The sequence below is a fragment of the Streptomyces sp. NPDC005263 genome, assembly GCF_042872365.1.
Taxonomy (GTDB): domain Bacteria; phylum Actinomycetota; class Actinomycetes; order Streptomycetales; family Streptomycetaceae; genus Streptomyces.
On sequence record NZ_JBIAKJ010000005.1, the window covers coordinates 287125 to 402467 of the forward strand.

Consider the following 115343-nt stretch of genomic DNA (forward strand, 5'->3'; position numbering starts at 1 on the left):
ACAGTTCAGGATCCGAGACACGCCGAATGGGCGCTGTGGCACCTCGCCATGAACGCGGAGGCCCTGGCCCCGCAGTGGTTGCGCGACGCCCTGCGCAACCACGCCGCCGCGATCGCCACCCGCTACGGAGTGTCGCCCTGAGAGGTCCGGCCGAGCTCGCCGGGCTCCCCGGTCATGGGACTTTCGGATGCACCACGCGGGTCAGGTTGTGGAAGCGGGACCGGGCGGCAGGTGGACTGTCATGATCAAGGTGCATGTCTCGGTGCCGGAGCCGCGGTAAGTGTGAGGGGTGTCGCCGTCGAAGGTGGCGGTCTGCCCGGCTTCCACGGTGTGTTCGGTGCCATCGACGATCAGGGCCATCCGGCCGGACGTGACGCTGACAGTTTCCACAACCCCTGCCTGGTGGGGGTGGCTGGGGTATTCCTCGTCCGGTTCCAGGTGCCAGCGCCAGACCTCGACCGGGGCCGAGCCTGAGGTCGTCAGCATGAGGCGGGCCTCGCTGCCTCGGTCGCCGGTCCACAGTGGTGCCACGGTGTCGGCGGCCACGACGCGGACTCGGCCTTCGGGCGGTCCTTGCATCAGGGCGGATACCGAGATTCCCAGAGTGTCGGCCAGCCGGACCAGGGTGGCCAGGTTGGGGTTGCCCTGCGCTTTCTCCAGCGCCACCAGGGCGCCCTTGCTGACCTGGGAGCGCTTGCTGAGTTCGTCCAGGGACAGGCCGGCCCGGGTGCGGGCCGCCCGGACGTTGTGCGCGACCGTCCGCAGGGCCGCGGCTGTCTCGACCATCTGATCTCCATCCTCGCCACAACCACCACAATGCACCGCACGGTCGTTTGGTTGACATCGACCGGTCGTTGCGTTGTACGGTGCAGTCGTTCCAATGATAGTAAAGGATGCGCTGTGATCGCTCTGCTGCTGGCCCTGTGCAGCTCACTCGCCTACGGATGCGCCGACTTCCTCGGCGGCCTCGGCGCCCGTAAGGCACATGTGCTGCGCACCGTGATGATCGCGGCCCCGGCCTCTCTCGTGGTCGAGCTGTTGTTGTGGCCGGTGCTCGGCGCCTCGTTCAGCGCCGGCGCCCTTGGCTGGGGTGCGGCGTCCGGGGTCGCGGGTGTGCTGGACTCCGTGGCGAACCTGCTTTTCCTCCTCGCCGCCCGCAGCGGTGACCTCGCGGTCGTCGCCGTGGTCGTCGCCCTCTACCCGGTCGGCACGGTCGTGCTCGCTCGCACCGTGCTCGCCGAACGCATCCACCGTGGCCGGCTCGTCGGCCTGGGCACTGCCGCCGTCGCTGTCAGCCTCCTCGCCCTGACCTGAGCAGCCCGGCAGCCCGACAGCCCGGTAGCCCGGTAGCCCCCAGCCGTCGACACAAGGAGATCAGCATGTTCATCCAGCCCTGGGACGCCCACCTAGACGAAGCCGAATGGCAGACCTGGGTCGCCGAAGGCCACGACTTCGGCCAGCTCAATGTCAACGGCCTGCCTGGCCATCCACCCGTCGCCGTGCCCACCCACTTCACCAGCGACGGAACCCATCTCCTGATCCACCTCGCCCGGCCCAACCCGGTCTGGAAGGCGATCGAGCACGACGCGAACGTCCTCTTCACCGTCTTCGGTGACTACGCCTTCATCCCGGGCCCCTGGCGCGCCACGACCGGCACTCCGCCCAACGACGGCGTCCCCACCAGCTATTACACAGCTGTCCAGTTCACCTGCCGCGCCCAGGTCGTCGACGATCCGGAGGCCAAGGCGGAACTGCTGCGCCGCCAGCTCGCCCACTTCCAGCCCGACGGCGATCACGCCGCTGTCGCCGTCGACCGGCCGCCCTACGGCCGGATGCTTCCCGGCATCCACGGCCTGCGACTGGAAGTCACCGACGTGCAGGCCAAGTTCAAGTACGACGACCACAAGCCCGTGGAACACCGCACCGCCGTAGCCGACCACCTGGCCGCACGCGGTCAGGGCCTCGACGTGCCCACCTCGCTCCAGCAGCGCCGCCGCCTGGACCGCATCGGCGACTGGAAGCCCTGACACCCCGCCCCACACCCCCGCCCAAGTCCGGATCAGGAAACGGAAACCCCGCACATGCCCGCCTTCCGCCTCACCCCCGCCGTCGCGGACGCCTTCCCCGACACCCTCATCGCCCTGGTCACGGCGACCGGTCTGCGTGGCCGCGAACCCTGGCCCGACACCACCGCGGCCCTGGCGGACCTGGAACAGCGACTCGCCGACGCCACCTGGCACCCCGCCGACGAGACCGACCCCCGCATCGAGGCCTGGCACACCGCCTACCGCTCCTTCGGCACCAACCCCCGCCGCATCCGCCCCAGCGTCGACGCGCTGGGCCGCCGCCTCGCCAAGAAGGGGAGCCTGCCCCGCATCAACCCGTCCGTCGACTCCTACAACGCGGTCTCCGTCCGGCACGGCCTGCCCGCCGGCGCCTTCGACCTCGACCACGTCATCGACGACGTCGACATCCGGTACGCGGACGGCAGCGAGGAGTTCACCCCGCTCGGCGAACCCGACACCGTCGAGCACCCCAAGCCGGGCGAGATCATCTACGCGGACACCGCCGGCGTCCTGACCCGTCACTGGAACCACCGAGACGCCCACCGCACCCGCGTCACCGAGGACTCCGCGCACGTCGCCTTCATCCTCGAAACCGTCCACGCCACCCGCGACGGCGACCTCCTGAAGGTCGCGGCGGAGGAACTGCGGGGACTGCTCGCCCCGCACACCGCACAGACCGCCGTGCACTACCTCAGCCCGGCCCGTCCCCAGGCCACCGCCTGAGAGCACGACCGGCCCGGGCCCGCGCCCGGTCCGCCACGACAACACCACGCCACGGCGCCACGGGGGCGTCAGTGCTGCGGCGGCTCCTCGCCTTCTGAACCGGTCACCGCGGTCAGATCCCGTACGGCTCGGGCGACCTCCGCGCCGAGGTCGTCGAGGCTGTGGTCCGCGCCGAGGACCATGCGACGCAGCTGGGGCATGGCGATGCTCCAGCTCGCCAGGGCCATGGTGAAGAACACCCGGGTACGCGCGTCGTGGCCCTGCCCGCCGGCCTCCGCGGCGTCGATCTTGTCCTGGTAGTGGCTGGTGCGGGCCTCCTCGGCCGGGACGGGCCGGTCGCCGATCTCCAGGGCCTCCCACATCACCAGGCGCAGGGCCTCGGGGTGGGCGCGGTGGTAGGCGAAGAGGCGCTCGGCATAGCCGGGCAGGTCGTCGCTGGGCGGTACGGCCTCCGCCAGCTCGGCCAGCACGCGTTCGAGAACGACGGCGAAGAGCTTGTTCTTGTCGCCGAAGTAGTCATAGATCGCACGCTTGTTGGCCTTGGCCTGGGCGGCGATACGATCCACCCGCGCACCGGCGACCCCATGCGCGGCGAACTCCGCGGTCGCCGCCGCGAGGATGCGTTCCTTGGTCGCCGCCGAGTCGTATGCCATGCACTCCAGCCTAACGAACCGGTTCGTTTGACCGCCGCGACGGGCCGACGCCGGATACGGCATCCGCGACCACAGCGGTGCCGATCCGTATCCGGCGGTCGGCGTCCCGGGTCAGGAACCCGTACGAGACCAGCTCGGCCACCAGCCGCGAGGCGGGTCGCTACGTTCAGCCCCGTACGCCGGGGCCACCGCGGCGGCCGGTCAGGTGGGCGCCGAGGGCGAGCAGCGCGGCCACCGCGACCAGGGCACAGACGGCACCCCAGCCCAGCTGGGTGTAGGCGCGCGTCCCGAGCCAGGAGCCGACGGCGGCGCCGATGAAGCCGCACGTCATGTAGCCCGTGTTGAGGCGGCTGCGGGCCTCGGGGCGCAAGGCGAAGATGCGGGCCTGGTTGGCCACCTGGCCGCACTGCACGGCCACGTCGATCAGCAGCAGCCCGGCGGCGAGGCCGGCGATTCCGGCCAGGCCGCCCGAGAGGCCGGTCAGGAGGAAGGCGCCGGAGACGAGGGCGAGCAGAATGCACCACAGGTTGACGCGGTCGGCGCCGTACCGGTCGACCCAGCGGCCGGCCCCGGGGGCCAGGAACATACTGGCCGCGCCGATCAGCGCGAGCAGGCCCACCGCCTGGGTCCCCATGTCGTAGCGAGGGCCCGTGACCAGCAGGGCGACCGCGGTCCAGGCCGCGCTGAACGCCCCGAAGAGAGTGACCTGGAAGTAGATCGAGCGGCGCAGCTGCGGCTCGTGGAGCAGAAGCCGCAGCGTGTCGGCGAGCAGGGTGGGATAGCGGTCGCGCACGGTGGGGACGCTGCGCGGCAGGGCGAAACCGAGGGCGAGGGCGAGGATTCCGGTGAGCACGGCCGCCACCAGGTACGGGGCACGCCAGCCGAGATGCTCACCCAGTACGCCGCCGAAGGTGCGGGCCAGCAGGATGCCACCGATCAGCCCGGCCTGCAGGGTGCCGGTGACAGCGCCTCGGCGCTCGGGTTCGACCAGGCCCGCGGCCATGGGCAGCAGGATCTGCGGAACGACGGTGGCCACACCGACCACAGCACCGGCGACGAGGAGTGGACCGATGGCCGGGGCGAGGCCGGCGGCGAGCAGAGCGAGCGCGGTCACGGTCAGCAGCACGGTGATCAGCGGTCGGCGGGACAGCCGATCGCCGAGCGGTACCAGCAGGAAGATACCGACGGCGTAGCCGAGCTGGGTGACTGTGGTCAGAACGGCCGCCGCGTCCTGGCCGACACCGAGACCGTGCGCGATCAACGGTGTGATCGCCTGCGGAAAGTAGACATTGGCCACGGCGACACCGCAGGCCAGCGCCATCACCAGGGGCAACCTGCCGCTCAGCTCCGCCGGGGCCGGTGGGACCGGTGGGGCGGACACAACGGTGCGGGGCACGACATGACTCCAATCAAACGAACTAGATGGTTCGCTTTCAGGCTGGCATGACCCACCGCCGCAGTCAAACGAATCGGTTCGTTCGCTCCGCGTTCCTGCGGCGGTGGAGGAGACGACAGCAGGGGTTCGGATCACCCGGCGTTGAAGCGGTACCGGCCCGCCCGGGCCCGGTAGACCTCGTAGGCCGCGCCGCCCGAGGTGTCGTCCCGGACGAAGGCGACACCCTTGGGCGCGGTGACGGGCTTGTCCTGGGTTGGCACCCAGATCTCGGCCTCGGTGTTGTACGGGATGGTCACCGCGAGGGCGATCCTGCCGTCCGAGCGGCGCCGCCACTGTGCGGACACCCTGCCGCGCACGGTGTCGATCGAGGCGCTGACGTGGTCGAGGGTCGCCGGTGCCAGGTCGAGGTCTTCGGTGTTCTTCGGGACCCGGCTGTTGACCGCGGCCGAGGGGATGTATGGGCGGATGCGCAGCGTCTCGTAGGCGGTCGAGGTCGGCCTGATGCCGGCCAGGCTCTGGTAGAACCAGGTGGCCACGTTGGAGCGGTAGTGGTGGTTGACCGAGAGCCGGTCGGTCCACTGCTCCCACAGTGACGTGGCGCCCTTGGCGATCTGGTGGACGTACCCGGGTTGTCCGGTCCGGGTGACGGCCTTGAGGGCGATGTCCGTGTAGCCGTACTCGCTGAGGATGTTGAACTCGTAGCGCGAGCCGTACATGTCGTTCTGGATGTGCTGGTCGGCGGCCACGATCCGGTCGGCGAGCAACGTGGCGAGGGCCTTCTCGTTGTCCGCCAGCGTCTTCGTGCCGGGCAGGTGGCGGGGGTCGTCGGGGCTGAGGTCGGAGCCGGGTACCAGGTCGAAGGCGATGGCCAGGGTGTTCTCGCTGGAGACGCTGCCCTGGGTGAAGTGGCCTTGGGAGGGATCCCAGTAGTTGGCGATGAACGCCTTGCGCAGGGTGCCCGCCAGCTTCGCGTAGTGAGCGGCGCGTTCGGTGCGGCCGAGCCGGCGTCCCACCTCGTCCATGTAGTCGCAGAAGTGGATGTAGAAGGCGAGGCTGATGACGGCGTTGCTGCCGGGGCTCTCCGCGCCGGAGTAGGCGCCGAGGGATGCTTCGAACATGTAGTGGTTCTCGGCGGTGAACAGCGTCTCGTAGTACGTCAGGAGCGTGTCCTGGTGATCGTAGAGCTCGGCGAACAGGCTGCTGTTGCCGTAGTACGTGTACAGCTCCCGCGGGATGACGAAGTACGCCGAGTCCCACGCGGGCACGGCCTTCCAGGCGGCGTTCCAGCCGGGGGTGTGGTCGTAGCCGTAGCCGCCCTTGGCGATGGGGACGAACATGGGGAGCTGGCCGGTGGAGATCTGCGTGTCGGGGAAGTGGCGCAGGTAGGTGGTGAGGACCGCGTTGACGTCCCAGGTCAAGGATTCGGACTCGGAGCTGGCCATGGCGTCGCCGGTCCAGCCGTTCTTCTCGCGGGACGGGGTGTCGGTGGGCTTCTGCACCAGGTTGTTCTGCTCGGCCCACTCCAGGTTGCGCTGGAGGCGGTTGAGCAGGGCGTTGTCGGTGGTGAAGGTGCCGGTGCGGGCGAAGCCTGAGCGGGCGACGCCGACGGTCAGCACGTCCGCGTCCCGGGTGAGGTCCGGGGCTCGTCCGAGGACCGCGTCCAGGTTCATGACTTCCAGGCAGCGGAAGCCGAAGTGGTTGAACTGCTGTTCCCAGGTCTGCGTCGACCGCCTGCCGAGGGTGTAGTAGTGCGTCTGGAGGTCGGCGTCGTGCTGGAAGTTCTCCTCCTCGACGGAGAGGGGGGAGGCGGCCGTGCCGTCACCGCCGACGATCCGGTTGCCGCCGCGGATGCGGAGGGTGGTGCCCTCGCTGCCGGGGCGTATGCCGGTGAGTTGGAGGCGGACGAGGCCGGTCAGGATCTGGCCGTAGTCCAGGACCCAGGTTCCCGAGCCGGGAGCCGTCTCGGTCATGGACACCGGGCGCAGTGTCTGGTTGACCAGTACCGGCTCGGCCTCGTGGGCGCGCGGGACGGCGGGTTTGAAGCCGTCGGGGATCGTCGTGGCGGGTAGCAGGCCGTGGTACTTGGGCGAGGGGCCGGAGCAACTGCCGGGCGGGATCAGGACGGTGGCCGGTCGCCAGTCGCGGCCGGTGCGGTAGCCGGCCGATCGCCACTGCCCCAGCTGGTCCGCCCGCCGGGCGTCGTACTTCTCGCCCGAGTAGACCGAGTCGAACGTCGTGGGCCCGTCCGCGCTGAGCCAGTCCTGGTCGGTGACGAGGGTGGTGGCGGAGCCGTCGGTGAAGGTGACGACGAGCTTCGCGCGCAGACGGGGCTGGCCGGTGTAGGGGGCGAGGTGCCAGTACCACTCCTGGGGTGTCGTCACCCCGTACCAGCCGCGTCCGAGTTCGGCGGCGAGTACGTTGCGCCCTCCAGCCTCCAGCAACGTGGTGACGTCGAAGGTGTCGTACAGAACCGTACGGTCGTAGGTGCTCTGGTCGGTGAGCAGCCGGGGCACGTTGGTCCGGCCGCGGTTCGCCCGCTTGCCGTCGACGGTGATCGGGTCGCCGTTGACGGTGAACGTGACGTTGCCGGCGGCGCTCAGGTGCAGCCGGGCCTTGGCGATACGGCGGCCTCGTGGCAGGGAGAACGCGCGGCGCAGCACCGGGGCCGGATTGGCGATCGGCAGCACGCTGTTCTTGGACGGGATGAAAGGGTTCTTCGGCGGAAAGGTCAGACCGGCGAGGGTGCCAATGCCGTTCTCGAACGGGTTGGCGCCGGTGGTGAGGTCGGCGGAGAAGTCGCGGGCGCCGGTGCCGGTCACCTCGACGTTGCGGATGGTGGCGTTGGTGCCGCCGCCGAAGCCGAAGCTTCCGTGGCGGCGGATCTGGTCGCCCGTGAGAGTGCGGCTGTCGACCTCGACACCGTTCACGGTGGTGGTCACGGTGAGCCCGATGACCGAGACCCGCACGGTGTGGTCGCGGGCGGCCCAGGTGTCCTTGGTCAGTCCGGTGGAGGCGGGGAGGGTGATGGTGCCGACGGGGACCTCACGGGTGCCCGCGGTGGTGGGGTTGGTCTCGCTCTGCGGGTCGTAGTGGTCGACGCCCCAGTTCGGCTCGGAGGTGCCGTCGTCCACCCAGGTGTTGCCGGCGTAGTGGCTGGTCCTCATGACCAGCCGCATGTCGTCGCCGCTGTGCCGGATGGTCCAGTTGAGCGCCTCGCCCCAGGTCTTGCCGATCGGCTCGGCCCGCAGCAGCAGGGACAGCCCGTCGGCGGCGTCGGACCCACCGCGGAAGACGACGGTCGCGGTCAGGTCCTTCCAGTCGTGGTCCTGCGCTTCACGCCCGCCGATCCACCGCGCGCCCGACCAGTCCTTCTCGCCCTTCAGCAGGCCCGTCTCCCACATCGCCGGCTCGCTCCAGGGGCCGGGCGCGTCCTTCTCGTCCCACGTGCGCACCCGCCAGAAGTACGCCCGTTCCGACCGCAGCGCGCCGCCCCCGTAGGCGACTTCGGTGCTGTTCGAACTCGCTGTCCTGCCGCTGCTCCAGACGTCGGCCGCGCCCGGCCTGGTGCCGACCTGGATCTCGTACGCGGTCTGCCGGGCCACCTGCGGCACCCAGCTGAACGCCGGCGCGGTCTGCGTACCCAGCGGTGCGGTCCGGGAGTTGACCTGCGGTTCCACGGGTGCGGGACCCTGCCTGCCCGATGCCGCGGCGCCGGCCGCGACGGCGTTCGGCGCGGCGGCGACCGGGAGCGTGGCCCCGGCTGCGGCGGCCGTCATGATGCCGAGCATGTGTCGGCGGCTCAACGCACTTCTGTTCTGCTCGGCCACGGCTCAGATCCCCTTGCATTGAAACGTTTCAATACCTTCCAAGTGGAAAGTTTATGAACAACCCCGGGTCGAACACAATGCTTCTGACTCGATGAGGACTCCGCCCGACCCGTGACGGGTGAGCACACCGCAGGCCAGGCCGTCCCGAGCGGGACGAGAAAGGGGCTCCACCGCCTGGCGGTGGAGCCCCCTTCGTCCTGCCGGCCCGTCCGGACCCGGTGGACCGGGTCTCAGAGTCGACCGCGCCAGGAACAGGCTGCCGTTCCCCTGGCCTGTACAGGGGCGCTGAGCACCGCGCCGGAGGCCGCGGTCGGGCTCGCCACGCCGTACCGGGCCGTGGTGACGAACAGGCGGTTGTCGCCGGGGTGCAGGCACACCGACGTGGGGTGCGGGGCCGGGACGGTCACGGTGTGCAGCAGGTGACCGTCCGGGTGGTACCGGCGGATGGTGCCGGTGCCCCACAGGGCGATCCACAGGCAGCCCTCGTCGTCGACGGTCATTCCGTCGGGGCTTCCTTCGTCGTCCCGTAGCCGGGCGAAGGTCTCGGGGCCTGCCGACAGGTCGCCCGAGACGGGATCGACCCGGCAGCGCAGGACGGTGCCGGCGGCCGTGTCGGCGACGTACATGGTCGTGCCGTCGGCGGTGAACGCCGGGCCGTTGGTGATGGTCAGGCCGTCGAGGACGCGTACCACCGTGCCGTCGGGGTCCGTACGGTAGAGCGAGCCCGCGCCGGGTGTGCCGTCGTAGGCCATGCTGCCGGCCCAGAACCGGCCGGCGGGGTCCGCGACGCCGTCGTTCATCCGGCTGGGGACGGGAGTACGGTCCTCCGGGCGGTCCAGCCACCGCAGTGCGCCGTCGGCGGTGAGCAGCGCGATGCCGGTGCCCGCGGCGGCGATCCACTCGTCCGGTCGGCCGCTCACCGGCGCGACGGCACCCAACGGCACGTCCAGCCGGGCCAGTTGGCGCGCGGTCGCGGGTCCGCTGTCGTCGCGCAGTTCGAAGAGCCGGCCGCTGAGGATGTCGACGTACACGTACCGGCCGTCGACCCAGCGGCCGCCCTCGGCGAGTTCGTACGCTCCTTCCACGAGGACCGCCGCGGGGTGTGCCGTGGATGTCATGAACGGTCTCCTGAGTCAGCGGATCGTCGTGCCGTCGGGCTCGTCGAACAGGCCTAGTTCGTCCCGCGTCGGAAGGCCCTCCCAGTCGCCCCGGGTGGCGACGGCGAAGGCCGCGGTGGTGACGGCCCGGTGCAGCCGGGCCGGGATATCCGCCCCGTCGAGGAGTCCGGACAGGTATCCGGCCACGAAGGCGTCACCCGCTCCGACCAGATCGACGGCGTCGACCTGTCGCGCCGCGCGGTCGCTCGCCCCGTCGGCGGTGAAGGCCGTCGCACCGCGGGCGCCGCGTTTGACGACCACCTCCGCGACACCCGCGGCCACGATGCCGCGCACGGCCTCGGCCTCATCCGCGCCGGACCGTTCCAGCACCAACGGCAGCTCGTCCTCGGAGGCGATGAGCAGGTCGGTGTGGTCCAGCAGCGGCCGGAGGGCGGTGCGGGCACAGTCGGTGGTCCACAGCCGGGAGCGGTAGTTGACGTCGAGGCACACGGTGACGCCGGCCTCGCGCGCCGTCGCGGCGGCGGCCAGGACGGACTCGGCCGCCGACGCGCTGAGCGCCGGGGTGATGCCGGTCAGATGCAGGACGCGGGTTCCCGAAGCCAGCGCGGGCAGGACATCGGCCGGTGAGAGCGCCGAACCGGCGGAACCGGCCCGGTAGTAGCTGACCCGGGTGAGCGTGCCCAGGCGGGGTTCGGTCAGCAGCAGCCCCGTGGGCCTGCCGGCGTCGTCGGTGACCGCGTGGTCGGTGTCGACGCCCTCGGCGCGCAGGGTGCGCAGTACCAGCGCGCCGAGTTCGTCCGCGCCGACCCGGCCGGCCCACCGCACCCGGTGTCCGAGCCGGGCGAGACCGATGGCGACGTTGGACTCGGCTCCCGCGACGGACAGGCCGAGGCTGCCGCCCAGCCGCAGCGCGCCGTGCGCCCGCATCGCCGCCATCGTCTCGCCGAAGGTCAGCACGTCGGCCGGGGCCCGGCCATCCGGTGTCGTCACGGCGTCTCCCCCGCGGCCACCTTGCGGAACACGGCCGCGCGGGCGCGGAGTCGGTCCAGGTCGCCGCCGTCGGCCGCGTCCCCGACGAGGGGTGACCCGACGCCGACGGCGAGGGCGCCCAGGTCCAGATAGTCCCGGGCGGCCCGCGCGTCCACGCCGCCGACGGGCACGAAGGGCACCTCGGGGAACGGGTCACGCAGGGCCTTGAGATAGCCGGGGCCGCCGAGGGAGCCGGGGAAGAGTTTGATGGCGTCGGCGCCCAGGGCGAGGGCCCGTTCGATCTCGCTCGGAGTCAGCGCGCCCATCGCCACGGGTACGCCGTACGGCTCCAGCCCCTCGACCAGGGCCGGGGTGACGAGGTACGACGCCCCGGCCTCCACGGCGCGGGCCGCGTCGGCGGCCGAGCGTACGGTTCCGGCGCCGACCAGTGCGTCGGGTCCCAGTTCCGCGCGGGCCCGCCTGATCACGGTCAGGGCGTCCGCGGTGGTCAGCGACACCTCGATGGCGGCGACGCCCTCTTCGGCGAGGGTGAGCACGGTACGCAGGGACGCGGCGTGGTCCTTGCCGCGGACGATCGCCAACAGGCGGTGGGCGCGGAGGTTTTCCACCAGGTTCATGGGGGTGGGCTCTTCCTTGGGGGTGGGGTGCGGGGCCCTGACGGTGCTCACCATTCGGTGAAGGAGCCGTCGGCGCCCCGCCACACGGGGTTGCGCCAGCGGTGTCCGGCTTCGGCGGCGTGGCGTACCGCCTTCTCGTCGATCTCGACGCCGAGGCCCGGGCGGGAGCCGGCCACGGCGTATCCGTCCTGGAACCGGAAGGGTTCGGGGTCCATCACGTACTCCAGCAGGTCGCACTGCTCGTTGTAGTGGATGCCCATGCTCTGTTCCTGGATGAGGAAGTTCGGTACGGCGAAGGCGATCTGCAGGCTCGCGGCCAGGGCGATCGGGCCGAGCGGGCAGTGCGGGGCCATGGCGACGTCGTACGTCTCGGCCATGGCCGCGATGCGGCGGACCTCGGAGATGCCTCCGGCGTGCGACAGGTCGGGCTGGGCGACGGCGATGCCACTGGCCATGACCTCGCGGAAGTCCCAGCGGGAGTAGAGGCGTTCGCCGGTCGCGAGCGGAATGCTGGTGGACTCCGCCAGGCTGCGCAGGTGGCCCGAGTGTTCCGGCCGGACGGGTTCCTCGACGAACAGCGGGTGCAGCGGTTCCAGCAGGGGCAGCAGGCGGCGTGACATGGCGGTGGAGGCCCTGCCGTGGAAGTCGACGGCGATGTCCCGCTCGTCGCCCAGCACCTCGCGGACGGCCGCGACGCGTTCGACGACCTCGGCGGTGCGTGCCGGGGTGTCGATCGGGGCGAGTTCGGCCGAGGCGTTCATCTTCACCGCGGTGAAGCCCGCCTTCATCTGTTCCCTGGCCAGCTCCGCCACGTCGCTGGGCCGGTCCCCGCCGATCCAGGCGTACATCCGCACCCGGTCGCGTACCGGGCCGCCGAGGAGGCGGTGCACGGGGACTCCGTAGGTCTTGCCGGCGATGTCCCACAGGGCCTGGTCGATGCCTGCGACGGCGCTGGAGAGGATCGGGCCGCCGCGGTAGAAGCCTCCCTTGGTGAGGACCTGCCAGTGGTCCTCGATGCGCAGTGGGTCCTGGCCCATGAGGTGGTCGGCCAGTTCGTGGACCGCGGCGCGCACGGTCTCGGCGCGGCCCTCGATGACGGGTTCGCCCCAGCCGGTGACGCCCTCGTCGGTGGCGACGCGCAGGAACAGCCAGCGCGGAGCCACCAGGAACGTCTCAAGTCCGGTTATCTTCAAGGAACTTCCTTCGGCTGCGTGTCGGTCGCGACGTCATCGTGGTCTTCCCGCGCCTGTACGGCCGCCAGGTCGTCGGACGCCTGCGCCAGGAGCGACTCGACGGCCGCGACGGCGGCGTCCGGATCACCCGCTTCGACCGCGTCCAGCAGTTCCTGGTGTACGGGGATGGAGTCGGAGAAGTGCCGGGCGCCGTGCACGATCCGGTCGCGAACACGCAGACCGGCCTCGATGACGACCTCCATCCGGCTGAGGAGTTCGTTGTGCGCGGCCTCCAACAGGGCGCGGTGGAAGGCCAGGTCGGCCTCGACCATCGCGTCCGCGTCCGCCCCCGCCGCCGCCATCGCGTCGAGCGCCTGCCGCATCGCGTCCAGGTCGGCCTCGGTGCGGCGGGCCGCCGCGAACCGGGCTCCGGCGGGCTCGACGATGGCGCGGACCTCGGCGAGGTCCTCCAGGAAGCCGTCGGTCGGGGCGCTGCTCCCCTGCCAGCGCAGCAGGTCGCTGTCGAGCAGGTTCCAGTGGGCGCGGGGCCGGATGGTCGTACCGCGTTTCTGCCGTGACTCCAGCAGTCCCTTGGACGCCAGCACGCGCAGCGCCTCGCGCACGACGGTCTTGCTGACGCCGAGTTCGGTCTCGAACTTGACCGGGTCCACCACGGAGCCCGGGGGATAGTCGCCGCGTATGATGCGCCGGCCCAGCTCCTCCACGGCCTGGCCGTGCAGCCCCTTGGGCGGATGGGTCACCACGTTCTCCGTTTCCGTCTCGGTCCTGTTCGCGGATGCCGCGCACAGCATGCCGCACGGTACGCGCCGCTCACGAGGACTCCTTCATGACGCTCCATCCTCCATCGACCACCAGGCTCGCTCCGGTCACATAGGACGCGTCCGCCGATGCCAGGAACGCGACGGCGGCCGCCACCTCCGCCGGCTGCCCGAACCGCTTCGCCGCCGTGGCCGCCACGCTGCGTGCCCGGTCGGGCTCCGGGATCCCCTCCCACGCGGCGGTGAGGATGGGGCCCGGCAGCACCGTGTTGACCCGGATGTCCGGCCCGTACTCGACGGCCAACTGCCGGCCCAGCGAGCACAGCGCACCCTTCGCGGCGGCGTAGGCGGCATGGCCGGGCAGGCCGATGACCGCGTGCACCGAGGAGGTGAGGACGACCGAGCCCCTGGCCTCGCGCAGCATGGTCGCGAAGGTCCTCATCGCCCGCCAGGCCGGCTTGAGCAGCACGGCCATCTGGCCGTCCCATTCGGCCTCGCTCAGTTCGTGGGCGGGCTTGTTGAGCTGGGCGAAGGCGTTGCTGTGCAGGATGTCCAGCCGCCCGTGACGCTCGTCGACGTGGCGGGCCAGGTTCTCCCAGTCGGCTGCCGAGGTCACGTCGCACCGTACGTACTCCGCGCGCCCTCCGCTGTCCTGGACGGCCGCGGCGAGTTCCTTCCCCGCGGTGTCGTCCACGTCCGTGACCACGACCGCCGCGCCCTCGTCCGCGAGCCTTCGAGCGGTGGCCGCGCCGATTCCGTGGGCGGCGCCGGTGATCACCGCCACGCGTCCCGCCATCCTGCGGCACTCCGTCATCGTGTGTCTCCCCATCTGATGCCTGCGCGTCCGGCGATGCGCGTCTGACGCCCACACCCACCATAGCTGTTTCAATTAATTATGAATATATCTTGACGAGGTGGCGATGCCGCTCCGAAACTGACCGGCATGCACCAGGCACCACCTCCCGTACGAAGCGAGGAAGGACCTCCTCCCATGAGCCGCACCACACACCTCCGCAGAAGCCGGGGCGCACTCGCAGTGGCCCTTGCCGCCGCCTCCCTGATGCTCTCCGCCTGCGGGGGTTCGACCGGTTCGTCGGACAAGGGGCTCCAGTCACCCGTCAAGCCCGGCCAGAAGGTCGACCTGCGCTTCTGGTCGTGGGTTCCCGGTGTCGACAAGGCCGTGGACAGGTGGAACGCCACTCACCCGGACTTCCACGTCAAACTGGAGAAGATCCCGGCAGGCAGCAGCGGCGGCTACGCGAAGATGCGTGCCGCGCTCAAGAGCGGCAACGCGCCCGACCTGGCACAAGTGGAGTACCAGGAGATCCCCTCGTTCCTGCTGGAGAACGGCCTGGTGAACCTGTCCCAGTACGGCGCGGACAAGGACCGGTCGAAGTTCGTGGACTGGCAGTGGCAGCAGGGAGTCTTCGGCTCCGCCGTCTACGCGATCCCCCAGGCGTCCGGTCCGATGGGCCTGTTCTACCGATCTGACCTGTTCAAGAAGTGGGGCATCACGCCGCCCGCCACCTGGGACGAGTTCGCCCAGGCCGCGCAGAAGATCCACAACGCCGACCCGAAGGCCTACATCAGCACCTTCCCGGCCGGCAACTCCGCCTGGTTCACCGCACTCGCGTGGCAGGCCGGCGCCAAGTGGTTCGGCGTGAACGACGACACCTGGTCGGTGAACATCGCCTCCCCGCAGACCCTCAAGGTCGCCGCCTTCTGGGACAAACTGCGCAGCCAGAAAGTGATCAAGACCGAACCCGACTTCGCCAACGGCTGGTACAAGGACCTGCAGACCGGTGCCATCACCTCGTGGGTCAGTGCCCAGTGGGGCGACGCCATCATCAGCGGAAACGCTCCTCAGACCAGCGGCAAGTGGGCGGTGGCACCCATGCCGCAGTGGACGAAGGGCGCGAACGCGTCCGCGAACTGGGGTGGTTCCTCCACGGCTGTCCTCAAGGGCGCCAAGCACATCCCCGAGGCCCTGAAGTTCGCCGAATGGCTCAACACCGACCCCAAGAGTGTCGACCTGCTGCTGCAGGGCGGATACGGCTGGCCCGCGGCGGCCGACGGGTACCAGGGCTCCTCGCTGGACAAGCCGTCGAAGTTCTTCGGAGGCCAGAAGTACAACGAGGTCTTCGCTAAGTCGGACAAGAGCATCGACAACTCGTGGAAGTGGATACCGACGATCGGCGCCACCTACCAGCACCTCAACGACGGCTTCCAGGCCGCCGTGGCCGGCAAGGGCACGTTCGTCTCCGCGGTGCGGCAGGCACAGAAGCAGACGGTCGAGGACCTGAAGCGGAAGGGTTTGAAGGTTTCCACCGGCCAGTGACCACCTCCGGTGGGCGCGACACGGCCGCCGCCGTTCTCCCCTCCGGACTCCAGAAAGAACCCCGATGCCCACCCGAGCGCCCCGCCGCCGCAGAAATCTGGCGCCCTACGCCTTCGTCGCGCCATTCCTCCTGCTGTTCCTCCTGACCTTCGCCGTCCCCATCGGCTACGCCGTCTACCAGAGCGTCATGGATGTCGAGCACACCGGCGCCCTCGGGCTCGGCGGCACCCGTACCGTCTTCGTGGCGCTGCGCAACTACTCCGACGCGTTGTCCGACGACGCCTTCCTGCGCAGCATCGGTCGCGTCCTGCTGTTCGCGGTCGTCCAGGTGCCGGTGATGGTCGTGTTGGCCGCCGGGCTCGCGCTGCTGCTGGACAGCGCCTCGGCCAGAGGCGTGCGGTTCTTCCGCGCCGCCTTCTTCCTGCCCTACGGCGTCCCGGGGGTCATCGCGTCCATCCTGTGGGGCTTTTTGTACGTTCCGGGAGTCAGCCCTCTCGTGGACGGCATGCGCCACCTGGGGGTGTCGGTCGACCTGCTGGGCGGAAACACGGTTCTGTGGTCCATCGCGAACATCGTCACGTGGGAGTTCGCCGGCTACAACGTTCTGGTTCTCGTCGCCCAGTTGCGTACCATCCCCGCGGAGCTGTACGAGGCCGCGCGCATCGACGGCGCCGGCGCGTGGGTGACGGTCCGGCACGTCAAACTCCCGCTGCTGCGCCCGGCGCTGGTCCTCACCACGGTCTTCACCATCATCGGCACGCTGCAACTGTTCGCGGAACCACTGGTGCTCAAGCCCGTCTCGTCGAGTATCGACAGCGCCTACACCCCCAACCTCAGCGCCTACAACGAGGCGTTCACCAACGACAACTACCACCTCGCCGCCGCCGAGGCAGTGCTGCTCGCCCTCGCCGCGTTCGCGCTCTCCTTCGGTTTCCTGCGGCTGATCAACAAGAGAGGTGGGGACGCGTGAGTCTCCAGACACCGGCCCGCACCGTCCCGCCACGGCGCGACACGCAGGCCTCCGACGACGGCACGAGGCCGCGCGGCGGCATCACCGGGGTCACCACACGCAGCCGCATCCTGGTCATCGGCCTGCTCGTGGCGGCCGCCGGGTACTTCCTGCTCCCGGTGTACTGGCTGGTCGTGGCGTCCACCAAGTCCACCGGCGGCCTGTTCGGCAGCTTCGGCCTGTGGTTCTCGCATCCCCAGTTCTGGAGCAACCTGCACCAGGTCGTCACCTACGACCATGCGATCTACCTGCGCTGGGCCGCCAACAGCCTGCTGTACGCGGGCGTCGGCGCGGCCGTGGCGACGCTTCTGGCCGCGATGTCCGGTTACGCCCTGGCCAAGTTCTCCTTCACCGGCCGCGACACGATCTTCAACATCGTGCTGGGTGGCGTCCTGATCCCCGCCACGGCGCTGGCGCTGCCCATGTACCTGCTGTTCAGCAAGGCAGGCCTGGCCAACACCTACTGGGCCGTACTGCTGCCGAGCTTCGTCAGTCCCTTCGGCGTGTACCTGTGCCGGATCTACGCCGCGGCATCCATACCGGACGAGCTGTTGGAGGCGGCCCGTATCGACGGCGCGGGTGAGATCCGCATCTTCACGGTGGTCGCTCTGCGCATCATGACCCCCGCCCTGGTGACGATCTTCCTTTTCCAGTTCGTCGGCATCTGGAACAACTACTTCCTGCCGCTGGTCATGCTGTCCGACGCCAAGCTGTACCCCATCACCCTCGGCCTGACGTCGTGGCAGTCGTTCGCCGACCGCCAACCGCAGCTCTATCAGCTGACCGTCGGGGGTGCCTTCGTCTCCGTCGTCCCGCTGATGATCGCCATGGTGGCCCTGCAGCGCTTCTGGCGCAGCGGTTTGACCGAGGGCAGCGTGAAGGGCTGACGCCGCCGGACCGGACGGTCCTGCCGGCTGAAGGGCTGGGAGTTCGACGGCGGGAGGGGGAGGGGCAGAGCGCCCCTCCCCCTCCCGCCGCGCCCTGGCAGGTCACCTGCCCCTGGGATTCACCGCCTCGCGGAACGCGTCGTGGACGAGCTTGGGGCGCTCCTCGGCGAAGGTGAGCAGGCCCATCACGGAGATGCCGTTGTAGGCCTGGTTGTACCCGGCCCGCTCCTTGTAGTCCTTGAGCACCCAGTAGGTGAACCCGGCGACGAACGCGCTGCGCGCGGTCACCTGCGCCCAGTGGGCTTTGAAGCTCGCCGCCTGCCACTCCTCCGTGCCCTGCGTGGTGTCCGGGCCGTGGGTGCCCGCCTCGGACCAGGTGCCGTTCTCGGTGATCAGGATCGGCTTGTCGGGATACTTCGCGTGCACCGCGTCCAGCGTGGGTCCGAGGTCGGCGTCCTTGCCGTAGAAGTAGCCGAAGTACTCGTTGAACCCGATCACGTCGGCAAGGTCGAAGGCGGGGTCGTTGCTCGTGTTGGAGGCCCAGGTCACGGGGCGGGCGGTGAGGTCGACGGCCTTCACGGCCGCCTTGAGGTCGGCGAGCCAGGCCCGGTAGACCGGGGCGCCGTCGGCGTCGATCTCCGACTCGTTCTGCAGTCCCCAGAGGATGACCGACGGGTGGTTGTGCTGGTTCCACGCCATCGTCAGGGCCAGCGCGCGGGCGAGGCCGTAGCGCTCGGTCTGGAGCTTTTCCTGGGCGGTGTTGAGCCACATGGTGTCGATGTCGTCCATCACCGTCACGCCGTGCTCGTCCGCCCAGTCGTAGACGTAGGGGTGGCGGTTGTAGACGCAGTTGCGGATGAGGTTGGCGCCGAGTGTGGTGATGTGGCCCAGTTCCCGGTCGTACTCGGCGAGTGTCATGGCTCTGCCGTGCGCGGCCGTCTCCTCGTGCCAGTTGAGTCCCTTGAGGAACAGCGGCTCGCCGTTCAGCCGCACCTGCGCGTCGGCGACGGTCAGGTCACGCACGCCGTACCGGGTCGACAGGGTGTCCACCCGCGGACCTGAGGACTTCCCGGAGGTCAGGGTGGCGCGGGCGGTGAGGGTGTGCGGTGCGGCCGGGCTCCATCTCGGGGCGTGCGGCACCGGGACCGAGACGGGCACGACGCCGGCCGATCGGGCCGCGATCCTCGCCTCGACCCGGACCGGCCGGGCGCCGCTGTCCCGGCCGGGATCCAGCGTGAGCCAGCCCTCGAAGTCCGAGGCTCCGTGGTTCTCGACGACCGCGCGCGCCTCCAGTCGTCCGTTCGCGCCGGACACCAGCAGTTTGGCGATGCCGACCTGCGGGACCGCCTCGATCCAGGCCGACCGGGTCAGCCCCGCGTAGGGCCAGTAGTCGACCGGCTTGTACGGCACCTCGTAGTCGTCGGTGACCGGCTGCCCCGTCGCGGCCGTGTAGTCGGTGTAGCTCGCCCGGCGGAAGACCCGCACGGCGATCGTCTGACGCGTTCCCGGCCTCAGCGCCCCCGCCACCGGGAGTGCGAACGGGGAGTTGGCGCCTTCGTGCTTGCCCAGACGGGTGCCGTCGAGCCAGACCTCGGCGCTGTATCCGGCGGCCAGGAAGGCGATGCGTACGTGCCGGGCCCGCCAGGATCCGGGCACGTCGACGGTGGTGCGGTACCAGGCGTACCCGTCGCTGAACGCGGTGCCGCGGCCGAAGGGGGTGGTCTCCGAGCCGAATCCGGGTGTGTTCAGCAGGTCCCAGGCCGCCGGCACGTCGATGAGGCCCCACGCCCCGTCGTCGTGGTGCGCGGACTGCCAGCCTTCGGCGAGCCCCTGGTCGGCCGGGTCGAAGCGGAAGCGCCACTTCTTGTCGAGGGTGAGGTACTCGCGGGTGGGCTCATGGGTGCGCCAGCCGTCGAAGGCGGGGAGCACCGTGCCGTACTGGAAGACGACGTTGGTGCCGCCGACCTCACGCACATGGGTGCCGGAGGGTTCGGTGGCCGGGTGGGTGTCGAGCACCGGGCCGCTCGCGGTGGCCACGGCCGGGCCGTCTGCCGCTCGCGCCGTCTGCGGCCAGGCGGGCAGGGCGACGAAGCCGGCCGCACCGAGCGCCGTGACGACGGTGCGCCGGGACGGATGGGTGGATTCGGTCATGGCAGGCGACTCCTCGGTGCGCGCGGGTTCGTTCGCCCCACAGCCTGGACAACCGCGTCACCCTCGTCAAGGATTATTCATAAATAATGAATTGAGCTAGCGTGGTGCCGCCGCTCCGCCGATCCGCGACGGCATCCCACCGCACACGAACGACGGGTGACCCCATGACCGCACAGCAACAACCCGCCCCGCTCGAGACCACGGGCCGGCTCGCCATCACCCTGTGGGACTTCAGCTGGTACACGCAGGCCGGACCGGGCGAGCCGTTCGCCGACCTCGACCGTGCCTTCGCCGAGACGGTGGAGCGGGGCTTCAACACCGTGCGCATCTGCGCCATGCCCTTCCTGCTGTTCTCCGGACGCGTCGACGAGCCGGAGTCCCTGCAGGTCCGCGGCCTGGGCGCGCAGTTCGGACAGCGCACCCGCTGGTACAACGTGCACGGCGGCTACCCGCTGGACGGCCGCCGACGGCTCATCGAGCTGTTCGAGGCCGCCGCCCGTCATGACTGCAAGGTCATCGTGTCCTCGTGGGAGTACCAGCAGTCCCCCAGCTTCGCCGACACCGACAGCTGGCACCGCGCCCTGGCCGACGTCCCCGGCCCGGACCGCGCCGAGGCGGTGGCCGAAGCGCTTGCCGAGCTGCTGGACTTCCTCACCGAACGCGGGCTGGCCGGCCCCGTCGCCTACGTCGAGGTGCACAACGAGGTCGACAACTGCTCCCTGGTACCGGCCGACGGCACCCCCGGCCACTACGCCCGGCTGCGCGGCCCCCTCGAACGCGCCGTGAAGCTGCTCCAGGCACGCCACCCCGCCATCCCGGTGACCTACTCGCTGGGTGAGCCGTGGCCCGACGAGCTCGACGACCTGCCGGAGCAGGCGCAGATCGCGCACTTCCACTTCTACGTGTACGGCGTGCTCGGCGCGCTGTACGAGGTGGTGGGACTCGGTCACGGCACCGAGGCGGCCCCGGAGACGGCCACCTGGCCCACCCCCGGACTGGCCGCCATGCTGCGCCCCGACGCGCCCGCCTTCGCCGACTACCAGCCGGACGAGCCCTGGCGGCTGGCCGCGACCGGCATCCCGCGCGAACTGTTCTACGCGCACGACTGGGTGGACCCCGACCGCTGGGACCTGTGGCTCTACGAGAACTATCCGGCGCACCGGCAGGCCATGCGGGAGACACTGGCCGGGTGGGTCGACTCCGTCGCCGAGTTCGCCCGCGACCGCGGCATCCCCGCCGTCCTCGGTGAGAGCGTCGTGGGGTACACCCCGCTGCTGACGCGCTTCGAGGAGGACGCCGTCGGCAAGGACATCGCGGAGTTCGTCGTCGACCGCTGCCTCGCCGCGGGTTTCCACGGCGTCGTCCTGACCTCCAACGCCGCCCCCCACCACCCCATGTGGCACACCGACCGGGACTGGATGCGGCGGGTCAACGCCCGGGTCACCGCCGGCTGAACGCGACCGGACGGCACCCGAAGACCCCACCGCCCCTCCGGCACAGGGCCGTTCGACGATCCCCCCGCCCCGAGGCGTCGACGACAGACGTTTCCGTCGTGCGGGTGGTTTACCGTGCGCTCCCCTCGGTCCGGCCGGGTTCTCTCGGAGACTGAGCCGGGGCGGCGGTACGGGCCGCCGGGGAGGGGATTCCATGGCGGACAGCAGGATTCTGGTCGCGGTGCGGGAGCATCCTCGCAACGAGGGGGCCGGCTCGGAGCAATGGGCGGGGATCGGTCAGGCGATCAAGGCGCGGGGTTTCGACGTCCGGTGGGCGGTGGGTGCGGCCGACGCCGAAGCGGTGTTACGGACCGAGGCGGGACTGACCGCGGCGCTGGTCGCCTGGGACCTCCCCAGCCGAGGGGGCGGGGACGGTGAGCCGGGGGGCGCCGCGGTGCTCCGCTCGATCGGCCGGCGGTTCAAGGATCTGCCGGTCTTCCTGGTCATGACGGACGACGGTGTACGGGACCTGCCGCTGTGGGTGTCGGAACTGATCGTGGGGTACGTGTGGCCGCTGGAGGACACCCCCGGCTTCATCGCGGGCCGGATCACCACCGCCGCCGGGGCCTACCGGGAATCCGTGCTGCCGCCCTTCTTCCGCGCACTGCGCCGTTTCGACGACGCGCACGAGTACTCCTGGCACACCCCGGCCCACTCCGGCGGTGTCGCCCTGCTGAAGTCACCCGCGGGCCGGGCGTTCCACGACTACTTCGGGGAACGGCTGTTGCGCAGCGACCTGTCGATCTCCGTCGGGGAACTGGGCTCGTTGTTCGAGCACACCGGCCCGATCGGCGAGGCGGAACGCAACGCCGCCCGGGTCTTCGGCGCCGACCTCACCTACTTCGTGCTGCACGGTGACTCCACCTGCAACCGCGTGGTCGGCCACTTCAGCGTCACCCGCGACGAGATCGCGCTGGTGGACCGCAACTGCCACAAGTCGGTGCTGCACGGGCTGGTCATGTCCGGCGCGCGCCCCGTCTACCTGATCCCCACCCGCAACGGCTACGGCCTCGCCGGACCCCTGCCTCTGGCGGAGCTCGACGCGGAGTCGGTCGCGGCGCGGGTGGCGGCCAACCCGCTGACCGGGCAGGCCGTGTCAGCGGACGCCCAGTACGCCGTCTTCACCAACTCGACCTATGACGGGCTGTGTTACGACGCCTCGACGGCGGCGCGGGCGTTCGCCGCGAGCACTCCCCGGCTGCATTTCGACGAGGCGTGGTTCGCCTACGCCCGCTTCCATCCGCTCTACGCGGGCCGGTACGGCATGTCGGTGGACGAGGACACCTTCCCGGGCCCGGACCGGCCGACGGTCTTCGCGACCCAGTCGACCCACAAGTTGCTGGCCGCGCTCTCGCAGAGCGCCATGGTCCACGTCAGGCCCGCGCCCAGGGCGCCCGTCGAACACGACCGGTTCAACGAGGCGTTGATGATGCACGGCACCACCTCCCCGCTCTACCCGATGATCGCCTCGCTGGATGTGGCGACCGCGATGATGGACGGGCCGCAGGGCCACTGGCTGCTGGACGAGGCCGTGACCGAGGCGGTCCGGTTCCGCCAGGAGATGGTGCGCATCCGGCGTCGCATCGAGGAGGCCGGCGACCGGCCGCCGTGGTTCTTCGGCGTGTGGCAACCCGAGTCGGTCACCGACCCAGGCACCGGCGCACGCCTGCCGTTCGACGAGGCACCGGCCGAGCTGCTGCGCACCGAGCCGTCCTGCTGGCACCTGGAACCGGGCGCCGCCTGGCACGGCTTCCCGGGGCTCACCGACGGCTACTGCATGCTCGACCCGATCAAGGTCACCCTGACCTGCCCTGGCATCGACGCGACCGGTGCGGCAGCCGGGTGGGGCATCCCGGCACGGGTGCTCACCGCGTACCTGGCCACCCGTCACATCGTCGTGGAGAAGACCGACAGCTACACCACGCTGGTGCTGTTCTCCATGGGCATCACCAAGGGCAAGTGGGGCACCCTCCTCGACGCCCTGATGGACTTCAAGGCCCTCTACGACGAGGACGCCCCCCTCGACCGTGTGCTGCCCGCACTGGTCGCCGAGCATCCCAGGCGCTACGCCTGCCTGACCCTGCGCGACCTGTGTCAGGACATGCACGACCATCTGCGCTCGGCCCGCCTCGTCGACCTGCTGGACACAGCGTTCCAGCAGTTGCCGCAACCTGTCGCCCCGCCGTACCTCTGTTACCAGCAGCTGATCCGCGGCGGCACGCAGCGCGTACGTCTGGCCGACGCGCCGGGCCAGGTGGCCGCCGCCATGGTCACCGTCACCCCGCCGGGCATTCCCGTCCTCATGCCCGGCGAGAGCGTGGGCGCGCCCGACGGCCCCCTGCTGCGCTACCTCACCGCCCTGGAGTCGTTCGACCGTCACTTCCCCGGATTCCGCAGCGAGACGCACGGCGTGACCCTCGACCCCGACACGGGCGACTACCTCATCGAATGCCTGCGCCCGACGGCGAACGACGACGCGAAGGCGACGTACCGGGCCGTGACGCCGACCGCCGTGACACCGGCCCCACGCAGTCACCCGATGGAAACCCGAGGGCGCCCCTGACGACGCCGGTTGGTGCGCGACGACCGTGACAGCCGCCGCCATCGTTGTCGGCGGCGGCTGTCAACGGCGAGCCTCTTCGGTCCATGACTCCCACGGCGCCGGACCGGTGCCGGCACTCCACGCCTCCAGGGCCTGCCCGTCCCAGCACAGGATCCCGCACTGCTCGGCGTACTCGACGGCCGGTTCGGTGAAGTCGCTGGTGGTGACGACGACGGCGACATCGGCCTCGTGGACGGTGAAACAGGTGCCGCCGAAGCGCTGCAGGTCCTGGGAGCCGACCCGGTGGCCGTCGCCGTAGCGCTTGCACTGGATGACGACGCGCCGTCCGTCCGGAGCGACGGCCAGGACGTCCGCCCCGAGGTCGCCCGCCCCGCCGACGACTTCGACGTCCGAGCATCCGTCCCGCTCGCACAGAGCGGCGGTCGCCTCCTCGAACTCATCGGGGTCCAGGGCCTCGGGGGCGGCCACGGGATCGCGTGGGAGGACGACCGTCTCCTCGAGGCCGGCGCCGACGGCGGAAGGTTCCGCGACCGCACCCACGGAGGCGGGGGTGTCCAGCACCTCGACCGCCCTGCCTGCTCCCTGGTCGAGCGCGGCGGCGGCCCGGCGCGCCACCCCGGCGAGGGATAACCGGCGTCGCCCGTGCCGAAGGGCCATCACGATCGCCACGCCCACGACACCCAGCGCCAGAGCCCACGCGGGGCGTCGCTCGACGGCACCGGCCACCGCCCGCAGCGAGAAGCCCACCAGGATCACCACCAGGGCCAGCAGGCCGAAGAACGCGGCGGTCCGACGGAGGTCGAACGGGCGGTGTCGGCGCCGCACGGGTCGGAAACGGCGTATGGGCGTGGCCACGGCGAAGTGTCCCCCTCATGGAAGCGGTACGAAGATCACTCCCGTCTTCCCAAGATCAGAGACTTCATCGTTCTTCTCGCCGACTTCGCGTTGCCCGAGCCCGCCGCGGAGTGGACGAGCCAGCCCACTGCCGCGCCGACCGCGTACCAGACCAGGTCGGGTGGATTGAAGGTGGAACCGAGCACGAGGCGGGCGACGGCGCTGCGCCGGGAGAGCTCCGCCGGGGCCTCGGTGAGCTGGGAGAACTCGACCGCCCAACTGACGGTCAGCGCGCTTCCGGCGGCCGTCAGAGGGGTCACGCGTGGCGCCGCCAGCACGACGAGCGCATACAGCAGGACGGTGTACAGCGCGTCTCCGCCGTACTTGGCCACGTCCCCGGTCGCCACTGCCCTCAGGCCCAGCCCCGCGCCGATGGTCACCACCGCGGCCCCGGCCGCGACCAACCGGGTGCGTACCGGATCTGTCCGTACCGGATCCGCGGGTGTGGCCAGGCCCATCCTGGTCCGCCTTTCCTTCATCTGGTCGGCAGCGGTGGGATGCTGCCGGTCACCGCCAGGTCCCGGTACCACATGGCGCTGTCCTTCGGGGTGCGGCGCTGGGTCTCGTAGTCGACATGGACGATGCCGAAACGCTTGGAGTACCCGTAGCCCCACTCGAAGTTGTCCATCAGTGACCACACGAAGTATCCGCGCAGATCGACACCGGAGGCGAGTGCCCGGTGGGCGGCGATGAGGTGGCCGCGGAGGTAGTCGATGCGCTGGGGGTCGTGGACGGCGTGGGTGCCCTCGGTTCGGGCGGAGAGGTGGTCCTCGAACGCCGCCCCGTTCTCGGTGACGACCAGGGGCTGGTTCGGGAACCGGGTGTGCAGGTCCAGGAGGAGATCCTCAAGGCCCTTGGGGTCGATGTTCCAGCCCATGGCGGTGTGCGGGCCCGCCTGTTCGAGGAACTCGACCTGGGGCGAGCCCGGCCAGGGGGAGCCTCCCACGTCCTTGTGTCCGTCATTGTTCTGACGCGGGCTCACACCGTCCCAGAGGCGGACGGCGGTGGTGGCGTAGTAGTTGACGCCGAGCAGGTCCAGGGGCTGGTGGATGTCGGTGAGGTCGCCGTCCCGCACGAACGCCCAGTCGGTGACCGCGGCGGTGTCCCTGAGGAGGTCCTGCGGGTAGTGACCGCGCAGCAGCGGTTCGGTGAAGGAGCGGTTGGCCAGCGCGTCGATGCGGCGCACAGCTTCGTCGGCGCCGTAGCCCCTGCCTCGCAGCACGTGGAAGTTGAGGCTGATGGCGCACTGCGGGCTGTTGGTGGTGACCGCCCTGAGCTGTTGGACGGCCAGTCCGTGGGCGAGGTTGAGGTGGTGGACCGCGGTCAGCGCCGCGGCGCCGTCGGTGCGGCCGGGGGCATGCGCTCCGGATCCGTAGCCGAGGTAGGCGGAGCACCATGGTTCGTTCAGCGTGGTCCATACCGGGACGCGATCGCCGAGAGCGGCGCCGACGGTGCCGGCGTAGTCGGCGAGGGCGAAGGCGGTGTCGCGGTTCGTCCAGCCACCCGTGTCTTCGAGGGCTTGGGGCAGGTCCCAGTGGTAGAGGGTCGCCACCGGGGTGATGCCCCGGTCGAGGAGGCCGTCGACCAGACGACGGTAGAAGTCCAGGCCTTTGGGGTTGACCGGACCGCGGCCGGTGGGCTGGACGCGCGGCCAGGAGATGGAGAACCGGTAGGCCCGCAGGCCGAGGGACTCCATGAGGTCGAGGTCGTCCTCCAGGCGGTGATAGTGGTCGGCGGCGATGTCTCCGGTGTCGCCGTTCCACGTCCGGCCCGGGGTGTGGGAGTAGGTGTCCCAGATGGAAGGACCGCGTCCGTCCTCGTCGGCGGCGCCCTCGATCTGGTAGGCGGCGGTCGCGGAGCCGATGAGGAAGTCCGGGGGGAAGGCCAGGTGCCCGGGGACCGGGTGTCGCGTCTGACGGTCCGACCGGGCGGAAGGCGGGAGTGATGCGGTCATTTCACGTTTCCTTCGACGTGTGATGCGTCCCGGCACTTGCCGGATTGCCGGTGTTCGTCGTCCGGATCCTGATGTTAACGTTAACAAGCTGTCAAGGCTTCAGCCGCGACCAGACCCGCCGCCGTCCCATGTCTGCCTCGGAGTGCGCCCTCGTGCCGACCTTCGCCAATCCCGTTCTCGCCGGGAGCCATCCGGACCCGTCGATCTGCCGGGTCGGGGAGGACTTCTACCTGGTCACGTCGACATTCGCGTACTACCCCGGGATCCCGGTCCTCCACAGCCGCGACCTGGTGAACTGGAGCCCTCTGGGGCACGTGGTGCGCGGGTCTTCGCGCCTGTCGCTGACCGGCCTGGACGTCTCGGACGGCATCTGGGCTCCCACCATCCGCCATCATGAGGGCACCTTCTATGTGGTCGCGACCCTGGCGAAGGGCCGCCACGGCAGCGTCACGTTCCTCTCCACCGCCGCTGAGCCGGTCGGCCCCTGGTCGGATCCGATCGTGCTGGACGCGGAGGGCATCGACCCGTCACTGTTCTTCGACGACGACGGCCGTTGCTGGTTCACCGCCTGCCGCGACGCCGCCCACCCGGACGTGACCGGTCCCGGTGAACTGTGGATGCGCGAGCTCGACCTCGACACCCTGGCCCTGACCGGCCCGACCCACGTCCTGTGGCACGGTGCGCTGCGCGGTGCCTGGGTGGAGGCACCGCACCTCTACAAACGCGATGGCCGGTACCACCTGATCGCCGCGGAGGGGGGCACGGAACACCATCACGCCGTGACCGCGGCTCGTGCCGACGCCGTCACCGGTCCCTACACCACGGACCCCAGGAGCCCGCTGCTCACCCACCGCCACCGCGGAGCGGCAGAACCCATCCACAACGTCGGCCACGTCGACCTGGTCGACACCCCCGCCGGGGAGACGTGGGCCGTGGCCCTGGGCGTGCGGCCGACCGACGGCACGCACACGCTCGGCCGGGAGGTGTTCCTCGTACCCGTCGAATGGACCGCCAGGGGACCCGTGTTCGCGCCGGACAGCGGACGCGTGCAGCTGTCGGAGCGGCTGCCGGCCCAGATCACGGTGGCGGCCGCGGAGGCGCTTCGGGACGGCCGTGTGCTGGACCGATTCGACGGCACCGCACTCGCCCCGGAGTGGTACAGCCTGCGCGGACCGGTCGACGGACTCGTCTCGCTCCGCTCCGGCGGGGACGGGCTGAGCATCCGCCTCTCCCCCGAGCCCCTCACCTCGACGGGTACCCCCGCGTTCATCGCCCGCCGCCAGCAGCATCTGCGCCTGCGCGCGAGTACCCGGATCCGCTTCACCGCCGTCGCGCAGACGCGGGAAGCGGGGCTGGCCGTCTTCCAGAACCACGACCGGCATGCCACGCTGGCGCTGACCGTCGACGCCTCCGGAATCCCGCACGCGGTGCTCACCGCCCGCAAAGCGGGTTCCGATACCCGTCTCGCGGCGGTCGCCGTGACGGACGGCGAGGTCGTCCTCGCGGTGGACAGCGACGAGTCCGGCTACACGTTCCACGTCGAGGACGGCACCTGGACGACCCTGGGCAGCATCGAGCGGCCCTTCTTCAGCACCGAACGAGCCGGCGGATTCGTGGGCGTGCACATCGGCCTGTACGGCACGGGCGACGCCGAAGCCGGTCAGGGCGAGGCACTCATACGCTGGTTCGACTACGCGCCCGCCCCCTCGTCCGGGGCAGGAGGGGCGGGGGTGTGACGTCGGGGCTATGAACCGGCGGGAGGCGGAGCGGTGCTGCGCCGCACGACGAGCTCCGGCGTGATCTTCTCGCGCGCCGCCTTCTCCCCGTGCAGCGTCCGCACCAGCAGCTCGATGGCGCTCCTGCCGAGGCGGAGGAAATCCTGCCGCACCGTGGTCAGGGCGGGCACCAGGTAGTCGACGCCCTTTATGTCGTCGAACCCCACGACCGACACGTCCTGCGGCACCTTCACTCCACGTTCCGCGAACGCCGCCAACACCCCCATGGCCATCTGGTCGTTGCCCGCGAACACCGCTGTCGGCAGACCGGCATCGTGCGTGCAGAGTTCGTGGGTGAGACGGAACCCGCTCGCCGCGGTGAAATCCCCTTCCAGCAGGACTCCCTCCGCTCCCGCGGCAGCGAGTTCGGCCTGCCAGCCTTCGACGCGCGCCTGAGCGTCGAAGGTGCCTGGGGGGCCGGAAAGGTGGGCGATGCGCCGGTGCCCGAGGTCGAGGAGGTGCCGAACTGCCAGACGGGCACCGAGCTCCTGATCGACCTCGATGAAGCTCAGATCGGGGTTGGGGACGCTCCCGGACATCACCACGGCCACCGGCACCTCGAACACGAGGCCCGCCAGCGCCTCCACCACGACACTCCGGTCTGCGACGACCGCGATCGCCTCCACCGACTGATCGGTGAGCCGCCGCAGCGTCTCCACCAGATCGCCTGTGGTGCTCTCACCCTGCCTGCTCGCCAGGCTCACCCAGTAACCGGCTTGCCTGGCGGCCGTCTCCACGCCGAGCAGGATGCGGGGCAGTTCGAACAGCTCCGACCCGACGATCACCACACCGATCGTCGCCGAACGGCGGCTCTTGAGGGCCCTGGCCACACTGTTGGGGCGATAGCCCAGCTTTCGAATCGCGGCCTCGACTCGGGTCCGGGTCTCCGGCCGCACCGACGGATGACCGTTGATCACACGGGAGACGGTGATGTGTGAGACGCCTGCCTCCCGTGCCACATCCATCATTCCTGGCGGCCGGTTCATCTCGGTCGTTCCCCTGCCCTCGGCCCGGCGCACGGCGTTGCGCCCACACCGCCGATACTGACACAGGCTTCGGGCCACATCCGCGTGACGGTCCGATCCACCGGGCGGTCGGCCCGTGTCCCCAAGGACCACGGGCGGGAAAGGCATCGCCGCGTCACCGCTGCCACTGCTCCGGACCGCCGCCCCGCCACTCGATCAGCCCGGACTGCCGCACCCAGTCCTCATCGACGTCCCCCAGGCCCGCGCCACGCAGGAACTCCACGACGTCCAGCAGCCCGTACGCCATGCCACGGAACTGATCACCCACCCGCACCCGCCGGCCGCCGTCCACGGCGGGCCGGTAGATCACGATGGGCTGGGCGTCGGCCATGGCACCAGCGTGCCGTGTGTCCCGGCTCCGCGCATGTGGGGCCGCCGGTGCCCGCCCACACCGTGCGGACGGGGGTGGCGAGGATGTCGTGGAGGCGGGGGGCTGAGCTGCCGGATCAGCAGGTGGTGGCCCCGACCTCGCGCGCGGCGGCGAGGTAGGCGACAACCAGTGGCCGTCTGTCGCCCTGAACCGCCGCCACCGCCAGCCGGGACGGGGAAATGCCCCGGACCGGCACGGCGATCACCCCGTCCCGGACGACCAGCGGGGCGTTACCGGTGGCCAGCAGCGCCACTCCCTGGCCGCCGGCGACCGCCTCGTGGGTCTCCTCGGCGCTGGAGACCACCCCGCCGATCCGCGGTCGGCGGCCGTCGCGGGCGTCCAGGGCCAGCCAGTAGTCCCGCAGCGGACCGGCCTCCTCGGGGAGCGCGAGGAAGGGCTCCTCCAGCAGGTCGGTGAAGTCCACCTGTCCCTCGGGGTCACGGGCGGCCCGCGCCGCCAGGGGGTGTCCGTCCGGCAGCGCGACCAGCCGGGGCTCGCGGGCCACCACCTCGTACTGGTAACGGTCACCGTCCGGCAGCGGCAGCCAGACGAAGGCGACGTCGCTGGATCCGTCCGCCAACCCGGCGGTGGGATCCGCCCAGTTGACCTGGCGCAGGACGGGCCGCGCGTCCGGATGCCGGGAGACGAGGCGGGTCCGCAGGGCGGGCAGCAGTCCGCGGCCCGGACTGGTGGACATACCGATGACCAAGGTGCTCCGCTCGGCGGTCTTCGCCTCCTCCACCGCCGCTTCGGCTGTCTCCCAGGCGGCCAGCACCTCACGGGCGCGGGGCAACAGGGCTTCCCCCGCAGTGGTCAACCGCACGGTCCGCCGGTCACGTTCGAACAGGACCACGCCGAGTTGCTTCTCCAGCATCCGTATCTGCTTGCTCAGCGCGGGCTGGGAGACGAACAGCCGCTCCGCCGCACGGGTGAAGCTCAACTCCTCGGCGACCGCGGTGAAGTAGCGCAGATCGCGCCCGTGGACGTCCATAACCTATGGCTATCACAGCGTGTCTTGGACGTCGCGCCCGCTCCGCCGGAAGGATGGGACCTGTCGACGGGGAAGGCCCGAACGGCAGTTGACGAGGGAGAAGCAGATGAGCGGCAACGCCAAGGTCTGGCTGGTCACCGGCGCGAGCAGCGGTTTCGGGCGGGCCATCGCGGAGGCCGCGGTCGCCGCCGGTGACACGGTGGTGGCGACGGCCCGGCGGACCGAGTCGCTGGACGACCTGGTCGCCGCGTACCCGGACCGGGTGGACGCGGTCAGCCTGGACGTCACCGACGGCGCGCGGATCGACGCGGTGGCCGCCGACATCCTGGCCCGTTACGGCAGGGTGGACGTGCTGGTGAACAACGCCGGCCGCACCCAGGTCGGGGCGTTCGAGGAGACCACCGACCAGGAGCTGCGCGACCTGTTCGAGGTGCACGTGTTCGGCCCGGCGCGGCTGACCCGGGCGCTGCTGCCGCAGATGCGGGAGCGGGGCAGCGGAGCGGTGGTGAACATCAGCAGCCTCGGCGGGCAGTTGTCCTTCGCCGGGTTCTCCGCGTACAGCGCGACCAAGGCGGCGCTGGAGCAGTTGTCGGAGGGCTTGGCCGACGAGGTGGCACCGTTCGGTGTCAAGGTGCTGATCGTGGAACCCGGCGCGTTCCGCACCAACCTGTTCGGCAAGGGAGCCGCGTACTTCTCCGCCCAGAACCCGGTGTACGCGGAGAAGGTCGGCGCGACCCGGCAGTTGGTACAGGGCGGCGACGGCAGCCAGCCCGGCGACCCGGCGAAGGCCGCGGCGGCGATCCGGCTGGCTCTGGACGCCGAGAGGACCCCACTCCGTCTCGCCCTCGGCAACGACGCGGTGGACGCCCTGACCGGACACCTGGACTCCGTGCGAGCCGAGCTCGCCGAGTGGGAGAAGGTCTCCCGGGGGACGGACTTCGACCAGGAATGACAGCCACCGGGGTGGCAGCCGAGCAGGGAGGGGGCTGCCCCTTGCGGGGCAGTCGTTCCGACGTGCGTTCCGGGGCGGCGCGCGGTGGAATGGGTGGATGCAGCACCGGAAGTCGGGCGTAATCCGGGGTGTGTCGCTCGTTGCCCACAGTGTGAAGGCCGTACGCGCACGTCGCCCGGCCCGGAGCCGGACCCCGAGAGGAAGCCCTGCGATGAACCACCAGACGGTGCGCGGCGTGATGAGCAACGCGGTCGTCCGTGTCCAGGCCAGAACCCCGTTCAAGGAGATCGCCCACCTGCTGCTGGAGTACGACATCACGGCGGTGCCCGTCGTGGACGCTCAGGACCGCCCGGTGGGCGTGGTGTCGGAGGCTGATCTGCTGCACAAGATGTGGGGCGGGCAGGAGGGCGCCGCCCCGGCCTCGGGTGCGGGCGTACGGCCCACCAAGGCGTGGGCCACCGACGCGGCCGGGCTGATGACCTCACCCGCCGTCTGTGCTGGCGAGGACTGGAGCGTCGTCGACGCCGCCCGTGTCATGGCTCAGCACGGCATCAAGCGGCTGCCCGTGGTCGATGAGAATCAGCGGTTGATCGGTGTGGTGAGCCGGAGTGACCTGCTGCGGATCTTCGTGCGGACGGACCAGGCGATCCGTACCGAGATCGTCGAGGAGGTGATGGTCAGGAGTCTCGGCCTGGCTCCCTCCGCCGTGCACGTGGACGTGGCGCACGGTCAGGTGGTGCTCAGCGGGCGGCTGTCACCGGCAGTTTCGGTGCCCGCCCTTGAGGAGCTGTGCAGGAACGTCGACGGGGTGGTGGCCGTGGAGTTCAGACCGGTCCAGGAGACCGATGCCGACGACTCGGTGCACCAGATCCCCGGATGACGTGTGCGGTGCGGCCACCCCATGGCACATGGCGGAGGGGCCGTTTCTCGCGTCGTCTGCGAGGAACGGCCCCTGCGGCTCGTTTCGGCGGAACCGGTGCCCCCTTCGGTTCGAACGGGGCCCGTTCGGTTCACACGAAGGCACTCTGCCCCGTGATCGACTTGCCGACGATCAGGGTGTTCATCTCCCGGGTGCCCTCGAAGGAGTAGATCGCCTCGGCGTCGGCGAAGAACCGCGCGATGTCGTAGTCCAGCACGATCCCGTTGCCGCCGAAGATCTCCCGGCTCCAGGCCACGACCGACCGCATCCGCGAGGTGACGAATGCCTTGGCCAGCGAGGAGTGTTCGTCGCGGAAGATCCCGGCGTCCTGGAGCCGGGCGAGCTGCACGAGCATGCCCCAGGAGGCGGTGATGTTGCCCAGGCTCTTCACCAGCAGGTCCTGCACCAGCTGGAACCGGGCGATCGGGCGGCCGAACTGCTCGCGCTTCTTCGCGTAGTCCAGCGCCAGTTCGTAGGCGCCGACCATCACACCCAGCGCCTGCCAGGCGACCCCGCCGCGGGTGGCGCGCAGGATCTCCGCGACGTCGCGGAAGGAGTTGATGTTCTGCAGGCGGTTCTCCTCCGGCACCCGGACGCCGGTCAGGGTGATCTCGGCGTTCTCCACGATCCGGAAGGCGATCTTGCCTTCGATCTTCACGGCTTCGAAGCCGGGGGTGCCCTTCTCGACGACGAACCCCTTGACGTGGTTGTCGTCGACGTCCCGTGCCCACACCACGACGTAGTCGGCGAAGGTGGCGTTGCCGATCCACTTCTTGGCGCCGTCGAGGATCCAGGTGTCGCCCTCGCGCCTGGCCGTGGTGCGCATGCCGCCCGCGACGTCGGACCCGCCGAGCGGCTCGGTCATGGCGAACGCGCCGATCTTGTCCATCGCGGCCATCTCGGGCAGCCAGCGGTCGCGCTGCTCCTGGCTGCCACCGGAGTGGACGGAGTACATCGCGAGTCCGTTGTGGACACCGAAGAACGTGGACACCGAGGCGTCGGTGCGGGTCATCTCCATCGCCAGCATGCCGCTGAGCAGGTTGCTGACGGCGGGCCGGTGTTCGCCGTAGCCCTCGTAGGGCAGTCCGGCCAGCCCGCTGGCGCGGAAGATGCCGATGAGCTCCTTCGGGAACTCGCCCTTGCCCCAGTTGTCGTTCACCAGCGGCTTGATCTCGTCCCGCAGGAGGGCGCGGGCCTTGAGGAGGATCTTGCGCTCCTCGTCCGGCAGCAGCGTCTCGTAGGCGTAGAAGTCCGCGACCAGCTGGTCGTCGAGCGGTTCCATGGTGACGGTCATGTCAGTTCTCCCCCTTGTCGGTGGTGTCGGTCTGGCCGGACCTGTCGGCGCTGTCCAGGGCGGACAGGACGGCGAGTTGCCTGCGGTCGCGCGTCTCGGCGAGTTCCGAGTACGTGGCGGAGCCGTACGCCTTTTCCACGGCTGCGATGAGCCGTTGCTGTTCTTCCTCGTTCTGTGACGGGGTGCCGAGGCCCGCCCACATCTGCTTCATCGACGCTCCGATGTGCTCGGCCAGGTGCCGATAGCCGCCGGGGCCACCACCGAGGTGCGAGCCGAGGAACGGCCCGACCGTCGACCAGCGGATGCCGAGCGAGTTCGTCATCACCTTGTCGAGGTCCTCCGGTGTCACCACGCCCTGCTCGACGAGGTAGATCGCCTCGCGGCTGAGCGCGTTCTGCAGGCGGTTGCCGACGAACCCGGGGATCTCCTTGCGTTCGACGACCGGGGTGCGGCCGACGAGAGTGTAGAAGTCCACGGCGGCCTGGACGGCGGCCTCGCTGGTGCGTTCGCCGGGGACCACCTCGACCAGGGGCATCAGGTGCGGCGGGTTGAAGGGGTGGCCGATGAGGATCCGGCCGGCGTCGTCGAGTTCCGCGGTGAACGAGGTCGACGGGATTGCCGACGACGAGCTCAGCAGCAGCGCGTGCTTGGGGGCCTCGCGGACCAGGGTGGCGAAGAGGTCCTTCTTGAACTCGACGCGCTCCGGGCCGTTCTCCTGGACGACGTCCGCGTCGCGGACCGCCTCGGTCACGTCGGCCGCGATGTGCACCCGGTCGGCGAGGCCCTCGACGTCCAGGCCCCGGGCCGCGAGGTGCGGGGCGAAGTCGGCCAGGGCCGCGGCGACGGCTTCGGCGAGGTCCGGCCGGGGGTCGCTCACCCGGACGGTGAGCCCGTGCCCGGCGAACAGTGCCGTCCAGGACAGTCCGATGGTGCCGGCGCCGATCACGGCCGCCGTGCGGAACCCGCGTGGCGTCGGCTCCTGCGTCTTTGGCTGCTGCGTCTTCTGGTGCTGCGCCTTCGCCTCCTGCGTCTTCGACTGTTGCGTGATCAACTCCCGTGTCATGACGGCCTTCCTTCCAGGTAGTCGTGGACCGGCTTGACCCCGGCGAGCGTCAGGTCGGTGAGGATGTGGCTCGCGGAGAGGACCTCCAGCACCGGCAGGTCGGCCAGCGGGGCGAGCACGTGCTGGAACAGCTGGAGCCTCGCGGGGCCGGTGTAGGCCCACTTGACCGCGATGTCGGTGATCTCGGTGCGCACGAGTTCCTGCACCCGGGGCGAACCGCCGTAGCCCGGGATCGTCTTGAGCATGAAGGTCGGCACGGTGATCTGTGCCTCGGCCTCTCGCGGGTCGAGCTCGTGGTGCTTGTAGCCCATGGTCGCGGTGGCGACCCGCAGCGTGCCGTGGTCGAGGGTGCCCACCAGTGCGCCGTGGTCGACGTAGAGGCTCGGCGATCCGATCGTCTTCGGGTACGCGCTGACCTCGCGCCCCGACGCGGTCGCCGGGAAGTTGTCGAGGTACATCGCGTGCAGGTACTCGCCCCGCTCGCCGTCGAGGCTGACCGGGATCGCCTGGCCCGACTCGGTGTAGGGGCCGTATCCGCTGACGTCACCCATCTTCATGACCTCGAACCGGACCAACGGCTCGTCGATCCGCAGCGGTTCGGGGACCACGGCGCGCAGCGCGTCGGCGTCGGTGCGGTAGACGATGTTGAGGTATTCGCGGTCGGTGAACCTCGGGACCATCGGCGCGAAGGCCGGGCTGGTCAGCGGGGTGGTCATCCGCCGCCGGACTTCTTCGATCCTCATGTCACTTGCCCGTCCACCGCGGGGCTCGGCGCTCGGCGAAGGCCGTCATGCCTTCGCGGACGTCGGCCGAGGCCATCAGGTCGCCCATCGCCTCGCGCTGCACGGCGAAGGCGTCGGTCTCCGGCACACCGTGGGCGGCGCGCACGATCTGCTTCACCGCGGCCAGCGCGAGCGGGGCGTTCGGCGCGAGTTGCTCGGCGAGCCGCACGGCCACGGCGGTGGCATCACCGGGGTCGGTGACCCGGTTGACCAGGCCCAGCTCGCCCGCCTTGCGGCCGTCGACCGCCTCGCCGGTCAGCAGGAACTCCATCGCCAGGTGGTACGGGATCCGCTTGGGCAGCCGGATCACGCCGCCGCCCGCGGCGATCAGGCCGCGCTTGACCTCGGGCAGCCCGAACTTGGCGTCCTCGGCGGCGACGATCAGGTCGCAGCCCAGGGCCAGTTCGAACCCGCCGCCCATGGCCCAGCCCTCGACGGCGGCGATCAGCGGCTTCGTCAGCTCGGCCTCGGTCAGACCGCCGAACCCGCGGCCCTCGATCTCGGGCGACTCGCCGCGCAGCGCGGCCTTGAGGTCCATGCCGGCGCTGAAGGTGCCCTCCGCGCCGGTCAGGACGCCCACGCGGAGTTCGGGGTCGGTTTCCAGTTCGTCCAGCGCGGCGGCCAGACCGGCGGCGACCGCGGCGTTCACGGCGTTGCGCGCCTGCGGGCGGTCGATCGTGATCAGCAGGGTCGAACCGATCCGTTCGGTGCGCACTTCGGTGGTGCTCATGGCTTTCCGCTTCCTTCTGTTTCTTGTCCGCTGCTTGCTTCTTGTCCGCGGCCTGCTTTTTGTCCGCTGCCGGTCAGTGGGCGGCGAGTTCGCCGAGGACGTCGGCGGTGTCCTGGCCCGGGACCGGAGCCAGGCGGCGGATCGAGCCGGGCGTGGCGGAGAACCTCACCGGGATGCCGACGGTGCGGATGGCGCCCTCGGTCGGGTGCTCGACGGTGTCGAGCAGGTGACCGTCGCGGATGTACTCGTCCTCGTGGGCGCGGTCCAGTTCCAGTACCGGTGCCATCGGGATGCTGTGCTTGGAGCACACCTCTGCCCACTCGGCGGTGGTCAGCGCCGGGGCGCACTCGTCGATCAGCTCGGACAAGGCCTCGTGGTCGGCGCTGTCGATGGCCTCGCCGTTGACGCGCGGGTCCGCGGCCAGGTCGGGACGGCCGGCGGCGGCGAAGAAATCCCGGAAGTTCTGCGGGTTGTAGGGGATCACGCAGGCGAGTCCGTCCTGGGTGCGCACCGCACGGTGGCCCTTGTTCATCGACAGCGTGAAGCCCGTCGGGCCTTGCGCGGGCTCGTACACGTGGCCGGACAGGTGCTCGACCAGGTTGAACGCGATCAGTGTGTCCGTCATGGGGATCTCGATCTGCTGGCCCTGCCCGGTCGTGCCGCGGTGCACCAGCGCCGCCAGCACGCTGTAGGCGATGGTCAGCGAGGAGACCTTGTCGCCGAGGATGGTCGGCAGGTAGACCGGCTGTCCCAGCGCGCGGTTGGCGATGTCGACCAGACCGGAGGCGGCCTGCACGGTCTCGTCGTAGGCGGCGTCGCCGACGCGGTCGGAGTCGCTGCGGAAGCCCTGGGCGTGCGCGTAGACCAGGCCCGGGTTGCGCTCGGCGAGGTCGTCGTAGGTCATGCCCAGGCGGCTGAGCGCGTTCGGGCGCATGTTGGTGATCAGCACGTCCGCGGTGTCGATCAGTTCGAGGGCCTGGTCGCGCTCGGGCGCGTTCTTGAGGTTGAGCGTGACGCTGCGCTTGTTGCGGTTGACGTTGAGGCTCAGCGGGGTCATGCCGGGCGTGGTGCGGTACTGGCCCACGCGCACGGTGTCGGCCGGCGACTCGATCTTGATCACGTCGGCGCCCAGGTCTCCGAGGATCTGGGCTGCGTACGGACCCATCACCACGGTGGAGAGGTCGATCACTCGTATGCCGTCCAGGGGGCCGGCGGTGGTGTTGCTGGTGGTCGCGTCCGTCATTGTTCGTCCCTTCACACCCTGCTTCGTTGCTCTGACATCGAAGTTAGTGGCGAAGGAAGAAAAACGGAATGATCTTGTTGCGAATAACGGTATGACCACAGCGATAACAGCGTTCGGGCCGCGCAATCAGTCAGCTACTGAGGGGTTCACCGAAGATATCGCGAGCGGCCTCGACGAGTTCTTCGAGGTCGCCGCCCTGGGCGCGCTCACGGTTCCAGAGTAGGGCCGTATCCAGGCGGGGACGGAAATCCGCGAAGGGCAGAATGGTCACGTTCTCCACCCGATATCCCTGCATGGGACTTCTGGCGTCCAGCATCGAAACAGAGAATGCCAGTCCGCTGGATATTATTTCGGAAGCCGCACCGAACCCGGTGTTGGTGAGTTTGATGCGCTTTTTCACGCCGAGCTCGGCCAACTGATGGTCGAGCTGGTCGAAATACGCGGGAGTGATGTCCGTGGGTGAGGCGACGTAGGGGAGATCGGTCAGCTCGGTCAGCGCGATGGAGTCCCGCCCGGTGAACCGGTCGGCCGGCACCACCGCGCCGAGCCGCTCCGACATCACCGTCAACTGCTCCAGCACCGGGTCGGCGACCGGGAGCCGGGCCAGCGTCAACGCGAGTCGGCCGTCGCGCACCGCGGTGACCAGATCCGCGGTGGCACCGGGCCAGCGTTTGAGTTCGAACCGCTCGCGGACCCGCCCGGCAAGGGCGTTGACTCGCTCACGCAGATCCGGGTGGACCCCGGCGGGCATGCCGAGGAACACGGTGCTGCGCTGCGGCCGCGTCGCTTCGCTCAGCCGCCACGGGATGGAGTTGACCTGCTCCAGTACGTCGCGTGCGATCGGCAGCAGCGCGGTGCCGGCCGGGGTGAGCAGGACGTGGTGGGTGCTGCGGTCGAACAGCCGATGCCCGATCTCGTGCTCAAGGTCCTTGATCCGCTGGCTCAACGGGGGCGTCGACATGTGCAGTCTGCGAGCTGCGGCGGTGAAGTTCAGTTCCTCGGCGACGGCCACGAAGTAGCGCAGGTGCAGCATTTCCACCGGCCCAACCCTATCCACCGCGCGGGAGTGCATGCCGTCGGGGCAGGCGACGTGAGAGGGCTCGGGCGACGCCGGTTAGGCTGCGCCGACAGGTCGAGTCGGGCGCTGACGGGGGATCACGTGGATGTCACTGAGCACGAGCTGACCGCCCCTTGGCAAGGCTTTCTGGCCGCTCCCGCGCGCGGCGGCGACATCGGTGTGCTGGTCCTGGCGGGTTCCAGCGGGCGCGTCGAACGGGAGAGAGCACGTCTCCTCGCCCAGCAGGGCATGACGGCCGTTTCGATCCGCTGGTTCGGCGGTCCGGGGCAGTCCCCCGGGATCTGCGAGATCCCCCTGGAGACGTTCACCATGGGCGTCGACTTCCTCCGGTCGAACGGAGCGGAGCGCATCGCCGTCCTGGGCACGTCCAAGGGGGCTGAGGCCGCTCTGCTCACGGCAGTGCACGATCCTCGCGTGGACGTGGTCGTCGCGATATCGCCCACGTCCCGGGTCTGGTGCAATGTCGGACCAGGCCGCGACGGTGCCCACCGCCCCTGCCGATCGTCCTGGACCTGGCGGGAGAAGGCGGTGCCTTTTGTCCCGCTGGACGATTCCTGGACTGCCGCCGAGGCGGACGGAGGGCCTGTCGCCATCCGCGGATGGTACGAACTGAGCGAGCGCACGTTCGCCGATCTGCTCCCGTCGGCGGAGATCCCCGTCGACAGGGCGCGAGCGGATCTGCTGTTGGTGGCGGGCGGCGACGACGCGATGTGGCCGTCCCTTCCGTTCGCCGAGCAACTGGCACGACGCCGACGCTCGGTCGGTGCGACGGTACGTCTGATCACCCGCGACGATGCCGGTCACCGCCCACGCTTTCCTGGCGAGAGCCCGGCACCGGCATCCCCCCGCTTCCGGTACGGAGGCACAGCCGAAGCCGACGCACGGTTGGGGGCGGTTGCCTGGCCCCATGTCCTCGACGCGCTCCGCTGCGGGAACTGACGCTCCGCACCTGGGCAGCACGTGCCGCTCCGGGCCTATCCCATGCGGCCTTGATGATCACATCGCGAGACGCCTTTGCGTCATGCCCCTGACGAAGCGTTGTCTCACCCGGTGAGTACCGAGCAACCCGAACAGTCCGAACAGTCCGAGCACCAGGGCAGTGATGTCGTCGGCGACCGCTCCGCGCGACGTGCCGTCACCGTCTTCCCGATCCTCGTCGTCCTGGCCGGTGCCGTCGGCCTTCTGCTGCCGGGGAGTTTCACCGGGTGGGGCGAGGCGGTGCCGTATCTGCTGGGCGTGGTGATGTTCTGCATGGGTGTCACGATGACCCCGCAGGACTTCCACGGTGTCGCCAAGCGGCCCTGGGCGGTGGTCCTCGGGCTGGTCGCCCACTACGTCATCATGCCGGGACTCGGCTGGGCGGTCGCCCACCTGCTGCAGCTCCCGCCGCAGCTCGCCGCGGGCGTGATCCTCGTCGGCTGCGCCCCCAGCGGTACCGCTTCCAACGTGGTGACCTATCTGGCCCGTGGTGATGTGGCGTTGTCCGTCTCCGTCGCCACCGTCTCCACGCTGGTGGCCCCGCTGGTCACCCCGCCCCTGACGCTGCTGCTGGCGGGCGAGTACCTGCCGGTCGACGCGGGCTCCATGGTCACCGACATCCTCAAGACGGTGCTGCTCCCGGTGTTCGCCGGTCTCGTCGTACGGCTTGTGGCGGGCCGTCATCTGCAGCGGGCCCTGCCGGTGCTGCCCTGGCTGTCCGCGCTGACCATCGGCGTGATCGTGACCGTGGTCGTGGCGGGCAGCGCCGACGCCATCAAATCGGCCGCCCTGCTGGTCTTCGTCGCGGTCGTGCTGCACAACGGGCTGGGCCTGGCCCTGGGTTACGGGGCCGGACGCGTCGCCCGGCTCGGCGAGCCGGGGAGTCGTGCCATGGCCTTCGAGGTGGGCATGCAGAACTCCGGGCTCGCGGCCTCGCTGGCCACCGCCCACTTCAGCCCGCTGGCCGCCTTGCCGGCCGCGGTCTTCTCCGTGTGGCACAACATCTCCGGCGCCTTGGCCGCCGCCTGGCTGTCCCGGCGGCCGCGCTGACGGCGTGCCACCGGCCGCGCGGCGGACGGCGCCCATGGGGCTGCCGTCCCCGCGCGGCCGCCCCGATCAGTCCACGATCTCCACGGTGCGCGCACCCGGCGCCGGACGGCTGAGTGCGGCGCCGAAGTTGCCCTCGACCTCCGACTTCTCGGCCGTGTTCGGGTAGGGGTTCGTGCAGGAGACGCCGGCGGTGGAACCCGACATCAGGCTGGTGCAGGGTCCGGGCTTGCGGTCCGGCAGGCCGAGGATGTGGCCCAGTTCGTGCGCCGAGATCCGGACCGTGTCGTAGCCCTCGTTCACGGCCTCCCGTCCGATGTAGACCGTTCCGTTGCCGAGTGAGGTGGTCAGCGCCCGGGGCCAGCCGTTGTCGGCCAGGATCCTGATGTTGGCTCGCTGCCCGGCGGCCACCGGACGCAGTTCCACGGCGTCGACGCTCTCGTTCCAGATCGCCGCGCCCCGGTCGACGGCGGCCCTGAACTCCGCCGAGGCACCGGCGTCATAGGTGACGACGCGGGCCGCGAGCAGCTGATCGCCGGAGTCCGACGTCGCGTAGGCCTGGCCGCCGGCCAGAGTGAGAGCGACGGTGAGGGCAGCGGTGAAGCCATGAACGAACGTGCGCGCGTGCATGGTCGACCTCCTGTGGGGGTGAGGAAGGCATGTGCATGCCACACAATGTCAGCTGAACGCCCGCGCCCCACAGACCTCAATCCGTCAAACTGCACCACCCCGGCGCTCCCGCACTCCCGCGCTGCCGGGCTTCCGGAAACCTGGTCCGTCGATCGAACCGGTTCGAGGAAGTCGGCATCAAGGACAGCGGTCGGCTACGCCCCGACACGGCTCTCCGCTGCCGCGCGCGGCAGCCGCCCGTACGAGGTCAGGATGTCCACGGCGCGACGAACGTGGTCCCCAACTGCTGAAGAAAATGGCGCACACGCGGGCAGACCAGGCACCGAACCTCCGCACGCGGATGTGTCCGGGCCGTTACGGGAAATCGTGCACGAAGCGTTGACACCCGTCCGGGTTGCTCCTACCTTCACTTCACGCGAACCGGTTCGACGGTGCGAAACCGTCCGATCTTGTTCCTTGTCCTCATCGAACCGGTTCGACCGTCCCCAGCGAGGAGCCCCGTGAACATCGGTGAGATTGCCAAGCGGGCCGGTGTTTCGCGGAGCACCGTGTCGTACGCCCTGAGCGGGAAGCGCCCGGTGTCCGAGGACACCCGCCAGAAGATCCAACGGGTCATCGACGAACTGGGCTACCAGCCCAACGCGAGTGCGCGGGCGCTGGCCAACGGCCGGACCAACACCATCGGTCTGGTCTTCCCGCCGGCCGGGAACCACTACACCGGCATGCAGCTGGACTTCATCGGCAGCGTCACCGAGGCCGCCGCGGCCCACGACTACGATGTGCTGCTCTCTCCGAGCGGCGCGGACAGCGACCGTTCGTTCCAGCGGCTGCTGGGTGAGCGGCGGGTCGACGGCGCGATCCTGATGGAGATCCGGCTGCGGGACGACCGGCTCGACCACCTCACCGCGCTCGACTTCCCCTCCGTCGCCATCGGCCGCGCCGCCCACCCGCAGGGCCATTGGTGGGTGGGCCTGGACCACACGGTGCTGTCGGCGGCCTGTGTGCATCATCTCGCGGACCTGGGCCACCGCCGGATCGCTCTCGTCAACCGGCCCGAACAGCTCCTAAGGGCGGGGTACGAGTCCGCCCACCGGGGGCTCGACGGGTTCACCAAGGCCGCCGCGGAACGCGGGCTCACCGTCCGGACGTACTGCTGCGGGGACGACGCCGCCTCCGGCCTCGCCTGTCTGGAACGGATCCTGCACGACGATCCCGCCACCACGGCCCTGGTCACCTTGAACGAAGCCGCGCTCGGCGGCCTCTACCGAGGCCTGGCGCACGCCGGACGCCATGTGCCACGTGACTTCTCCGTCACCGGAGTCGTGGCCAGCCGGTGGGCGGAGACGGTGACCCCGCAGCTCACCGCGGCGGACGTGCCGGCGGAACAGATGGGCCGCCTCGCCGTCGATCTGCTCGTCGAGCGGCTCGACCACCCCGGCACACCGGCCCGGCATCACCTGCTCGCGCCGCCGATCTCGTTGCGAGGGAGCACCGCGCCCGCCGGCACCAGGCACGCCGACCCCGCTCCCGGCGTCGGCGACACCCCTACCGACCTCTGACCGTCACCCCCGCCCTCACCCACCGCCCCCTTCGGCGAGCTCAGCGGCCCCCGAGCACCTCTCCCAGGGCACCCGTGTGCCAACTCCCATGAGGAACCGTCATGAACCGATCCGTCATGAACCGAACCACCACGAACCCCACCGCGATACACAGGTCCGCCATGCACGGACCCGCCGGACGGCGTCTCGCCGCCGCGGTCCTGACCGTCGTCACCGTCACCGCCGGCGCCACCGCGTGCTCCTCCGACGGCGGCGGCACCTCCACGAAGGCCGGGGACAGCACCTACACGATCTGGGACCCGTACCCGCAGTTCGACAAGAGTTCGGCGTGGGCGAAACTGCTGGACGGCTGCGGCACCAAGGCCGGGGTGAAGATCAAGCGGACCGCGTTCGACACCAGTGACCTGACCAACAAGGCGTTGCTGGCGGCGCAGCAGGACAACTCCGCGGACGTCCTCATCGTCGACAACCCGGTGGTGTCGACCTTGGCGGAGGCGGGCGTCCTGACCACGACCGACGACAACAAACTGGACACCTCCAAGGTCGACCCCAACCTGCTCGCGGCCGGCCAGTCGGGCGGGAAGACGTACGGCACGCCGATCGGCGCGAACACACTGGCCCTGTACTACAACAAGGCCGTGCTGAAGAAGGCCGGAGTGGACATCTCCTCGGTCAAGGACTGGAAGTCGCTGACCGCGGCGCTGGCGAAGGTCAAGGCGGCGGGGAAGAAGGGCATCACGTTCTCCGCGATCGGTACGGAGGAGGGCAGCTTCCAGTTCCTGCCCTGGTTCTGGGGCTCCGGAGCCGAACTGACCGCGCTCGACTCCGACCAGGCGGTCTCCGCGCTGTCGCTGTGGAAGAGCTGGCTGGACAAGGGCTACGCACCCAACTCGGTGATCAACAACACCCAGACGACCAGCTGGCAGGAGTTCGCCGGCGGCGACTACGCGTTCAGCGAGAACGGCACCTGGCAGCTCGCCAACGCCGACAAGGCGGGCTTCGACTACGGCGTCATCCCCGTCCCGGCCGCCTCGGGAGGCGCGGCCGCGGCCCCGACGGGCGGTGAGTTCGTCACCGTCCCGGTGCAGGGCGACACCGGCCGCTACGCCACAACGCAGAAGCTCGTCTCCTGTCTGAGCAACAGCCAGAACCAGCTGGAAACCGACACCACCCTGTCCTACGTGGCGCCCACCAGCGAGGTCCAGAACAAGCAGGTGACGGCCGACCCCAAGCTCAAGCCCTGGGTCGACGCGGTCAAGGCCGCCAAGGGACGCACCAGTGACGACCTGGGCACCAAGTACCCCAAGATCTCCGAGCAGTTGTGGAAGGCGGTCCAGTCCGCCCTCAGCGGGTCGGCGTCCCCGAAGGACGCGCTCGGCTCAGCTCAGTCCGCCGTCAAGTAATCGGGACCCCCGCGCCGATGAAGCAATCGACACCGTTGCCGGCCCACCGGCGGGTGCCCGACCGGAACGGGGCGGCGACCGCCGCCCCGCCTCCGGCCCGCACCATGACCCGGCGCCGACCGGCCTCCCCGCAGTGGGCCGCCTGGGCGTTCCTCGCCCCGGTCACCCTCTACCTCGCTCTCTTCTACGCGTATCCGCTCTACCGCAACCTCGACCTGAGCCTGCGCAACTACACCGTCCGCTCCTTCGTCGAGGGCGACGCGCCGTTCACTGGCCTGAAGAACTACCGGACCGTCTTCGACGACCCGACGTTCGCTCCGGCCCTGCTGCACACCGTGGTGTTCACCGCCGTGTGCCTGGTCTTCCAGTACGCGATCGGCCTGGCGCTCGCGGTCTTCTTCAACCAGCACTTCCGGCTCTCCGCCACCCTGCGCGCGCTGTTCCTCGTACCGTGGCTGCTGCCGCTGATCGTGTCGGCGTCCACCTGGTCGTGGATGCTCAACAGCGAGTCCGGCGTCGTCAACGCCGCCCTGCACGCCGTCGGCATCGGCCCGGTGAACTGGCTGACCTCCCCGTCCTGGTCGCTGGCCTCGGTGATCATCGCGAACATCTGGATCGGCGTGCCGTTCAACCTGGTCGTGCTTCACAGCGGCCTGCAGTCCATCCCGGCCGGCCTGTACGAGGCCGCCGCCCTCGACGGGGCGGGGCCCTGGCGGCGGTTCTGGAGCATCACCTTCCCGCTGCTGCGTCCGGTGTCCGCGATCACCCTGCTCCTGGGGCTGGTCTACACACTCAAGGTCTTCGACATCATCTGGATCATGACCAAGGGCGGCCCCGCGGACTCGTCCACCACCTTCGCCACCTGGTCCTACCGACTCGGCTTCGGCAACCTGCTGCCCGCCTTCGGTCCCGGTGCGGCCGTCGGCAACCTGCTGGTGGTCGCCGCCCTGGTCTTCGGGCTGGTCTACGTCCGAGCTCAGCGAAAGCAGGCACTGTCATGACGAGCGCACAGACGGTCCTGAACCGACGCCGCCGCAGCGGCGGGAAGACGGCCATCGGCGTCCTGCTGACCGCGGTCATGCTCTTCCCGGTCTACTGGATGCTCAACGTGTCCCTCACCCGCGACCAGGACATACGCAAGAGCCCGCCCGGCCTGTTCCCCGCCCACGCCACCCTGGAGGGCTACCGGGCCGTCGTCGCCCAGCAGTTGCCCTACCTCGGCACCAGCCTCGTCATCGGCCTCGGCACCGTCGCCCTGACCGTGGCGCTGGCCGCACCCGCCGGCTACGCGCTGGCGAAACTCCGCCCGCGCGGCGGCGGCGTCCTCAACTTCGTCCTCCTGGCCGCCCAGATGATCCCCGGCATCATCATGGCGATGGGGTTCTACGCCATCTACCTCAGCCTCGGCCTGCTCCAGTCGGTTCCCGGTCTGATCGTCGCCGACTCCACGCTGGCGGTCCCCTTCGGCGTCCTGATCTTCACCGCGTTCATGTCCGGCATCCCCGGCGAGCTGATCCAGGCCGCGCAGATGGACGGGGCGAGGGCCCTGCGCACGTTCTGGTCCATCGTCCTGCCCATGAGCCGCAACGCCGTCGTCACGGTGTCCCTGTTCGCGTTCCTGTGGTCCTGGTCGGACTTCGTCTTCGCCAGCACCCTCGCGAGCGGCGGCGCCCACCAGCCGATCACGCTCGGCATCTACCACTACATCGGCAACAACAACCAGGAGTGGAACGCCATCATGGCGACCGCCGTCGTGGCCTCGCTGCCGGCCGCGGTCATCCTCGTCCTCGCCCAGCGCTACGTCGCCGCCGGCGTGGCCGCCGGCGCCGTCAAGGACTGACATGCGGCCGCCGCGTGCGGTTCCCGTCCGGGAGCCGCCGTGCGAGTGCCGTACGCCCCGACCGGCAGAACACCTGCCTGCCCGCTCGAGAAATGAGTGCCGCTTCATGACCGCCGTCCCGTCCGGCCCGGCCTTCTCCGTCCAGGACATCCCCTTCAGCGCGTACGGATCCTGGTTCGGCATCTCTCCCGTGCTGGCGGAGAGGACGCGCTCCGATGACCTCCACCTCGTCTCCCACCAGAACGGCATGCACGCCGTCCTGCGCCTGGTCCCTCTCGACGCGGCGACGGGCGAGCGGGCCAGGACCGTCGTGCGGGCGACACCGAGCCTGCTCAGCTGGACCGGTGCGCAGGGGCGCGTCGATCTCGCCTACGAGTCGCCGGACACCGTACGCGTGCACGGCGAAGGGCTGGGCCTGCGCGTCGCCGCGGCGGCGAAGACCCTGACCCCCTTCAGCGGGACCTACTTCTACCGCGACCCGGTGGACGGCGCCCACCTGTTCACCTCCTACGAGACCGGCCGCCGCTACCGGATCACCGTGCTGTCCGGCACGGTGGCCGACGTGCACGGTTCCCAGTCCCTGGGCGCCGGTGACCGCGGCCTCACGGTCGGCGCCGGGGCCGACGGATCGTGGGAGGTCGCGATCGAGGAGGTCGACAGTGCGCGGCGGCCCTACCTCGCGTCGTCGACGTTCGGCGAGGTCGTCGCGGCCGCGCGGCAGTCGTTCGCCGAGGTCGTCGACACGGTCGTCCCGTGGCGTTCGGCCGGCACCCCGGCGGCCGAACTCGCCGCCTATGTGGTGTGGTCCGCGACCGTGCTTCCCGCGGGACTGGTCACCCGGCCCGCCGTGCTGATGTCCAAGCACTGGATGGACAAGGTCTGGAGCTGGGACCACTGCTTCAACGCCCTCGCTCTGGCCCCGGGATCCCCCGGCCTGGCCTGGGACCAGTTCTCGCTGCCCTTCGACCATCAGGACGAGACGGGGGCGTTGCCCGACTCCGTCACCCACTCCGAGGTCCTCTACAACTTCGTCAAACCGCCCATCCACGGCTGGGCCTTCGGCCGCCTGCGCCGACTGCTCCCCCAGCCGCTCACCCCGGCGCAGCTGATGGAGGCGTACGACCGGCTGACCCGCTGGACGGACTTCTGGCTCACCGCGCGGCGCGCACCCGGCGCGGCCCTGCCGCACTACCAGCACGGCAACGACAGCGGCTGGGACAACGCCACGACCTTCGACCCCTCACGCGTGGCCGTCACCTCCGACCTCGCCGCGATGCTGATCCTGCAGCTCGACGAACTGGCCCGACTCGCCGACGAGCTGGGGTTCGTGGACGACGCCCGACGCCGCACCGAGACAGCCGACGCCATCCAGGCGGCCCTGTTGGACGAGCTGTGGGACGGTGAACGCTTCCTGAGCCGGCCGGCCGAGGGCGGGGCCCCCACCCCGAGCGCCAGTCTGCTCGACCTGATGCCGATCGTGCTCGGCGACCGCCTGCCCGCCGAGGTCCGCGACCGGCTGGCCGAAAGGATCGAGGCCCACCTCACCGCGTTCGGCCTGGCGACCGAACACCCCGCCTCCCCGCACTACGAGCCCGACGGCTACTGGCGCGGCCCGATCTGGGCCCCCGCCACCGTCCTCATCGAGGACGGCCTGCGCCGCGCCGGGCACGACCGCCTGGCGGACGAGGTCAGCGCCCGCTTCCGCGCCCTGTGCGAGACCCACGGCTTCGCGGAGAACTTCGACGCCCTGACCGGCACGGGCCTGCGCGACCGCGCCTACACCTGGACCGCCAGCGGTTACCTGTTGCTGGCCCGCGACCATCACCACCGTCGTGCCCAGGCCGGGACCGACCACGCCGTCGCCTGACCAGCGAGGCGACACCCCACCCACACGTCCGGCGCGGGGGCCGGCGCAGCAACAAGCAGCCGCTCGCTGAAGGGACGTAAGCCCATGCCAAGAACCGGGCACAGACGCTCGACCACGAGACGCCTTCTCCATGGCATCGCCACGTCGTTGCTCTCGCTGACCGTCGTAGCCGGCGCCACCACGGTGCTGGCGACGCCGGCCTCTGCCGCCACCCCCACCCTCACCGTCGACCTGGGCACCAGCACCGGAGCCTTCCGGGGCGGCGCCTCCGGGGCGCTGTACGGCCTGTACGGGCCGGACGTGCCGACGAACAACCTCATCGAGGGGATGGGGCTGCGGACCACCAACACCAAGTACCAGGACGGACAGCAGCATCCCGGTTCGGACGCCCTGGAGATCGCCAAGCCCTTCGTCGACAGCGGCGGCGGGGACGAGTTCATCTACATGACGGACGTGTACCGGGCCACCTACGAACGCACCAGCTACTCGGCCTACCAGGCGACCATGAAGACCCAGGTCGAGCAGGCGATGGCCAGCCCCTACGCGAGCCACATCGTCTTCATCCCCTACAACGAGCCCGACCTGAACTGGTTCAGCGGCATGCGCGGCAACTCGTCGACGCTGGCCGCCTTCAACTCGAGGGCACCACCGGCAACGTCGGCAAGTTCGCCACCTCCGGGCACCAAAGACGTCGGAGGCCTGCGCACGGGTTCGACCACGGTGATCTCCTTCCCCGTCTCCGTCCCCACCACCGGCGACTACGACCTGTCGGTGTTCGGCAACAGCTACGCCAAGGACGCCGACGTCAAGGGCCCGACGAACGACCGGCACCGCGGCCGCCGACACCGGCTACAGCCAGGCCAACGGCGGCGTCGTTACCGGCATCGGCAACAGAACCGCCAACTCCCTCACTCTCGACGTCAACGCGCCCTCGGCCGGCACCTACGCCATGACCATGCGCTACGCCAACGCCGAGGAACTGCCCTCCAACCACTACAACCCCGACCTGTACGCCGAGCACGCCGCCGTCAGCGTCAACGGAGGCACCGCCACCCGCGTCAACTTCGCCAGCACCCTGCACTGGAACCAGTTCGAGGACTACACCGTCCCGGTCACTCTCACCAAGGGTGCCAACACCGTCAGGTTCACCGCCTCACAGCTCTACAACTGGGACGGCACCACCATCGGCGTGGTCTACTCGGGCGGTGGCAGCGACATCGGACAGCCCATGCGCTCCAACTCCGCGCCGCACCTGGACCAGGTGTCCTTCGCGCCCGCGAGCCTGCACATCGGCGCCGCCGCGGCCGGGTTCTCCTCCACGGCGGTCGCCCAGCACAGCGGGCTCTGCCTCGAGGACCCCGGTCGGTCCACCGCCAACGGCACCCAGTACCAGCAGAACCCGTGTGGAAGCGGCCAGGAGCAGGTCTTCGACTTCCACCCCGTCGCCGGCACGACCGACACCTACACCGTCGTCAACCACGTCAGCGGCAAGTGCCTGGACGTCTCGGCCTTCTCGACGGCCGACGGGGCCGCCGTCCAGCAGTGGACCTGCCTCAACGGCACCAACCAGCGCTTCACCCTCCGGGCGGTGACCGCGCTCGGCAACAGCCACGACTACCAGCTCGTCGCCGTGCACAGCGGCAAGTGCGTCGACGTCAGCACCATCTCCACGGCACCCGGTGCCCTCGTCCACCAGTGGACCTGCGACCCGGCGAGCGCCCTGACCACCAAGAAGAACCAGATCTGGCGGCTCAACGGCAAGGACTGACCAGCAGCGGATTTCGCTGAGTCTCCGCGGCAGAGCCGGTGAACGTCACCGACGACGTCACCTGCGGGCTCGGGTCCGTCAGCCCAGCCGCCTCGCGGCCCGTTGCAGCAGCGTCCGCAGCAGGGCCGTCTCCTCGGAGCCGAGGGCCGTCACGATGAGCTCCTGCTCGCGTTCGACCGCCGCCGTCCAGCGGGTCAGCGCCTCGCTGCCCCGCTCCGACGCGAACACCAGGACTCGCCGCCGGTCCGCGTCGTCCACCCGGCGCAGGACGAGATTGAGGGACACCATGCGGTCGACGACCTTGGTCAGGGTCGGTGCGGTCAGCAGGGCCGACTCGGCGACCTCGGTCATCGGATGTCCGGCGCCGTCGCCGAGGAACGACAGCACGCGCCACTCCTCGAGCGTCGCGCCCTCCGCCTTCAGCGCCTCACCGAGCCTTTGGACGACGGAGCGTTCCACGAGCGTGAGGGCTCGCGCCAGGTCGAGTTCGGCTGCGACAGTGGGGGTGGTCGTGGTCATCGCCCTGCCAAGATTCGTGGTGGGTGTGGGGGGCTGCAACGGTCGCTTCGTACGGTCTCGCGCGGCAGACAGGGTACGTCTGAGGCGGTTCCACGATACAGTCATTTCCTTATCGCTGCGAAATATTCTCGTAGCAACGTATCGCTAGTGTGAGCGCCTATGATCGAGAAGGCGTCTGTCCGGCTCGGCTCTCCGGCAGGCCGGACCGGGGACGCGCTGGATGTCGCCCTGGTGGTCCCCCTCCAGGGGCCGGCTGGGATCTTCGGCCCGTCCTGTGAGTGCTGTGCCCAGCTCGCGGCCGAGGAGGTCAACGCCGAGTCCGGCGTGCTGGGCAGGGAGCTGCGACTGTCACTCGTCGACGGTGGCGCACCGCCCGAGCAGGTGGCGAGCGAAGTCGACGCGCTGGTCTCCGGCGGGGTTGTCGACGCGGTGGCCGGCTGGCACATCTCCGCCGTCCGCGAGGTCGTCGCCCCGCGCATCGACGGCCGCGTGCCGTACGTCTACACCGCGCTCTACGAAGGCGGCGAGCGGTCCCCCGGCGTGTTCCTCACGGGCGAGACCCCGGGCCGTCAACTGCGGCCCGCGCTGCGGTGGTTCGCCGGCGAACTCGGCATCCGGCGCTGGACCATCGTCGGCGACGACTACGTCTGGCCCCGCTCCTCCGCCCGCGCCGCCCACCGCTACCTGCGCGAACTCGGCGGCGAGGTCTGCGACGAGATGTACGTTCCGCTCGGCACCAAGGACTTCGGCCCGGTCCTGGCCCGGGTCGCGGCCAGTGACTGCGAGGCCGTCCTCATGCTGCTGATCGGTGACGACGCGGTCCTCTTCAACCGCGCGTTCACCGCCGCCGGCCTTGACCGCGACCACATCCGCTTCAGCTCGCTGATCGAGGAGAACGTCCTGCTGGCGACCGGCCCGGACAACACCCGGGGCCTGATGACCTCGGCCGGGTACTTCGAGGACCTGCCGACCGCGTCCGGCCTCGACTTCGCCGCCGCCTACGGACGCCGGTTCGGGCCCCGGGCCCCGGTCCTCAACAGCCTCGGCGAGTCCTGCTACGAGGGTGTCCGGATGCTCATCGAGCTGCTGCGCCGGGCCAAGACGGTGGACGTGACCCGGATCCAGGCGGCCGCCGAGGGACTCGAGTACGAGTCTCCGCGCGGCACGGTCCGCATCCAGGACCGCCACCTCGAACAGCGTGTGTTCCTCGCCGCGGCCGACGGGCTGCGGTGGGACGTGCTCCAGCAGCTGCCGTAGCCGACATCCCGGCGCGGTCATCCTTTTACATGGACGTAACTTGCCCCACCCTTGCCCAATTGCTTCGGTCGGAAATACTTTTTTCTCGAAGCTTTTGGGAGGTTGGTTGTCCATGGCCACCTATCGATACCACTGCGCCGACTGCGGCCCCTTCGACGTGATCCGTCCGATCGGCCGCGCCCTGTCCGAAGAAGCCTGCGAGGCCTGCGGCGACCAGGCTCGCCGCGTCTTCACCGCTCCGATGCTCAGCCGCACGTCCACTCCGCTGGCCCGCGCCCTGCGCGCCCAGGAAGCCAGCGCCCACGAACCACGCGTCGTCACCGAGGTGCCGCCGTCCCGCCGTCGCCCCGCCCCGCACGCCGATCCCCGGCACGCCCAGTTGCCGAAGCCCTGACCGGCCGCTCGGCCCACCTGTCCTTGGAGGCACCCCATGCCCGACGTCGTCTTCAGCGTCGACCAGGCCATGTCCATGCGCGACCAGAAGGTCCCCGGCCACAACCGCTGGCACCCCGACATCCCGCCCGCCGTCACCGTGAAGCCGGGCTCGGACCTCCGCATCGAGTGCCGCGACTGGACCGACAACCAGATCGGCAACAACGACTCCGCCAACGACGTCCGCGACGTCGACCTCACCCACGCCCACATGCTCAGCGGCCCGATCGCCGTGGAGGGCGCCGAGCCCGGCGACCTGCTGGTCGTCGACATCCTCGACCTGGGCCCCGTACCGCAGGCACAGGGCGAGGGCTCCGGGGAGGGCTGGGGCTACACCGGCGTCTTCGCCAAGAACAACGGCGGCGGCTTCCTCACCGACCGTTTCCCCGACTCGTACAAGGCCGTCTGGGACTTCCACGGCCAGCAGGCCACCTCGCGCCACCTCCCCGGCGTCCGCTACACCGGCATCACCCACCCCGGCCTGTTCGGCACCGCGCCCTCAGCCGAACTGCTGGCCCGCTGGAACGCCCGCGAGCAAGCTCTCATCGACACCGACCCCCATCGCGTGCCGGCCCTCGCCCTGCCCCCGCTCGCCGACAACGCACTGGCCGGAACGGCGGCCGGCGAGGCCGCCTCCCGCATCGCCGCCGAGGGCGCCCGCACGGTCCCGGCCCGCGAGAACGGCGGCAACCACGACATCAAGAACTTCACCCGCGGCTCCCGGGTCTTCTACCCCGTCCTCGTCCCCGGCGCCCTCCTGTCCGGCGGCGACCTGCACTTCAGCCAGGGCGACGGCGAGATCACCTTCTGCGGCGCCATCGAGATGGGAGGCTTCATCGACCTGCACGTCGACCTGATCAAGGGCGGCATGGAGAAGTACGGTGTCACGACCAACCCCATCTTCATGCCGGGCAACGTGGCGCCCCAGTACACCGAGTTCATCTCGTTCGTCGGCATCTCCGTCGACCACGAGACCGACACCAACCACTACCTCGACGCGACGATGGCGTACAAGAACGCCTGCCTCAACGCCGTCGACTACCTCACGACCTTCGGCTACAGCGGCGAGCAGGCCTACCTGTTGCTCGGCTCGGCCCCGATCGAGGGCCGGATCAGCGGCGTCGTGGACATCCCGAACGCGTGCAGCACCCTCTACCTCCCCACGGCGATCTTCGACTTCGACATCCGGCCGACCGCCGAGGGGCCGCGGAAGGCGGACCGCGGCCAGTGCGCCGTCACCTCCTGAAAGCCGTACGAGGCCTCCCGGTTCCGCAACCCTGAAAGGCAGCCCCATGAGCGACCATCTCACCTTCCAGCTGGGTGACTTCACCACCCAGCACGGCGCCACCCTGCGCGGCGCGCACCTCGCCTACACCACCTACGGTGAACTCAACGCCGACAAGTCCAACGTGATCGTCTACCCCACCTGGTACTCCGGGCGGCACTGGGACAACGAGTGGCTCATCGGCTCCGGCATGGCCCTCGACCCGGCCGAGTACTTCATCATCGTCCCGAACATGCTCGGCAACGGCCTGTCCACCTCGCCGAGCAACACCCCGCCACCGTACGACCGGGCCCGCTTCCCGCACATCACGGTGTACGACCAGATCGAGGCCCAGCACAAGCTGGTCACCGAGGAGTTCGGCATCGAGAGGATCGCTCTCGTGACCGGCTGGTCGATGGGCGCGGGGCAGACCTTCCAGTGGGCCGTCAGCTACCCGGAGATGGTCGAGCGGATCGCCCCCTTCTGCGGTTCCCCGCGCACCAGCCTCCACAACAAGGTGTTCCTGGAGGGCGTCAAGGCCGCGCTGACCGCCGACGCGGTCTTCGCCGGCGGCTGGTACGACAAGGAGAAGTGGCCGACCACCGGACTGCGGGCGCTCGCCCGGGTGTACGCGGGATGGGGATTCTCGCAGGCGTTCTACTGGGAGAAGGAGTACGAGAAGCTCGGCTTCACCTCCCTGGAGGACTTCCTGGTCGGCTTCTGGGAGGGCTTCTTCCTCGACGGCCGCGACCCCAACAACCTCCTCGCCATGCTCTGGACCTGGCAGAACGGCGACGTGGGGCTCACCCCGGGATTCAACGGGGACACCGAGGCGGCACTCGGCTCCATCAAGGCGACCACGCTCGACATGCCGGCCGAGAAGGACCTCTACTTCCCGCCGGAGGACGAGGCCTGGGCCGTCAGCCACATCCCGGGCGCCGAACTGCGCGTGATCCCCGGCATCTGGGGTCACTTCGCCGGTGGCGGCAGCAGCCCCAAGGACACCGAGTTCATCGACACGGGCATCAGGGAACTGCTGGCCAAGCCGGGCGGGTTGGCCTAGCCATGAGCACCGTACGAACGGTCCGTACCGGACGCATCAGACTGCCGCACGAGGTCAGCGCCTCGATCGTCGCCTTCGCCACGGTCTTCCTGCTGATGAGCCCGCTCAAGATGCCGACGTGGGCGATCTTCATCACCTGGGCAGGAACGTTCCTTCAGGGGGGTCCGAGCCGCTCCAACGCGATCGCCATGATCACCGCGACCACCACGGGTGCGGGATTCGGGGTGGTGGCCGTGCTGCTCAACCGGGAGACGGGCACGATGTTCGGCACCGGAGCCTTCGCCCAGACCCTGGCACTGGCCGTGGTGATCTTCGTCGTCAACGGCACCCTGCTGGCCACCGGCCGGCTGCGCCCCTTCTCCCTCATCCCGGGCATGTTCTTCGGCTTCGCGTCCGTCTTCGCCACGTACTTCGGCGGCTTCGGCTACGACGCCGGCCATCTGGACGCCGCGTTCGTCAGCGCCGCCGCGATGTGTGCCCTCGGCCCGCTCTGCGCCACCCTCGGACTGCGCTTGATGTTCACCCCGCCGGAGGCCGCGCCCGAACCCGAACCCGCGAAGCAGTACGAGAACGCGGAGGTGACTCCTTAGGTGGTGTCCGCCCAGGCAGGCGGAGTGAGCCATCGCTGAGGGGGGCGGACCGACCACGGCCCGCCCCTCGCAGTCGGTTCAGTCGGTCTTGCGCCAGCGGGTCCGCAGGGTGAAGGCCGCACCCTTGGGCCGGCGTTCACGGGTGAAGACACCCTTCTTGTTCCCGTCCACGCGGAAGACGCCGGGCGCGGTGGCGAAGTCGGCGAAGTTCCAGATCTGCTCGCCGACGACCGCGTCGACCCGGTCGAACACCCGGTGGTACAGGTCGAGGAGCTTGATCTGGTACTCCTCGGTCCACGGGCCGGGCACCACGCTGTGCAGACCCGAGTAGGTGTCCGCGCCGTACTCGGTGATGACGATCGGCTTGTCGTGCTCGGCCCACTGACGCAGCTCCGCCTCCAGGTCCGTCTCGGCCGCCTCCAGGTCATCGGCGCCGAAGTACCAACCGTAGTAACGGTTGAGCAGGACGACGTCGAACAGGTCGGTGACCACGCACTGGTCCGGTGATCCCATCAGCGCGTTGACGTAGGCGACGGGCCGGGTGGGGTCCAGGCGGCGCACCTCCCGCGCCAGCGGCGCGAAGTAGTCGCGTGCCTCCGGCTGCACGTTGTCGGGCTCGTTGGCGACGGACCACAACACGACGCTCGGGTGGTTCTTGTCGCGCGCCACGAGTTCCCTCAGCGCCTGCAGGTGGGTGCGCTGGGCGCTCTCACCCACGGTGTCGGGGGAGAACGTGGACACCGGACTGCCGGACTTGAAGATGCCTCCGCCGATGTTGAGGTTCAGGCCGACGGCCGCGGTCTCGTCGATGACCACCACGCCCTGCCGGTCGGCGTAGTCGAGGACCTCTTCGGCGTAGGGGTAGTGGGAGGTCCGGAACGAGTTCGCGCCGGTCCACTCCAGCAGCGCGAAGTCATGCACCATCAGCACGTCGTCGTGGCCCCGGCCGCGCACCGCGGCGTCCTCGTGTTTTCCGAACCCCTTGAAATAGAAGGGGGTTCCGTTGATCAGGAACTCCTTGCCCCGCACTTCCACGGTGCGCACGCCCACGGGCTGGCGGTAGCTGTCGACGAGTTCGCCGGAGGCGTCCAGCAGCGTGGCCTCGAGTTCGTAGAGGTACCCGTCGCCGGGAGCCCAGGGGTGCACGTCCGGTACCCGCAGGGTGCCCGCCGCGCCGGTGGTCGCGGACACCTGTGCGCCGGAGGCGTCCCGCAGCGACACCCGGATCGACCGGCTCTGGGAGCCCTCGGTGCTGTCCACCCGGTAGGCGATGACACCCGTGGTGTCCTCGAAGCTCGTCGTCACGGTGATGTCGGTGATGTGCGCGGGCGGCGTGGTGTACAGCCAGACCGGCCGGTTCAGGCCCGCGTAGTTGAAGAAGTCATGGAAGTAGCGTTGCACCCGGCGGCCGTCGGCACGTTCCTCGATACGGCCCGGCGGGATCGATTCCCAGGTGAGTTCGTTGTTGACCACGACGGTGACACGGTTCTCGGTTCCTGGCCGCAGATGTGCGGTGACGTCGGCCTCGAACGGGGTGTAGCCGCCCTCGTGCCGAGCGACCTCGGTGTCGTTGACCCAGGCGGTCGCGCGATGCGTCGCGGCGTCGAATCGCAGGACGATCCGCTCCCCCGCCCACCGGTCGGGCACCCAGACACTGGTCTGGTACCACGCGTCACCGACGTGGTCGCGGACCGCCGACTCGGGGAAGATGTCGTTGTAGCTGGCCGGGACCGGGATGTCCGCCGCCCCGGCGAGGGGTTCCCGCCACCAGCCTTCTACGCGGCCGGCTCCCTCTGCGTCCAGCCGGAACCTCCACAAGCCGCCCAGGGAGCGTTGTTCGCGGGTGGGGCCGTCCTGTGGACGAAGCATCGTTGGTTCTCCAGTTCTCCGCGCGTTGCTCGCGCGGCGTTCGAGTCATGGGGAGCGCTGTCGCGCCCTACTTGATGCCGGTGTTGGCGATCCCCTGGACGAAGTGCCTCTGCAGGGCCAGGAAGAGCAGGATGATCGGAGCGACCACCGCTACCGCGCCGGCGAGCAGCAGGCCGTAATTGGTGCTGTTGGCTCCCACGGAGAACAGCGCGAGCGCGACGGGCAAGGTGTAGTGATCGTCGGTCTGCGCGATGACCAGTGGCCACAGGAAGTTGTTCCACTGGCCGAGGAACGTCAGGATCGCAAGGGTCGCCAGAGCGGGACGGGTGAGCGGCAGAATCACCCTGAGGAAGATGCGCATGTCGCCCGCGCCGTCGAGGCGAGCCGCCTCGACCAGCGAATCCGGGATGTCCTGAATGAATTGCCGCATGATGAACACGCCGAACGGTGTCACCAGGAAGGGCAGGATCAATCCGAGGTAGGAGTTGCTCAGCCCCATGTTGCTGACGAGCACGAACAGCGGCACGAATGTGGTGACTCCGGGAATGATCAGCATGGTGAGGACGAGACCGAACAGCTGGCGTTTCCCGGCAAAATCGATCTTCGCGAACGCGTACCCCGCCATCGAGCAGAAGAGCAGGTTCCCCAGCACGCAGGCCAGCGCGACCACGGCACTGTTGACGAAATACAGTGCGAAGTTCTGCTTGGACAGCAGCTGTTCGAAGTTGGCGAAGGTCGGGGACTGTGGCAGCCAGGTACTCGGATGCGCGACGATTTCACCCGTCGGCTTGATCGAACCCAGAAACATCCAGGCGAACGGCGCCAGCGTCACGACGAGACCCGCGGTCAGGGCGCAGTAGAGAAGAACATGGTTGACGGGAAAGCGGCGGCGTGAACCGACTGCCCGGTCTGCCGGCCTCGTCCTAGCAGCGATGAGGGTCATGTCAGGCTTTCGCTCGGAAGATTCGGAATTGGACGACGCTCAGCAGCGCGATAGCCGCCACGAGTACGTACGAGGCAGCGGAAGCCACGCCATAGTTGCCGAAGCCGAATTGCTGGTAGGCGTAGTAACTGATCGAAGTGGTGCTGTCCAAAGGGCCACCGCTCGTCATGACGAACGGCTCTTCGAAGAACTGCAGATAACTGATGCTCAGAAGGACGGCGACGACCAGAGTGGCGGGCCTGAGCAGCGGCAGGGTGACACTGCGGAAGGCGCGCCATCGGGAAGCGCCGTCGATGCGTGCGGCCTCGTGCAGTTCGGCCGGCACCGATTGCAGTCCCGCGAGGAAGATCACCATGGGGATGCCGAAGGTGCGCCACACCGCCATGATGATGAGCGCCGGCATCGACCAGTCGGGGTCGTTCAGCCAGTCCGGCCCGCTGATTCCCACCGCGGAGAGCACGGAGTTGACCACCCCGTCCGGCTTGTAGAGGTACCTCCAGACGACGGCCACCGCCACGATGCTGGTGACCACGGGAGCGAAGTAGGCCACGCGGAAGAAGCCCTTGGCTCGCTGGATACCGGAGTTGAGTGCGACGGCGACGGCGAGCGCGATCACCATCGTCAGGGGGATTCCCACGGCGACGAAATAGAGCGTGTTGAGGCCGGCCCGGACGAACGTGGGATCCGCGAACAGGGTGGCGTAGTTGTCGAAGCCCACGAAGTTGACGTTGAACGGTGTGCGGACGTCCCGGCTGGTGATGTCGGAGACGCTCATCGACAGGGAGGAGAGGACCGGCCAGAGCCCGAAGGCGGCGAACAGCACGACGAACGGGGAGCAGAAGGCCCAGGCGATCAGTGTGCGGCGTCGGCGTTGCGAGGCGATCTGCGACGCCGCCGTCCTTCGCCGGGGAGTGCCCTGGTGCGGAGCGGTTTCCACGGACGCGGACGTCATCGCGGGCCTCCGGTTCCGATCGTCGACGCCTTCGCCTGGATGCTCCGCAGGGCCGCCTTCGGCGAGGAGACTCCCTTGGCCACCTTTTCGGCCTCGGCGTCGACCACCGCGGTGACCTGCTTCCACGTGGTGACGTTCGGGCCCGGCTGCGCGGTGTTGAGCTGGGACCGGAAGACGGCCAGGAAGGGGTCGGTCGCCAGTTCTCCCTGGTTCCAGGACGACTGCACGGCGGGCAGGTCTCCGGAGATGTCGTACCACTGCTTCTGCACGCCGGGCTGGGACATCCAGCGCACGAACTTCCAGGCCCCGTCGCGGTTCTTGGCGTCCTTGAACACGGCCCAGTGACCACCGCCGATGTAGCTCGCGTTGGACTTCGGCCCGGCCGGCAGCGGAGCGATTCCCACCTTGTCACCGACGAAGGACGCCCCACCGGCCGACTTGAGCAGTCCGGTTTCCCACGGGCCGGAGATGAGTGCGGCGGTGGAACCGGCGACGAACTGCGGCTCGATCTCCCCGAGGCTCACCGGGCCGTTCCGGCTGGCGAGTTTCGAGGTGAAGAACGACTGGTAGAACTCCAGCCCCTTGAGCGCCTCGGGGGTGTCGAAGGTGAACCTGGTCCTGTCACCGTTCATGACGCGGGCCCCGGCCTGCCACATGAAGGGCAGCACGCCCTGCCAGCTCGCCGTCGCGCCGGTGGGCAACGAAAGGCCCCACTTGGCGCCCTCCTTCTGGAGCGCCGCGAGGAAGGTGGGGTACTCACTCCACGTCTTCGGCGCGGACACCCCGGCGGCCTGTGCCATGTCCTTGCGGTAGTACAGGGAGCGGGTCTCCACGTACCAGGGGACGGCGTACGCGGCACCGTCGGCGGTGGTGCTCCGGACGGCACCGCTGTAGAAGGCCGACGCGTCGACGAGCTTAGGCGGGACCTGGTCCAGCCCGCCCGTGGCGGCGAAGTTCGGGAGGTCGACGGAGCCCACCAGGGTGGCGTCAGGGGTGTCTCCGGACGCGATCGCCGTCTCCACCTTCTTGGTGTAGTCCTGCCATGGAACCGCCGTGACGTGCACTTTCGCGTCCGGGTTCGTCTTCTTGAAGCCGGCGATGAGCTTGGGCAGGAGCTCACCCTCGGTTCCCATCGCCCATACGGATATGTCGCCGGTGGCCGGCGAGCCGCCAATGGGCGCACCCGCGGAACCCCGGTTGGATCCCTTATCGGCCCGGCCGCAGCCGGTCAGGATCAGCGTGGCGGCCAGACCGCCGACCATTACCTTCGAAAGTTTTGACATGAACACCGTTGCTCGATTCCTCTCCACCCGATCGACGCGTAAGCGGCTCGTCCGCACGCCGTGGTGCAGGTGAGCGAGACCGTACTGCGAAACCCGAACGAGTGCCATACTTTCAACATGAGGAAAAGGGCATCTTCACGGTCGCTGCACCCGCCGGAGCCGTGCACGGCTCATCAGGAGGGCCCGACGAGCGGGGGCGGACAAGCAGGGGTCGAACGGGCGGGTCCGGGAAAGAAGGCGGCGCGGCCGGACTCGGTCACTCACCGCCATAGGGTTGGTGCCATGACTGAAGAGACGGCGGCTCGTCCATCCGCTCGGCGAGGCCCGTACGCCAAGAGCGCACAACGCCGGGCGGACATCGTCAGCTCGGCGACGTCCGTGTTCGCCGCCCGTGGCTACCGGGGCGGGTCGCTGCGCGAGATCGCGAAGCAGCTGGGCCTGAGTCTGACCAGCGTGGTGCATCACTTTCCCAGCAAGAGTGAGCTCCTGGTGGCCGTCCTCGAGAACGCCGACTCCGCCAGCATCCAGTCCTTCGAAGAGGACACCCGCGAAGGCGGCGTGACCTTCGCCGTCCTGCGGTACGTCCGCCGCAACCTCGAACGGCCCGAGATGCTGAGGTTGCTCGCCCTGATGGCCGCCGAAGCCTCGGCTCCGGACCACCCGGCACACGAGTGGTTCCGCAACCGGTACGAGAGGGTCATCGTGGCCCTCGGCGTCGCCGTACGCCGGGACCAGGACAAGGGCCGCATCTCCAACCGCGGGGACGCCGAACGCATCGCGGGCGCCCTCGTCGCGGTGTGGGACGGGCTTCAACTCCAGTGGCTCATCGACCCGAGGCGTGACCTGGTCGCCGGAATGTCGGCCGCGATGGAGGACCTCCTGGGGACTCATGCCCCACGGGACACCTAGGGGGTGTTTCGAGAGCCCCGGTCGGACGTCCCGCGACAGCGGTTCGCGGTGATCGGCCGTACCGACCGCGCGCCCGGCCGGGACGGCCGGCTCAGCGTCCCGGCCGCTTGAAGTGGGCGTAGGGCGGATACGGCTTGAAGCAGATCATCACCTCGAAGGGGTGCCCGCCGCCCGGCGCCTGGACCAGCGCCGGGAGTGCCGACATCAGCACCGAGTGGCCTTCGACGACGCGCTTGTGGCGCGGGCCCCAGCCCGCCGCACAGGAGAAGGCCATGGCGGTCTCGGCGAAGACGTCCCGGCTGCCGAACAGGAAGAACGTCCGGGCGTGGGTGGCGTGCCGCAGCTCGTCCCGGAAGCCTGCCTGCTCCCAGCGCTCTCGCCAGGAGGCGGCGTCCCGGGCGGTGCGGGCCTCGTCGGTGCGGACGGTCAGCGCGGGGCCGTTCACCAACTTGCGCCGCAGATCGGGCCACTTGCTGGGGCGCAGGCCGAGCGTGTGGTGGGCGAGGACGAGGTCGACCCGCTCACCGAACCCCTCGTCGGGCGGGACGCCGTCGCGCAACGGCACGTGGACGATGGTGTGCCGGGAGTAGGCGGCGAAGGAGAACAGGCCGGCGAGCCGGTTCAGCCCGTCGTGGTCGCCGAGCAGCAGACCGATGGGTTCGGGGGCGGTCAGGGAGGTGTGCCGAAGCGGCTGCCGGGGCTGGACGACACGATGCTCGTACGGCCCGGTCCGGAGCCTGAACTGGCGCAGCCTCAGCCGCATTTGACGTACCTCATGGCCTCAGGATCGGGGGCGGCGCGCCTGTTCGGCAACTGGGATTCCGCCCAGCAACGACAGCCGCGCGCTGCCCTGCTGTGGCCGAGCAGTTCCGTGCCGATGTCGCCGCGCACCGCGCCATGGAGGTGCCGGGGGTCGCCGACAACCAGGTGCCGGGTAAATCCTGAGCCGATCGGTCACGGTCCAGGCAGGATGCCTTCTGTGAATCCTCTCCTGTGCGGGCTCGCCGCCAATACGGCTCTTTCGTCCGAGCTGGTCGACCGGCTGATCGCGGTCGCCGACGACGACATCGCCATCAACCTCGACCGCCGGGCGGACCTCAGCCACACACAGGCGGCCGCGTTGTTCGCACGCGTCGAGGAGAGCGGTGTGCCGCTCGCGTACCAGGGCCTGCTGACCCCCGCCGACGTCGATCCCACGGCACAGCCTTTCGTCGCCCTGGCCATGCTCGACGAACAGGCCGGCAGACCGGAGTGGGCGCGTCTCCTCGCGACCAGTCCGGTCCTGACACACCGGGAGAAGCTGGCTGCCTGCCCCGGTCTCCCGGCCGACGTGGTGGAGACGCTCGTCGCGGACCCGGACGTCCGTGTCGTCGCGGAGCTCGCGTGGTGGGCCACACCCGAAGTGGCCGCCACGCTCGCCGGGCATCCGCATGCCGAGGTCCGGCTCGCGGTGGCCGCCAACGAGGCGACGCCACCGGACGTACTGGCGGCGCTCATCACCGGCGAGGGGCTGCCCGCGGCGCGGCGATGCCTGGTCTGCGACCGTGCGGCGACACCGTTCGTGCACGAGCCGGGCTGCCCGAGCCCCGACTGCGAGCTGCGGCCGGGCGCCTCCTGCGACGGGTCCCACGAGTCCACCACGCACGACATACAGCGGGCCGCACTGCACAACCCGGCGACGCCCACCGAAGCCGTCGTCGGCTTCGCGGACCACCCTTCGCTGCTCCTGCGCTGGGCGCTCGCCGACCGCCCGGACCTGCCCCCTCAGGTGTGCGCCCGGCTGGCCGCGGACCCCGCTCCCGGTGTGCGGGCCGACCTCGCCGAGAACCCCGCGATCGGCGACGCCCTGTTCCGCACCCTGGCCGCCGACCACGACCACGACGTGCGGCGCGGGCTCGCGCACAACCCGCGCGTGCCGCTCGACGTGCTGATCCGTGTGGCCGGCGCCACCAGGACCGGCACCACCCTGCTGCCGCGGATCGCCGCCGCGTCTCCCGCCGAGGTTCGGCAGCTGGCCCAGTCGCCGAACCCGGACGCGCGCGTGCTCCTGGCCCAGCGACGCGATCTGCCGCCTGAGATCCGCGACGCGCTGGCCTGCGACGCCGACGCGAAAGTGGCCAAGTCCATCGCTCCGCACCCGGGCCTCAGTGAGGCGCGGCTGCGCGCCATGGTCGACCGACACGGAGTCCAGGTCCTTACCGGGGTGGCGACCAATCCGGACGCGAGCCCGGCACTGCTGGAGGACCTGACCCGGCACGAACCCGGCGCGCGGAAGGCGCTCCGCGAGATCGCACGGCACCGAAACGCCACGGCGCGAGCTCTGCTCGCCTGCTTGACGGACCCTCGGGCGAGGCACCTGGCCGCCGGCCATCCGGCACTGCCGCCGACGGTGATCGTGGAACTCCTCGACGACGCCGACGGGCAGGTGGTGGAAGCAGCGGCAGCCAACCCGTCCCTGCCACCGGCCGTGGCGGCGGACCTGGTGCACCGGCTGCCGTCAGGTGTCATCTGACGGGGGTGGCCAGCCGTTCGACCTCCCGCGAAGCGTCCTGTGCCGCTCGTTCGGCCCGGGCCACAGCGTCAGCCGCCGCCCGGCACCGTTTCTCAGCCGCCCGCTGTTCCTGCTCGGCCTTCTGAGACTCCTCGCGTGCCTGCCGCAGCTGGTCCTCGGCCGCGGCCACCCGCTGACGGGCCTGGTCGCGCCGGTCACGGGCCTGCGCCATCGACGCGTCGGCCTCCTCTTGTTCGGCGCGCTGCTGACGAAGCCGCTGGTCGGCGGTTCTGGCGGCCTTGCGGGCCAGGGTGAGTTGTTCCTGCCTCTGGCGGCGACGTTGGGGGAGTTCTTTCCTTCGCCCGCGCCCCCGACGACCGCGGGGCGGTCGGCGCTCGGGTCGGTTTCTGCGGCGCGCCGGTGGCGGCGGCGCTGGACGGAAAGTCCGCGGGCGGGGTGAGGGCGCTCTGCAGTCGGCCGGTGGCCCATCGGTCCGCCGCGTCCTGATCGGCGAGCACGGCCTGCAGCGTGGATGCGACTTCCTGTTGCGCCGCGTCCGACAGCGGATGACCAGCTTCGCGGGCGAGTGCGGCGGCCTGCCGGGACAGGGTGGAGACGATGCTCCGGCGCTGTTCGGACAGGTTTTTGACGCCGTCCGCGTCCAGGGTGCGGTATGCCTCGCGCAGCGCCCGCCCCAGTTCAAGGAACCGTCGGCTCGCGACCGGCTGGGAGCGCAGCAGCACGTTCGCTGCCCAGGCCGCGAGCGTGGGCCTGCGAGCGGCATGGATCAGGCGGGCATCGTCCACCCGCCCTTCCGTCCTGGCCTGGGCGGCAAGCTCCTCCCGGCGGGGTACGAAATCGGGTGGCGGCGTCGCGTAGAGGTCGTCCAGAAGCCTCTCCGCGTCGCGCCCTCCGCTGTCCCGCACGCCCTTACGGTTCATGACCATCAGATTCCACCGGGGCGGTCCATCACGCACCTCGGAAGCCTGTGTCGAAGCGCTTCGATTCGAGCGATCGACAAACGCCGGGCAAGGCTGCCCACAAGGGAACGACCAGAGACTTTTTGACCCTCACGCTGCTTAAAATCCCCTACTTCATAGCCCATTGACACAGGGCAACCGACGTGGAACCTTTCGAAGCGCTTCAACACAAACGGTTCCCTGTGGCGCACTTCTCCCGACCACACCCCTCAGGACGGACATGGCGTTCTTCGGCAACCCCGTCATACCCGGCTTCAGCCCCGATCCGAGCATCTGCCGGGCCGGTGACGACTACTACGTGGCCACGTCGAGTTTCGAGTACGTGCCAGGCGTACCGATCTGGCACAGTCGCGACCTGGTGCACTGGCGCCTGATCACCAACGCCCTGGACCGGTCCTCCCAGCTCGCGCTGTCCGACACGGCGCCCTCCTCCACAGGGGTGTACGCGCCCACACTGCGCCACCACGACGGACGCTTCTGGCTGATCACGACCGTGGTCGCCGGAGCGGGCACCGTCCTGGTGACCGCCGAGGACCCCGCCGGCCCGTGGTCGGACCCGGTGCCGGTCGACGTACCGGGCATCGACCCCGACCTCGCCTGGGAGGAGGACGGGACCTGTTGGTGCGTGTTCTCCTCGGGTGGCATCCGCGGGGTCCGCATCGACCCGAAGTCCGGCGAACTGCTCGGAGAGCCGGTGCCGATGTGGTCGGGCAGCGGACTGCAGTATCCCGAGGGGCCGCACCTGTACCGGATCGGCGACTGGTGGTACCTGCTGCTGTCGGAGGGCGGCACCGAACGCGGCCACGCGCTGTCGGTGGCCCGGGCCCGTTCGCTGCCGGGGCCGTTCGAACCGCACCCGGCCAACCCGGTGCTGTCCCACCGCAGTACCGACCATCCGGTGCAGAACACCGGCCACGGCGACCTGGTGCGGGCGGGCGACGGCACGTGGTGGATGGTGCTGCTGGGCACCAGGCCGCGCGGCGACACCCCCGGGTATCACGGCATGGGCCGGGAGACGTTCCTGGCGCCGGTGCGGTGGGAGGACGAATGGCCGCTGCCCGGACCGCTGGAACTGCGTGCGCAGGCCCCGGCACTGCCACCGCACCCCTGGCCGCAGGAACCGGACCTGGACGACTTCGACTCCCCCGCGCTCGCGCCGAGTTGGGTGTCGCCGCGACGGCACGACCCCGAGGCCGTACGTCTCGACGAGCGGCCGGGGCACCTGGTGCTGCGCGCCCGCGCCGACAGCCTCGACACGCCCGGCGCACTCTTCGTCGGACGAAGGCAGCGCGACGCCGACTGCACCGCACGCACTCTCGTCGAGGTCACCGACGGCGGCCGGGGCGGACTCGCGGTGCGGCTGGACGAGGCACACCACTACGAGGTGGAGGTGAGTGACGGCATGGTCCGGGCGATCGCCAGGATCGGCCCGCTGCGCCACGCGGTCGCCGAACGGGCGGTGCCCTCCGGCCCGGTGAGGCTCCGGATCGACGTCACGACCTCGGATGTCCTGCCACCCACGGTCACCTCCCGCACCCCGGGGTCCACTCCCCCGCCCGGCCTGCGCGTCGGAGGCCCCGACACCCTCCGCCTGGGGTACGAGGCGGAGGGCGGCGACTTCGAGGTCCTCGCCGAACTCGACGGCCGCTACCTCACCACCGAGGTCGCCGGCGGCTTCACCGGCCGGGTCTTCGGCATGTACGCCACGCGGGGAAGCGCGGCCTTCGACTGGTTCGAGTTGCGGCCCGCCTGACGGAACTACCTACCGACGTGATGGACACCTTTTCCCTTTCGAGGGGGACGGTTTCCTCCGCCGAAGGTTCGACCCGTGAGGGTCGCGAGTCGACTCCGGCTCCAACTCGGTACCTCCCGCAAGCCCTTCGCTGTCCCCCACCGTGAAAGGCGCACCTGATGACGAGACTGGCCGCACTCCTTGCCCGGCGACGCGGATCCTCCCGGCCCGTCCGGCGGCTCGCGGCGTTCGCCCTGGCGATCGTCCTGCTCCCCCTGGCTCCGACCGCCGCACACGCCGATACGCCGTCGTCGGCGTCGGCCGGTACCCCCGCGGCCCGAAGCGCGGTGGCTGCCATGCAGCCCGGCTGGAACCTGGGCAACACCTACGACGCCATCCCGGACGAGACGTCCTGGGGCAACCCGCCCGTGACCCAGGCACTTCTGAAGAAGGTCAAGTCGCAGGGGTTCAGGAGCATCCGGCTCCCCGTCACCTGGGGCACCCACCAGGGCGCGGCGCCGGACTACCCGATCGACGCGACCTGGATGGCGAAGGTCAGGCAGGTCGTCGACTGGGCTCAGGCCGAGGGCCTGTACGTCCTGCTCAACATGCACCACGACTCGTGGATGTGGGTCAACCAACTGCCCGCCGACCATGACGCCGTCCTCGCCCGGTACGACGCGACCTGGACCCAGATCGCTGCGGCGTTCCGCGACACCTCACCCAAGGTGGTCTTCGAGAGCATCAACGAGCCGACGTTCAGCGGCACTTCGGGCGACGAGGAGAACTACCGGCTGCTCAAAGAGCTCAACAGCGAGTTGCACCGGATCGTCCGCGCGTCCGGCGGCAGGAACGCCACCCGGCTGCTCGTACTGCCCACCCTCTACACCAACGCGGACCAGTCACGGCTGGACGCGCTGGCCGCCGAACTGACCGCCCTGAACGACCCCATGGTGGCCACGACCATCCACTTCTACGGGTTCTGGCCCTTCAGCGTGAACATCGCCGGGTACACCCGCTTCGACGCCACCTCGGAGCAGGACCTCACCGGCACCTTCGACCGGGCCTACAACACCTTCGTCGCGCACGGCATCCCGGTCATCATCGGCGAGTACGCCCTGCTCGCCTACGACCACAACCGCCCCGGCATCATCGAGCGGGGCGAGCAGCTCAAGTACTTCGAGTTCCTCGGCGACTACGCCCGTCGGCGCAAGCTCACCACCATGCTGTGGGACGCCGGGCAGTTCCTGAACCGCACCACTCTGCAGTGGCGCGACCCGGAGCTGTTCGCCCAGATCAAGTCGAGCTGGAGCACCCGTTCCGGAACCGCCTCCAGCGACCAGGTGTTCCTGTCGAAGTCGAGCGCCATCACCAGCCAGACGCTCACCCTGAACTCCAACGGAACCAACTTCCAAGGACTGTGGCACGCGGGTCGTGAACTGGCCGAAGGCACCGACTACACGGTGTCCGGCGACCGGCTCACCCTGACCGCCGCCGCCCTCACCAGGCTGGCCGGAGAGCGTGCGTACGGAGTCAATGCCACCCTGGAGGCCAGGTTCTCCCGGGGTGTTCCGTGGCGGATCGACGTGATCACGTACGACACCCCGGTGCTGTCGGACGCCGACGGAAGCACCGGCGCCTTCGCCGTTCCCACCCGGTTCCGCGGTGACGTCCTCGCCACGATGGAGGCCCGGTACGAGGACGGAAGCAACGCGGGCCCGGCCGACTGGACCCCCTACCAGCAGTGGGACACCGCCTTCTCGGCGTACACCGGCGACGCCATCAAACTGACCCCCGAGTTCTTCAACGCGGTCAAGGACGGCTCGCGCGTCACCCTCACCTTCCACTTCTGGAGCGGCGCCACGGTGACCTACCAGGTCACCAAGTCCGGCACCTCGGTGACCGGCAAGGCCACCTGACCACACCCGCGCGGGCGCACCCGGCCGGCCGGAATCCTCTCGCGGATCCCGACCGGCCTCGGCGTGCCCCTGAGCGTGCCTCGATCAGCGAAGCTCGGCGGTGATGCGGTACCGACCGGACGTCAAACGGCAGACGTACAGGCCATCGGAGTAGCTGACGAAGCGCGCGCCCTCCGCTCCTGCCAACGGGGTTCGTCCTTCACCACATCTCGGTGGCCGGCTACGACAACACCGCGTTCGCCGCGCTCGGCCCCATCTCGCTGACCAGCGTCGACCAGGCGGGCCACGAGCTCGGCGCGCATGCCGCCCGTCTCCTTCTCGACCGGATCGCCGACCGGCGCAGACCCTCGGTCCAGGTCACCTTGTCCCCCGCCCTGGTGCCGCGCCGGTCAACCGGTCGGCCGGCGCCATAGGCCGGCGCCGTAGCCCGGCGGCACCGGCCGGGCAGGCACCGTCAACTGTTGACCGGACGCGAGGACCACGTCAGGGCATGATCGGTACGGTGACACCCGGGACGACGAAGGGGCGGCGAGACCGTGGGCGAGCAGGCGGGGATCAATACGGCGAAAGAGGCCGCGGACCACAAGCTGATCCTGGCGTTCGGACGGCTGCAGGGGGCGGCCAACCGGCTGGAGTACATCCTCGGTCGGGCGCTCGAGGAGGAGTGCGGGATCAGTCATCTAATGTTCGAGGTGTTGCTGATTCTCGGGCGGGCGGGCGCGCCTGGCCTTCCGATGCGGGCCATCGCCCAGGAGCAGGTCCTGACCACGGGCGGCGCCACCCGGCTCGTGGACCGCATGGAGGCGGCGGGACTCGTGACACGCGCCGAGTCCCCGGACGACCGGCGCGGAAGGCTGGTGCGGCTCACCGAGCTGGGCGAGACGACGACCGTGCGCGCTTCCCGGGTGCACCTGGAGAACATCGAGCGGTACCTCGTACAGCCCCTCCCGCCCGAGGACCGCGAGCGGTTCGCGGAGGATCTTCGCATTCTCAGCCACACGGCTCGGGATCTGTTGCCCCGCCTGCCCTGACCTGCGCCCCGTCGACGTTCGGAGCCAATGACGTCAGCCACGAGCCTGTGGCCCACGTCACACTCCTCGAGAAATATCTGACATGTCAGTTACTGTTCTGTCAGGTGATTCCTCCATGGATGTGGTCTCCGGCGGCCTCTTCCCGAGGAACGCCTGTCCCGATGAGCCCGGGTGACACCGCCTTCCCCACCCTCCTCCCCCGGCGTCCCCGCCCCGTCCTGATCCGTTGTCCCAGTCCCCCGCGCAGGAGCCCCCATGAGCACGCTCTCCTTCAAGGTCCTCGACCTCGACTTCCCCGCCGGCGTCAAGAACAAGACGGCCACGCTCGTCACCGGTGACAGCGAGGCACTTCTCGTCGACGCCGGCTTCACCCGGGCCGACGGCCACCGGCTGGCCGCCGAGGTACTCGACTCCGGCAAGCAGCTGACGACCGTCTACGTCAGTCACGGCGACCCCGACTTCTACTTCGGGGCCGAAGTCCTCGCCGACGCCTTTCCCGACGCCGTCTTCGTCGCCACCCCGATCGTCATCGAGCACATCCAGCACTCCTACGAGGGCAAGCTCAAGGCCTGGGCGGCGCTCGGGGCGAACCTGCCCACCCGCCTGGTCGACCTCACCCCCCTGACCGGCGACCTCACCCTGGAAGGCCACCGCTTCGAGCTCAAGGGCGGCCCGGCTGATCTGCCCGACCGCCACTACCTGTGGCAGGCCGGGGCGCGCGCCCTCCTCGGTGGCGTCCTGCTCTTCCAGCAGGAGCACGTCTGGGTCGCCGACACCCCCACCCCCGAGGACCGGTCCGCCTGGGTGCGGCTGCTGGAGGAGATGGCCGCCCTCGACCCGCAGTTGGTCGTCCCCGGCCACCGCCTGCCCGACAGCCCGGCCGACGCTTCCGCCATCGCCGCCACCCGCGACTACCTCCTCGCCTTCGAGGAGGAACTCGGCAAGGCGGCCGACGGTGCCGCGCTGACGGAAGCCCTGGTGCGGCGCTACCCCGACCACGGCATGCTGATCGCCGCGCAGATCGGGGCGAAGGTCGCCAAGGGCGAGATGACGTGGGGCTGACCACCATGACCTCACCGAGCGCCGACTTCGCGACCTCCACCGCGCCCGCCGACGTGGTGCGCCGTCAGTATCTGGCCTCGGCGGCCGCCGACCTGGCGGCTTTGCGCGCCACGCTCGCGCCCGACGTGGAGTGGACCGAGATGGCCGGCTTCCCGCTCGCCGGCACCTACCGCACGCCCGATGGTGTCACCGCGAACGTGATGGAGCGTCTCGGCAAGGAGTGGGACGACTGGACCGCCCACGACGACACGTACGTCGTCGACGGCGAGAACGTCGTGGTCCTGGCCCGCTACACCGCCACCAACAAGGCCACGGGCAAGGACATCGCCGTACGCGTGGCTCACCACTTCGTCGTACGCGGCGGGCTGATCGTCCGCTTCGAACAGTTCGTCGACACGGCATTGGTGCGCGAGGCCATGACGAGCTGATCGGCCGGGCGGCCCGGACGCGGCAGTCGCCTCGTCGATCGGGCCGCTCCCGCCGGGCTGGGTGAACGACTGCGTACCCCAGCCCGGCGGGGCCGCGCCCGCACGGCGCTCGTCCCCGCGTCTACTGGCCGTCCCCATCGCCCGCCGACGACGGGCTCGCGCTGTCCGCGACACTGCGGGCACGGATGATGCCCCATCCCACCAGCCCCGCGGCCAAGACGGTGAGCGCGAGGCCCGCCCAGGTGACCGCCTCACGGAACTCCGAGGTCTGCTGGGCGCTCCAGTGGGAGGTGGCGATATCGCCGGTGAAGAGTGCGGCGAGGATGGTCCCGCTGACGGCGATGCCGATTCCGGTCGTGACCTCACTGGCGGTGTCCACCAGCGCCGCTCCCACGGTGGTGCGGTCGGCCGGGAGACCACGCATCACGTTGGTCCCGGCGACGACACCCACGACGCGCATACCGGCGGAGACGAGCATGAGGGCGAGGGCGATCCATACGTACCCGAAGCGGCCCAGCAGCCCGTAGACGGCGAGCCCGCACACCACAGCTCCGGCGCTGAACCAGGCGGCCTTGTCGAGACCGACGCGCGTGACCAGTGGACCGATGAGAGCGCCGCCGGCGATGAGGACGACGACCTGCAGCGCCATTCCCACAGCCGCTCGGGCGGGCGTCCAGCCCCAATCGAGCTGAAGCTGCAGGGTCACGAGGTAGCCGAGGCCGGCGGTGGCAAGGCCCGCGGCGGCCTTGAACGCCAGGCCGCTCGACACGAGTGGGCGAGCGACGAGTTCGAGGTCGAGCAGCGGACAGCGGGCCGAGCGCTCGCGGAGGACGAACAGCACCGCCACCACCAACGCCGCTGCCGTGGCTGACCACGGCAGCGGCGATGCGGCGCCCGCGTCGACGAACAGCGTCGGTGCGACCAGCGTGAGCACGATCGTGGCCGTGCCGAGCAGGGCACCCGCGCCGTCGATCGGGTCGCGGTGCAACTCGTCCGCCTTGTCAGCGGGGATGCCGAGTCGAATGCCGAGGAACGCGAGGACGGCTATCGGCACGTTCACCAGCAGCAGCACCCGCCACGGAGCGAACGCGAGCACGACGCCACCTGCCGTGGGCCCGATGGCGAGTCCGACCAGGCCCACGGTCGAGATCAGCGTCGTCGCACGGACGCGGAGGCCGTCCTCGTCGAACAGGCGGAACGCCAGGGCGAGGGAGCCCGGCGTCGTCATCGCGGCCGCGACGCCCATCGCCGCGCGGATCGCGATGAGCTGCTCCGCCGTGGTGACGAGGGCGGTCGCCATACTCGCCACGCCCAGCAGCACCAGCCCGACCAGCATGACCTTGCGGCGGCCGACCCGGTCGGCCAGCGCGCCGAGGGCCAGCATCAGCCCGCCGAACACGACGGCGTACACGCCAGTAACCCACTGCAGCACGGTCGTCGACGCCGACAACTCGCGGCCGATGGTCGGCAAGGCGACGTTGAGGATCGAGTTGTCGAGCATCTCGAACAGAAACACCGCTGACAGCCCTGCGAGGGCTACCCCCGCTTCACGGAGGGAGCGCGGCGAACCAGAGGCTTCGGGCGGAGCGCCCACTTGCTCGACAGCTTCATTACGGCGGACAGTCACTGCGCACTCCTTCGGTGTGAAGAAGTGGCGGCTCGTCCGAGACCGCGTATGCGCGCGTGACCCCTGCTCCATCAACCGGCGTCGATGCCCGGCAGTGAACACACGTTTTTACTTCCAGTGCTCTGACACTACACCGGGTCTGCGGTGATGTCCGCACGGTCCTGCACCGCTTCAGAGTCGTGCTCAACGCCCGTACCGGACCGGCCGGTTACGCGCTCAGGCCCGCACCCCTACCGGTCGTCGGCGCAGGTAGATGACCGCGATCGAGACCAGGACGGCCATGCACGCGATGAACACCAGCCCGGCGCCCTCCAGGCCGATCGGGCCCGTCAGTACTCCCACACCGATCACCGGTACCGAGATGCCCGCGTAAGCCACCACGAACAGTGTCGAGATCACTGCCGCCCGGTGGTCCGCGGGAGACGCCCCGGCCACCGCGGACAGCGCCCCGCGGAAGGACAGCCCCTGCCCGAACCCGCCGACGATCGCGCTCAGCACCACCAGCGACAGCAGGTCCCAGCGCAGCGCGCCCGCGAGCAGCGCCAGTCCGGCGAAGAGCGCGGCGCAGCCCAGCGGCAGCGAGCGTCGCGTGCCGACCGGGCCGACCGCCAGTTGCCCCGCGGTCGAGGCGAAGAAGGCGAGCGCGACGACGAGTCCGCTCACGGCGTGGTTGTCCACGTCCAGGGACCGCGCGAGGAACGCCGGGCTGACCGACGTGAACACTCCGAACAGCGCGAAGCCCACGAACGAGGCGATCGCCGCGGGCCCGAACACCGCCCGCACCTGCGGGGGCACGGCAGGACGCTGCGGTCGTACGGCGGTCAGCGGCCGGGTTTCGCGAACGGTTTCCGGCAGCCACAGCAGCACCGCGACCGAGGCGGCCACCATGGCGAGGTGTACGGCGAACGGCAGGTACAGCGGCCAGACGGCGTACTGCGCGAGCACTCCGGCGAGCAGCGGGCCGCAACCGAGCCCGCCCATGTTGGCGGCGGTCGCCACGAACGTGGCCCGGGATGTGCCGCCCTGGGGCGCCAACTCGATCACGTACACCGTGGCGGCGCCGGTGAACAGGCCGGCGGACAGCCCCGACAGCAACCGCCCCGCGTACAGCCAGCCGAGCCCGGTGGCGCAGAGGAAGCAGACAGCGCTCGCCGCCGCGAACCCCAGGCCCGCCAGCAGCACCGGCCGTCTGCCCACGGCATCCGAGACGTTGCCGGCCAGCAGCAGCGCGCCGATGACCCCGAAGGCGTACACGGCGAACACGACCGTCACCGTCAGCTCGGAGAACCCGAACTTGTCCTGGTACAGGCCGTACAGCGGGGTCGGCAGCGTGGTGCCGACCATGCAGACGGCGAACACCGCCCCACTCAGCAAACACTGGCGCCACCCTCGGCGATCACCGTCCATGCCGCAGACGGTAACCCCGCGCATCACGGCGGCCGGCCCGGCAAGCCGCCGACAGAGAAAATCGGGCGGCGAACTGACGGAAGGCCCGGTGAAAGTCACCGGGCCGCCTGGCACCCCGGCACGCGGGCGATCACGCGCGGCGCCGCGCGTGATCGCCCCTTGAGGTCAGCCCTGCCGCTCGTCCTGTACGTGCTGTGCGTCGCGGGGCTGCTGGCCGACCGCGTCGACGACGGCGTATTCCAGTTCGGCCGAGCTTTCCAGCAGTGCCCCGGCCTTGGCGTATGAGGCGTCCTTGGTCAGATAGGTGCGGGAGCCGAGAAAGGAGAAGTCCTTCTTGTCGAAGACCCACTCGGTACGGAGGCCGTAGCGGGTGTCGTCGCGGGCGATGCCGAGGCCCTTGCGACCGATCGCGTCGTGGGCCTGCGGGGCCGGGGTGACGCCGGGGATCTTCGCCGCGGCCCGGTACAGGGCGGCCGCCGTACGGGGCGGCATCATCCCGCCGAGCAGGGAACCGATCTGTTCGAACACCGCCTGGTCGCGTTCCCGGCTCTCCGCGTCCGGGGTGTGGGCGTACAGATAGGCAAGCAGCTTGTCAGGGTCGCTGGGCAGGGAGCTGAGCCAGTGGTAGGTGGGCCGGCCGAGCCCGGCCGGTGTGCCGTTGGTGTCACCGAGGTTGGCGTTGATGCGGATGTCCTCGCCGTCCTCCCGGACCATGCCGAGTGTCCGCAGGGGCCCCGGTTCCTGCGAGATCCACGCCTCACGGTCCACCAGCGGACCGAGGACAGCCTTCCCGCTGGTCAGGTCGGCCCCGTTGCCCTTACCCCTGGTGTAGACGAACTGGTCGTCGCGCACCGTGAGATCGGGGTGGGTCTCCGTGGCCTGGGAGATCCGGTCCAGGAGGGCCGCGGCGGGCTGCATGTCCGTGGCCGCGCGGTGCGACGCGGTTCCGGCGGGCCCCCGGTCACCGCCGGTCAGCGTGATTCCCGCGGTCACCGCGCACACCAGCGCCAGAGCGGTCGCCGGCGCCAGTACCGCGGGTCGCAGCAGCCTGCGGGCCGGCCGGGTACGGGTGACCTGGTCTTGGTCGATGTGGTGCATCAGAAGGTCCTTGTGACGAAGGTACTGCTCGCGCGGAAGGTCCCAGTCGGCGGGCGCCGGCAGCAGGCCGGCGATCTCCTCGCGGTCGCCGTGGCGCTCCGAGGACGCCCCCGTGGCCTTGTCGTTCATGTGAGCTCCTCCCGTACGGGCAGGGCCGCGATCGCGGCCGCACTTGTCATCTCTCCGCGGGCAGTGGGTGGTTCCCGTTCTTCTGCAGCGAGCCGGGCGAGCTTCTTGCGGGCACGTGACAGACGGGAACGTACGGTGCCGACGGCGATGCCCAGGGCTTCGGCCGTCTGCTGGTAGTCGAGACCGGACCACACGCACAGGGCCAGCACTTCCCGTTCCTGGCGTCTGAGTCGGCCCAGGGCGGCCTGGACGGAACGCAGGTACCGTGCGTCGTCGATGCGTCCGACGGTCCGGGGCGCGAAGTCCTCCTCCACACGTGGCTGCGGTTGGCGTGCCAGGAACAGTTGTCGTCTGCGCACGCCACGGCGGGCGTTGTCGGCCTTGTGCGTGGCGATGCCCAGCAGCCAGGGCAGCAGGGAGCCGCCCTCCTCCTGCACGCGTTGGCGGGTCCGCCACGCCGTTAAGAACGTGTCGGACATGATCTCTTCGGCCGTCGACCAGTCGCCGGTCAAGCGCAGCCCGTGGTTGTACACGGCGCGGGCGAACTCCTCGTACAGCTGGGCGAACGCCTCACGGTCCCCCTCCCGCACACGGCGGCGCACATTGTCTTCTGAATCCCTCACGACCACTTCTCTCCGCGACACGGGAGGAGTTCCTGTGGCCTGCGTCACCCACTGGTGTCACCGTTACGGTCTCCGTCGCCACCTGCCGAGGGATCCTCGCACACCGGCCGTTCGCGCCCCGCCCCATGGCTTCCGGCATGGCCCGCCGGGCAGTTGAACGACTCACATCATTGGGGTCCCACCATCACCCGCAGAGGACTGATGTCAGTGCGGAGAGCTGCGTGCGGAGAACAACATGCTCTTGTTGTCCGTACTATCGCTACGACAGGGCCCTGCGCCTTGTATGTGGCTGCCGCGCCGCAGGAATCGTCCGAGACACACTCGTGCGGCAGTCCCTTCGAATCCGGCCTCGAGCCGAGGAAAGGTTGTGCACCCATGTCGCAGAACGCCTCAGTCACCGAACTGACATCGCAGTACACCGCTCAGGTCGCCGCCGACCTGGAACGCAACTCCAAGGAACAAGAACGCATCGGTGGGGAAATCGCCGCGCTGCAGGAGCAGTTGGCCGCACTCCAGCGGGACCACGCGGTTCTGACCACCATCCAGCAGGCGATCGGCACGGCTCCGGTGTCCGCCGGGTCCGTGGCACCGTCGGACAGCATCGCGGTGCCCGCTCCCCGTAAGAGGGCGGCCACCGGGTCCGGCGCGGGCAAGCGGGCAGGGACGAAGAAGACCGCCACTCGGGCCGGTCGGGCCACGGCCGGGAAGCCGGCTGAGGAGAAGGCGACCGCGGGGAAGGCAGCCGCGGGGAAGGCCGCTGCCGGGAAGCCGGCCGCCGCGAAGTCAACCGCCGGCAAGTCGACCGCTACCAAGTCGGCCGCCGCCAAGTCGACCGCCGAGAAGCCCGCGGGGAAGTCGGAAGCCGCGAAGTCGGCCCAGCCGACCCTGGTCGACCTGGTCCGTCGTCACCTCGCCGAGCAGAAGGAACCGCGCTCGGCAGCGGAGATCACGACTGCCCTTGACAAGGCGCACCCCGAGCGCGCCGTCAAGACGACCGTGGTGCGCACGACACTCGAAGGGCTGGTCGCCAAGAGCCAGGCGCAGCGCTCGAAGCAGGGATCCTCGGTCTTCTACACCGCTCCCGACGCGCCGAAGCAGGCGGCACCGAAGCAGGCCGAGGAGAAGCCCGCGCAGGCCGACGCGTAACCGACGCACCGCACAGTGCCGCACCTGGCCGCGTCGTGGGCTTCCGCGCCTGGGTCGCGCTCGACGACATCGCCGCCGCGGTCGCGCAACTCGACCGCGCGGTGGGCCAGTTGGCCATCGGCCGGTCGGCTTACGTGCGGCCGTACCCGTGGCGCACTGCCGTGCCCGTGGGGCACTGCCGTACCCGTTGGGCCCCGCACACCGTGAACGCCCCAGGAGGAGCCACCACGTGACCAGTCGCGTCACCTTCGTCTCGCCCGCGATGAGTGCGTCGATGCGCCAGGCCCGCTTCGACGACGGGGGCTCCATCGACACCGGCGGGGCGGCGCGGGCCCGCGCCTTTGCCGGGTCCCTGCCGGCCGCGGCGCGTGTCGTGGTCTCTCCCACCGTGCGCTGCCGGGAGACGGCTGCCGCGCTCGGTCTCGACGGCGCGGAAGCAGCGGAGTTGTCGGCACTGGACGTGGGACGCTGGCGGGGCCTGACCCTGGCGGAGGTCGGTGCCGGTGAACCGGAGGCGGTGGCCCGCTGGCTCGCCGATCCCGCGTCCGCGCCACACGGCGGGGAGTCCGTGCACGACATGTGCGGGAGGGTGACGGGCTGGCTGACGGCGTCCCAGGACACGGACGGCCGTACGCTCGCCGTCGTCGAGCCGGAGGTCGTGCGGGCCGCGGTGGTCCACGTGCTGGGAGCGCCCTCAGCGGCCTTCTGGCGTCTCGACGTGCCTCCGCTGACGGCCACCACGATCAGTGGGCGCCACGGCCGCTGGAACCTGCGGCTGGGGCACCCACTGGACTCGGTCGAGGCAGCGGCGGACCACTGAGTGCAGCCGGTTCGACCGGCCGGGCGTCATCGCGGGGCGGCCACCGTCGTCCCCGCGGACACCGTGGCCGGCTTCGGGTTCAGCAGCCGTTCGGCCAGTTCGCCGAAGACGAGGCCGAAGCCTGCCCACAGGGTGATCTGGATGGCGAGGGCGGACAGCCGGAACCGCCACAGCAAGGCGGCCGGGAAGTCGCTCGGCACCTCGTTGACGGCGGGCAGGAACGCGTACGCCAGCCCGATCGCGACGGCGAAGCCGAGGACGGCGACGACGGTGGCGTACCAGGTGCCCAGCTTCGGCGCGAGCCGCTTGCCCGCGATCACCGCGGCGATCGCCAGGAGTACCCCGAGCACCATCATCAGGAAGTACAGGGTGGTGCGCTTGCCGATGGTGTCGTGGTCGCCGACGGCGGGCGGGTTGGCCGGATACTTCAGGAACGGCACGACGTACACGGCGAGCAGCGCGGCCCCCGACAGCAGCAGCGCCGTGGCCCGCGGGCTGAAACGGCCCACCCGGCCGAGCGCGAAGCAGAAGGCGAGAGCGGCGATGCCGCCGAACGCCACCCCGTAGATCAGAACGCCGGTGGCCAGGCCCGCGGTGGACTGTAGGGAACGGGAGACGAGTTCGACCTCGTGTTCGTGGGCGGGGGCGTGGGAGTCCTCGAAGCTGATGGCGCTGTCGACGCTCGGTTCGCCGAGGAAGTAGGCGACGACCAGGGCGAGCACGCCGGCACCCAGGCCGGCGAGCATGCCCCGAACGAGCAGATTTCTCACTGTCGCGGAGTTCATGGGTGTGCGGCGTCCCTCAGGTCAGTGGCAGGGGAAGCCGAGGAGGTGGCGGGCGTCGTGGACCCACTCGTGGACGTCACCGCCGGAGACGACCGAGGTGGCGCCCTGTTCGGCGCCGACGAAGTACAGCAGGACCAGCATCAGGATGCCGAAGAAGACCGCCCACGGGGCGATGGCCTTCAGCGGGAGTTTGGCGGGAACGACGGGGGTGGTGGTCGTCGGCTGGGCGACATGCTGCGCCATGGCAAGAGCCTCCTCTGGGAGTTCGCGTCCCATCTCGGTGGTGCACATGACGACGGCCACGGGTCTGACTCGCGGTGCCCCAGGGGGCGCACCGTCCACAGTGGCGCGACCGTGCCGGGTTCTCACCGGCTTCCGTGATGCCGTCGTCTATCAGGGCGACGGTATCGTGAGTCGGGTCTGGGGCCAATACCGCGCCACCTGGCGTGATCCCGTTCTCGCCCGCCAGGTGACGCGGATCACCGCCCGCTCAGCGGTCGCCGAGGCGGCGTCCGTCCCGCTCGCCGCGTCGGCTACGCGGTGGTGTCCGGTGCGGTGAGGCCGAGTTCACGCTCGCCCAGCGGCTCGAAGAAGCGCTCCACGTCGGCGTCGGTCACCTCGGCGAGAGTCGTCGGTGACCACCGTGGGGCGCGGTCCTTGTCGATGACCTGGGCGCGGATGCCCTCGACCAGGTCGGGTGTGGTCAGGGCCGCGCACGAGACGCGGTACTCCTGTTCCAGTACCCGCTCCAGCGTGCCGAGCCGCCGGGCGCGGCGCACGGCGGCCAGGGTGACCTTGAGGGCGGTGGGCGACTTGGACAGCAGGGTCTGCGCGGTCTCCTTGGCAGCCGGGTCGCCCTGGTCCAGCAGCCGATGGACGATCTCCTCGACGGTGTCGGCCGCGTAGCAGGAGTCGATCCACTCCCGGTGACCGGCCAACTCCGCCTCCGGCGACGGCCGCACATGACGGTCCAGGGCTTCCCGGACGGACAGCTCGGTGAGGTCGCCGACGAACTGCCCGAGTGAGGCGGACGGTACGTAGTGATCGGCGAGCCCGCACCACAAGGCGTCCCCGGCACCGATCGGCGCCCCCGTGAGCGCGAGGTGGGTGCCCAGTTCGCCCGGGGCGAGGGCGAGCAGATGGGTGCCGCCGACGTCCGGCACGAACCCGATACCGGTCTCCGGCATGGCGATCCTCGACCGCTCGGTGACCACCCGGACACTGCCGTGCGCGGAGACGCCGACACCGCCGCCCATGACGATGCCGTCCATGACGGCGACGTACGGCTTGGGGTAGCGGGCGATACGGGCGTTGAGGTGGTACTCGTCCCGCCAGAAAGCGGCCGAGGCGGCGCCGTCCCCGTCACGGGCGTCGTCGTGGACGGCGCGGATGTCGCCGCCCGCGCACAGGCCGCGCTCCCCCGCGCCGGTGAGGACGACGGCCTCCACGGCCGGATCGTCCGCCCACGCGGCCAGTGCGTCGCCGATGCGGCGCACCATGACGTGGTTCAGGGCGTTGATGGCCCTCGGCCGGTTGAGCATGATGTGGGCGACCCGGCCGGTGGTGTGCAGCAGGACGGGTTCCTCGCCGCCGGTCATCCGGATGTCCCTGTCAGGCCGCGGGCCATGGTGACGCGCATGATCGTTGGTTCCTTCCACGACTGATGGACATGCCGGTCATGGACGATCTTCTCAATGCCGGACTCACCGAGGTGGCCCGGGGGGGGGCGCGTCGGTCGGAGCCCGGTCACCCGGGCAGTCCCCAGCGGGGCGCCTCCTCGTTCGGCTCGACGGGAGTGATCCGCAGGTCGGGACGGTCGCCCTTGGCGGTGATGAGAGCCGACTCGCCCTTGCGCAGGGTGACGTGGATCGTCCCGTCACCCAAGGACCGGTACCGCAGGGGGCGTCCGCCGCCGTCGCGTACCTCGATCGGGCCGGGGACGCCGTGCCGTACGACGCAGGGGGCGCCCGCCTCGCTGACCAGCCGTACCCAGCGGGTCACCCCGCCCTTGCGTACGGCACTGAGCAGGAACGCCCCCTGGGTACGGAAGTCGTGCACGGTCAGGTCCGCCCAGGCGGCGGGCAGCGCGGGGAAGACGCGGATGGTGCCGCCCCAGGACTGGCAGACCATGTCATGGAGGGACTGGGCGGCCGAGAGGGGGGTCTCGATGACGGGGCCCGATTCCTTGTACATGGTGTTGGGCTGGATGAAGCGGGTCATCAGCTGGCCCAGGTAGCTGAGCGCGTCCTCGCCCTTGCCCAGCAGGGCCGACATGGAGGCCGCGCCCGTGAACGTATAGCCCTGGAGAGCCCCTTCGAAGCCCACCCAGTGTGCCAGGGACTTCTCGATCAGGGCCTTCTCGTCGGGCGTACGGCCGGTCAGTTCGTACAGCGGGTACACCGCCAGGAGGTGCGAGTAGTGACGGTGCGACTTCGCGAACGGGATGTCCGCGCCGATCATGAAGCCGTTGCCGTCCGTCGGATACGCGGCCCGCCTGCTCAGCACCTCGCGCCAGCGCGGCGCCAACTCGTCGTCGAGGCCGAGGAGTTCGGCCGACTCGAGGAGGGTGCGGCAGCCCCATGTCAGCAGCATCAGGTCGTAGTTGCAGTCCCGCGAGTTCCCCCCGTACTCGGGTGAGAAGGTGGCCGGCAGGTGCAGTCTGCCGTCGGCGCCCGGCTCCAGGAAGCGCAGGTAGTAGTTGATCGCCTTGCGCAGGAGCGGGAAGAGGACGTCACGGAGGATCGACTCGTCCATCGTGTGGCGATAGCTGAGCCAGACGTTGTGCAGGGCCCAGGTGAGGTTGCCGACCTCGGGGGTCGGCGGGTCCTGGCCCGGGATGCCGACGCCGTAGCCCAGTACGGGGTCGGTGGCGCCGCCGTTGACCAGCGAGGCGTCGGTGGTGCGCGGGATCCCCAGTGAGTCGGCGCGGTACGCGGGCGCCACCTCCGCCCTGAGGTTGTCCCGGAACTCGCTCAACGCCCTTGTCACGGCGTCGAGTTCGAGGTGGTTGGAGCCGTGGATCAGCCAGTACTCCAACTGCACGTTCAGGTTCCACCAGGTCGCCGGCCACGGCGTGGGCTCCACCCAGGGGCCGCAGGTGGCCATGACGGGCGCGTCGCGCCGGGCCGCGGAGGCCGTCTTGTACAGCTGGATCCAGTAGAAGCGCTGCATGCGGGCGTCGGGCAGCGAGAGGAAACTCTTCCGGTAGTAGGCGTTCCACCAGGCGCGATGCGGCACCGCCAGTGCGTCGTACGGGAGTTTCGAGGCGCTCTGGACCGCGGCCGACGCGCGCCCGAGCGCCGTCGACTTCGGATACGAGTGCGCGACATGCACATACAGCGTCCGGGTACGCCCCCATGTGCGCTCCCGCCACGCGGTGACGTGCTGCCCGCCCGCGAGCAGCGGCTGCACGGCAGCGGAGACGCCGCCGTACTGGCGGGTCTCGGCGGGCGGGTTGGCCTGGTATCCCTCCGGCAGCGGCTTGAACGCGGCGCGCGGACTGATCGCCTCCGCCGGGTGGAACACCCACGCGAAGTCGCGTTCGCCCTCGCTCGGTGTCACCTCGACGGCGAGCACGGAGCGGGAGTTGTGCACCAGGGCGCGGATCGTGAGGGTGCCCCGGTCCGTGGTGAGGGTGCCGGTCAGTTCGGCGTCGCGCAGCCCGAGCCGCCAGTCGAGGCCGGTGATGGTGCCCACCGGCTCCAGCGTGAAGTGACCGATCGGCAGCCGTGCGAGGCCGAACAGCGACCCGAACTGCGGGCGGTGATCCTGGACTTCGGAGTGCTGCACGTTGAAGCGGACGGCCCGGAAGGTGTCGGCCTCGGTGCCCGCTTCGGCGTAGATCCCCGAACCCAGGAAGCCGTTGCCCAGATACGGGCCCTCGTACCAGGTCTTCGGCATCCGCTGCCAGACCAGGTCGGCGTCGTCGAGGACGGTGCGCCAGGGGTCGGCGCCGTGCGGGTCGGTGCCCTGCGGGTCGGTCGTCGCCGCTCCGGCCGGGGTGGGCAGGCCCCCCGCGAGCAGTGTCCCGCCGATCGCGGAGCCGGTGGCAAGCACCGTACGTCTGGACGGACGGCTGGAACGACGGCTGGACGGGCTGGGCATAGCGCCTCCTGGCTCGTACGACTCGCAGAGGTTCATCTCACCGAGATTCATCGGAGCTATCTCAGGTCGAAAGGTAGAGATGACGCGATGAGTCGTCAACATCCAGCAAGAGATCCGATGTGTTGGTTGCGTGAGCGGATACAATTGCCCGACCCGAACGCCTCGATACGAGCGCCTCGATACGAGCGGACCCACGCGTGCCGGTTCAGGAGAACGTACGCACGACGTCCCGGACTCGGGCCACGGTGTCGCCGTACACCCCGAAGTGGGCCAGAGCCGCGAGGTGTTCTCGCAGGTGCAGCAGCGGCATGCGGTCCCGCCAGCCGTCGGCCAAGGGGGACACCTCCTCGTACGCGCGGAAGAAGCGGTCCGGCGGAGGGTCGCAGCAGTACATCATGCTGAGGTCGGACTCGGCCCACGTCCAGCACACCGCCGGATCGATGAACACGGGTTCGCCGGCCGGGTCCGCGACGAGGTTGTTGGGCCAGAGGTCGCCGTGGTTGAGCACGCTCGGGGCCGCCGGGACGAGCTGCGGAAGGCGCTCGCAGATCCGCTCCAGGCCGGACAGGTCGGCCGGTTCGAGGGCGCCGCGGACCTTGGGCTCGCGGAGGTAGCGGCGGATCCTGCGCTCGGCGAAGAACGCGTGGCCGTCCTCGGTCCAGCCGTTCTCCTGGGGAAGCAGGCCCAGCCATCCGTCGCTGTCCCAGCCGAACCGGTCGCCGCGCACCGAGTGCAGCTTCGCGAAGGCCCGGCCGGCCGACTCCCAGAACCCGTCGGTATCGAGCCGTGGTTGCAGCGCTTCCATCAGGATGTGCTGCGCGCTCACCTCGAACACCCGGGGAGTGCGGATGCCCGCCCGCTCGTCGAGCGCCCTGAGGCCGTCCACCTCCAGCGGGAACAGGTCGGCCGGCGCGTCGACGGAACCCTTGAGGACGTACGCCTTTCCGTCGGCGAGGGTCAGGCGCCACACGTCGTTCACCGCCCCGCCGGCGAGCGGCTCGGCGGCGACCACGCTCGGGACGACCGCGCTGGGCAGGCGCTTCCAGAGGGCGTTCACCGTGTCAACTCCGTCAGGGGTCCCAGAAGGCCGGGCGAGAGGGAAGGCGAAGGAACCGGTTCGGGAACCGCCTGCCGCCGATTGAAGCCGCGCCGTGGCGGGCCTGTCAATGCCCGACCTCCGCATTCCTCCGATGACTGAACAAAGTCGACCCTGGACTCCGCAGCGAGCTCCACCCAGCGGAGGGTGAAGATAACGCGAGGAAAATGCGCATTATTCGTGCCTATAGGCGGATGGTGCCCGATCCTGGCGATGCAAATGAGCCACCACTGACTCTTCGACGATCAACACATCCGATGTAACTCCGTGCACAGGGAGCCCCGGGAGAGGAGAGAGGTATGCCTGCGGCGATCAGCACCGAGGGACTCACCAAGGTGTTCCACACCACCGAACGCGGTGAAGGGCTGCGCGGTGTCCTGCGCTCGCTGGTGGCACCGCGGCGGATCGCCGGCACCGCCGTGGACGACGTCTCCTTCCAGGTCGAACACGGCGAACTCCTCGCACTGCTGGGCCCGAACGGGGCAGGCAAGTCCACCATCATCAAGATGCTCACCGGCATCCTCACCCCCACCTCCGGCCGGGCGGAGGTCGTCGGGGTGGTGCCGTATCAGGAGCGGCTGCGCAACGCGCGGACCGTGGGGGCGGTGTTCGGGCAGCGGACCCAGCTGTGGTGGGACCTGCCCGCCCGTGAGTCGTTCGCGATCCTGCGGGACATCTACGACATCGGGGAAGCTGAACACCGGGCACGACTGCGGGAGTTCGACGACCTGCTCGACCTGTCCGCCTTCTGGGACACCCGGGTGCGGCATCTCTCCCTCGGCCAGCGGGTGCGCTGTGACCTCGCCGCCGCCTTGCTGCATGATCCGCCGGTCATTTTCCTGGACGAGCCGACCATTGGCATGGACATCGTTGTCAAGGAGCAGGTGCGGCGGTTTCTCCGGCACCAGGTGAAGGAGCGGGGCCGTACGGTGCTCCTCACCACGCACGACATGACCGAGGTCGCGCACCTCGCCGAGCGGATCGTGCTGATCAACCACGGCCGCATCGTCCACGACGGTTCGCTGGAGCAGATCCGGCGCAGCTTCGGCGGCTCCTGGGTGGTGCGCGCGACCGTCACGGGGCCGGCGGACGCCCGCTGCCCCGAGGGGCTGCGGATCGTCCGGGCCGACGGCAACCACCTCGCCTTCGGCCCTGACCCCGCGGCCCAGCTTCCTGCCCATGAGGCCCTCCGCCGGGTCGTCCAGGGCTACGACGTCACCGACCTCGCCCTGGAGGAGAGCGACTTCGAGGACGTCATGCGGGCCGCCTACCTCGACCCGGACGCACCGGACGCACCCGGCGGGGGCGGCGGTCCCGCCGTACCCGAACCGGCGTGAGACGGCGGCCGTACCTCATGACATCCCCCGAGACGGCGCCGTACGAGCGAGCCCCGGCCTCCGTCGCACACCGGGTCGGCCGCTCCTCCCGGGCCTGGCGGACGGCCCGGATCACGCCGCTCGCCGAGGTGCTCGCGCCCGGCCGCGTCGCGGCCACCCTCATCCGGCTGGGTGTGCAGATCCTGCTGGTCGTGTGCCTGTGGCGGGCGCTGTACGCGAACACCACCAGCAGCGCGGGCCTGGACCGCGAACAGGCCGTCACCTTCGCCGTGCTGGCGGTCCTCACGGTTCCGTTGCGGGGGCTGGACCGCAACAATGCACGCGACTCGGTGATCCTGCACCTCTACCTCGGCACCATCGTGTTCTGGTTCCTGCGTCCGGTGCCGCCCGCCCGCTACTACCTCTACCGCGCGCTCGGCGACCAACTGTACGGTCTTGCCTGGGCGTTGACGGGTTACGGTGGCTGCCTCGCGCTCGGTGTGCTCGCGCCGCCGGTATCGGCCGGCGCCGGGGCGGTGTGCGCCGTGAGTCTGCTTCTCGGGCAGAGCGTGCTGTACCAACTGACGCTGATCGTCGATCTGTTGTGCTTCTGGACACTGCGCGACATGGGCGCGTTGCAGATCCTGAACTTCCTCCGGAACCTGCTGTCCGGCGCGTACGCTCCGCTCTGGTACTTCCCCGGGTGGTTCCAGTCGCTGAGCGTGCTGCTGCCGTTCCAGTCGACGCTCAACACTCCGCTGTCCCTCTACATCGGACGGATTCCGCTGTCCGCCGCTCCGGCACAGCTCGCGGCCCAGGCGCTCTGGGTGGCGGGCCTCGCCCTGCTCAGCCGCTGGCTCTGGCGCAAGGCGTCGCAGCGGGTCGTGTCCCAGGGAGGGTGAGGAAATGACCGTCCATCCACTCCGGTCCTTCCGGTCCTTCCGCAAGGCGTGGTCGGTCGCCGGGCGGATCATCGGGATCTCGTTCCGGGCGCAGCTCGAATACCGTACGGACTTCGTGCTGAGCGTCTCGGTCGGCGCGGTCTGGCAGCTCTCCATCATCGTGTTCGCCACCGTGCTGCTGGGCCGGTTTCCCGGTATGAGCGGCTGGCCGAGCGACGCGGTACTGCTCATCGCGTCCATGCGGATGCTGAGCCACGCCATGAACGTGCTGTTCTTCGGCCGGGCGCACCACATGGCGGCGCTGGTACAGAGCGGGCGGATCGAGGGGTTCCTGCTGCGGCCGCTGCCCGTGTTCCGGCAGGTGCAGTTGTCGGTGTTCCCCACGAACGCGCTCGGGGACCTGGTGGTGGGGGTGTCGATGTTCACCATCGCCGTCCTCACCGTGTCGGTGGACTGGACGGCGGCGCGGATCGGCTACCTCGTCGCGGGGCTGGCCGGCGGCACGCTGATGGAGGCGGCGGTGTTCGTCGCGCTCTCGGCCCTCCACCTCCACTATCCGAGCAGCTCGTACTGGAGCATATGGACGGAGGAACTCCTCTCCACTTTCGGGAGTTACCCCCTCGCCATCTTCCCCCGCCTGGTCAGCGGAGCCTTCACCTTCGTACTGCCGCTGGCCTTCATCGCGTACTTTCCGGCGGCCGTCCTGACCGGCCATGACAGCGGCCTCGGCGTGCCCTTCGAGGTGGCCGCCACGGCGCCGCTGACCGGTCTCGCCGCTTTCGTCGGCGCGCGGGTGCTGTGGAACCGGAGCCTGCGGCGCTACACAGGGGTCAATGGGTGACCCCGGGGCGCTCGGGTGGCCTTGGGTCGCTGGGCGGTACCGGAGACGCGAGCGCCCCCGCCCGAGGGCGGGGGCGCTCGCGTACTTCACTTGGTGCCGGGCTTCGGCCACGCCGACTGCTCGGAGCAGTTATGCGTGGACGTGCCCGCGCCGGTGTCCGTGCCCGCGGTTGGTGAACACCCGGTACAGCGCGAGGAGGATGACCGACCCCACGATGGCAGCGATCCAGGTGGACAGATCGAAGAAGCCGTCGATCGAGTCGACGCCGAAGATCACCTTACCGAGGAAGCCTCCGAGCAGTCCTCCGGCGATACCGATGAGCATGGTGATGATGATTCCGCCCGGGTCCTTGCCCGGCATGAGCGCCTTGGCAATGGCCCCGGCGAGCAGCCCGATAACTATCCACGCGAGAATGCCCATAGCAGAGTTACCTCCCTAGCTTTCGGTTCGCCGAACGTGTTACCGCAGAAGGCGTCGCCAAACAGAGGAAACGAGAACGCGGTCACCGTATGCCGTTACCGATCTTCAAAGAATGGTCTCCTGTGGGGGTATCAGTCCACTTCAGAGGCCCAGAGCCGAGATCGGTCGGCGGACGCCGCGGAATGCGAAATCGCCCGGGGCACGCATCACTTCAGCAACGCGGGGAACGGATTCTTGTTCCCCGCTCACCGCGTCAGGCACGCCTGCACCGCGGGTGCGTACTCTCCGACAACGACATCGATCGCCGTCGCGCGCACTTCTTCGCCCCGTGCGATGCCGTACATCACGCCGAGGCCGAGCAGCATGCTGACGGCGAGTTCGGCGCGCAGTCCGGCGTCGGGGCCGTCGAGGCGCAGGGCGAGCCGCTCGCTCACCTGGGTACGGAAATTGGCGCGGAGGGTGTCGCCCTGGTCGCCGTGGAGCGGGGCGAAGACGATCCGCAGCAGGGGGTCGGCGCCGTGTTCGGACTGGCTGACGAGCACGTGGCGGACCATGTGGCGTCCGAGGTCCGGCAGGGGCGCGTCCAGCAGGGCGGCCGCGTCCTCCTCGAAGGACATCACCTGCGCGAAGAGGGCGTCCTTGTTGCCGAAGTACTTCATGATCAGGGGCGGGCTGACACCGGCACGTTCGGCCACGGACTTGAGCGTGATGTCCGCGTGGGCGTGTCGGGCGAGGAGGTAGCGGGCCGCGCGGAGGATCGCCGCCTTGGTGGCCTCGGCGTCCCGACGGCTCGGGGCGGTGTCCGGGCCCGCCGCGGTCGCGGAGTTCGAAGTGGTCGCGGGGTTCGGCACGGTGCTCGCCGAGTTCGGCGTGGTACTCGCCGAGTCCGGCCTGGTGTGGGGGGAGTTCGCGGACCTCATGGCTCTCATGCTCCCTCCAGCACCCGGTCCGCGTCCCGTCCGGCGCGCCGCCGGTACCAGCGGCCGACCCCTGGTGAATCGCGGTCCTTCGGTATGGCGAGGGCCATCGCGCACCCGGCCAGTGCGACAGCACCGGCCATGGCGAAGGCCAGCAGATAGCCGTCCAGAGTGGGCAGGGGCGCTCCGTGGACCGGACGGGTGTGGTGGACCAGGACGGCGGCCACGGCCGCGCTGCACACGGCCTGGCCGATGGTCCGCATCAGAACGTTGACGCCGCTGGCGGAGCCGGTCTGTCCGGCGGGCACGGCGGCCAGGATCAGCGTGGGGAGGGCCGAATAGGCCAGGGCGGTACCGGCCGACACGATCGCTCCGCCCAGGATGATCACCCACAGGTGATGGCTGTCCAGGATCCGTATGCCGTACCCGAACGCGATGACGAGGGCCCCGAGCACCAGCGTCACCCGCGGACCGCGCGCGGTCGAGATGCGGGCGGAGACCGGTGAGAGCAACAGCATGATCACGCCGCTGGGCAGCAGGCACAGTCCCGCGCCGACGATCGACAGCCCGAGTCCGTACCCGGTGTCCGCAGGTGCCTGCACGAGTTGTGCCGTCACCAGGGAGTTGCCGTAGAAGGCGAATCCCACGAGGAACGCGGTCAGGTGCGGCAGCGCGACGCGCGGCCGGGACGCCAGCCTGAGGTCCACCAGCGGGCGTTCAACCCGCAGTTGCTGCCACCACCACAGGGCCAGGACGAACGCGAAACCCGAAAACAGCGCGAGGACCGGCGCGCTGGTCCAGCCCCACTCACCGCCCTGTGAGACCGCCAGGAGCAGACAGACCAGCGCCGTGGACAGGCCGAGCGCGCCGAGTGTGTCGAACCGCCCCGGCTGCCGTACGGCCGACTCGTCCACCGCCCACCAGGCGAGCGCGAGCCCCGCTGCCCCCAGGGCGCCGGACACCCAGAACATGGCGTGCCAGTCGGCATACTGGACGATGAGCGCTGCGAGCGGCAGGCCCAGCGCCGCGCCGATACCGACGGTGGAGCTCATCAGGGCCACTGCGGAGGCGGTGCGCTCGGGCGGCAGTACGTCGCGGAGGATGCTGATGGACAGGGGGATCAGGGCCGCGGCGGCACCCTGGAGTGCCCGCGCCGCGATGAGGACGCGGATGTCGGAGGTCAGCGCGCACAGCACCGAGCCGGTCGTCATCAGACAGAGCGCGAGGAGGAGGACGCGCTTCTTGCCGTACATGTCCCCGGCGCGGCCCAGCACGGGGGTCAGCACCGCGCCCGACAGGAGTGTCGCGGTGACGGTCCACGACACGGCGCCCGCGGAGGAGCCGGTCAAGCGCGGCAGGTCGGGCAGCAGCGGTACGACGGCGGTCTGCATCACCGCCATCAGGATTCCGCCGAACGCGAGGACCGGGACCGTCAGTCGGGCGCGCAACCCGTGCCGGGACGCGGATGCGGAGGCGACGGCTGCGGCAGGCTCGGCCGACAGCGGATCCGGCATGGACGTTCTCCCCGAGCGGTGGACAGAGATGGAGTGAATAGTCATTCATCCTAGCCGATGAATGACTATTCACCACCCTGTCGGATCCTCGGTGAATTACCATTCACCTGCCTTCGCCGACGGATCCGAGCCCACGTTCCACGCCCGGCCCGGTCAGGTCCGGTCAGGTCAGGCCGGAGAAGGCTCGGCGGAGAGTGCCTGTTCGGCCCAGATGATCTTGCCGTCGGTCGTCTGTCGGGTCCCCCAGCCCTGACTGAGCTGGGCGACGAGCAGCAGACCCCGGCCTCCCTCGTCGAAGGTACGGGCCCGGCGCAGATGGGGGGCGGTGGTACTGCCGTCGGAGACTTCGCAGATGAGTGTGCGGTCGTGGATCAGCCTGAGTTCGATGGGCGGCTCGGCGTAGCGGATGGCGTTGGTGACCAGTTCGCTGACGACCAGCTCGGTGACGAACACGGCCTCCTCCAGGCCCCACTCGACCAGCTGCCGGCTGGCGTTCTTGCGAGCCGACGCGACCATGGCGGGGTCGGGCGGCACCTGCCAGGTGGCGACGTGGGAGGCGTCGAGGGCCCGGGTGCGGGCCACGAGCAGGGCCACGTCGTCCACAGGGCGGTCCGTGAGCATGGTCCGCAGCAGGGCGTCGCAGGTCGCCTCCAGGTCACCGGTCGGTCGCCTGAGCGCCTCGCGCAGGGTTTCGATCCTCTCGTCGACGTCGTGGCCGCGAGCCTCGACGAGCCCGTCCGTGTAGAGGACGAGCAGGCTGCCCTCCGCCAGTGTCAGCTCGGTCGACTCGAAGGGCAGGCCGCCCAGGCCGAGCGGAGGGCCCGCCGGAACATCCACGAATTCGACCGTGCCGTCCGGTGTTACCAGGGCGGGTACGGGGTGGCCCGCGCGGGCGACGGTGCAGTGTCGTGAGACCGGGTCGTAGACGGCGTACAGACAGGTGGCTCCGATGTCACCGGCGGCCGCGGCCGTGCCGTCGGCCGTGCCGGCGGGGCGGTTGATCAGGTCGTCGAGGTGGACGAGCAGTTCGTCGGGGGGAAGGTCGATGTCGGCGAGTGTGCGTACGGCGGTGCGTAGCCGCCCCATGGTGGCGGAGGCCTGGATGCCGTGGCCTACGACGTCGCCGACGACCAGGGCGACCCGGGCACCGGACAGCGGAATGACGTCGAACCAGTCGCCGCCGACTCCGGCCTGGGTGCTGGCGGGCAGGTAGCGGGAGGCGAGGTCCAGGGCCGCCTGCTCGGGGAGTTGCTGCGGCAGCAGGCTGCTCTGCAGGGTGAGGGAGATGGCGCGTTCGCGGGTGTAGCGGCGGGCGTTGTCGATGCACACGGCGGCGCGGGCGGTGATCTCCTCGCCCAGCAGCAGGTCATCCTGCTCGAAGACCTTGGGCTGCCGATGGCGGGAGAACGTGGCCACGCCCAGGGTGAGGCCACGGGCGCGCATGGGCACCGCGAGCACCGAGTGGAAGCCGAATGTCCGCATGCGTTCGGCGCGCTGCGGGGTCTGCCGTGCCACCTCCGCCAAGGCGGCGGGGGTCACGTGCTCGATGATGGGACGGCCCGAGGCCAGGCACCGCGCCGCGGTCGAACCGGCCGGGTACGCGGCCACGGTCCCGCGCTTCACCACGGTCTCGGGGCATCCCTCCAGGACCGACTGATAGGCGACCCGGCGCAGCCTGACGGGGCCGTGCGGAGGTCCCTGGGGCGGATCCTCCCCACCCTCGATCGCCGGAAGGAGGTCGACGGTGACGAAGTCGGCGAACCGTGGGATGGCGACGTCGGCGAGTTCCTGGGCCGTACGCGCCAGGTCCAGGGTGCTGCCGATACGCACGCTGGCGTCGTTGAGGAGCACCAGCCGCTGCCGTGCCAGGTGCTGTTCCGTCACGTCGTGGGCCGACAGCAGGACACCCTCCAGCCGCCCGTCGCCGTCCCACACGGGAGCGAGGGACACCGACCACACGCTCTGGCGCTCATGGCCGGCGAGTTGCAGCGCGGCTCCGAGTTCCTGCGGCCGGCCCGTCTCCAGTACGCGCCGCATCCCCGCTTCGGCCCGTTCGCTCTGCGGATCGACGACGATCTCCGTGACCCGCAGTCCGCGCATCGCCTCCTCGGACAGGCCCATGGCACGTTCCATGTCCCCGTTCGCCCGGCGCAGCCGCAGCCCGGTGTCGTACAGGGCCATCGTGCAGGGGGAATGCGTGAAACTCCGCTGCACGAACGCGTCGTCCTCGGGTCCGCCCGCCGGGCGGGTCACCGCCGACACCAGCAGCCACCCGTCCCCGTCGTTCTGTCCGTCGTTCTGTGCGCGGTGGGCCAGCAGGTCGACGGGGAGGCGGCGGCCGTCCCGGTGCAGCAGCGTCAGCGTGCCGCTCCACCTGCGCAGATCCGCGAGGGAGCCCGGCACCTCGGCGGGAGCCGGGTTCGGGAGCAGCACGGTCACCTTCTGGCCGACGACCTCGGAGGCCCGGTGGCCGAGCAGCCGCCGCGCCCCTTCGTTCCACGCGGTCACGACGCCGTGCCCGTCCACGCGGACTCGTGCCGTGGCCGCCTCGTCGACCGTCCCCCGCGCCCCGGCGCGCGGGACGTCGTCCCCGGAAGCAGATCCGGTCATGACGTCATCTCGCCTCGCTCCCGCCTGGGGTCTTCTGTCCCTGAACGGCAGGGACCCGAGGTGCGCCGCCCTCATTTATTACGACACTAGACAATAAGAGTGACAGATCACCGTGAATAGGTCCTCATGGTGGGAAGGCGCCCCGACTGCTCGGAGGGCGGGACCATGACCATGGACGTCAACGGCGAGGGGACCTGGCCGGCCCCGGCCGAGTGGACCGGGAAGATCTACAGCGGGGGCTGGTGCGCCTCCGAGGGCGGCACCCGTCAGGTCATCGAACCGGCGACAGGCCGTCCGCTGGCCGACGTCGGTGTGGCGGCCCCCGCTGACGTGGCGCGAGCGGGCGCGAGGGCGGCCCGCGCGGCCAAGGGCTGGGCCGCGACAGCACCCGGCGAACGGATCGAGGTGCTGCTGCGCGTCTCCTCGGCTCTGCGGGAGCGCAGCGGGACGGTCCGGGACTGGATCGTCCGCGAATCGGCCGGCGTCCCGGCCAAGGGTGACTACGAGATCGCCGCCGCCCTCGACCAGCTGACGCACGCCGTCGGACTCGCGTCGCGGCCGCTGGGTGAGGTGCTGGCTCCGCAGGCCCCCGGCGCGACCAGTCTGGCCTGGCGGGTGCCGCTGGGGGTCGTGGGTGTCATCAACCCGTGGAACGCGCCGCTGCTGTTCGCGATGCGTGCGCTGGCTCCGGCCCTCGCGCTGGGCAACGCCGTACTCCTCAAGCCCGACCCGCTCACACCGGTGTCCGGGGGCGTCCTCGTCGCGCGGCTCTTCGAGGAGGCGGGACTGCCGGAGGGGGTGCTGCACGTCCTGCCCGGAGACGCCGAGACCGGGCGGGCGGTCGCGGCCGATCCCCATGTCGACATGGTCTCGTTCACCGGCTCGACGGAGGCCGGGCGTGCGGTGGCCCGCGTGGCGGGAGAAGGCCTGAAGACGGTCTGCCTGGAGCTCGGAGGCAAGAACTCGATCATCGTGCTCGACGACGCGGACATCGAGGCCGCCGCGGCAGCCGGAGCCGCGAGCACCTTCGGCTACCAGGGCCAGGCCTGCGTCGCCGCCGGCCGCCACCTCGTCGACGCCGGTCTGATCGACGCGTACACCGACGCGCTGGTCGGCCAGGCGAGAGCCATGCGGATCGGTGATCCGCGCGCCGAGCACGTCACGATCGGTCCGGTCATCAGCGAGCGGCAGGCCCTGCGCGTCCAGCACATCGTCGACGAGAGCGTGGCCGCCGGGGCACGGCTGCGCACCGGCGGCCGACGCGACGGGCTCTTCTACCCGCCCACCGTCCTGGACCGTGTCGAGCGGGGCATGCCGGCCTTCACCGAGGAGATCTTCGGTCCGGTCGCCCCGGTGATCCCCTTCCGCAGCGAGGCGGAGGCCGTCGAGATGGCCAACGACACCGCGTACGGTCTGACCGCCGCGGTGCACTCCGGCTCCGCGCCGAGAGCCGCCGCCGTCGCCGAACGACTGCGCACCGGCATGGTCCACATCAACGACGTCTCCGCCAAGGACGCCGCCAACGCGCCCTTCGGCGGCATGGGCGTCTCCGGCAACGGATCACGGATCGGCGGCACCGCCAGTCTGGAGCAGTTCACCCAGTGGCGGTGGATGACGATCCCTAAGCCCGCCTGACCCCTACCCTCGACCAAACGTCACGGATGCGTTTCCAGCTCTTGACGGGCGCCGTATGACTGCGTAGACATGACAGCGCAGTCAGACGGATGACGTCTGGCAGTATTGGGCTCGAACCTGCGGCCACGGGAGACGTCATGACGCGAGGGACAGGACGGGACGGGAGTCCCGGGGCGCCGCGCAGCGTGGACGTGGCCCGAGTGGCCGGGGTCTCGCAGAAGACGGTGTCGAGGGTTTTCAACGACGAGCCGTATGTCTCCGCCGATGTGCGCCGACGCGTCCTCGAGGCCGCCGAGCAGCTCGGCTACCGCCGCAACAACGCCGCGCGGGCGCTGGCTTCCGGGCGGACCCGCTCGATCGGCGTGGTGACGCTGGGGACGGCCCTGTACGGTCCCGCCTCACTGCTCATGGGTGTGGAGCGGGTGGTCCGGGACACGGGTTACGCGCTCCGCGTGGTCAACACCGTGGAGGGCGACCCCGCGGGGATCGCCGGCGCCGTCGACTCGCTCCTCGACCAGGGCGTGGACGGGATCGTCATCTCCGAGCCGATCGAGGAGGAAGCGGGCGCGGGAGACCTCTCGGCCCGCATCAGCGTGCCGGTCCTGGTGCTCGGCGCGCCGCCGCCCTTCACCGCGTCCACGGTGCTGGCCGCGGGATGCGGCGCCGACCTGATGGCCCGGGCGGTCGTCGAGCATCTGCTGGACCTGGGCCACCAGACCGTGCATCACCTCGCCGGTCCTCAGCGGTGGTACGCCGCCAAGGACCGTCTGGAGGGATGGCGGGCGACGCTGGCAGCACACGGCCGGGACGCTCCGCCGGTCCTCGAGGGCGACTGGTCTGCCGCCTCCGGTTATGCGGCCGGCCTCGAGCTGGCCGCCGACCCCGACGTGACCGCGGTGTTCGCCGCCAACGACGACATGGCCATCGGCCTGATCCGCGCCCTGGCGGACGCGGGCCGGCGGGTGCCGGAGGACGTCAGCGTGGTCGGCTTCGACGACATCCCGGTCGCCGCCTATGTGTCTCCTCCGCTGACCACGGTGCGGCAGCCGTTCGACACCGTGGCGCAGGAAGGGCTCAAGCGCCTGGTGCACGCCATCGAGAACCCGCAGGCCATCGCTCTGCCGGCGAGCGACCCACCGGTCGACCTCGTCGTCCGTGCCTCGACGCAGCCCCCGCCGCCGCCACGGCCCCCGGAGCGGCGACGACATAGCGCCTCCCGCGCCCGAGGTGAGGCGTCCAGTCCCCCACTCCCGGAGAAAGGGTCGTCCACCCACCACTGAACAGCGCCGATCGGTCAGGGCCAAGCCCGGACCCGGCGTGTGATCCCCGGGGCGAGCCGCCGTACCGGCGCTTGTTCAGCCCAGTCCGTCCCGACCGTGTCCCCGCCGCTGCGGAAGACCCCGCAGCCCGGACGACGCGCGCGCTCTCCTTCACCCAGTGGCTCTCCAGCCGCATGGGCGCAGCGCTTTCCGGCCCGTCCCGCACTCATCTGTGCGCCGTGCCCCGGTAAGTGACCGGCGCGCTTTGCGAACCGTCGGCTTCGACGTCCAGGTCGTCACGCCCACGCGCGCTTTCCTTTTCGTCATCCCCTTTCCGCACGCCCTTCCCCGGCGTGCGGTCCCTTCGCCATCGGCGGGAGTTCACCATGTCCACATCCGGATCCTCCGCACCCTTCTCCTCCATGAACCGTCGGCTCTTTCTCACCACGACGGGCGCCCTGTCGCTCGGCGCCGCCCTCACGGCCTGCGGCGGCGGTGACTCCGGCGGTTCCTCCGCCGCCGCCAAGCCGGTCAGCCAGGCCGACATCGACAAGGCGATGAAGACGCCGACCGAGCTGACGTTCTGGACCTGGGTCCCGAACATCGCGAAGGAGGTCGCGCTCTTCGAGAAGAAGTACCCGGCCGTCAAGGTCAAGGTCGTCAACGCCGGGCAGGGCACCCCGCAGTACACCAAGTTGCGTACGGCTCTGAAGGCGGGCAGCGGCGCCCCCGACATGGTGCAGATGGAGTACCAGGCGATTCCGACGTTCACCATCACCGACAGTCTGCTGGACCTGCGGCCTTACGGTGCTTCCGCGCTCAAGGGGCAGTTCGTCGACTGGACATGGGGTCAGGTCAGCGGCAGCAAGGGCGAGGTCTGGGCGATCCCGCAGGACACCGGCCCGATGGGCATGCTGTACCGCAAGGACATCTTCGACAAGCACGGCATCGAGGTCCCGGGGACCTGGGACGAGTTCGCCGCCGCGGCGCGCAAGCTCCACAAGGCCGACCCCGACGTCTACCTCACCAACCTGGCGGCCAACCAGGTCGCCGCCTGGCACGGCCTGCTGTGGCAGGCGGGCGCCAAGCCGTACGTGACCTCCGGCAAGAGCGACATCGCCATCAGTGTCGACGACGCCGTCTCCAGGAAGCTCGGCGCGTACTGGGGCGGGCTCGCGAAGGAGGGGGTCATCGGCGTCGAGCCGGACTTCACCGACTCCTGGTACGCGGCGCTCAACAAGGGCAAGTACGCCACCTGGATCACCGCCGCCTGGGGGCCGGTCTTCCTCTCCGGTTCGGCCAAGGCCACGGCCGGCAAGTGGCGGGCGGCCCCGCTGCCGCAGTGGGACGCGGCCAAGCCCAGCTCCGGCAACTGGGGCGGCTCGACCACCGCCGTCCTCCGCTCCACCAAGAACCCGGTCGCGGCGGCGGTGTTCGCGCAGTTCCTCAACAGCGACCCGGCCAGCGCGAAGATGTTCGCCACCGAACAGTTCTTCTTCCCGGCGACGAAGGCGCTTCTCACGGACGCCGAGTTCGTCGGGGACAAGCCGTCGTTCTACGGCGGCCAGAAGGTCAACCAGGTCTTCGCGGACATCGGCTCCACGGTCAACTCCTCCTTCCAGTGGCCGCCGTTCCTCGACCAGGCGGCGACCGACTGGACCGAGACGGTCGGCAAGTCGCTCGCCGACAAGACCGACACCGTCCGCGCGCTCGGCAGCTGGCAGTCACGGCTGACCAGCTACGCCAAGGCTCAGGGCTTCACCGTCAAGGGGCGCTGAGATGGCCGTCACCACCGCGCCCGCCGCCAAGGGGCGGCGCCGGGCGGCGGGGCCGCTGTTCGTCGCACCGTTCATGGTGCTCTTCGCCCTGCTGTTCCTCGCCCCGCTCGGCTACGCCGCCTACCTCAGCCTGTTCCAGGAACGCCTCATCGGCGGCACCGCGTTCGTCGGGCTGGACAACTACGTGAAGGCCGTCCAGGACCCGCAGCTCGTCCACGGCGTCGGACGGGTCGCGCTGTTCTTCGTGATCCAGGTCCCGGTGATGCTGCTGCTGGCCCTGCTGTTCGCCCTCGCGCTCGACAGCGGTCTGCTGCGGCTCGCCCGGGTGATCCGGCTGGGCATCTTCGTGCCGTACGCCGTGCCGAGCGTGGTCGCCGCGCTCATGTGGGGCTACCTGTACGGCCCGGACTTCGGACCGTTCGCCCAGCTGAGCCGGAAGCTGGACCTGCCGGTGCCCGGCTTCCTCAGCGAGGGCTGGATGCTCGGCAGCCTGGCGAACATCGTGACCTGGGAGTTCGTCGGCTACAACATGATCATCCTGTACGCCGCCCTGCGCACCATTCCGCAGGAGCTGTACGAGGCGGCCGCGATGGACGGCGCCGGCGCCTGGCGGATCGCCTGGTCCGTCAAACTCCCGGCGCTCAAGCCCGCGTTGCTGCTCACCCTGCTGTTCTCCGTCATCGGCAGTTTCCAGCTGTTCAACGAACCGAACCTGCTGATGAAGGTCGCCCCGGACGTCATCAGCAGCTCCTACACCGCCAACCTCTACGCCTACTCCCTCGCGTTCACCGGCCAGCAGGTCAACTACGCGGCCACGGTGTCCTTCCTCCTCGGCCTCGTCATCGTGATCGCCTCCTACGCCATCCTGCTCACCGCGAACCGCAGGAGGACCCCGTGACGCTCACGACCCCCGCGGTCGGCGCCGCCCCGGTGGCGGACCCGGTCCCCGTCGCGCCCCGGCGGCGCCGACGTTCCCGTGCACGCCGCAGCACCCCGCTGACCATCGCCATGCTGGCGGCCCTGGCGTACTTCCTCCTGCCTCTGTGCTGGCTGCTGATCGCCTCGACCAAGAGCACCCAGGACCTGTTCAACAGCTTCGGCCTGTGGTTCTCGCACGCCCCGCAACTGCTGGCGAACGTCAGGGAGACCTTCACCCAGGACGACGGGGTCTTCGTGCACTGGCTGCTCAACACGGTGATGTACGCCGTGGTGAGCTCCGTCGGTGCCGCCCTGCTAGCGGCCGCGGCCGGATACGGCTTCGCCAAGTTCCGCTTCCGCGGCGACCGGTTCGGCTTCAACCTGGTTCTCGGCGCCGTCATGGTCCCGACCACCGCCCTCGCGATCCCGACCTACCTGCTCTTCGCCGAGGCGGGCCTGGTCAACACCCCCTGGGCGATCATCCTGCCCTCCCTTGTCAACCCGTTCGGCCTGTACCTCATGCGCGTCTACGCCCAGGACGCCATTCCCGACAGCATCCTGGAGGCCGCCCGCATCGACGGCGCCGGGGAAGCCCGGATCTTCTTCACGATCGCCCTGCGACTGCTCGCACCGGGCCTGGTGACCGTTCTGCTGTTCACGCTGGTGGCGACCTGGAACAACTACTTCCTGCCGCTGATCATGCTCAACGACCCGGACCTGTACCCGATCACCGTCGGGCTCTCCTCCTGGGCCGCCCAGGCCCAGAACGGCGGGGCCGGCTCCAGCAGCGACATGCTCGCGCTCGTCGTGACCGGATCCCTGATCTCGATCCTGCCCCTCGTCGTGGCCTTCCTGCTGCTCCAGCGGTACTGGCAGAGCGGCCTGGCCGCGGGCGGCGTCAAACAGTAGGGCCCGCGCCCTCCCTCCCCCACTCCCCGATTCCTCCGGAGGTTTCCTTCATGGCGGCCCTGCCTGCCCGCGTCCTGTTCGGCGCCGCGTACTACCACGAGTACCGGCCGCCCTACGGCACCGAACACCCCGACGAACGCCTCAAGACCGACCTCGACCTCATGGCTGACGCGCATGTCACCGTCATCAGGGTCGGCGAGTCCGTCTGGTCCACCTGGGAGCCCGAGAACGGACGCTTCGATCTCGACTGGCTCCAGCCCGTCCTCGACGGCGCCCACGAACGCGGCATCTCCGTCGTCCTCGGCACCCCGACGTACGCCGTCCCACCGTGGATGGCCCGCCAGTACCCGGAGATCACCGGCGAGCGGCGCACCGGCGAGCGCATCGGCTGGGGCGCCCGTCAGGAGGTCGACTTCACCCACCCCGCGTTCCGGTTCCACGCCGAGCGGATCATCCGCAAGATCGCCGCCCGGTACGCCGCTCACCCCGCGGTCATCGGCTTCCAGGTGGACAACGAACCCGGTCTGGAGCTCTTCCACAACCACGGTGTCTTCCAGCGCTTCGTGGACCACCTGCGTGCCAAGTACGGCGACGTGGAGACCCTCAACCGTGAGTGGGGCCTCGTCTACTGGTCGCACCGGCTGTCGACGTGGGCGGACCTGTGGACCCCGGACGGCAACGCGCAGCCTCAGTACGACGTCGCCTGGCGGGAGTTCCAGGCCCGCCAGGTCACCGAGTTCATCGGCTGGCAGGCCGACCTCGTCCGCGAGTACACCCGCCCCGAGCACTTCGTCACCACCTGCATCTCCTACAAGCGCCCCGGGGTGGAGGACGACGAGCTGACCGACCGCCTCGACATCGCGTCCGGCAACCCGTACTACGGCATGCAGGACGATCTGCTGCTGCCCGACCCCACGCCCGACGACCACCGGCAGAGCTGGCAGACCACCGGCGTCTGGGCCCTGTACCAGAGCGCCGACTGGATGTTCTCCTCCCGCCAGGAGCCCTTCCTCGTCACCGAGACCAACGCCGGCTCCATCGGCATGCCGTGGGACAACCGCCCCGCCTACGACGGCCAGTGGCGGCAGGCGGCCTGGGCGCTGGTCGGTCGCGGGGCCCGCATGATCGAGTACTGGCACTGGAACACGCTGCACTTCGGCGCGGAGACCTACTGGGGCGGCGTCCTGCCCCACACCGGGCAGCCCGGCCGCACCTACGCCGAACTCGCCCGTCTGGGCGCCGAGTTCGAAGCGGCAGGGGAACTCGTCGCAGGGCTCGAACCGGACGCCGACATCACGATGGTGTACTCGACGCCGAGCAAGTGGCTCATGCAGAAGTACCCGCCGCTCGCGACCCCCGACGGCGAACCCGACCCCGAGGCCTACCACCGCGTCTTCGACCCGCTCTACCGCGGCGCCTTCGACGCGGGCCGTCAGGTCCGCATCGTCCACGCCCGTCAGCTGCACGACCCGACCGGGGAACGGGACGGCCTGACGCCGGAGGAGGCGGTCGGCCGCCACCCGATCCTCGTCGTCCCGGCGTTGTACATCGCCGCCGACGCGACGCTCGACTGGCTGGCGGCGTACGCGCGGGCGGGCGGCCATCTGGTCCTCGGTCCGCGCACCGGCTACGCCGACCACGAGGCCCGGGCCCGGCAGGAACAGGCCCCCGGGCGACTGGTGGAGGCAGCGGGTGTCCACTACGACGAGTTCAGCAACCTCGCGCACCCGGTCCCCGTGCGGTCGGTGTCCGGCGGACCGCTCGACCTGCCCGAGGGCGCGACGGCGACCAGCTGGGCGGACGGCCTGACCGTCGCCGACGCCGAGGTGCTCGCCACCTACGACCACCCCCACTTCGGCCGCTGGCCCGCGGTCACCACCCGCCGCCACGGCTCCGGCCGCGTCACCACCGTCGGCACCGTACCCGGCCGGGACCTCGCCCGGGCACTGGCCGCCTGGATGGCACCAGCCGCCCGCAGCGCGTGGCAGGACCTCCCGGAACCCGTCACCGCGACGACCGGCACCTCCCCCGACGGCCGCCGCGTCCACATCGTGCACAACTGGAGCTGGGAACCCGCGAGCATCCCCGCCCCGGTGGACCTCCGTGACGCCCTGAGCGGCACATCCCACCCCGCGGGGACGCCGCTGGACCTCGGCGCCTGGGACGTCCGCGTGTTCGTCGCCTGATCCGACCCCTGACCGCCACCACCGTGGTCATCCCCCCGAGGAGGGGCTATGCAGAGAAGAAGAGCAGGGAAAGCGCTGGGAACCTTCGTCGCCGCGTCAGCGATGCTGGCGATGCCGATGGGCAGCGCGCACGCGTACAACCCGACGGGCGGGATCCTCTACCAGCTCGGAAACGAACCGTGCCTGAAGGGGCGGGGCAACTGCGCCGTCTACCCGAAGTCGGCGCAACTGCCGAGCGGACGTCTGGTCGCGTCGTTCGAGAAGTCCACGGTGGTGCCGGCGACGGGCAGCGCCGACCAGCAGACCCTCCCCGTCTACAAGAGCGACGACCACGGAACGTCGTGGCAGCCGCTGTCCGAGGTCAAGGCTCCCGCGTACCTGTCCAACGACCCCCAGTACGCGAAGTACACGAGCAACTGGACCAACCCGTACCTGTACACGCTTCCGCAGGACGTCGGGAACCTGAAGCAGGGCACCTTGCTCCTGGCGAGTGTCGTGTCGGGCGACGACTACTACTACACGGAGCACAAGGCGGCCGACCCGAACTGGACGCCGTCCAACGACGGCGACCGCAAGGACCTGGCGATCGCCCTGTACTCCAGCACCGACGAGGGCGCGACGTGGAAGGTCGTCAACGTCGTCACCACGGGCGGCTGGCAGGGCGGCAGCGCGGGCGCGACCGGCCAGAACATCGCCGCCGCGAACACCAACAAGCAGGTGGACCCCGTCTGGGAGCCGTACCTGATGGTCTACAAGGGCCGACTCGTCTGCTACTACTCCGACGAGAACGACTACACCGGCTTCAACGCGACCACGGGCGTGCCGACGCTGGACCCCGCCAACGACACCGCCACGGACTCCCAGGGCCAGATCCTCGCCCACAGGACCTGGGACGGCCGCAGCGCGCAGTGGAGCGCCCCCGTCGTCGACGTGGCCGGACTGACCCAGAACATGGGCGGCGGCAAGACGGAGATCGGTGGCGGACGGCCGGGCATGGCGAACGTCGTCCGCACGACCGACGGCAAGTGGCTGCTGACCTTCGAGTACTGGGGCGGCGGAGTCAACACCAAGTACCTGCTCGCGGACGACCCGCTGAAGTTCTACACCGGCTCCGCCACGGGCACGGCCGTCACCACGTTGCCGCTCGACACCGGTTCCCACACCCTCGCTACAGGCGGGAGTCCGGTCCTCATCAGGCTTCCCGGTGGCCGCCTGGTGTACAACGCGGCCGGCAGTGGCAACGTCTGGGTCAACGAGAGCGGACGCTGCGACGGCACATGGAAGGAGTACCAGACGACCTCGCCGGCGGGTTACAGCCGCGACCTGCAGTACGTCGAGGGCACCGGCCGCATCGCGATCCTCAACAACCAGGGCACCTCCACGATCGCCTATGGCGAGGTCGACCTCGGGCACTCGGACGGCGCCTACTACCAGTTGGTCAACCGCAGGACCGACCAGGTGATCGGCACCGGGAACAAGACCAACGACGCGAACATCGGCAACGGAGACGTTCCCGACGTCCGCCTGGAGGAGCCCGGCTCGGCGGCGAACCCGGACACCCAGTACTGGCACGTGGTGACCGAGCCGAACGGCGGCACGACCCTGCTGAACAAGTCGGGCGGCCGTGCGGCGGCCATCTGGACGGGGAACGCGACGGCCGGACAACGCATCGGGCAGTGGGTCGACAACAGCACCACCGGCAGCTGGAACCTGGTCAGGACCAGCGACGGGTTCTACAAGCTCCAGTCGGTCAAGAACACCAGCCTGTACCTGACCGGCGCGTCCGACGGAGCACCGCTGACCTTGCAGAACGCGGCCACGGACGGCTCACAGGACTGGGAGCTCGTGCAGTAGGGGGCCGGGGGCTTCGCGGGCGGCGGCAGCCCGTACGAGGGCTCTGGGGGCGGGTCCTCGTACGGGGTGGTGACTCAGCGGACGTGGCCGTGAGGCAGGCCGGCCAGATCAGATTTTGTGAGTCGAAGTAGTCGTATTTTGACCGCTCCTCAAATTAATTGCCCGAAAGAGCGCCATTTAAAAACTTTCGATGATTATGGGACGTATCGCTCAGTAGATTCAGAACCACGGTCGATCCGTCCATGGAGCGGAGAGTGTAGGCGCATGCTGGTTGAAACGATCACCGCGTTGGCAGCGGCGAGTGGGGCGGCGGTCGTTCAGGCCGCGGGAACAGATGCGTGGAACGGGCTCCGCACGCGGGCCGGGAGGATGCTGAGCCGTGGTGACAGCGCCCGCGAACAGGCCGAACTCGCACGACTTGACCTCACTGCGGAAGCCCTTACCTCGCATGACGCGGTAGATACTGCCGCGGTCCGGCTGCGTCACGAAGGAGTGTGGCAAGGACGCTTCGAGGGCCTGCTGCAGAGTATCGACGGTCCGGAACTGGCACGCACGGCTGATGAACTGCGCGAACTCCTGGCGTTCGTCGCCGCCGCGACCGGCGATGTGGCGATCGGCACGGGCAAGGCCGTCGCCCTCGACGGCGGAAGTGCGGTCTCAGGCGTCAAGCGCGTGGGGAGTAGCCTCCCAGGCCCCGCAAAAGTGCTGAACACCGGGGACGCCGAGGCGACCGGGACCGGCTCGAGTGCCGTGAGCGGCATCGTGAACCAATGACCGCTTCGGACCAGCAGGGCACTTGGCAGGAAGTGCTCCAGAGCGGGAATGCCACAGCCCACCCCGGAGGCGTCGCCGTCTCCGGTATCTACAACCTCAACCTGAACGTGCCGCTGGAGGCACTACGGCCCCCGGCCGAGGTGGACGCCCGGCCTGGCCTGGACGATCTGCCCTACCTGCCTCCACACTTCGTCGGTCGCGAGGGCGAACTCGACCGCCTCGACGCCGCCTTACGCAGACCGGGCACCGCCCTTGTACAGGCCGTGCACGGGCTGGGAGGGATTGGCAAGAGCTCCCTCGCCGCCTACTGGGCCGCGAACCGTGCCCACGGCCACGCACCGATCCGTTGGATCACCGCAGACAGCTTCGGCAGCGTTCAACAGGGGCTTGCCGACTTTGCCACCGCCTTGCAGCTTCCCCTCGCCAGAGCTATGCCGGTCGAGGCGTTGGCCGAGTACGCCCTGGAATGGCTGAGCACTCATCATGGCTGGCTGCTCATTCTCGACAACGTGAACGACCCTGCCGACATTGCCCGCCTCATCGCCCGGGCCCCCGGTGGCCGGTTCCTCATCACGAGCCGGCTTGCCACTGTGTGGAGCGACGCCGCCACCCTGGTTCCTCTCGGCATCCTGGAACCGGACGAGTCCCTCACTTTGCTTGCGGACATCGTCACAGGAGCCGGCCCCCGGGATATGGACGGTGCCGTCGAACTGTGCGAAGAACTGGGGCACCTGCCCATCGCCGTCCAACAGGCCGCCGCCTATCTGGCGCAGAACCCGTTCATCACACCACGCGCCTACCTGCAGCTTCTGGCCGAGAGCCCAGCGATGATGTACCGCCACGGCGCCGCCACCGCTCGGGCCGAACACACCATCGACCGAATCTGGAACATCACTCTCGACCGAATCAACAGCCTCCAGCCCCAGGCCGCCGACCTGTTGCGCACTCTGGCCTGGTACGCCCCCGAGCACATTCCCGTCAGCCTGCTCGACGGCTTCGCCGACCCGGCCACGCTCAGCACGGCCCTGGGACTGTTGTCCACGTACAGCATGATCGCTCCCGACCCAGCCGTCGGCACTCTCGCCATCCACCGCTTGGTCCAAGGCGTCGCTCGCACTCCGGACACCGACATCCCCCACCGCACCCCCGACCTCATCGCCCAAGCCCGCAACCGCGCCACCGCTCTCCTGAGTGCCGCCCAGCCCAATGACTTCGAGGACCCGGACACTTGGCCACGCTGGCGCGCCCTTCTGCCCCACATTGACGCCTTGGCCGACCATGCCGCAGAGATCACGGACACCGCCGCCACCGAAGCCGTGCTCACTGGTGCTGGAGGATTCCTCGAGAACCAAGGACTGACAGCCCGCGCCACCAGACATGTGCAGCGCGCCCTCTCCTATTCCGTTCGAGAACTGGGCGAAGACCACCCCGACACCCTGGCTGCGCGGAACAACCTGGCTTCTGCCTACCGGTCGGCGGGGGATCTGCAGAACGCTGTCCCGCTACTCGAGCGGGTCTTGGCGGATGCGGAGCGCCTGTTGGGACAGGACGATCCGTCCACCCTCGCTTATCGCAACAACCTCGCCTATACCTACCAGTCAACGTACGATTTACGGCGTGCGGCCTCCTTGTTCGAGCAGAACCTGGACCTCGCCCCGCAGGTGCTGGGCGAGGATCACCGGATCACCCTGAAGGCGCGTGCTGGTCTCGCGGTGATCGCATGGTCAGAGAAAGACCTGCCACTTGCCGTCTCCCTTTTCACGAAGGTCCTGGAAGATTCAGTGCGGGTATTGGGTGAGGATCACCAGGAAACCTTGAGCCTGCGCAACCACCTTGTCTACGCCCTGGAGTCGTCGGGGGATTCGCAGGGGGCCGCCTCCATGTCCGAGCAGAACCTGAATCACACGATACGGGTACTGGGTCGGGACCATCCGGACACCCTGAGGGCGCGTGGGGGCTACGCATCCGTGCTTCGGTCGATGGGAGAGGTGGAACGTGCCGGTGCAGTGTTTGAGCACAACCTGGCAGAGAGGATCCGGCTCCTGGGTGAAGACCACCCGGACACTGTGACCGCGCGTGGCAATCTCGCTGTCACTGTGGAAATGACGGGAGATCTTCGGCGCGCCATCACCCTCTACGAGCAGACGGTGACGGACGCGGCACGAGTGCTGGGGAAGCAACACCGTTTCACAGCAACGATTCGTGACCGGCTCACCATGCTTCGGAAGAGGAAGGGCCGTGCACGATCTGGCTGACTTCCGTAGGGGCCGGCGGCAGAGGCGCGGACGTCATGGCTGGGACAGCGAGGCTGCCAGTGGGGACGACAGCGACACCATCAGTGGCGTCGACCACAGCTTCCCTGCTCGGCAGGGGAACAGTTCGCAGGACCGGGGGAAAGCTCACATGGCACGGCCGGACAAGCACCGACACGAAACCGGTGAAGCGACCGGGAAGATCACCCTGAGCGGCACCGGGGACGCTACGGCCCGTTCGGGAGGAAGCGCGGTCAGCGGCTACCTGGGCCCCGCCCAGGGAGCCGGTGGAGATGTTGGTGGCCCGACCTTTGTATCCCAGACTGGGCGGACGACCGCCAGCGGGAGCGCGGTCGCCAACAGCGGCTACATCGGCGCACTGTCCATGCAGCAGCGCGCGCCTCAGGAACCGGCCCCCAGGCCACACCAGGTCGGGGTGATCCCACGCCTGGCGCGTTCTTTCCAGAATCGGGCTGGGGCGGACCAGCTGAAGCAGACAGTCGACAACGGCGGCACCGGAGTCCTCACTCAGATGCTGACCGGCATGGGCGGAGTGGGCAAGACCCAGCTCGCCGCCCACTACGCCCGCACCGCTTGGCAGGACACCAGCGAAACGGGCGCGTTGGACGTCCTGGTGTGGGTCACCGCGAGCAGCCGCCAGGCAATCGTGTCCGCCTACGGGCAGGCCGGCGTCGAATTGTGTCGGGGCGATCCCAACGACAGTGAGAAGGCCGCGGCTTCCTTCCTGGCCTGGCTGACCCCGAAGGCCGGGGCAGCTCGGTGCCGGTGGCTTATCGTCCTGGACGACGTCGCTGACCCGACCGACCTGGACGACCTGTGGCCGCCCGCCAGCCCCCAAGGCCGCACTCTGGTCACCACCCGTCGCCGGGACGCCGCCCTCGCCTCGAACGGCAGCCGCATGATCGAGGTCGGGCAGTTCAGTGAGGAAGAAGCCCTCGCGTATCTCATCGATGCCATGCCCGGCCACGAGGAAGCCGGCGCCGAACTCCGCGCCCTGGCAGACGATCTCGGACACCTTCCGCTGGCCTTGGCCCAGGCCGCCGCCTACATGGCCGACAGCGGCCACGACGTAGCCGGCTACCGCGGCCTGTTGGCCGACCGTGCCACCAAACTCACCGAGATCACACCCGACACACTGCCCGACAGCCAGGCCATCCCGTTGGCCGCCGTCTGGTCCCTGTCCATCGATCGCGCCGACACCCTGCGCCCAGGCGGTCTGGCCGGCCCCATGCTCGCTCTGACCGCCATGATGGACTCCAACGGCATCCCCGAGAACGTCCTCACCAGTGAGCCCGCTCTGAGGTACCTCGGCGACCGACGTGCGGCCGCCACAGGTGCCAGTGGCGCGTCCGAAGGCAGGACACGGTGGCCGTGGGGCCGACGTCGGAGGCAGGGACAGCCCGTGCCCGTCACTGCGAAAGAGGCGGTGGAGGCATTGCGGGCACTGCACCGGTTGAGCCTGGTGGACCACACCCGTGGTGGCTCGGCCCGCATCCACCAGCTGCTACAACGTGCCATCCGCGACCGTGTCTCGGTCGATGGGCATGCCCGGCTTGCCCACACCGCCGCGGACGCACTGGTCGCGGCCTGGCCCGCGGCCGAACACGACCAACAGGAGGCCGCACGGTTGCGGGCCTGCACGCTGGCCCTGGAATACAGGGACTCCACCAGTGCTCTGTGGGTCCCGCAGGGGCATGATGTGCTCTTTCGGTGCGGCCTCAGTCTCGGCGCGGCAGGGCAGTTCACGGCTGCCGGGGAATACTTCGCCCGACTTGAGCGGACCGCGGTCGCAAGCTTGGGCTCGAGCCACCCCCAGGCTCTTGCTGCTCGCGCCAATCATGCCCGGTGTCGAGGCCGGGCCGGGGATGTGACTGGGGCGAAACGAGCCTTCGAGGAACTTGTACCCATGGCGGTGAGAGCTCTGGGCTCCGACGATCCGGTCGCTCTCAGCATCCGGGCAGGACTGGCCTTTTGGCAGGGGCAATCCGGGGATGTGGAGGAGGCGGCCCGAACCTTGCAGGAGCTCCTGCCGGACATGGTTCACGTCCTGGGGCACTGTGACGCGGACACCCTGGTGATTCGCCACGAGATCGCCCGCAGACGGGGCCAGGCCGGGGACGCGGCCGGAGCGGTTGAGGAGTTCCGGGAGCTGCTGGCGGACATGGTCTGCTTGACGGATCACAATGATCCTCACTTTTTGAACGCCCTGCACAACCTGGGTGTGTGGCAGGGTCGAGCCGGGGACCCCGCCGAGGCGGTCCGCGAACTCGAAGGCCTGTTGCCCAGGCAGACGCGTGCTCTCGGGGCGGAGCATCCCGACACCCTCACCACTCGGCACGAACTGGCCTGGGCCCGTGGCGAGATCGGGGAAGTGGCCACGGCCGCGGCCGAACTGGAACGTGTTCTGTCGGACCGCGCAAGGGTACTTGGGCCTGAGCACCCCGACACTCTCACCACGCGCTTCGCCATCTCCCACTGGCAAGGCGAAGCCGGGGACGCGGCGGGCGCAGCGACCGCCCTGGCGGGCCTCATTCCCCTGATGGTGAAGGTGCTGGGAGCTGATCATCCTGAGACTTCCACCGCGCGTCTCACTCATGGCCGTTTGCTGGGTCAGGCCGGGGACGCGGTCGCCGCGGTCGACGTGCTCCGCGCTCTCCGGTGCGATCAGGATGCCTCTCACGGACCTGAGCATCGTGAAACCGTCGTGACCCGCGCCGAAATTGTTCACTGGACGGCGCACGCAGGGGATCCGGTCATCGGGGTCGAGGGCTTCACGGAACTGCTTCCCGTGTACGAGCGGGTGTTCGGCCCTGACCACGGTGAAACGCTTACGATCCGCACAAACCTTGCCCACTGGCAGCAGGAAACCGAGGACGCGAACGGCGCCATCGCGGCCCTGGAGGTTCTGTTACCGCACCAGGTGCGAGTTCTGGGCGAGGACCACCCCGACTGCCTCGCTACCCGTGCAAATCTTGCCTATTGGCATGGCCAGGCCGGTGACGCGACCAGTGCGGCCCGGATCTACGATCAGGTGCTACCCGACCTGATTCGGGTCCTTGGACCCGAGCACCCCTTCGCCCTCACCGCCCGTCTCGACTCCGTGCACTGGCGGCGCAGAGCGGATAGCGACGGCAATGGCGCTGTCACTCAATGATCGTTCCAGCATCAGGGTCACACATATGGCCCCGCCGTTGGGCGGGGCCATATTACTTGTTCCCGCACGGTCCTCCCCTACCCCACCGGCGGCGAGTCCTCGCCGGTCCCCGTGAGCAGCGGCGGCGGCTTCCGGTCGGCGATGTCCGCGCGTAGGTGGTGCTGTACGGCGGCCGGGGCGCCCGCGGTCAGGAGGGCCTCCCTCAGGGCGCCCGCGACCGGAGGGACATCGAGTACCCGGGGCCTGGCCATCGGTGCCTCGGTGGCGAGGCGGGCGGTGATGTGGTCCCGCAGCAGTACCTGGTCGTTCTGCAGGGTGCCGCCGCCGAGGACCACCGGTGTCGGGGTGCGCAGGAGGCGGAGCCGGCGCAGCAGGGCGGTCACCATGACGACGATCTCGTCGCCGAGGCGTTCCACGATGCCCCGCGCCACGGCGTCGCCGTCGGCGGCGGTCGCGAAGACCAGGGGTGCCAGGCCGTGCAGGGCGGTCACCGGTATGTCGCCGCCGCTGACGGCCAGGGCGACCAACTCGACGCTGTCCAGGCCGAAGTGACCCGGCAGGTTCTGCCGCAGCCGGGTCGCCGGTCCGCGTCCGTCGCCCGCGCGTACGGCGGCCCCCAGGCCCGCGCGGGCCACGGCGAGCCCGCCGCCCCAGTCCCCGGTGATGTCGCCGAGGGAGAGGAAGCGGGCCGAGCGGCCCCCCGGATGGACCGCGGCCGCGTTGATGCCGGCGCCGGACACCACCGCCACTCCCCAGCCGTCCGGTGCTCCGGCCAGCAGCACCGCGAGGGTGTCGTTGCGCACGACAGTCCTCCGGGCCACGCCCAGTCGGGTCAACTGCCGTAGTGCCAGGCGTTCCTGGGCCCGGCGGTCGACGTTGGCGAGGAAGTACGCGCCGGCGGAGACCGGGGTCGTGTCGGGGAGGCCGGCCTCCGCCAGCGCGTGGCGCACCAGGTGGGCGAGCCGTTCGGTGGTGGTCTGCATGCCCTCGGTGTGCGGACGGGTACCCGGGCCCCGCACCCAGGACAGCAGCCGTCCCTCGGTGTCCGCGAGGATGAGATCGGTCTTGGAGTTTCCCCCGTCGACGCCCACCACGAGGTCAGGCATCGGCGGCCTCGCTCGTGAAGAACCGGGGCAGATGGGGCCGGTTGGCCTCCAGCAGCGCGTCGAGCAGCGTGTCCGCGCGGGCCCATTCGCGTACCAGCGGGTTGGCGATCAGGGCGCGCCGGGCCACCGTCCGGTCGCCGGTCAGGGCGGCCTCGACGGTGAGGGTCTCGTAGGCGGTGACCGCCTGGACGAGTCCGAGCATCTCGGGCGGCAGGGGTGGCACGGGGACCGGATGCGGCCCGGCGGTGTCGACGTGGGCCGGCACTTCGACCACGGCTTCGTCCGGCAGGCCGGGCAGGACTCCGTCGTTGCGCACGTTCACGTAGTGGTGGGCGCCGTCGCCGGTGAGCAGGCTGGTGACCAGGGCGGCCGCGGCTTCGCTGTAGTAGGCCCCGCCCCGCTGCTCCAGCAGGTCGGGTTTGCGGTCCAGGTGGGGGTCCGCGTAGAGGGTCAGCAACTCCCTTTCGATGGAGAGGACTTGGGTGGCGCGGTGCGTTCCGCTCTGCTGGGCCCGGACCTCGTCGTCCGTGCAGTAGAAGTAGTGGAGGTAGTACGAGGGGATGGCACCGAGGTCGCGCAGTGCCCCGGCGGGGACGCGGGTCTGCTCCGCGAGTTCGTCGAGCGTGTCGCCGCTCAGGAGTTCCGGCAGGCGGTCCACGCCGTCCACGGTGACCGAGCGGATCCAGGACAGGTGATTGAGGCCGGCGTGGCCCAGCCGTACCCGGTCGGGCTCGGTGCCGAGGCGGGCGGCCAGCTGCCGCTGGAACTTGATCGCCACATTGCACAGGCCGACGGCGCGGTGTCCGGCGTCCAGCAGGGCGCGGGTGACGATGCCGACCGGGTTGGTGAAGTCGACGATCCAGGCGCCGGGCTGGGCGCGGCGGCGTACTTCGGCGGCGATGTCGAGCACCACCGGCACCGTGCGCAGGGCCTTCGCGAAACCGCCGGGGCCGGTGGTCTCCTGCCCGAGCAGGCCGAACCGGTTGGGCAGGGTCTCGTCCACCAGGCGGGCCGCCTGCCCGCCCACGCGGAGTTGGACGAGCACCGCGGCCGCTCCGTCGACCGCCTGGGCCAGGTCGTTCGTGGTGGTCAGACGGCCGGGGAAGCCGTGCCGGGCGAGGATACGGCGGGACAGGCCGCCGATCACGGCCAGCCGTTCGGCGTCGATGTCGTGCAGGACGAGTTCGTCGACGGGCAGCACACCGGCACGCCGGGCGAAACCCTCGATCAGTTCGGGTGTGTAGGTACTGCCACCGCCGACAACGGTGATCTTCATCGTGCTCCTGGAGTGTGCGTGGGGGGAGGTTCAGCCCTTGACGCCGGTCAGCGCGATGCCCTCGACGAAGACCTTCTGTGCCAGGAAGAACAGCACCAGGACGGGCAGCAGGAACATCAGCGAGGCCGCCATCTGCAGCTCGTAGGCGTTCTGGTGCCCGTCCTTCGCGAGCTGGCTGAGGGCCACCGCGAGGGTCTGGCCGGTGTCGCTGTTGCCCGTGTAGAGCAGCGGGTTGTAGAAGTCGTTCCACGCGTACAGGAACGCGAAGAGCCCCACGGCGGCGATCGCGGGCTTGGCCATCGGGATCAGGACCCGCCACAGGATGCGCAGTTCCCCCGCGCCGTCGACCCGGGCCGCCTCGGTGAACTCGTCGGGGATGGTCAGGAAGAACTGGCGCAGCAGGAAGATGCTGAAAGCGTCGCCGAAGAAGGACGGCACGATGAGCGGTTTGAGGGTGCCCACCCAGCCGACGTGCGCGTACATGACGTACAGGGGAAGGCTGGTGACCTGCGCCGGGATCATCATCGCGGCGAGGACCACCAGGAAGACGCCTTCCCTGCCACGCCACCGCAGCCGGGCCAGCGCGTAGGCCACGGGGACCGAGGAGATGACGACGCCCACCGTGGACAGTCCGGCGTACAGCATCGTGTTGAGCAGGTCGCGGCCGAACGGCATGGCCGAGAAGACCTTGCGGAAGTTGCCGAACTCCCAGGGCGAGGGCCACAGCGAGCCGGTGCCGGCCTGGTGCTGGGTCATGAACGCGGTGAGCACGCCGATGGTCAGCGGCAGCACGAAGCACAGCGCGATCGCGACCGCCGGCGCGTGCTCGGCCAGCAGGTACAACAGGCGCCGCCCGCTACGGGGTTGACGTTTCGTCAGGTCGAGGGTGCTCATCGGCCACCGCCCGCGTGGTGCACGAAGCGGCGCGAGGCGCGGATGAAGACCACGGTCGCCGCGAAGATGACCAGGAACAGCAGCCAGGCCATGGCGGAGGCGTAGCCGGTCTTGAAGTAGGCGAAGCCCTGCCGGTACAGCTCCGTGGAGTAGAACAGGAGCGAGTTGGCGGGGTAGCCGATCAGGTCGTTGCTGGACGATGTGGCGTTCGCGGAGCTGGAGGCGACGAACGCCTCGGTGAAGTACTGGAAGGTGTAGATCATTCCGGTGAGCAGGGCGAAGAAGATGACCGGGGAGATCGCCGGGAGGGTGACGCTGCGGAACTTCTGCAGCGCGCCCGCGCCGTCGAGTTCGGCGGCCTCGTACAGCTCGCGCGGCACGTCGAGCATGGCGGCGGAGAAGATGACCATCACGTTGCCGCTGGCCCACAGCGCCATCATGACGAGGCTGGGCTTGGACCAGGCGGGGTCCGAGAACCATCCGGGGCCGTTGACGCCGACGAGGGCGAGCAGCCGGTTGAGCGGTCCGACGGGGTTGAGCAGCACGATGAACGACAGCGCGGCGGCCACGACCGGCACCATCGACGGCAGGAAGAACAGCGTGCGGTACACGGCCCGGCCGCGCTTGACCCGGATGATCACCCAGGCGGCGAGCATGGCCCAGGCGGTGCGCAGCGGCACCATGACGACGACCATCCACAGCGTGTTGCGTACGGCCACCCAGAAGGTGTCGGACTGACCGAACAGGGTGCGGTAGTTGCGCAGGCCGACGAACCGCACCGGCCGGTAGGAGCCGGCCTGGAAGTCGGTGAGCGAGTAGTAGAGCGTGGCGAGCACCGGGTAGAGCACGAAAACGGCGAACCCGATGACGAACGGGGACAGGAAGGCGAGGACGACCCACCAGCGGGCTCTGCTCGGGCGGCGCCGCCCGCCCCGGGCAGGGCGCGGGTGCGCCGTGCCCGGGGCGTCGCCCACGGGGGCGAGAACGGTCGTCATCTCTACTGCCCGCTGTCGGAGTTGAGGCCGTCGATCTTCTTCCCGACCCCGGCGAGTCCGCCGGCCGCGTCCTTCACCTTGCCCTGCTCGTAGTCGAGGAGGAAGGCGCGCCAGGTGTCCATGTCCTCGATGCCCGCCGGGGTGAGTGTCTTGTAGGAGGAGTGCGGGTTCTGGAAGATGTCGACGAACGGCTTCCAGTGCGGGTCGTCCGCCTTGTCCCAGGCCTTGAGCGCGGCGAACGTGGTCGGCACGTTGTAGACGGTGTCCGCGAGGGTGTTCAGGAACGTGGTGTCGGTGGTGAGCTGCTGGAGCGCGAAGAACGCCTCCTGCTTGTGCTGGGAGCCCGCGGACAGATAGGCGACGGTGCCGAGCGTGGCGCCCGCGCCGTAGGTGCCCGAGGATCCGTCCAGGACCGGCATCGGCACCACGCCGTAGTCGAAGTCCTTCTTCTCCGTGGCGATCTCGCCGACGTGCCACTCGCCGTCGTACTCCATGGCCGCGGCGCCGGTCAGCAGCGGGTTGCCCGCGTCGTCCGCGTGCGGCTGGTAACGGCCCACGAACTTCTGCACGTTCGCCTTGCCGTAGTAGTCGATGAGGTCCTGGTCCCAGGTGAGCATCCGCTGCCACTTGGGGTCGGAGGCGAAGGTCGTGGTGCCGTCCTTGCCGTAGAAGTCGGTGCCGCTGTGCGCTCCGACGAAGAGGTACCGGTTGACGTCGTAGTCGGAGCGGGGGACGAAGCCAAAGGTCTTGATGGAGCCGTCCGCGTTCTTGACCGTCAACTTCTTGGCGTCCGCGGTCAGTTCGGCGAGCGTCGTGGGGGGCTTGGTGATGCCGGCCGCGGCGAACATCTTCTTGTTGTAGTAGAGCGCGAACGCGTCGGTCAGCAGCGGCAGCGCGCACTGCTTGCTCTGGTAGCGGGTGTAGACGAGGGTCGCGGGCGGGAAGGTCTTGGCCGTGTCTATCTTGGCCGAGGTCAGGTAGGGGCCGAGGTCGGCGACCGTGCCGTTGTAGCAGAACTTCGCCACGTTGTCGGGCGTGGAGCTGATGAAGACATCGGGCGGGTTGCCCGCGGCGACCGCCTTCGCGTAGGCGGCGTCATCCTTGTTGGGCACGAACTTCACCGTCAGCCACGGGTACTTGGTGTGCAGCCGGTTCAGGGTCGCCTTGAACGCCGCCACCTCGTTGGGGAGGTGGTTGAACGTCCAGACCGTGACGGTGGTGTCCTTGTGCGAGGCGCCCGGCGAGATGGCGGAGTCGGGTTGTGAGGAGGCCGGCCCGGATGACGTGCAGCCGGCCAGCAACAGCACGCCGGCAGCCGTGACGGCCGCGGCCCCGGTGATAGGTTTGAACACTGATCGTCCTTCCTCGGAGACGGGATTCCCTGGGTGACGGATCGGTCGTCGGTCGATCGGGCGCGACAACGCCCGGTGACCCTGAGCGGCGGCGCTGTCCGGCAAGACGGCGTCGCCGCGGTGTTGGTGGAACACGGCGGTACGTGGTGCGTCAGGGCAGGGACGACGGTGACTCTGCCTGGGGGACGGGAGTGGTGGCGGCGGCGAAGGCGGCCTCCCTGGCCAGCTTCGACGACATGGTCGTGGCTCCGGTGAGTACGGCGTCCGGACCGAGGCCCGAGACGACGAGGGGCGGCCGGAACGTACTGAAATCGGCCAGATGACGGGCGACCGGTTCGAGCAGCAGGTCGCCGTTGGCGCCGATGGCGCCACCCAGCACGATGAGTGCCGGGTCGATGAGGGGTACGACGCAGGCCACCACGTAGGCGACGCTGCGGGCCGTGTCGTCCACGATCTCCAGCGCGCCCGGGTCGCCGGCGCGGGCGAGGTCGAAGACGGTGCGCGGGCTGCCGTCACCGGGCAGTCCGAGCCGCTGGGCCCGCTCGCTGATGTAGCGCGCGCCCAGATGTTCCTGCACGAGGTCCCGGCGCTGTCCGACCGGCGCGACCATGCGGTCACTGGGCAGATAGCCGGCTTCTCCGGCCACGCCCGTGGCACCCCGTCGGACCCGGCCGTCCACGACCAGCCCGAGGCCGAGTCCGACACCCAGGCTGACCAGGACGAAGTCGTCGGTGTCGGTACCGCATCCATGGGTCCGCTCGGCCAGCGCGGCGAGATTCACGTCGTTCTCCAGGACCAACGGCACCGGCATCGCCCGGCCGAGCGCCTCACCGATCCCCCGCCCGGCGTCGGGCAGTCCGGCGGCGTACGACAGGTGGCGTCCGTCCGAGCCGACCGCGGCGGGCAGGCCCGCGACGACCTGGGTGATGTCCCGCAGCGGTCGGCCCACCTGCTCGG

99 protein-coding genes, 1 pseudogene and 1 riboswitch (2 of these 101 only partly in view) are annotated in these 115343 nt (G+C 69.9%); of the genes and pseudogenes, 49 read left to right on the top strand and 51 right to left on the bottom strand.

Translation table 11 applies throughout. The features are described from left to right. Positions 1–141, top strand: the 3' end of a protein-coding gene (locus ACFYRY_RS23920) for a helix-turn-helix transcriptional regulator (protein WP_389149081.1). 804 nt of this gene lie to the left of the window's left edge; only the last 141 of its 945 coding nucleotides appear in the window; its start codon lies off the left edge, out of view; it ends in the stop codon at positions 139–141. 60 nt (positions 142–201) lie between these two features. Here ACFYRY_RS23920 and ACFYRY_RS23925 read toward each other — a convergent pair whose 3' ends face one another. Continuing rightward, on the bottom strand, positions 202–786 hold the full coding sequence (locus ACFYRY_RS23925; protein WP_389149084.1) for a helix-turn-helix domain-containing protein: 585 nt from the start codon (positions 784–786) through the stop codon (positions 202–204). A 114-nt stretch (positions 787–900) separates the two neighbouring features. Between ACFYRY_RS23925 and ACFYRY_RS23930 the strand changes: the two genes are divergently transcribed. The 3 genes from ACFYRY_RS23930 to ACFYRY_RS23940 all read left to right on the top strand — a co-directional run bounded on the left by ACFYRY_RS23930 (position 901) and on the right by ACFYRY_RS23940 (position 2789). Further along, complete coding sequence (locus tag ACFYRY_RS23930; protein WP_389149087.1) at positions 901–1314, top strand: EamA family transporter; 414 nt, start codon at positions 901–903, stop codon at positions 1312–1314. 65 nt (positions 1315–1379) lie between these two features. Next, positions 1380–2027 carry an FMN-binding negative transcriptional regulator gene (locus ACFYRY_RS23935; RefSeq protein WP_389149090.1) on the top strand — a complete coding sequence of 216 codons (648 nt, stop codon included), beginning with the start codon at positions 1380–1382 and terminating at the stop codon, positions 2025–2027. A 54-nt stretch (positions 2028–2081) separates the two neighbouring features. Then, positions 2082–2789: a B3/4 domain-containing protein gene (locus ACFYRY_RS23940; RefSeq protein WP_389149092.1), complete on the top strand. Its 708-nt coding sequence runs from the start codon at positions 2082–2084 to the stop codon at positions 2787–2789. Positions 2790–2857: 68 nt separating this feature from the next. On the opposite strand, the gene ACFYRY_RS23945 is transcribed toward ACFYRY_RS23940, so the two are convergent. From ACFYRY_RS23945 to ACFYRY_RS23985, 9 genes are all read right to left on the bottom strand, one after another. After that, on the bottom strand, positions 2858–3442 hold the full coding sequence (locus tag ACFYRY_RS23945; protein WP_389149094.1) for a TetR family transcriptional regulator: 585 nt from the start codon (positions 3440–3442) through the stop codon (positions 2858–2860). Between the two features lie 166 nt (positions 3443–3608). Continuing rightward, a complete protein-coding gene (locus tag ACFYRY_RS23950; protein ID WP_389150248.1) occupies positions 3609–4763 on the bottom strand; it encodes an MFS transporter in 1155 nt (384 codons plus the stop codon). Positions 4764–4969: 206 nt separating this feature from the next. Continuing rightward, positions 4970–8614: a family 78 glycoside hydrolase catalytic domain gene (locus tag ACFYRY_RS23955; RefSeq protein WP_389149097.1), complete on the bottom strand. Its 3645-nt coding sequence runs from the start codon at positions 8612–8614 to the stop codon at positions 4970–4972. A gap of 281 nt (positions 8615–8895) precedes the next feature. After that, positions 8896–9783 carry an SMP-30/gluconolactonase/LRE family protein gene (locus ACFYRY_RS23960; protein ID WP_389149100.1) on the bottom strand — a complete coding sequence of 296 codons (888 nt, stop codon included), beginning with the start codon at positions 9781–9783 and terminating at the stop codon, positions 8896–8898. Between the two features lie 15 nt (positions 9784–9798). Next, positions 9799–10773, bottom strand: coding sequence for a sugar kinase (locus ACFYRY_RS23965; RefSeq protein WP_389149103.1), 975 nt, complete (start codon positions 10771–10773; stop codon positions 9799–9801). Continuing rightward, complete coding sequence (locus tag ACFYRY_RS23970) at positions 10770–11390, bottom strand: bifunctional 4-hydroxy-2-oxoglutarate aldolase/2-dehydro-3-deoxy-phosphogluconate aldolase (RefSeq protein WP_389149106.1); 621 nt, start codon at positions 11388–11390, stop codon at positions 10770–10772. Before ACFYRY_RS23970 ends, ACFYRY_RS23965 begins: the two co-directional genes overlap by 4 nt. 47 nt (positions 11391–11437) lie before the next feature. Next, a complete protein-coding gene (gene dgoD, locus ACFYRY_RS23975; protein ID WP_389149109.1) occupies positions 11438–12583 on the bottom strand; it encodes a galactonate dehydratase in 1146 nt (381 codons plus the stop codon). Next, positions 12580–13326: a FadR/GntR family transcriptional regulator gene (locus ACFYRY_RS23980; RefSeq protein ID WP_389149112.1), complete on the bottom strand. Its 747-nt coding sequence runs from the start codon at positions 13324–13326 to the stop codon at positions 12580–12582. Before ACFYRY_RS23980 ends, dgoD begins: the two co-directional genes overlap by 4 nt. A gap of 67 nt (positions 13327–13393) precedes the next feature. Further along, on the bottom strand, positions 13394–14137 hold the full coding sequence (locus ACFYRY_RS23985) for an SDR family NAD(P)-dependent oxidoreductase (protein WP_389149114.1): 744 nt from the start codon (positions 14135–14137) through the stop codon (positions 13394–13396). 195 nt (positions 14138–14332) lie between these two features. Between ACFYRY_RS23985 and ACFYRY_RS23990 the strand changes: the two genes are divergently transcribed. The 3 genes from ACFYRY_RS23990 to ACFYRY_RS24000 all read left to right on the top strand — a co-directional run bounded on the left by ACFYRY_RS23990 (position 14333) and on the right by ACFYRY_RS24000 (position 17575). Further along, positions 14333–15679: an ABC transporter substrate-binding protein gene (locus ACFYRY_RS23990; protein ID WP_389149117.1), complete on the top strand. Its 1347-nt coding sequence runs from the start codon at positions 14333–14335 to the stop codon at positions 15677–15679. A gap of 64 nt (positions 15680–15743) precedes the next feature. After that, on the top strand, positions 15744–16649 hold the full coding sequence (locus tag ACFYRY_RS23995; RefSeq protein ID WP_389149120.1) for a carbohydrate ABC transporter permease: 906 nt from the start codon (positions 15744–15746) through the stop codon (positions 16647–16649). Next, positions 16646–17575 (top strand): carbohydrate ABC transporter permease, encoded by a 930-nt coding sequence (locus ACFYRY_RS24000; protein ID WP_389149122.1) that lies wholly within the window; start codon positions 16646–16648, stop codon positions 17573–17575. The genes ACFYRY_RS23995 and ACFYRY_RS24000 overlap by 4 nt, the downstream gene beginning before the upstream one ends. A gap of 102 nt (positions 17576–17677) precedes the next feature. Here ACFYRY_RS24000 and ACFYRY_RS24005 read toward each other — a convergent pair whose 3' ends face one another. Then, positions 17678–19726: a glycoside hydrolase family 2 protein gene (locus tag ACFYRY_RS24005; protein ID WP_389149125.1), complete on the bottom strand. Its 2049-nt coding sequence runs from the start codon at positions 19724–19726 to the stop codon at positions 17678–17680. Positions 19727–19890: 164 nt separating this feature from the next. Between ACFYRY_RS24005 and ACFYRY_RS24010 the strand changes: the two genes are divergently transcribed. After that, positions 19891–21180, top strand: coding sequence for a cellulase-like family protein (locus ACFYRY_RS24010; RefSeq protein ID WP_389149128.1), 1290 nt, complete (start codon positions 19891–19893; stop codon positions 21178–21180). Between the two features lie 193 nt (positions 21181–21373). Continuing rightward, positions 21374–23782 carry an Orn/Lys/Arg decarboxylase N-terminal domain-containing protein gene (locus ACFYRY_RS24015; RefSeq protein ID WP_389149130.1) on the top strand — a complete coding sequence of 803 codons (2409 nt, stop codon included), beginning with the start codon at positions 21374–21376 and terminating at the stop codon, positions 23780–23782. Positions 23783–23842: 60 nt separating this feature from the next. Here the strand turns inward: ACFYRY_RS24015 and ACFYRY_RS24020 are convergent, their stop codons facing one another. From ACFYRY_RS24020 to ACFYRY_RS24030, 3 genes are read right to left on the bottom strand one after another with little or no spacing between them, the layout of a single operon-like run. Beyond that, positions 23843–24637: a restriction endonuclease gene (locus ACFYRY_RS24020; protein WP_389149133.1), complete on the bottom strand. Its 795-nt coding sequence runs from the start codon at positions 24635–24637 to the stop codon at positions 23843–23845. A gap of 35 nt (positions 24638–24672) precedes the next feature. Next, positions 24673–25134 (bottom strand): DUF2809 domain-containing protein, encoded by a 462-nt coding sequence (locus tag ACFYRY_RS24025; protein WP_389149135.1) that lies wholly within the window; start codon positions 25132–25134, stop codon positions 24673–24675. Between the two features lie 17 nt (positions 25135–25151). After that, positions 25152–26630, bottom strand: a complete 1479-nt coding sequence (locus ACFYRY_RS24030; RefSeq protein ID WP_389149138.1) for a GH1 family beta-glucosidase — start codon at positions 26628–26630, stop codon at positions 25152–25154. 128 nt (positions 26631–26758) lie between these two features. On the opposite strand from ACFYRY_RS24030, the gene ACFYRY_RS24035 reads away from it, so the two are divergent. Next, entirely contained in the window at positions 26759–28366 is a 1608-nt protein-coding gene (locus tag ACFYRY_RS24035) for a glycoside hydrolase family 43 protein (protein ID WP_389149141.1), read from the top strand. 8 nt (positions 28367–28374) lie between these two features. Here ACFYRY_RS24035 and ACFYRY_RS24040 read toward each other — a convergent pair whose 3' ends face one another. The 3 genes from ACFYRY_RS24040 to ACFYRY_RS24050 form a co-directional block, all read right to left on the bottom strand. After that, positions 28375–29391 (bottom strand): LacI family DNA-binding transcriptional regulator, encoded by a 1017-nt coding sequence (locus tag ACFYRY_RS24040; RefSeq protein ID WP_389149143.1) that lies wholly within the window; start codon positions 29389–29391, stop codon positions 28375–28377. A gap of 154 nt (positions 29392–29545) precedes the next feature. Continuing rightward, positions 29546–29761, bottom strand: a complete 216-nt coding sequence (locus ACFYRY_RS24045) for a hypothetical protein (RefSeq protein WP_389149146.1) — start codon at positions 29759–29761, stop codon at positions 29546–29548. A 115-nt stretch (positions 29762–29876) separates the two neighbouring features. Continuing rightward, positions 29877–30791, bottom strand: coding sequence for a LysR family transcriptional regulator (locus ACFYRY_RS24050; RefSeq protein WP_389149149.1), 915 nt, complete (start codon positions 30789–30791; stop codon positions 29877–29879). Positions 30792–30897: 106 nt separating this feature from the next. Between ACFYRY_RS24050 and ACFYRY_RS24055 the strand changes: the two genes are divergently transcribed. Then, positions 30898–31743 carry an oxidoreductase gene (locus ACFYRY_RS24055; protein WP_389149152.1) on the top strand — a complete coding sequence of 282 codons (846 nt, stop codon included), beginning with the start codon at positions 30898–30900 and terminating at the stop codon, positions 31741–31743. A gap of 211 nt (positions 31744–31954) precedes the next feature. Then, complete coding sequence (locus tag ACFYRY_RS24060) at positions 31955–32623, top strand: CBS domain-containing protein (protein WP_389149155.1); 669 nt, start codon at positions 31955–31957, stop codon at positions 32621–32623. A gap of 130 nt (positions 32624–32753) precedes the next feature. On the opposite strand, the gene ACFYRY_RS24065 is transcribed toward ACFYRY_RS24060, so the two are convergent. The 6 genes from ACFYRY_RS24065 to ACFYRY_RS24090 all read right to left on the bottom strand — a co-directional run bounded on the left by ACFYRY_RS24065 (position 32754) and on the right by ACFYRY_RS24090 (position 38807). Beyond that, entirely contained in the window at positions 32754–33956 is a 1203-nt protein-coding gene (locus ACFYRY_RS24065; RefSeq protein WP_389149158.1) for an acyl-CoA dehydrogenase family protein, read from the bottom strand. A 1-nt stretch (position 33957) separates the two neighbouring features. Then, positions 33958–35019, bottom strand: coding sequence for a 3-hydroxyacyl-CoA dehydrogenase NAD-binding domain-containing protein (locus tag ACFYRY_RS24070; protein ID WP_389149161.1), 1062 nt, complete (start codon positions 35017–35019; stop codon positions 33958–33960). After that, positions 35016–35762, bottom strand: coding sequence for an acetoacetate decarboxylase (locus tag ACFYRY_RS24075; RefSeq protein ID WP_389149164.1), 747 nt, complete (start codon positions 35760–35762; stop codon positions 35016–35018). Before ACFYRY_RS24075 ends, ACFYRY_RS24070 begins: the two co-directional genes overlap by 4 nt. A 1-nt stretch (position 35763) precedes the next feature. Beyond that, positions 35764–36531 (bottom strand): crotonase/enoyl-CoA hydratase family protein, encoded by a 768-nt coding sequence (locus tag ACFYRY_RS24080; RefSeq protein ID WP_389149166.1) that lies wholly within the window; start codon positions 36529–36531, stop codon positions 35764–35766. A gap of 73 nt (positions 36532–36604) precedes the next feature. After that, a complete protein-coding gene (locus tag ACFYRY_RS24085; protein ID WP_389149169.1) occupies positions 36605–37774 on the bottom strand; it encodes a CaiB/BaiF CoA transferase family protein in 1170 nt (389 codons plus the stop codon). A gap of 130 nt (positions 37775–37904) precedes the next feature. Next, entirely contained in the window at positions 37905–38807 is a 903-nt protein-coding gene (locus ACFYRY_RS24090; protein WP_389150251.1) for a LysR family transcriptional regulator, read from the bottom strand. 126 nt (positions 38808–38933) lie between these two features. Between ACFYRY_RS24090 and ACFYRY_RS24095 the strand changes: the two genes are divergently transcribed. Both ACFYRY_RS24095 and ACFYRY_RS24100 read left to right on the top strand, forming a co-directional pair. After that, a complete protein-coding gene (locus tag ACFYRY_RS24095) occupies positions 38934–39791 on the top strand; it encodes an acyl-CoA thioester hydrolase/BAAT C-terminal domain-containing protein (RefSeq protein WP_389149172.1) in 858 nt (285 codons plus the stop codon). Between the two features lie 111 nt (positions 39792–39902). After that, positions 39903–40880 (top strand): bile acid:sodium symporter family protein, encoded by a 978-nt coding sequence (locus ACFYRY_RS24100; RefSeq protein ID WP_389149175.1) that lies wholly within the window; start codon positions 39903–39905, stop codon positions 40878–40880. Positions 40881–40946: 66 nt separating this feature from the next. On the opposite strand, the gene ACFYRY_RS24105 is transcribed toward ACFYRY_RS24100, so the two are convergent. Then, positions 40947–41507, bottom strand: coding sequence for a snapalysin family zinc-dependent metalloprotease (locus ACFYRY_RS24105; RefSeq protein ID WP_389149178.1), 561 nt, complete (start codon positions 41505–41507; stop codon positions 40947–40949). A gap of 500 nt (positions 41508–42007) precedes the next feature. Between ACFYRY_RS24105 and ACFYRY_RS24110 the strand changes: the two genes are divergently transcribed. The 6 genes and pseudogenes from ACFYRY_RS24110 to ACFYRY_RS24135 all read left to right on the top strand — a co-directional run bounded on the left by ACFYRY_RS24110 (position 42008) and on the right by ACFYRY_RS24135 (position 49944). Beyond that, complete coding sequence (locus ACFYRY_RS24110; RefSeq protein WP_389149181.1) at positions 42008–43066, top strand: LacI family DNA-binding transcriptional regulator; 1059 nt, start codon at positions 42008–42010, stop codon at positions 43064–43066. Positions 43067–43227: 161 nt separating this feature from the next. After that, complete coding sequence (locus ACFYRY_RS24115; protein ID WP_389150254.1) at positions 43228–44469, top strand: extracellular solute-binding protein; 1242 nt, start codon at positions 43228–43230, stop codon at positions 44467–44469. Positions 44470–44486: 17 nt separating this feature from the next. Then, positions 44487–45470: a carbohydrate ABC transporter permease gene (locus tag ACFYRY_RS24120; protein WP_389149183.1), complete on the top strand. Its 984-nt coding sequence runs from the start codon at positions 44487–44489 to the stop codon at positions 45468–45470. Further along, entirely contained in the window at positions 45467–46309 is an 843-nt protein-coding gene (locus ACFYRY_RS24125) for a carbohydrate ABC transporter permease (RefSeq protein WP_389149186.1), read from the top strand. The genes ACFYRY_RS24120 and ACFYRY_RS24125 overlap by 4 nt, the downstream gene beginning before the upstream one ends. 106 nt (positions 46310–46415) lie before the next feature. After that, on the top strand, positions 46416–48176 hold the full coding sequence (locus ACFYRY_RS24130; protein ID WP_389149189.1) for an amylo-alpha-1,6-glucosidase: 1761 nt from the start codon (positions 46416–46418) through the stop codon (positions 48174–48176). Between the two features lie 147 nt (positions 48177–48323). After that, positions 48324–49944: pseudogene (locus ACFYRY_RS24135) on the top strand (RICIN domain-containing protein). Positions 49945–50022: 78 nt separating this feature from the next. Here the strand turns inward: ACFYRY_RS24135 and ACFYRY_RS24140 are convergent. Continuing rightward, complete coding sequence (locus ACFYRY_RS24140) at positions 50023–50463, bottom strand: MarR family winged helix-turn-helix transcriptional regulator (protein ID WP_389149192.1); 441 nt, start codon at positions 50461–50463, stop codon at positions 50023–50025. A 159-nt stretch (positions 50464–50622) separates the two neighbouring features. Here ACFYRY_RS24140 and ACFYRY_RS24145 point away from each other — a divergent pair, with 159 nt between their 5' ends. From ACFYRY_RS24145 to ACFYRY_RS24165, 5 genes are all read left to right on the top strand, one after another. Further along, a complete protein-coding gene (locus ACFYRY_RS24145) occupies positions 50623–51720 on the top strand; it encodes a substrate-binding domain-containing protein (protein ID WP_389149194.1) in 1098 nt (365 codons plus the stop codon). A 112-nt stretch (positions 51721–51832) separates the two neighbouring features. Next, on the top strand, positions 51833–52114 hold the full coding sequence (locus ACFYRY_RS24150) for an FmdB family zinc ribbon protein (protein ID WP_389149197.1): 282 nt from the start codon (positions 51833–51835) through the stop codon (positions 52112–52114). 36 nt (positions 52115–52150) lie between these two features. Next, positions 52151–53398, top strand: a complete 1248-nt coding sequence (gene fmdA, locus ACFYRY_RS24155) for a formamidase (RefSeq protein WP_389149200.1) — start codon at positions 52151–52153, stop codon at positions 53396–53398. Positions 53399–53444: 46 nt separating this feature from the next. After that, entirely contained in the window at positions 53445–54479 is a 1035-nt protein-coding gene (locus ACFYRY_RS24160; RefSeq protein ID WP_389149203.1) for an alpha/beta fold hydrolase, read from the top strand. Positions 54480–54481: 2 nt separating this feature from the next. Then, on the top strand, positions 54482–55069 hold the full coding sequence (locus ACFYRY_RS24165) for a DUF1097 domain-containing protein (protein WP_389149205.1): 588 nt from the start codon (positions 54482–54484) through the stop codon (positions 55067–55069). Positions 55070–55147: 78 nt separating this feature from the next. Here ACFYRY_RS24165 and uidA read toward each other — a convergent pair whose 3' ends face one another. From uidA to ACFYRY_RS24185, 4 genes are all read right to left on the bottom strand, one after another. Beyond that, positions 55148–56938 (bottom strand): beta-glucuronidase, encoded by a 1791-nt coding sequence (gene uidA / locus ACFYRY_RS24170; protein ID WP_389149208.1) that lies wholly within the window; start codon positions 56936–56938, stop codon positions 55148–55150. Between the two features lie 67 nt (positions 56939–57005). Beyond that, entirely contained in the window at positions 57006–57881 is an 876-nt protein-coding gene (locus ACFYRY_RS24175; RefSeq protein WP_389149211.1) for a carbohydrate ABC transporter permease, read from the bottom strand. Between the two features lies 1 nt (position 57882). After that, the gene (locus ACFYRY_RS24180) at positions 57883–58833 is read right to left on the bottom strand and encodes a carbohydrate ABC transporter permease (RefSeq protein ID WP_389149214.1); all 951 of its coding nucleotides are present in this window, start codon (positions 58831–58833) and stop codon (positions 57883–57885) included. Next, the gene (locus tag ACFYRY_RS24185) at positions 58830–60116 is read right to left on the bottom strand and encodes a sugar ABC transporter substrate-binding protein (RefSeq protein ID WP_389149217.1); all 1287 of its coding nucleotides are present in this window, start codon (positions 60114–60116) and stop codon (positions 58830–58832) included. Before ACFYRY_RS24185 ends, ACFYRY_RS24180 begins: the two co-directional genes overlap by 4 nt. A gap of 282 nt (positions 60117–60398) precedes the next feature. On the opposite strand from ACFYRY_RS24185, the gene ACFYRY_RS24190 reads away from it, so the two are divergent. Continuing rightward, the gene (locus ACFYRY_RS24190; RefSeq protein WP_389149220.1) at positions 60399–61025 is read left to right on the top strand and encodes a TetR/AcrR family transcriptional regulator; all 627 of its coding nucleotides are present in this window, start codon (positions 60399–60401) and stop codon (positions 61023–61025) included. A gap of 91 nt (positions 61026–61116) precedes the next feature. Here the strand turns inward: ACFYRY_RS24190 and ACFYRY_RS24195 are convergent, their stop codons facing one another. Then, positions 61117–61788: a hypothetical protein gene (locus ACFYRY_RS24195; RefSeq protein WP_389149222.1), complete on the bottom strand. Its 672-nt coding sequence runs from the start codon at positions 61786–61788 to the stop codon at positions 61117–61119. A 216-nt stretch (positions 61789–62004) separates the two neighbouring features. On the opposite strand from ACFYRY_RS24195, the gene ACFYRY_RS24200 reads away from it, so the two are divergent. Further along, on the top strand, positions 62005–63537 hold the full coding sequence (locus ACFYRY_RS24200; RefSeq protein WP_389149225.1) for a hypothetical protein: 1533 nt from the start codon (positions 62005–62007) through the stop codon (positions 63535–63537). On the opposite strand, the gene ACFYRY_RS24205 is transcribed toward ACFYRY_RS24200, so the two are convergent. Next, positions 63530–63748, bottom strand: a complete 219-nt coding sequence (locus ACFYRY_RS24205; RefSeq protein WP_389149228.1) for a hypothetical protein — start codon at positions 63746–63748, stop codon at positions 63530–63532. The genes ACFYRY_RS24200 and ACFYRY_RS24205 overlap by 8 nt on opposite strands. Continuing rightward, entirely contained in the window at positions 63732–64457 is a 726-nt protein-coding gene (locus ACFYRY_RS24210; protein ID WP_389149231.1) for a hypothetical protein, read from the bottom strand. The genes ACFYRY_RS24205 and ACFYRY_RS24210 overlap by 17 nt, the downstream gene beginning before the upstream one ends. Positions 64458–64716: 259 nt before the next feature. Here ACFYRY_RS24210 and ACFYRY_RS24215 point away from each other — a divergent pair, with 259 nt between their 5' ends. The 6 genes from ACFYRY_RS24215 to ACFYRY_RS24240 all read left to right on the top strand — a co-directional run bounded on the left by ACFYRY_RS24215 (position 64717) and on the right by ACFYRY_RS24240 (position 70668). Continuing rightward, positions 64717–66249, top strand: a complete 1533-nt coding sequence (locus ACFYRY_RS24215) for a glycoside hydrolase family 43 protein (RefSeq protein WP_389149233.1) — start codon at positions 64717–64719, stop codon at positions 66247–66249. A 158-nt stretch (positions 66250–66407) separates the two neighbouring features. Next, positions 66408–68147, top strand: a complete 1740-nt coding sequence (locus tag ACFYRY_RS24220) for a cellulase family glycosylhydrolase (protein WP_389149236.1) — start codon at positions 66408–66410, stop codon at positions 68145–68147. 212 nt (positions 68148–68359) lie between these two features. Continuing rightward, positions 68360–68560: a substrate-binding domain-containing protein gene (locus tag ACFYRY_RS24225; protein WP_389149239.1), complete on the top strand. Its 201-nt coding sequence runs from the start codon at positions 68360–68362 to the stop codon at positions 68558–68560. Positions 68561–68683: 123 nt separating this feature from the next. Continuing rightward, the gene (locus tag ACFYRY_RS24230; RefSeq protein ID WP_389149242.1) at positions 68684–69178 is read left to right on the top strand and encodes a MarR family winged helix-turn-helix transcriptional regulator; all 495 of its coding nucleotides are present in this window, start codon (positions 68684–68686) and stop codon (positions 69176–69178) included. A gap of 255 nt (positions 69179–69433) precedes the next feature. Beyond that, entirely contained in the window at positions 69434–70240 is an 807-nt protein-coding gene (locus ACFYRY_RS24235) for an MBL fold metallo-hydrolase (RefSeq protein WP_389149245.1), read from the top strand. Positions 70241–70245: 5 nt separating this feature from the next. After that, the gene (locus tag ACFYRY_RS24240; protein WP_389149248.1) at positions 70246–70668 is read left to right on the top strand and encodes a nuclear transport factor 2 family protein; all 423 of its coding nucleotides are present in this window, start codon (positions 70246–70248) and stop codon (positions 70666–70668) included. Positions 70669–70789: 121 nt separating this feature from the next. Here the strand turns inward: ACFYRY_RS24240 and ACFYRY_RS24245 are convergent, their stop codons facing one another. The 4 genes from ACFYRY_RS24245 to ACFYRY_RS24260 form a co-directional block, all read right to left on the bottom strand. Next, positions 70790–72184, bottom strand: a complete 1395-nt coding sequence (locus tag ACFYRY_RS24245) for an MFS transporter (RefSeq protein ID WP_389149251.1) — start codon at positions 72182–72184, stop codon at positions 70790–70792. 327 nt (positions 72185–72511) lie between these two features. Further along, positions 72512–73702: an MFS transporter gene (locus ACFYRY_RS24250; RefSeq protein ID WP_389149254.1), complete on the bottom strand. Its 1191-nt coding sequence runs from the start codon at positions 73700–73702 to the stop codon at positions 72512–72514. A gap of 165 nt (positions 73703–73867) precedes the next feature. Next, a complete protein-coding gene (locus tag ACFYRY_RS24255; protein ID WP_389149257.1) occupies positions 73868–74929 on the bottom strand; it encodes a CU044_5270 family protein in 1062 nt (353 codons plus the stop codon). Next, positions 74926–75531, bottom strand: coding sequence for an RNA polymerase sigma factor (locus ACFYRY_RS24260; protein WP_389150257.1), 606 nt, complete (start codon positions 75529–75531; stop codon positions 74926–74928). The genes ACFYRY_RS24255 and ACFYRY_RS24260 overlap by 4 nt, the downstream gene beginning before the upstream one ends. 396 nt (positions 75532–75927) lie before the next feature. On the opposite strand from ACFYRY_RS24260, the gene ACFYRY_RS24265 reads away from it, so the two are divergent. The 3 genes from ACFYRY_RS24265 to ACFYRY_RS24275 are packed head-to-tail and all read left to right on the top strand — an operon-like array spanning position 75928 to position 77518. Further along, a complete protein-coding gene (locus ACFYRY_RS24265) occupies positions 75928–76698 on the top strand; it encodes a hypothetical protein (protein WP_389149261.1) in 771 nt (256 codons plus the stop codon). Between the two features lie 35 nt (positions 76699–76733). After that, complete coding sequence (locus tag ACFYRY_RS24270) at positions 76734–76931, top strand: hypothetical protein (RefSeq protein ID WP_389149264.1); 198 nt, start codon at positions 76734–76736, stop codon at positions 76929–76931. Continuing rightward, on the top strand, positions 76928–77518 hold the full coding sequence (locus ACFYRY_RS24275; protein ID WP_389149267.1) for a histidine phosphatase family protein: 591 nt from the start codon (positions 76928–76930) through the stop codon (positions 77516–77518). The genes ACFYRY_RS24270 and ACFYRY_RS24275 overlap by 4 nt, the downstream gene beginning before the upstream one ends. A 26-nt stretch (positions 77519–77544) precedes the next feature. On the opposite strand, the gene ACFYRY_RS24280 is transcribed toward ACFYRY_RS24275, so the two are convergent. The 5 genes from ACFYRY_RS24280 to ACFYRY_RS24300 form a co-directional block, all read right to left on the bottom strand. Next, a complete protein-coding gene (locus ACFYRY_RS24280; RefSeq protein ID WP_389149270.1) occupies positions 77545–78303 on the bottom strand; it encodes a CbtA family protein in 759 nt (252 codons plus the stop codon). A 21-nt stretch (positions 78304–78324) separates the two neighbouring features. After that, positions 78325–78546, bottom strand: coding sequence for a CbtB-domain containing protein (locus tag ACFYRY_RS24285; protein ID WP_389149273.1), 222 nt, complete (start codon positions 78544–78546; stop codon positions 78325–78327). Between the two features lie 37 nt (positions 78547–78583). Further along, positions 78584–78724: riboswitch (cobalamin riboswitch) on the bottom strand. A gap of 112 nt (positions 78725–78836) precedes the next feature. Beyond that, positions 78837–79901, bottom strand: coding sequence for an enoyl-CoA hydratase/isomerase family protein (locus ACFYRY_RS24290; RefSeq protein ID WP_389149276.1), 1065 nt, complete (start codon positions 79899–79901; stop codon positions 78837–78839). A gap of 148 nt (positions 79902–80049) precedes the next feature. Beyond that, complete coding sequence (locus tag ACFYRY_RS24295; RefSeq protein WP_389149278.1) at positions 80050–82407, bottom strand: glycoside hydrolase family 95-like protein; 2358 nt, start codon at positions 82405–82407, stop codon at positions 80050–80052. A 205-nt stretch (positions 82408–82612) separates the two neighbouring features. Beyond that, positions 82613–83464 (bottom strand): fructosamine kinase family protein, encoded by an 852-nt coding sequence (locus tag ACFYRY_RS24300; RefSeq protein ID WP_389149281.1) that lies wholly within the window; start codon positions 83462–83464, stop codon positions 82613–82615. 338 nt (positions 83465–83802) lie between these two features. Between ACFYRY_RS24300 and ACFYRY_RS24305 the strand changes: the two genes are divergently transcribed. The 3 genes from ACFYRY_RS24305 to ACFYRY_RS24315 are packed head-to-tail and all read left to right on the top strand — an operon-like array spanning position 83803 to position 86562. Beyond that, entirely contained in the window at positions 83803–84840 is a 1038-nt protein-coding gene (locus tag ACFYRY_RS24305) for an ATP-binding cassette domain-containing protein (RefSeq protein WP_389149283.1), read from the top strand. A gap of 17 nt (positions 84841–84857) precedes the next feature. After that, a complete protein-coding gene (locus ACFYRY_RS24310) occupies positions 84858–85721 on the top strand; it encodes an ABC transporter permease (RefSeq protein WP_389149286.1) in 864 nt (287 codons plus the stop codon). 4 nt (positions 85722–85725) lie between these two features. Beyond that, positions 85726–86562: an ABC transporter permease gene (locus ACFYRY_RS24315; protein ID WP_389149289.1), complete on the top strand. Its 837-nt coding sequence runs from the start codon at positions 85726–85728 to the stop codon at positions 86560–86562. Between the two features lie 129 nt (positions 86563–86691). Here ACFYRY_RS24315 and ACFYRY_RS24320 read toward each other — a convergent pair whose 3' ends face one another. From ACFYRY_RS24320 to ACFYRY_RS24335, 4 genes are all read right to left on the bottom strand, one after another. Further along, a complete protein-coding gene (locus ACFYRY_RS24320; RefSeq protein WP_389149292.1) occupies positions 86692–86982 on the bottom strand; it encodes a GlsB/YeaQ/YmgE family stress response membrane protein in 291 nt (96 codons plus the stop codon). Between the two features lie 245 nt (positions 86983–87227). Continuing rightward, positions 87228–87902, bottom strand: coding sequence for a TetR family transcriptional regulator (locus ACFYRY_RS24325; protein ID WP_389149295.1), 675 nt, complete (start codon positions 87900–87902; stop codon positions 87228–87230). A 5-nt stretch (positions 87903–87907) separates the two neighbouring features. Continuing rightward, positions 87908–89413, bottom strand: coding sequence for an MFS transporter (locus ACFYRY_RS24330; RefSeq protein ID WP_389149298.1), 1506 nt, complete (start codon positions 89411–89413; stop codon positions 87908–87910). A 168-nt stretch (positions 89414–89581) separates the two neighbouring features. Next, positions 89582–92023 carry a SpoIIE family protein phosphatase gene (locus ACFYRY_RS24335; protein ID WP_389149301.1) on the bottom strand — a complete coding sequence of 814 codons (2442 nt, stop codon included), beginning with the start codon at positions 92021–92023 and terminating at the stop codon, positions 89582–89584. A 171-nt stretch (positions 92024–92194) separates the two neighbouring features. Here ACFYRY_RS24335 and ACFYRY_RS24340 point away from each other — a divergent pair, with 171 nt between their 5' ends. From ACFYRY_RS24340 to ACFYRY_RS24385, 10 genes are all read left to right on the top strand, one after another. Beyond that, positions 92195–93658: an aldehyde dehydrogenase family protein gene (locus ACFYRY_RS24340; RefSeq protein WP_389150260.1), complete on the top strand. Its 1464-nt coding sequence runs from the start codon at positions 92195–92197 to the stop codon at positions 93656–93658. 137 nt (positions 93659–93795) lie between these two features. After that, positions 93796–94938 carry a LacI family DNA-binding transcriptional regulator gene (locus ACFYRY_RS24345; protein WP_389149304.1) on the top strand — a complete coding sequence of 381 codons (1143 nt, stop codon included), beginning with the start codon at positions 93796–93798 and terminating at the stop codon, positions 94936–94938. 365 nt (positions 94939–95303) lie between these two features. After that, positions 95304–96695, top strand: coding sequence for an ABC transporter substrate-binding protein (locus tag ACFYRY_RS24350; RefSeq protein ID WP_389149307.1), 1392 nt, complete (start codon positions 95304–95306; stop codon positions 96693–96695). A 1-nt stretch (position 96696) separates the two neighbouring features. After that, a complete protein-coding gene (locus tag ACFYRY_RS24355; RefSeq protein WP_389149310.1) occupies positions 96697–97593 on the top strand; it encodes a carbohydrate ABC transporter permease in 897 nt (298 codons plus the stop codon). Then, positions 97590–98522 carry a carbohydrate ABC transporter permease gene (locus ACFYRY_RS24360; protein ID WP_389149312.1) on the top strand — a complete coding sequence of 311 codons (933 nt, stop codon included), beginning with the start codon at positions 97590–97592 and terminating at the stop codon, positions 98520–98522. The genes ACFYRY_RS24355 and ACFYRY_RS24360 overlap by 4 nt, the downstream gene beginning before the upstream one ends. A 50-nt stretch (positions 98523–98572) precedes the next feature. Then, positions 98573–100708 (top strand): beta-galactosidase, encoded by a 2136-nt coding sequence (locus ACFYRY_RS24365; protein ID WP_389149315.1) that lies wholly within the window; start codon positions 98573–98575, stop codon positions 100706–100708. A 48-nt stretch (positions 100709–100756) separates the two neighbouring features. Further along, positions 100757–102562 (top strand): RICIN domain-containing protein, encoded by a 1806-nt coding sequence (locus ACFYRY_RS24370; RefSeq protein WP_389149318.1) that lies wholly within the window; start codon positions 100757–100759, stop codon positions 102560–102562. 264 nt (positions 102563–102826) lie between these two features. Further along, entirely contained in the window at positions 102827–103336 is a 510-nt protein-coding gene (locus tag ACFYRY_RS24375) for a hypothetical protein (RefSeq protein WP_389149321.1), read from the top strand. Beyond that, positions 103333–105591 carry an FxSxx-COOH system tetratricopeptide repeat protein gene (fxsT, locus tag ACFYRY_RS24380; RefSeq protein ID WP_389149324.1) on the top strand — a complete coding sequence of 753 codons (2259 nt, stop codon included), beginning with the start codon at positions 103333–103335 and terminating at the stop codon, positions 105589–105591. The genes ACFYRY_RS24375 and fxsT overlap by 4 nt, the downstream gene beginning before the upstream one ends. A gap of 148 nt (positions 105592–105739) precedes the next feature. Further along, positions 105740–108763, top strand: coding sequence for a tetratricopeptide repeat protein (locus ACFYRY_RS24385; protein ID WP_389149327.1), 3024 nt, complete (start codon positions 105740–105742; stop codon positions 108761–108763). A gap of 77 nt (positions 108764–108840) precedes the next feature. Here ACFYRY_RS24385 and ACFYRY_RS24390 read toward each other — a convergent pair whose 3' ends face one another. The 6 genes from ACFYRY_RS24390 to ACFYRY_RS24415 all read right to left on the bottom strand — a co-directional run. Next, entirely contained in the window at positions 108841–109869 is a 1029-nt protein-coding gene (locus ACFYRY_RS24390; protein ID WP_389149330.1) for an N-acetylglucosamine kinase, read from the bottom strand. Beyond that, a complete protein-coding gene (locus ACFYRY_RS24395) occupies positions 109862–111145 on the bottom strand; it encodes a 6-phospho-beta-glucosidase (RefSeq protein ID WP_389149333.1) in 1284 nt (427 codons plus the stop codon). The genes ACFYRY_RS24390 and ACFYRY_RS24395 overlap by 8 nt, the downstream gene beginning before the upstream one ends. 30 nt (positions 111146–111175) lie before the next feature. Next, positions 111176–112039, bottom strand: a complete 864-nt coding sequence (locus tag ACFYRY_RS24400) for a carbohydrate ABC transporter permease (RefSeq protein WP_389149336.1) — start codon at positions 112037–112039, stop codon at positions 111176–111178. Continuing rightward, positions 112036–113034, bottom strand: coding sequence for a carbohydrate ABC transporter permease (locus tag ACFYRY_RS24405; RefSeq protein WP_389149339.1), 999 nt, complete (start codon positions 113032–113034; stop codon positions 112036–112038). The genes ACFYRY_RS24400 and ACFYRY_RS24405 overlap by 4 nt, the downstream gene beginning before the upstream one ends. 2 nt (positions 113035–113036) lie before the next feature. Next, on the bottom strand, positions 113037–114386 hold the full coding sequence (locus ACFYRY_RS24410) for an ABC transporter substrate-binding protein (RefSeq protein ID WP_389149342.1): 1350 nt from the start codon (positions 114384–114386) through the stop codon (positions 113037–113039). A gap of 151 nt (positions 114387–114537) precedes the next feature. Beyond that, positions 114538–115343, bottom strand: the 3' portion of a protein-coding gene (locus tag ACFYRY_RS24415; protein WP_389149345.1) for an ROK family transcriptional regulator. Its footprint extends 406 nt past the window's final position; 806 of the gene's 1212 nt are visible here — the last part of the coding sequence; its start codon lies beyond the right edge, outside the window; its stop codon occupies positions 114538–114540.

Coding starts and splice junctions, on each gene's coding strand:
- ACFYRY_RS23925 (WP_389149084.1), bottom strand. CDS start 786: ATGGTCGAGACAGCCGCGGCCCTGCGGACGGTCGCGCACAACGTCCGG.
- ACFYRY_RS23935 (WP_389149090.1), top strand. CDS start 1,380: ATGTTCATCCAGCCCTGGGACGCCCACCTAGACGAAGCCGAATGGCAG.
- ACFYRY_RS23940 (WP_389149092.1), top strand. CDS start 2,082: ATGCCCGCCTTCCGCCTCACCCCCGCCGTCGCGGACGCCTTCCCCGAC.
- ACFYRY_RS23945 (WP_389149094.1), bottom strand. CDS start 3,442: ATGGCATACGACTCGGCGGCGACCAAGGAACGCATCCTCGCGGCGGCG.
- ACFYRY_RS23950 (WP_389150248.1), bottom strand. CDS start 4,763: ATGGCGCTGGCCTGCGGTGTCGCCGTGGCCAATGTCTACTTTCCGCAG.
- ACFYRY_RS23955 (WP_389149097.1), bottom strand. CDS start 8,614: ATGACGGCCGCCGCAGCCGGGGCCACGCTCCCGGTCGCCGCCGCGCCG.
- ACFYRY_RS23960 (WP_389149100.1), bottom strand. CDS start 9,783: ATGACATCCACGGCACACCCCGCGGCGGTCCTCGTGGAAGGAGCGTAC.
- ACFYRY_RS23970 (WP_389149106.1), bottom strand. CDS start 11,390: ATGAACCTGGTGGAAAACCTCCGCGCCCACCGCCTGTTGGCGATCGTC.
- ACFYRY_RS23985 (WP_389149114.1), bottom strand. CDS start 14,137: ATGGCGGGACGCGTGGCGGTGATCACCGGCGCCGCCCACGGAATCGGC.
- ACFYRY_RS23990 (WP_389149117.1), top strand. CDS start 14,333: ATGAGCCGCACCACACACCTCCGCAGAAGCCGGGGCGCACTCGCAGTG.
- ACFYRY_RS23995 (WP_389149120.1), top strand. CDS start 15,744: ATGCCCACCCGAGCGCCCCGCCGCCGCAGAAATCTGGCGCCCTACGCC.
- ACFYRY_RS24005 (WP_389149125.1), bottom strand. CDS start 19,726: ATGACCGAATCCACCCATCCGTCCCGGCGCACCGTCGTCACGGCGCTC.
- ACFYRY_RS24010 (WP_389149128.1), top strand. CDS start 19,891: ATGACCGCACAGCAACAACCCGCCCCGCTCGAGACCACGGGCCGGCTC.
- ACFYRY_RS24015 (WP_389149130.1), top strand. CDS start 21,374: ATGGCGGACAGCAGGATTCTGGTCGCGGTGCGGGAGCATCCTCGCAAC.
- ACFYRY_RS24025 (WP_389149135.1), bottom strand. CDS start 25,134: ATGGGCCTGGCCACACCCGCGGATCCGGTACGGACAGATCCGGTACGC.
- ACFYRY_RS24030 (WP_389149138.1), bottom strand. CDS start 26,630: ATGACCGCATCACTCCCGCCTTCCGCCCGGTCGGACCGTCAGACGCGA.
- ACFYRY_RS24035 (WP_389149141.1), top strand. CDS start 26,759: ATGTCTGCCTCGGAGTGCGCCCTCGTGCCGACCTTCGCCAATCCCGTT.
- ACFYRY_RS24040 (WP_389149143.1), bottom strand. CDS start 29,391: ATGAACCGGCCGCCAGGAATGATGGATGTGGCACGGGAGGCAGGCGTC.
- ACFYRY_RS24045 (WP_389149146.1), bottom strand. CDS start 29,761: ATGGCCGACGCCCAGCCCATCGTGATCTACCGGCCCGCCGTGGACGGC.
- ACFYRY_RS24050 (WP_389149149.1), bottom strand. CDS start 30,791: ATGGACGTCCACGGGCGCGATCTGCGCTACTTCACCGCGGTCGCCGAG.
- ACFYRY_RS24055 (WP_389149152.1), top strand. CDS start 30,898: ATGAGCGGCAACGCCAAGGTCTGGCTGGTCACCGGCGCGAGCAGCGGT.
- ACFYRY_RS24060 (WP_389149155.1), top strand. CDS start 31,955: ATGAACCACCAGACGGTGCGCGGCGTGATGAGCAACGCGGTCGTCCGT.
- ACFYRY_RS24065 (WP_389149158.1), bottom strand. CDS start 33,956: ATGACCGTCACCATGGAACCGCTCGACGACCAGCTGGTCGCGGACTTC.
- ACFYRY_RS24070 (WP_389149161.1), bottom strand. CDS start 35,019: ATGACACGGGAGTTGATCACGCAACAGTCGAAGACGCAGGAGGCGAAG.
- ACFYRY_RS24075 (WP_389149164.1), bottom strand. CDS start 35,762: ATGAGGATCGAAGAAGTCCGGCGGCGGATGACCACCCCGCTGACCAGC.
- ACFYRY_RS24080 (WP_389149166.1), bottom strand. CDS start 36,531: ATGAGCACCACCGAAGTGCGCACCGAACGGATCGGTTCGACCCTGCTG.
- ACFYRY_RS24085 (WP_389149169.1), bottom strand. CDS start 37,774: ATGACGGACGCGACCACCAGCAACACCACCGCCGGCCCCCTGGACGGC.
- ACFYRY_RS24090 (WP_389150251.1), bottom strand. CDS start 38,807: ATGCTGCACCTGCGCTACTTCGTGGCCGTCGCCGAGGAACTGAACTTC.
- ACFYRY_RS24105 (WP_389149178.1), bottom strand. CDS start 41,507: ATGCACGCGCGCACGTTCGTTCATGGCTTCACCGCTGCCCTCACCGTC.
- ACFYRY_RS24115 (WP_389150254.1), top strand. CDS start 43,228: ATGCACGGACCCGCCGGACGGCGTCTCGCCGCCGCGGTCCTGACCGTC.
- ACFYRY_RS24120 (WP_389149183.1), top strand. CDS start 44,487: ATGAAGCAATCGACACCGTTGCCGGCCCACCGGCGGGTGCCCGACCGG.
- ACFYRY_RS24125 (WP_389149186.1), top strand. CDS start 45,467: ATGACGAGCGCACAGACGGTCCTGAACCGACGCCGCCGCAGCGGCGGG.
- ACFYRY_RS24130 (WP_389149189.1), top strand. CDS start 46,416: ATGACCGCCGTCCCGTCCGGCCCGGCCTTCTCCGTCCAGGACATCCCC.
- ACFYRY_RS24140 (WP_389149192.1), bottom strand. CDS start 50,463: ATGACCACGACCACCCCCACTGTCGCAGCCGAACTCGACCTGGCGCGA.
- ACFYRY_RS24145 (WP_389149194.1), top strand. CDS start 50,623: ATGATCGAGAAGGCGTCTGTCCGGCTCGGCTCTCCGGCAGGCCGGACC.
- ACFYRY_RS24150 (WP_389149197.1), top strand. CDS start 51,833: ATGGCCACCTATCGATACCACTGCGCCGACTGCGGCCCCTTCGACGTG.
- fmdA (WP_389149200.1), top strand. CDS start 52,151: ATGCCCGACGTCGTCTTCAGCGTCGACCAGGCCATGTCCATGCGCGAC.
- ACFYRY_RS24160 (WP_389149203.1), top strand. CDS start 53,445: ATGAGCGACCATCTCACCTTCCAGCTGGGTGACTTCACCACCCAGCAC.
- ACFYRY_RS24165 (WP_389149205.1), top strand. CDS start 54,482: ATGAGCACCGTACGAACGGTCCGTACCGGACGCATCAGACTGCCGCAC.
- uidA (WP_389149208.1), bottom strand. CDS start 56,938: ATGCTTCGTCCACAGGACGGCCCCACCCGCGAACAACGCTCCCTGGGC.
- ACFYRY_RS24175 (WP_389149211.1), bottom strand. CDS start 57,881: ATGACCCTCATCGCTGCTAGGACGAGGCCGGCAGACCGGGCAGTCGGT.
- ACFYRY_RS24180 (WP_389149214.1), bottom strand. CDS start 58,833: ATGACGTCCGCGTCCGTGGAAACCGCTCCGCACCAGGGCACTCCCCGG.
- ACFYRY_RS24185 (WP_389149217.1), bottom strand. CDS start 60,116: ATGTCAAAACTTTCGAAGGTAATGGTCGGCGGTCTGGCCGCCACGCTG.
- ACFYRY_RS24190 (WP_389149220.1), top strand. CDS start 60,399: ATGACTGAAGAGACGGCGGCTCGTCCATCCGCTCGGCGAGGCCCGTAC.
- ACFYRY_RS24195 (WP_389149222.1), bottom strand. CDS start 61,788: ATGCGGCTGAGGCTGCGCCAGTTCAGGCTCCGGACCGGGCCGTACGAG.
- ACFYRY_RS24205 (WP_389149228.1), bottom strand. CDS start 63,748: ATGGCGCAGGCCCGTGACCGGCGCGACCAGGCCCGTCAGCGGGTGGCC.
- ACFYRY_RS24210 (WP_389149231.1), bottom strand. CDS start 64,457: ATGAACCGTAAGGGCGTGCGGGACAGCGGAGGGCGCGACGCGGAGAGG.
- ACFYRY_RS24215 (WP_389149233.1), top strand. CDS start 64,717: ATGGCGTTCTTCGGCAACCCCGTCATACCCGGCTTCAGCCCCGATCCG.
- ACFYRY_RS24220 (WP_389149236.1), top strand. CDS start 66,408: ATGACGAGACTGGCCGCACTCCTTGCCCGGCGACGCGGATCCTCCCGG.
- ACFYRY_RS24235 (WP_389149245.1), top strand. CDS start 69,434: ATGAGCACGCTCTCCTTCAAGGTCCTCGACCTCGACTTCCCCGCCGGC.
- ACFYRY_RS24240 (WP_389149248.1), top strand. CDS start 70,246: ATGACCTCACCGAGCGCCGACTTCGCGACCTCCACCGCGCCCGCCGAC.
- ACFYRY_RS24250 (WP_389149254.1), bottom strand. CDS start 73,702: ATGGACGGTGATCGCCGAGGGTGGCGCCAGTGTTTGCTGAGTGGGGCG.
- ACFYRY_RS24255 (WP_389149257.1), bottom strand. CDS start 74,929: ATGAACGACAAGGCCACGGGGGCGTCCTCGGAGCGCCACGGCGACCGC.
- ACFYRY_RS24265 (WP_389149261.1), top strand. CDS start 75,928: ATGTCGCAGAACGCCTCAGTCACCGAACTGACATCGCAGTACACCGCT.
- ACFYRY_RS24280 (WP_389149270.1), bottom strand. CDS start 78,303: ATGAACTCCGCGACAGTGAGAAATCTGCTCGTTCGGGGCATGCTCGCC.
- ACFYRY_RS24285 (WP_389149273.1), bottom strand. CDS start 78,546: ATGGCGCAGCATGTCGCCCAGCCGACGACCACCACCCCCGTCGTTCCC.
- ACFYRY_RS24290 (WP_389149276.1), bottom strand. CDS start 79,901: ATGACCGGCGGCGAGGAACCCGTCCTGCTGCACACCACCGGCCGGGTC.
- ACFYRY_RS24295 (WP_389149278.1), bottom strand. CDS start 82,407: ATGCCCAGCCCGTCCAGCCGTCGTTCCAGCCGTCCGTCCAGACGTACG.
- ACFYRY_RS24305 (WP_389149283.1), top strand. CDS start 83,803: ATGCCTGCGGCGATCAGCACCGAGGGACTCACCAAGGTGTTCCACACC.
- ACFYRY_RS24310 (WP_389149286.1), top strand. CDS start 84,858: ATGACATCCCCCGAGACGGCGCCGTACGAGCGAGCCCCGGCCTCCGTC.
- ACFYRY_RS24315 (WP_389149289.1), top strand. CDS start 85,726: ATGACCGTCCATCCACTCCGGTCCTTCCGGTCCTTCCGCAAGGCGTGG.
- ACFYRY_RS24320 (WP_389149292.1), bottom strand. CDS start 86,982: ATGGGCATTCTCGCGTGGATAGTTATCGGGCTGCTCGCCGGGGCCATT.
- ACFYRY_RS24325 (WP_389149295.1), bottom strand. CDS start 87,902: ATGAGGTCCGCGAACTCCCCCCACACCAGGCCGGACTCGGCGAGTACC.
- ACFYRY_RS24330 (WP_389149298.1), bottom strand. CDS start 89,413: ATGCCGGATCCGCTGTCGGCCGAGCCTGCCGCAGCCGTCGCCTCCGCA.
- ACFYRY_RS24335 (WP_389149301.1), bottom strand. CDS start 92,023: ATGACCGGATCTGCTTCCGGGGACGACGTCCCGCGCGCCGGGGCGCGG.
- ACFYRY_RS24340 (WP_389150260.1), top strand. CDS start 92,195: ATGGACGTCAACGGCGAGGGGACCTGGCCGGCCCCGGCCGAGTGGACC.
- ACFYRY_RS24345 (WP_389149304.1), top strand. CDS start 93,796: ATGACGCGAGGGACAGGACGGGACGGGAGTCCCGGGGCGCCGCGCAGC.
- ACFYRY_RS24350 (WP_389149307.1), top strand. CDS start 95,304: ATGTCCACATCCGGATCCTCCGCACCCTTCTCCTCCATGAACCGTCGG.
- ACFYRY_RS24355 (WP_389149310.1), top strand. CDS start 96,697: ATGGCCGTCACCACCGCGCCCGCCGCCAAGGGGCGGCGCCGGGCGGCG.
- ACFYRY_RS24365 (WP_389149315.1), top strand. CDS start 98,573: ATGGCGGCCCTGCCTGCCCGCGTCCTGTTCGGCGCCGCGTACTACCAC.
- ACFYRY_RS24370 (WP_389149318.1), top strand. CDS start 100,757: ATGCAGAGAAGAAGAGCAGGGAAAGCGCTGGGAACCTTCGTCGCCGCG.
- ACFYRY_RS24375 (WP_389149321.1), top strand. CDS start 102,827: ATGCTGGTTGAAACGATCACCGCGTTGGCAGCGGCGAGTGGGGCGGCG.
- fxsT (WP_389149324.1), top strand. CDS start 103,333: ATGACCGCTTCGGACCAGCAGGGCACTTGGCAGGAAGTGCTCCAGAGC.
- ACFYRY_RS24385 (WP_389149327.1), top strand. CDS start 105,740: ATGGCACGGCCGGACAAGCACCGACACGAAACCGGTGAAGCGACCGGG.
- ACFYRY_RS24390 (WP_389149330.1), bottom strand. CDS start 109,869: ATGCCTGACCTCGTGGTGGGCGTCGACGGGGGAAACTCCAAGACCGAT.
- ACFYRY_RS24395 (WP_389149333.1), bottom strand. CDS start 111,145: ATGAAGATCACCGTTGTCGGCGGTGGCAGTACCTACACACCCGAACTG.
- ACFYRY_RS24400 (WP_389149336.1), bottom strand. CDS start 112,039: ATGAGCACCCTCGACCTGACGAAACGTCAACCCCGTAGCGGGCGGCGC.
- ACFYRY_RS24405 (WP_389149339.1), bottom strand. CDS start 113,034: ATGACGACCGTTCTCGCCCCCGTGGGCGACGCCCCGGGCACGGCGCAC.